Origin of the sequence: Streptomyces sp. NRRL F-2580 (assembly GCF_000720115.1) — a bacterium.
Classification (GTDB): domain Bacteria; phylum Actinomycetota; class Actinomycetes; order Streptomycetales; family Streptomycetaceae; genus Streptomyces.
In genome coordinates this window covers 1-85,739 of the sequence record NZ_JOIR01000024.1, presented here as the reverse complement: position 1 = coordinate 85,739, position 85,739 = coordinate 1, and the positions used below count along the sequence as shown (strand labels likewise).

Sequence of the window (85,739 nt, the reverse complement as noted above, 5' to 3'; positions counted from 1 at the left end):
CAAGTTCTACCAGGGCACCGTCTACTGCGAGCACAAGCCCGAAAAGCCCGCCCCGGGCAAGGAGACCCCGGGCAAGGAGACCCCGGGCAAGGAGACCCCCACCACGGAGACGCCGACCACAGAGACCCCGACCACGGAGACCGAGACCCCGACCACGGAGGCGGAGACGCCGGCCGCGGAGACCGGTGAGGCACCCGTGGAGGCCGGCGCGGCCGCGTCCGGCTGAGTCTGGTACCCCGGTGGCGTAGCTCACCGCGCCCGCATCGGTTCACGCGGTGAAACCGCCATGCAGCTGATCAGCCCCTGCCGGGCCCTCGGGCCCCAGGGGCTTTGGTCCGCTCCTGCTCGGACTTCGCGCACTGTTGTTCCGTCAGGCCGGCGCGAGACATTCCCGACGACGTCTGGAAGATCATCTGCTTGTCCTCAACCGCACTTGAGGTCGTACGGTCGGCGCATGACCTGCTCGGCGTGCAGGTCCCGAACCGAAGTGCCAGGAGAGGAACTCCACATGACGGCCCATCAGCTGTCCGACGTCGAACTCGCCGGGCAGCCCGCCGCCTACTGGACCGGTGTCGCCTACGAGGCGCTCATCGCGTACACCCGGGCTCAGCAGGCCGCGAAGGGCTACACCCAGCCGCAGTTCTGGCTCCTGCGCAATCTGTCGGACAACGACATCTCGCCCGACGGCGAGGGGATGACCCTGCCCGAGCTGCGGGAGGCGATGGCTTCCTACATCCGGCCCGAGGACGATCTGGCGGCAGAGGCCGCGGTACTCCTGGAGCGCGGCTGGCTGACCCGGGACGCCGAGGACCGGCTGTGGCTCACCGAGGAGGGGGAACGGGCCCGCGTCGACCTCGCGCGCAACGCTCCCCCGATCCGCGCCGCCCTCCACGAGGGCATCCCCGACGCGGACTACGTCACCACGGTGAAGGTGCTTCACCAACTGATCCGCAACGCGGGCGGGACGGTGGCCTGACAGACCGAGGGGCCGGGTCGCCGGGACGGCGCGACCTCCCGGATCGGCGTCCGCGTGCCCAAGCGGTCCGGCGGCCCCGCACTGGTTCTTCCACCTCGGTACGGGGGCGCAGGACGGGGCAGCGCTTCGACGGTGGAGAGCGCCGGTCACCACGAGGGGTGGCCGGCGCTTCCACGGCGCCCCGCCCGGGGTCGGGGCGCGCGATCAGCGAGGGGGCCCGTCGTCGTACCGTGAGGTTGACGTCAGGCGGCAGCGGACAACTCCCGCAGCGCGACGGCGAGTTGTTCGAGCAATCGCTCGGCCTCGGCTTCGGACATTCCGTCAGCGCGTCTGCTCACCACGAGCTCCCAGGCGCCATCGGGCTGCGGTACAGCCTCGATCAGCAGCTCGAAACCGGTGTGGGGCGGACGGATGCGCAGTGCCTCCGCCGTCACCCCGGCGCCGAGGCGCACCCGCGGAGGCTGGCGTTGCAGGATCACCCAGACCTGGAACCACGGGTGCCTCTCGCGCTTCGGCTGCAAGGACCGCACCAGCTCGTCGAAGGGCGTACGGGCGTGCTGGAAGCCCGACGCGACGGTCCGGGCGCAGGTGGCCAGGAGCTCCGTGATGTCTTGTGCCGGCACAGAAGTCAGGGGAATCGGCAGGGAGTTGATGAAGCAGCCGACTATCGATTCCAGCTCGGGATTGTGCCGTCCGGTCGACACGGTGCCCAGGCACAGGTCCTCCACGCCGAACACCTGGGACAAGGACCTGCCGGCCGCGGCCAGCAGTGCGGCCACCGGCGTGCCGCCGAACGTGTCCGCGGTGTGCGTCAGCCGGGCGACCACCTCGGGGGACACCGGCAGGACGGATTCGACGCGGCGGTCCTGTGTTCCCTCGGAGGGGCGGGGCAGGAAGGGGCGCGGCGCATCCTTGAGCGCCTCCTGCCAGTACGGCAGATCGTGCCCGAGCCAGGTGTCGAGCCGGTCGCGCTCCCACTCGCTGTACCCGGCGTACGTGACGTGGGGTGGCTCGGCCAGTGATACGTCCGGGTCCATGGCAGCGGCGAGGTCTTCCATGAAGAGGGTCTCCGACCAGCCGTCGAAGGCCAGGTGGTGCACGCGCATGCAGAACAGGTGGGTCTGCTCGTCCACGCGGCACAGCCGCAGTCGCAGGGACGGCTCCTTCTCCAGATCAGTGGCTCCGCCCCACCAATCCGCGGAGACCGCTTCGGCGAGCTCTCGCAGATCGTCCCCACCCGCCTGGTGCGGGGCGCTCGTGCGTTCCAGGGCCACGCCGGCGTCGTCCGCCGGCAGGACGCGCTGTACCGCGCCGGCGCCTTCGTAGGGATACACGGTCCGCAGTACGGGATGGCGCGCGATCACCCGGCCGAGCGCCGCCTCGAACCGCTGGGTGTCCAGAGGGCCCTTCAGGGCGTAAGCGAGCACGACCACGTTGTCGGCATCGCCGGGGGTGAACTCTTCGGCCAGCCAGAACCGTTCCTGGGCCCGCGACAGGGGCGCGTCGCCGTGGTTGGCGTCCAGCGATCCGGGGCCGACATCAGCCGACTGCTCCCGACCGCCGCTCAAAGTCAGCAGCTTGTCGAGGGTCCGCTGCCGGTACACGTCGGCCGCCGTGATGTGGGCTCCGGTGCGGACGGTGATCCGGGAGGCGAGTCGCACCGCGTCCAGGGAGGTGAGCCCGGCGTGGAAGAGGTCCTCGTGAGGTGTGGTGCCCGGGCGGCCGAGGAGCTGTCCGACCTCGGCGAGCAGCTGGTCGGCGACCGAGTCGGAAGACGCGTCCGTGACGCCGGCCGCGGAGGCAGGCGTTGGAGCGGCGTCGCCGGAGGAAGCCGGCGCCGGAGCGGCGTCCTGCTCGACCAGGACGCGAACTGCCGCGTAGTCGGCCTTGCCCGTGGCGGTCAGTGGCAGTCGCCGCAGGTGCAGGAGCCGGGTCGGCACCATGGAGCCGAGCAGCGTACGGGCCGCGAACTCGCGTAGTTCGCGCGGGTCCAGGGGCGCGTCGTCGAGCGTGGTGTAAGCACAGGCCAGCTCGGGGCGGCCGGGCGTGGTCTCTATGCGCAGCACACAACACGTGGCGACGTTGGAGTGTGCTTCCAGCGCCTTTTCGACCTCGCCGGGGGCGATGCGCACACCGCGGACCTTGAACTCGCGGTCGGCGCGGCCCCGGTAGCGGTAGTTGCCGTCCTCGTCCAGGATGGCCAGGTCGCCCGTGCGGTAGTGGCGGACACCGTCCAGCTCGAAGAAGGCGCGCGCCGTGGCCTCGGGGTCCGCCAGGTAGCGCAGGGCGAGGCCGTCGCCCGAGATGGCGATCTCCCCGATGTCGCCCGGCTTCGCGCGTTCTCCGGAGGCGGTCACCAGGGCCACGCCGGTCCGGGGCACCGGCCGGCCGATGGGGACTTCGGTGGCCGTCTCGACGACGTCCTGGGCGCGCACGACGTGGGTGGTGGCGAAAATGGTGCTTTCCGCGGGCCCGTAGCCGTTCACGACGTGCAGGTCGGGAAGGGCCGCCAGGACCCTGCGGACATGCGCCGGTGAGACGCGTTCGCCGCCGACGAGCAGCAACCGGATGCCGCGGAAGACCTCGACGTCCTCCTCGGTCAGTACGTTGAACAGGGAGCTGGTCAGCCACAGGCTGTTCACCCCGCTCCGCACGGCTTCCCGCAGCGTGGCCGAGTCCAGGGCGGGATGCCCCCGGTCGAGGAGGACGCAGCAGCCGCCGTTGAGCAGTGGGGCCCACAACTCCAGGGACAGGCCGTCCCAGGGCAGGGGCGCCGACTGCAGGAAGACGCTGTCGGCGTCCAGGGGAATGGACGGGCAGCCGACCAGGGTGCGGATGGTGCCGCGGTGCGGTGACATCACCCCTTTGGGCTGCCCCGTGGAGCCGGAGGTGAAGAAGACGCACGCCGCTTCGCCGCCGTCCTCCAGGGGCTCCAGCGAGACGGGCCCGGGCGCGCCGGCCGCGAGGTGTGCGTAGTTCTCCTCGGACACCACCAGGGACGCCCCGGAGCGCCGGATGATCGAGTCGGTGCGAGCCGCGGGCCAGGCGGTGTCGACGGCGATGTAGGCCGCCCCCGCCTCGAGGACGGCCAGGAGCGCCACGACCAGCTCCGGCGAGCGCTCCATGCGTACGGGGACACAGTCTCCGTGCCGCACTCCCGCGGCGTGGAGCCCCTCTGCCATGGTGGCGGCCCGCTGCCGTAGTTCCGCATAGGTGAAGGTACGGTCACCCTGGCGGAGGGCGATCGCTTCGGGCGTGCGCTCGGCGTGGTGAGCGATGACGCGTTCGATGCGTTCACCACGTGCATAGGGGCTGTGGATGTCCATGGGTCATCGGTCTTTCAGCTAGTGCCGTGGCCGGGAAGATATGCCAGGTCGCGGTGTCCGGTGCGGTACGTCGCAAGGCGGAGGGCCGCAGCGCGTACGGGACGTACTCGCGCGGTCCGTCAACGCGGCGGGGCGCCGTGCCGGGCGCCGCGACCCGGGTGAACACCTCTGGTCGTGGCTCTGGGGCATGCGCGGGCCTTGCTGCGACGGACCGTCACACTCGCGTGTCGTCGAAGTAGGTGCGGCGCGACGCGATGAGGACCGTGCCCGCCTCCTCGACGAGGTCGAAGAAGTCGCTGAAGGTCAGGTCGGCGCGTGAACCGTCACGGAGGATGCCGGTGAACCGTCCCTCGACCGCGACCTGTCGGTCCGAGTGGAACAACGCGTCGACGACGTGCCGGCCCTCCACGATGACACGGCGGGTGGCGTAGAACTCGCGGAATTCAGCCATTCCCTGGATCAGGGGGTAGCCCGGTCGCTTGTAGCGGATGGAGGGGTGGAACAGGTCGAACATCGCCGGGTCCTGGCGGTCGACGCAGTCGTAGTAGCGGGGGATCAGTTCCTCCGCCGTGTTGATGGAGGCCGTCATATGGGGATGTCTCCGTCCTTGGTTCCGCCGAGGAGGCCAGCCCGGTCGGTCGGGCGGCGTGGCAGAAGATGGCGCGGTACTCCAGCGCGGCACGCCAAAACGTACATGGCCCCCGCACATGCATCCGGAAGGCTAGCAGGGTTCGCCGTTCACTTCGAAGGTGTTCTTCTTCGCGTTGGGGGGTGTTTGCCCGAGGTTGGTAGTGACCGTATCTCCGCTGGTGGCAAGGGAGTTGGGTGTCGGATGACAGCGACGCCGACGGGGTTTGCGTTGGTTACGCACCCTCCCCGAGGCCGCTGTTCCCCCCGGTTCCCGGAGCCGACGCGGCGGACCCTCCTCCTCCACTTGCGGAGGTCCTGCGGGCGGTGCCGGACTGTGTGATCTGCGCGATAGTTGGCCGATGCATGTTGTGGCAGGATCCTCGGGAGCCGTAGGTCGCCCGCGAGGTGATTGATACCCAACGCCCGCTCCGGTCCCTACAGTTCACGCATCCGCGTGTGCCGAGCACGCTCTGGCTTCCGATCCGCTTCAGCATTGGGGGGAGTACTGGCGCAGTGAACTCGACGGCGCGCCGCTTGCATTGGGCCTGACCTGCGCCACCTTCCGTCCGGCCGGGTTGCCGGGGTGCGCGGTGGCCCCGTAGGTCCTCGACTTCGACGGCCGTACGGCTGGGCCGGCCGCCGGGGCGGCGGGCGTGAGCGCCACGCCGAACGTGATTCGGTGGCACGCTGTTTGCGGCGCTCGACCGTCAGGACGACCTGCCGCTGAGCGAGATGGCAGGGCTACTGCCAAGGTTGCCGACACCGCACTCTTCCGCGCGGTCCCGTCACGATGGCGAGCGTCACGGCCGCTCGCCGGGAACCGCTCCGTCCGCCACCAGAGACGCTGTGGCGCAGGAGTCGGCTTGCGGTGAGGCGTATGTGGCCGTGATTCCCGGACCAGGGAAGACAAAGCCCGCCTTTGAATACTCGACGGGCCTGTTTGGCTCGCGTCTATTGGGGCCCGAGTGTCCGATTTTGGCCAGAACTCGTCACGGCTGGAGGCCGGACCGGTGGTCTTTGTCGTATCACCCGTTGAAGACTGACGAGGTGTCACCGATCCTTCGGGTTAGGGGTGCTTCCGTCCGTTTCGGCTCCATAGGACCTGAAAATTAGGGTAGTCAGAGATAATTCGAAGGGCTACACTCGATGGATCTTGAACGGCTCCCCGGTTAATTCCGAATGGCTGGAGGGTGCCGTGCGCTTCGCGGGAGTGTAGGTTTGCGCAGTCGTCGTTCTGCCCGGCTATTCGCACGGCCGAGGGTCATGTCGACTGCGACGAGGATTGATGCGACACGGGGATTGGTTGGCGCTCGTCGCCGATAGCTGTTCTTGTGCAACGGGGGAGTAGGAATCAGTGCAGCCTGCGGAGAATCTGGCCAAACCGGCCAGTATGTCCGAATCCGGTATTCATGGGGAAGTGGGAGGAGTTGCGGGTAGAGAGGGAGGACTGGCCCGGATACGCCTGGCAATTGTCGGCGGCGGCCCGTACTGCACCTACGCAATGGAGCGCCTCGCCGCTTCCGTAACCTCTCGTGACGGCTCCGTCGAGCTCGACATCCACGTCTTCGACCGCACCGGTCATTTCGGTGCCGGCGCGGTGCACAGCGACGCGCAGGCTCCCACGAGCTTCCTCAACCGCATCGCCAGGCATGTGTCCTTCGGCGCGGACGAGAGCGTCGAAGACGCGGGCCCGCTGCTTCCCGCGGAGCTTCGCCCCAACCTGTACGACTGGTGCAGGCGAAAGTTCGAAGGTACCGGGGATCCCCGCTTCGACATCGATCCGGACAGCTGGCCCAAGCGCTATCTGCACGGCCTCGCGCTGCGTGAGCACTTTTCCGAGTACGTGGAAATTCTGCGTTCCCAGCCCTCGGTCACGGTGACCCTGCACCACAGTGAGGTCACCGACATCGAGGACCTCGCCGAAAAGGGAGAAGAAGGTACGCTCCTCGTCACGTCGGCCCCCGTGGGCGACGTGCGGAACGGCGCCGTGACGCGGACGGCCGTCGACCAGGTACTCCTCCTGACCGGTCACTCCTACAACGATCCCATGCGTTCGGAGCGCACCCGGCAGTGGGTCGAGTCCGCCGCTCGTACACCCGGTTCCGTTTTCGTGCCCAGCGCCTACCCGCTGCGTGAGCGACTCACTACGGAGAATGCAGGACCCGGCCGGGTGGTCGGTTGTGCCGGAACCATGCTCACGGGCATCGACGTCATCCTGCATCTTACGGAGGGCCGTGGCGGCCTCTTCCAGCGGGCCGCCACCGGTGAACTGCGCTATGTGCCGTCCGGGCACGAGCCGCGTTCCATCGTCGCCTTCAGTGAATCCGGTCTGTTCGCCTTCGCCCGGCCCCACGAGTCCGGTTCGTCCGGTGCGAAGAAGAAAAAACGGAAAGGAATATTCCTTACCGTGGAATCCGTTGACCGGCTGCGCGAGAACTTCGGGAGCGACCCGGTCAGGGTGGGACGATCGGTATCGCGCCAAATTGACTACGAGCGCCACCTGTTTCCGCTCATCGTGGCCGAAATGTGGTTGCTGTACTACGAGACGCTGTTCGGGGAAGACTTCGGCGGACACCTCGCGGAGGCCACGGCCGCCGCCCGGCGGGACTTCCTCGACCGGACCGCGGAGACCGCACCGACCGAGGAATCCGTCCGCATGCTGACGGCGCCGATCGAGCGCGCCGTCGCGGAGGCAGTCGACGCCCTGGAGTCGTTCCTCCTCGGTCGTTCGCCGTACGTCTCCCTCCGCGCCGAGGTGCGGCCCTGGTGCTTCGACACCCTGCTGTGGCGCTACGTGGACGTGGTTCTCGGACAGAGCGCCAGGGAGCGGCTGGAAGCAGCGCTCGACGACCCGGCCGAGGTGGCCTCGATCGTCGCCGGCCTGGAGTCGCCGAGCCGGCACGCCGTCCTTCCCTCCGGCAACCTGTTCTCCTGGGAACGCACCCTCGAACCGATCGCGCCGAGCGATCAGACGTCGCCCGAGCAGTACCGCAAGGCCATGGTCGAGTTCATGACGGTCGATCACGTCTGGGCGCGGCAGGGCACCTTCACCAACCCCGCCAAGACCGCGGCGGACGGCGTCTGGCGCGGCCTGCGCCCCGCCATCGTGCACGCCGTCAACTTCGGCGGCCTGCACGCCGACGCGCACCGCACCTTCCTCGGCAGCTGGCTGCGCCAGCACAACCGACTGGCGTACGGTCCGGTGCCGGAGGTCATGGAGCGGATCCAGGCGCTCATCGAGCACGGAATCCTGGACGTGTCCCCCGGGCCGTTGGCTCGGGTGGAAACGGACGGCGACACCCTCGTCGTCAGAGGTCCGCGCACCGGCGCCGTCCGCCCGATCGACGTCCTGGTCGACGGCCGGGTCCCCTCCTTCGACGCCTCGGCCGACATCGCGCCGCTCTACCCGAACCTGCTGCGCCGCGGGCTCGTACGCGTCTGGCGCAACCCGCACACCGGCGGTGGCGAGGCCTTCGAACCGGGCGGCCTCGACCTCACCGAGGACTTCCGGGTGATCCGCCCGGACGGCTCCGTCGACGACCGGATCTCCGTGCTCGGCCCCGCCATCGAGGGCCAGCGGTTCTTCCAGGGCGGTGCGATGAAGCCCGACGCGAACCACCACGCCATGCGAAACGTCCTCTGCTGGCTGCGCACCTTCTGGAAGCAGACCACTGCAGCCTGACGTGGCCCACGCGCCGGACCCTCGCCCGTATCCGACCTCTCAAGAGACGCCACTCGTCATGGACACCCAGAATGCCTACTCCCGGGCCGACAATGTGGCCGGAGTGCACCACCCCATCGGACAGCACGCGCAGCACCACCCCGACGCGCTCGCCGTGCACGAGGCGACCACCGGACGTCGCCTCACCTACCGCGACCTGTGGAACCTGGCCGGTTCCGTCGCCGCGCGGCTGACCGCCGCGGGCGTCGGCCCCGGCGACGCCTGCGGGATCGCCCTGGACCGCAGTGCGGACCTCGTGGTGGCCATGCTCGCCGTGGCCCGCACAGGAGCACGCTACGTACCACTCGACAACGGCGCGCCGTCGCGACGCCGCGCCGCACAGCTGACCGACACCGCGGCGCGCGCCGTCATCGGCGCACCCGGCGACATCGCCCGTGTGCAGGCGCTGGCTCCGGGGCTGCCCGTGATCGAGGTGGTCCGTGAGTGCGCGGGCGACCCCCTGGGCACCAGTCACGCGAGCGGTGCCGACGACGCGCTGTACGTGAACTTCACCTCCGGCACGAGCGGTCTGCCCAAGGCGGTCGTCGTGCCCCACCGTGCCGTGCGCCGCCTCGTCGACGACCCGACGTACTGCACCATCGGGCCGGGCACCCGCGTGGGCAACGCCGCCAACCCGAGTTTCGACGCCACCACCTTCGAGATCTGGGCGGCCCTGTCCGCCCGCGCCACCGTCGTGGTCCTGCCGCCCGTGGTCGCCGCCGGCCTCGACGGCTGGCTGGAGCTGCTGCGTACCGAGCGGGTCGACGCGCTGTTCCTGACCACGGCGCTGTTCCACATGATCGCCCATGAGCGGCCCGCCGCCCTGGGCGTCCTGGACACCCTGCTCGTGGGCGGCGAGGCCCTCACGCCCGAGGCCGCGCGCCGCGTGCTGGCGGCCGGACCGCCGAAGCGCCTGGTCAACGTGTACGGACCGACGGAGGTCACCACCTTCGCCACGTACTACGACCTCACGCCCGAGCGCCTCGACCACACGGACCGGGTGCCGATCGGCCACGCGATCCAGCACACCACGCTCCACGTGCTCGGACCCGACCTGCTCCCCGTCCCGGACGGAGAGCGCGGCGAACTGTGCATCGGCGGACCGGGCGTCGCGCTCGGTTATGAAGGCCGCCCCGACCTCACGGCCGAACGGTTCGTCACCGTTCCCGGTTCCGAGGACCTGGGCACGCTGTACCGCACCGGCGACGTGGTGAGCAGGGGCCGGGACGGCCGACTGGAGATCTTCGGGCGCCTCGACCGGCAGGTGAAGGTGCGGGGCTTCCGCGTCGAGCTGGAGGAGATCGAGCGGGCAGCCGTCGCCACGGGACTCGTCGAGACCGCGGTGGTCGAGAAGATCGCCGAGGGGGCCTCGGCCGCGCTCGTCGGCTTCGTGGTGCCGGCCGCGGCCCACGACACCCTCGAACACGCCGCTGTCGTGGAAAAGTTGCAGGCCGCCCTCACCGAGGTGCTGCCCGATTACATGCTTCCGGCCCGGTGGAGCGTTCTGGACCGGTTGCCGCTCGGCCCCACCGGCAAGGTGGACCGTGCCGCACTGCTGGCGGGCGGTGCCGAGGCGGGAACGCCGCAGCCGGCACCCGCCGGTTCCGCCAGTTCCGCCGATGACGGACTTCCCGATCCGGACTCCGTGGCCCGCGACGTCCTGCGCCTGTGGTGCGAGGTCCTCGACGTGCCCGACGCCCGCGTCGACGACAACTTCATCGCGTCCGGCGGCAACTCCATCCTCGCGATCCAGCTGTCGTCGCGCATCAGCGAGGCCGCGTCGGTCGACCTCGGCCCCGCGGACGTCCTGCTGGCGGCCGACCTGACCGAACTGATCGACGTGGTGCGGCGCTCGATGTCCGGTCGCGGGACGGGTGGGCACGAAAATGGCTGATCAGAACACCCCGGTCCTCGGCCGGCGCGGTGCGTCCCAGGCGCCCCTTTCCGCGGCGCAGCAGAGCCTGTGGTTCATCGAGCAGGCCCATCCCGGCACTGCCGCCTACAACGTGCCGCTGCTGCTCCGCTGGAGCGAGACGGTGGACGTGCCGGCCCTGCGCCGGGCTTTACTGCACCTGACCACTCGTCATGAGGCGCTGCGCACCACGTACGCGTCGCACGACGGCCGGCCCGTGCAGGTCGTGGGCCCGCCCCGTGCCGTCGACGTCACGGTGAGCGCACTCGATACCAGGCCGGGTCCGGACGAGCTCGACGCCGTCGCGCGGGTCCCCTTCGACCTGGAGAGCGGGCCCCTGCTGCGGTGCCACCTGTGGCAGGGAGCGCCCGAGGGTGACACCCTCTTGCTGACGGTCCATCACATCGCTTTCGACGGCTGGTCCCTGGCGACGTTCTTCGACGACCTGCGCGAGGCGTACGACGCGGCCCTGTCCCAGGGTGGCGTCCCCTCCGGCGAACCGGCGCTCCAGTACGCCGACTTCGCCGCGTGGGAGAGCGAGTCCTGGCAGCAGCGCGATGTGGAGGGCCGGGCGGCCCGACGCGCCGACGAGCTGGCCGAGGCGGCCGACTCTCCGCTGTTCCCCGGCCGAGGCGCGCCCAGCGACGACGTCCGCACGGGCGGTCATCTGGCGTTCTCCGTGCCGGCGGACCTGTGGGAGGAGACCGGCCTGGTCGCCACCCGGCTGCGGGCGACCCCCTTCGTCGTGCTCTTCGCCGCTTTCCAGGAGGTGCTGCGCCGCTGGTCGGGGGCGGAGGACTTCGTCGTCGGCACCGTCATGGCGAACCGCCCGAAGCCCGTCCTGGAGGGCGTGGTCGGCTGCTTCGTCAACACGGTTCCGCTCCGGTGCGGCCCCGCACCCGACATCACGTTCGAAGAGTTGTGCCTGCGGTCGCGTACGGAGTCCTTCCGGTCCCTGGCCCACCAGGACATCCCCTTCGACCGGCTCACGGCACTGACCGCCGCCAAGCGGGGATCCGGCCGGGGCCCGCTGGTGGAGGTCGCCTTCGGCCTGCAGAACATGCCGGCCCCCCGCGCATCGGGCCACCACCGCTGGGAGCAGCCGGAACTGCTGCCCACCGGCACCGCCCGGTACGACCTGCTCCTCCTGATCGAGCAGCGTGCCGACGGGGTCGTCGGCACCATCGAGTACGACCTCGCGCTCTGTTCCGAAGAGACCGCCGAGCGCTTCCGGGACGCCTATCTCGCACTCCTTGCCGCAGCCGTGCGCGCCCCGGAGACCGCGCTGGCCGCGCTCCCCCTGTCCAGCAGGGCTCCGGGCGCCGCCATCCCGGGCGTGCTGGCCGGACCCCGCAAGGACCTGAGCAGAAACGAACCGCCCGCCGACCGGACGCTGCTCGACGTGCTCGCCTCCCGGCTGGCCGACGACCCGCACGCCACCGCCGTCCGCGTGGGCGACACCCGGCTCAGCAGGGGCGAGCTCGACGACTGGTCCTGGTCGGTCGCCGCGCGCCTCGGCTCCGAAGGCGCAGGCGGCATCGGCGGCGTCGTCCCCGTGCTCGCCGCGCGCGGCCCCGCCCTGGTGGCGGGCTGGCTCGGCACCCTGCGCGCGGGCAGCGCCTACGTCCCGCTGAACCTGGACACACCCGTAGAGCGCCTGGAGCACGTACTCGGCGACCTGGACGCCCGGGTCGTCCTCGCCGACGCGGCCGGGGCCGCGGCGCTCCGGCGGGTGAACACCGACGTACGCGTGATCGATGTGGAGGGGCTCCGGCACGGCCCCCAGGGCGAGCGACGGTCTCCCGCCCTCACCGGCGACGACACCGCCGTGGTCATCTACACCTCGGGCACCACCGGCCGGCCCAAGAGCGTTCCCGTCCCCCACCGCGGACTCGCCAACACCGTGCTGTGGTGGGCCGATGACGCCGGACTGGGGCCGGACGACAGGCTGCTGTGCGTCGTGGGCACCTCGTTCGACCCGGCGACCTTCGAGACCTTCCGCGCGCTCGCCTCGGGCGCGGAGCTGGTCTACGCCGACGACGTCGAGCGCAAGGACGGCCGGGCCCTGCTCCGCCTCCTGCGCACCAGCACGGTGGTGTCCATGACGCCCGGCCTGTTGCGCGCCGTGCTGGACGCCGAAGACAGGGCGGACACCGCAGGCGCCGGGCACCCCGGGACCTCGCTGCGGCTGATCCACCTCGGCGGCGAGAAGCTCACCCGTGCCCTCGCCGCGGAGTGCGCACGGCGCTGGCAGGTGTCCCTGCGCAACGTCTACGGGCCCACCGAGGTCTCGTGCACCAGCCTGTCCGCGTCGGTCGACCCGGACGACCCGCAGGCGCCGCCGATCGGCTCACCCGTGTGGAACACCCGGGCCTACGTGCTCGGGCCCGCGGGGGAGGAGCTGCCGCCCGGCGTGCCCGGCGAGCTCTACCTCGCGGGGGACGGCGTGTCCCGGGGCTACCTCGGCCGCCCCGACCTCACCGCCGCGGCCTTCCTCGCGGACCCGTTCGCCCCGGCGGACGAGCCGGACGCCCGGATGTACCGGACCGGCGACCGCGTCGTGGTCCGCGGCGACGGTCTGATCGAGTACCTGGGCCGCGCCGACGATCAGGTCAAGATCCTCGGCAACCGGATCGAACCCGCCGAGGTCGCCGCACTCCTCGAGGAGCAGCACGAAGCAGTGCTGTCCGCCGCGGTCACCGTCGACGAGGACGACCCCGAGCGCCTCGTCGCGTACGTCGTCCTCGCCGACCCCGGCGCGGCACCGACCCATGACGAACTGGTCGGGCCGCTGCTGCGCTGGCTGCCCGCGGCGGTCCTGCCCGGCGCGGTCCATGCGGTGGACGCCCTGCCCATGACCCCGAACGACAAGATCGACTTCCGGGCGCTGCGCGCGCTGCGGGACGTACCGCTGCCCCGGGCCGAGCGACGGGCCGCCGAGCTGGACCCGGCGCAGCGGTGGGCGAGCGAGCAGTTCCTGTCCGCGCTGGGAGCCGACGGCCGGCTCGGCGCCTCCGCGGAGGCGCTCCGGGCGGGTTCGCTCGCCCCCGACGACGACTTCTTCGCGCTGGGCGGGCACTCGCTGCTGGCCGTGCGCATGCTGGCCGCCATCGAGCGCGAGGACGGCGCCGCGCCGGCGCTGGGGGCCTTCCTCGCCCAGCCGACCGTGGACGGCCTCGCCCGGCTGCGGGAGACCGCACCCGGCGGGCCGCGCGACGGTGCGGCACCGACGCCGCAAGGCGGCCGTCACCCGGCGACCCCGATCCAGCAGCGCATGGTGTTCCTGGACCGGCTCGCCAGCCAGCGCACCGCCTACCTGGCGCCCACCGTCGTGGAGTTCACCGGCCCGGTCGACCGCCGGGCCCTGGCCCAGGCCCTGACCCACGTCCTCGGGCACCACCCGGCGCTGCGCTCCAGGTTCGCCCTGGACCGCGACAGCAGGCAGGTCTTCTACACCACCGACGGCACCGCCCCCGAGGTCCGCCTGAGCGACTGGACCGGACGCGGCGACGAACGGTTCGCGGAGCACCTGAAGGAGCTGTGCTGGACGCCGTTCGACCTCGCCGAGGAGGCTCCGGCCCGAGCGGAGATCGCCGCGGTCGGCGACCGCACCGTACTGGTCCTGGTGTGCCACCACATCGTCGCCGACGGCTGGGCCCAGCAGCTCCTGATGCGGCAGCTGGGCGAGGCGTACCGGGCGGTCGTGGCCGGTGTACGGCCCGACCTGCCCCCGGCGGTCCACCCCGGCGCGCTGCCCGACGGCTGGGCCGCACTCGGCGCCGACCAACGCGCGGCCCGCATCGAGGTGTTGCTGGAGCGGCTGCGCGGAGCGCCCACCGACATCGAGCTCCCGCGCGACCGCGAACGCCCGTCCGTGCAGGACACCGCGGCGGACAGCTGCGCCGTCCGGCTGTCCGGGGCCACCAGTGCCCGGCTGCGCGAGGTCCTCGCCGGCGCAGGCGTCACCACTTCGATGGCGGCGCCCGCCCTGCTGGCCGCGGCACTCGCGCGGCCCGGCGGCCAGCGCGATTTCCTCTTCGCCTTCCCCTGGGCCGGGCGCGAGAGCGTCGCGGGAACCGAGGCGGTCGCCATGCTGATCAAGACGCTGGTGTTGCGGGTCGACCTGAGGGACGATCCGACCTGGCGCCAACTCCTCTCCTCTGTGAGGAAGGAGAGCCTGACGAGCTACCAGTACGCGGACGTCCCCTTCGAGGAGCTCGTCGCCGGCCTCGACCCCGGCCGCGGCCTCGGCCGCCCGCCCGTCACCCCGGTCCTCGTGACCGCCGCGTCGGGTCCGCCCGCCGTGCCCGACCTCGGGCCCGGGGTAGGGGCCCGGCAGGCGACGCCGCCCGGACTGCGCATCAAGTACGAGCTGGAACTGATGCTGCGGGACACCGACGATCGCATCGAGCTCGAACTGTCCTACTCGACGGCCTTGTTCGACCGCACGACCGTGGACGCTCTGCTGAGTGACGTGGCGCGTGCCGCCGACCTGCTGGCCACGCATCCGGACTTCCGAGTCCTGAACGATTTGACCCCGGCGCCCCAGGGCGCGCACGCCGACCGGCCCGAACAGGGTCCGGAGACTGGAGAAATACAGCCGTGACGGACCCGACGGAGGACATACGACGGATCTGGAGCACGGTGCTGGGCACCGAGGTCCAGGACACCGACGTCAACTTCTTCGACGCGGGCGGCCATTCGCTGCTCGTCATGGTACTCCAGGAGCACTTGGAGGAACTGGCGATGCGCGAGATCGCCCTGGAGGACCTCTTCGACCATCCCACCATCCGTGCACAGGCCGCCCTGCTCGCCGCGGGGCCCGATGCCGCTGCCGGTGCCGCGGTCGACGCGGGCCTGGGCGCGCGCGCCCGGTCCCAGCTGCTCGGCCGCAACCGTTCCGAGACCGTGGAGGACCGGGCATGAGCCGTACGACGGACATCGCGGTGGTCGGCCTGGGCTGCCGATTCCCCGACGGCCCCGACACCGGGGCGTACTGGAACAACCTGATGTCGGGGGTCGTGTCCACGCGTGCCCAGTCCGACGAGAGACTGAGGGCCACCGGCCTGTCCGACGCTGAGCTGAACGACCCGAACTTCGTCGGGGTGGCCGCAACGGTCCCCGACGTGGAAATGTTCGCCGCCGAGTTCTTCGGCTACTCCCCGGCCGAGGCCGAAAGCATCGACCCCGGCCAGCGGCTCTTCCTCGAAGTCTGTTGGGAGGCCCTGGAGTCCGCCGGGCACGCCCCCGGCGAGTCCGGTACGGGGCCGGTCGTCGGCGTCTTCGCCAGCGGCGGCCCGAGCCCCTACACCGTGGCTCTGCAGGCGGCCAAGCTCCGTGAGGGCGGCCTCGCCGCCGCGGTCGACGACCTGGACCTCACCCTCGGCGGGGCACCGGACTTCCTGGCCTCGCGCGTCGCGTACAAACTGGGCCTGCGCGGCCCCTCGGTCGGCGTCCAGACGGCGTGCTCGTCCTCCCTCACCGGAGTGCACTACGCCGTCCTCAGCCTGCTGTCCGGCGAATGCGACCTGGCCGTCGTCGGCGGTGCGGCCGTCAGCGACCCGCTGGTCGGCTACAACTACCAGCCCGGCGGGGTGATGTCCGAGGACGGGCACTGCCGCCCGTTCGACGCCCGCTCCACCGGCACCGCCGCAGGTGCGGGGGCGGGGGCCGTGGTGCTCCGCCGCCTGGCCGACGCGCTCGCCGACGGCGACACCGTGCTCGCCGTGGTGCGCGGCAGCGCGGTCGGCAACGACGGGTCCCAGCGCTCCGGCTTCACGGCGCCCAGCTCCACGGGGCTCGCCGGGGTCGTCGCCGGGGCGCTCGCGGTGGCGGACACGGCGCCGCACACGGTGCGGTACGTCGAAGCACACGGCTCCGGCACCCAGCTGGGCGACAGCCTCGAACTCCGTGGTCTCACCGAGGGGTTCCGGACCGCCGCCGAGAGCGCCGGAACCCTGCAGCCGAGCCCCGGCGGGTGCGCCCTCGGTTCGGTGAAGGCCAACATCGGGCACGCCGGCTGGGCCGCGGGAATCGCCGGATTCATCAAGGCCGTACAGGTCGCGTACACCGGCGTCGTACCGCCGCACCCGTCCTTCGAGCACCCCCGGGACCCGGGAGTCCTCGCCGACAGCCCCTTCCGGATCCCGAAGGCACCGTCGCCCATCGACGGCGACGGCGACGGCGACGGCTGGCACGTCCTGGTCAACTCGATGGGCCTCGGCGGTACCAACGCCACCGTGGTGCTCGCACCGCCCCCCGCCCCCACCCGCCCCGCGGCCGAGCCCGCCGACCGGACGCGTCTCGTCCTGTCCGCCCGCACGCGCACCGAACTGGACGCGCTGTCACGCCTGCTGGCCGACAGCCTGGACGCCGGTGCCCCCGCGGGCGACGTGGCCCACACCCTGCGGGTCGGCCGCCGCTCCTTCGCCGAGCGCCGGGTCGTGACGGCCGCCCCGGACCGGCTCGCCGCCGCCCTGCGGCTGCCGCGTCCGCCGCATGCGCGGACCGTGCGGGCCACACCGGGCAAGGTCGTCCTGGTCGCCCCGGAGCACGGGGAGGCCGTACCGGCCAAGCCGCTCCTCGACCACTTGGTGAAGGCCTTCAACGGCCGGGCCGACGTGGTCACGCAGGCCCCCGCCGATCCGGCGCCGCACACCCACGTCCTGTGGCTGTCGGCCGAGGACGCCCCGGCCGGCGCCCACCTGCTCGTGCTCGGCCCGCAGGGCGTGCCGGAGCCGGACGCCCTGGACGAGGCCGTCACCACGGCGTGGCTCCACGGCGCCGAGGTCGACTGGGCGTACCTCGCGCGGGGCGCCCGCGGACGGCGGCTCGCCCTGCCCACCTACCCCTACGAGCGGCGCCGCTACTGGGCCCTCGACCGCATCGACGTACGGGCCGTCTCCGCCCCCGCCACTGCGGCGGGCACCGGCGTACCGGCGGCCGAAGGCCGTCCGACGGGCGCCGACGTGACGGAGGAGACGCTCCTCGCCATCTGGGCCGAGCTGTTCGGCACCCCGGACATCGGCCTCGACGACGAGTTCGGCGCGCTGGGCGGGACGTCCCTGCTGTCGGTGAAGATGGGGCTGGAGGTCCACGCGCGGCTCGGCGTCCTGGTCAACCTGCACCGCGTCGGAGGCAGCCGGGCCACTGTGCGCAAGCTCGCGGCCACCGTGCGCGCCGGGCTGAAGGCCGAGGACGCGACGCCCGCCGACGGGGAGAACGCCGACGGGGAAATCGCGGACGGCGAGGGCGCACTCGTCGACGCCGATCTCGGGCTGTCGCTGGGAGAGGCGTCAACCGCCACCGCCCCGGGAACCGACGTCTTCCTCACCGGAGCCACCGGCTTCCTCGGCGCGTTCCTCCTGCACCAGCACCTCGCCGCGACGCAGCGCCGTGTGTACTGCCTGGTGCGTGCGGACAGCGAAGCCGAGGGCGAACGGCGCCTGCGGGAAGCCGCGGCCTCGTACGGGCTGCCCGTACCCGACCCCGAGCGGGTACGGGTGGTGACCGGTGACCTGCGCGACGTCGAAAAGGTCTGTGACGAATACCGCGACGGCGAACTGACGCGCCGTGTCGGGCACATCATGCACTGCGCCGCCCGGGTGGTGTTCACCGAGCCCTACAGCGAACTGCGCGACGACAACGTCGTCCCCACCCTCGGTCTGCTGCGCTGGGCGCGGCGCCACGGCGTGCGGGAGTTCAACTTCGTCTCCTCGCTGGCGGCGACGGGAGCCGCGCTCGGCGCCGACGGCCGGACCCTGGAGACGAGGGAGCAGCCGCTCGACCCCGCCGCGGGCGGCTACGGCGTCGGCAAGTGGGTCTGCGAGCGGCTCCTGGAGCGCGCGGAGACGGACGGCATGCGCGTACGCGTGTTCCGGCCCGGCCTCATCCTCGGCTCGACCGTCACCGGCGCCTGCAACCCGAAGGACATGCTCTGGCGCATGCTGGCCGCCGGCCTCGCCGCGGGGGCCCATCCGCTGGACGACCGGCCGATGCCGATGGCACCCGTCGACCTCGTGTCGCGGGCCGTCGTCGACCTCGCGTTCACGCCCGGCGCGGCGGGGCGGGCCTTCCACCTCGTGGCACCCGAAGGGGTCAGCGCGCAGCGGCTGTTCGCCCTGCTCGGCGAGAGCGGACTGCCCACCGAACCGCTGAGCCGATCCGACTGGCTCTCAGCGGTGGTCGAGCGGGCCCGTGCCTCGGACAACGAGGTGCTGAGCAGCATGGCGCTCTACGACCTCGCAGGACACGAGAGCGGCGACAGCGCCGTCGAAGCGGTGGCATGGCGCCCCTGGCTGGCCGAGAGCGGCCACAGCCCGGAGCCCAGCGGGGAGTTGCTGCGCACGGCGCTGCGGCACCTCGCCGGCAAGGACCCGGCCTATCTGGAACTACTCGGGAGCCGTGGCACACCCGGACCCGATCGAAATGAGTGAGGAAGACGTGACGGAACGACAGCAGACCGATCTGCTCGCCGTGCTGGGCGCGGGAGTCATGGGCGTGGGAATCGCCGCACTGGCCCTCGGCCACGGCATTCCGGTGGTCCTCGTCGACGTGGACGCCGCCGCGCTGGAGCGGGCCGCCCGGGAGGTGCCGCTGCGCATCCGCCAGGGGCAGCTCCTCGGCAAGCTGCCGCGCGACACGACGCACCCCCCGCTGGTGACCACCACCTCCCTCGACGAGGTGAGGGACGCCACGGTCGTGGTGGAGGCCGTGGTGGAACTGCCGGCGGTCAAGGCCAAGGTCCTCAGCGAGGTGTCCGAGCTGGTGGCTCCCGGCACGCCGGTGGTGACCAACACCTCCGGCATCCCGGTCGACGAGCTCGCCGGGCACACCGCCCGCCCGGCCGACGTCCTCGGCGCGCACTTCATGAACCCGCCGTACCTGATCCGCACCGTCGAGGTGATCCGAGGGCCGCGCACCTCCGAAGCCGCGCTCGGCCGGGCCCTGGCGCTGCTCACCGCCCTCGACCGGGAGTCGATCGTGGTGGGAGACGGCCCCGGCTTCGTGATCAACCGGATCCTCCAGCGGATGATCAACGAGTCCGCCCGGATCGTCGAGGAGGGCATCGCCTCCCACGAGGGCGTCGACTCCCTCTTCCAGGGCTGTCTCGGCCATACGACGGGCCCGCTCGCCACCGCGGACCTGATCGGGCTCGACAACGTCGTCGACAGTCTGCGGGTACTCCACGAGCGCACCGGCGACGCCGGGTACGCGCCGTGCGACCTGCTGCTCAGCAAGGTCGCCGCGGGTGACTTCGGACGCAAGACGGGGCGTGGCTTCTATGCGTACACACCCTGACCCGACCCGTCCGGACCCTGACCCGACCACCGCCGTCCCTTCGGGACCCATGACCGAGAGGCCCCTGATCACCGTGTCCACCACCTCTTCCGCCCAGCCGACCGCCGCCGAGATCGAGGCCGCGCTGCTCTCCTTCCTGGAGGGCCGCGTGAAGGTGCCGGTGGCCCCCGACACCGACCTGTTCGCCTCCGGGGCGATCACCTCCCTGTTCTCCCTCGAACTGGTCGTCCACGTGGAGACGGCGTACGGCGTGGCGGTCCAGGGGGACGAGCTGCGGATGGACAACTTCCGCAGCGTGCAGGCCATGGTGGCGCTCGTCGAGCGGCTACGGGACGGGGTCCGCTCGTGAACGAGGCGATGGAGCAGGCGGCCGTCCTCGTCACCGGTCTCGCCGAGGGCATGGCCGAGGAGTGGGACCGCCGCGCCGAACTGCCGCGCGAGGTGATCCGCGAGCTCGGCGCCAAGGGCGTGCTCTGCGCCGACGTCCCCGAACACTTCGGCGGCCTCGGCTTGAGCAGTCTCGACAACGGGCAGCTGATCGCCGCCACGGGCGAGGTGTGCAGCTCCCTGCGCAGCATCATGACGTCGCAGGGCATCGCCGCCTGGACCGTGTCCCGGTTCGGATCGGCCGAGCAGCAGGCGGACTTCCTGCCGCGCCTCACGTCCGGCGAAAGCGCGGGAGTGGCGTTCAGTGAGCCGGGGGCCGGCAGCGACCTGGCCGCGATGGCCACCGAGATCACCCGGGACGGCGACTCGATCGTCGTCGACGGGGTGAAGACCTGGGTGACGGGCGCCCACTACGCGTCCCTGCTCGTGGTCTTCGGCCGGTACGGCAACGGGGCCGCCATGGCCGTGGTCCCGGCCGACGCCCCCGGAGTGAGCATCGAGCGCGTGCCCGACCCGCTCGGCTGCCGTGCGGCCGGGCACTCCACCGTGCGCCTCAGCGGCGTGCGGCTGCCCGCGGAGTACCTGCTCGGCGGTGCGGGGATGCCGGTGACCATGCTCGCGACCTCCTCGCTGACCCACGGGCGGATCTCCGTGGCCTGGGGCTGCGTCGGCATGCTCCGGGCCTGCCTGCGCGAGGTCGTACGCCACAGCGCCCGGCGGGAGACCTTCGGCAGCCCGCTCTCGCAACACCAGCTGATCCGACGTCATATCGCCGAGCTGCACGTGGGCGAGCGCACCGCGACCCACGCCTGTGAGCGCGCCAGCGCGGACTGGGACGCCAAGCGGCCGCAGCACACGTCGGCGGCCGTACTCGCCAAGCACGTGGCCGCCGGGCACGCGGCGCGCGGCGCGGCCAGCGCCGTACAGGTGCTCGCTTCGGCGGGAGCCACCTCCTCGCACGTGGTGGCCCGCGCGTTCCGGGACGCCAAGCTGATGGAAATCATCGAAGGAAGCAACGAGATCAGCCAGCTGCTCCTGGCTGACGAGGCAATGACGGTGTGGGCATGACGAAGCGTGACGGTAACGGCGACGAGATCGGCCTGGGTGCCATCCACTGCCTGCTGCCGGACGAACGGACGAAGGTGGCCGATCTGCCCGAGACGGGTCTGCTCGGCCACGAGGAAGCCGAGTTCGCCCGGGGCTCGGGCGTGGAGACCGTCGGCGTGTTCGACGGGCGCGCCACCGCCGGCCTCGCGGCCGAGGCCGTGCGCGGGCTCGGCCTGGCGGAGACCGATCACCCGGATCTGCTGATCCTGGTCAGCCCCCGCTCCCCGGACGTGCTGCTCGGTTCGGACGTCGGCCAGGTGCAGGCGGAGGCCGGCCTGACCGGTACCTTCTCCTTCACCGTGGACGGCCTCGGCTGCACCGGCTCCAGCGCGGCGTGGGCGCTGGCCCGCGACCTGATCGCAGCTGACCCGGGCCGCGACAGCGCGGTGATCGCCCACGCCAGCCGCCCCACGGGGGCCGACCGGGTGCGCTACCCGGTCACCGTGATCGGTGACGGCGCGTACGCCATGACCATGGTGCGCGGTGGCCGTCCGGTGCTGCGCGCCCACCGGATGGAGAGCGACGGCACCTTCCACGACCTCTTCCGCGTCGACTACAAGTCCGCGCCCTGGTACGAGTGGCGCGAGGAGTGCCAGTCGGCGGACCGCTACCGGTTCGAGCTGGCCCTGCACAGCCGGCAGCGCTTGGGCCGCCTGGTCGACGAGGTGCTCGCCGACGCGGGGATCGGCAAGCAGGACGTCGCCGCGACGCTGATGCAGAACGTCACCTCGGGGGCGTTCGACTTCTACGAGACCCTGCTCGGACTCCCCATCCACCCCGTCTGCCGACGCCATCTCACGGAGTTCGGCCACCTGGGGGCGATGGACGTCGTGCTCAACCTGCAACTGCTGCTCGCCGAGGGCGGACTGCGGCACGGCGATCACGTGCTCGTCCTGAACAACAGCCCGGTCGCCGCCTGGGCCGCCACACTCTGGGAGATCTGACCATGTCGCAATCCGCAGCCGGGCCGACGCCGGCCGAAGCCGACCAGCCCCTGGTCAAGTGTCTGGTCTGGGACCTGGACAACACCCTGTGGCGCGGCACGATCCTCGAAGACGAAGAGGTCGAGCTGCCCGAGGAGATCCGGCGCACCGTGGTGGAGCTGGACGCGCGGGGCATCCTGCAGTCCGTCGCCAGCCGCAACGACCACGACCTCGCCTGGGAGCGGCTGGAGAAGCTCGGGATGGCCGAGTACTTCGTCCTCCCGCAGATCGGCTGGGGCCGCAAGTCGGACTCCGTCCGCACCATCGCGAGCCAGCTCCAGTTCGCCGAGTCGGTCGTCGCCTTCATCGACGACCAGCCCACCGAGCGTGCCGAGGTGACCCATGAGCTGCCCGCCGTGCGGACCTACGAGGCAGAGCGCGCCACGGAGCTGACGGGGCTGCCGGAGTTCAGCCCCGCCCATGTCACCCAGGACGCGGCGAACCGCCGTGCGATGTACCGGGCGGGCTTCCAGCGCGAACAGGCCGAGCAGGAACACGTCGGATCCAGCGAGGAGTTCCTCAAGTCCCTCGACCTGCGCCTGGTCATCGAGCACGCGGGCGACGAGCATCTGGCACGGGTCGAAGAGCTGACGCTGCGCACGAGCCAGATGAACGCGACCGGCGTGCACTACTCGGACGCCGACCTGCGGGCCCTGCTCGCCGACCCGGACCACGACGTCCTCGTCATGAGCCTGACCGACCGCTTCGGCAGCCACGGTGCCGTCGGCGTGATGCTGCTGGAGCGCGGCAGGGAGAGCTGGCGCCTCAAGCTCCTGGCCACGTCCTGCCGCGTGGTCTCTTTCGGCACCGGCGCGACGATCCTGCGCTGGCTCATGGCCCAGGCGCACCGCGCCGGCGTGCACCTGACCGCCGACTTCCGCGCCACCGACCGCAACCGGATCATGGAAGTGGCCTACAGGTTCGCCGGCTTCACCCAGCAGCCGTGCCCGGACTGCGGCCCGGCAGCCGGATCCGACGCGGCCGACGGCGCGGAATCCGGCATCCAGCGGCTTCACCTCGTCCCCACCGCCCAGGAGGTCTCGACCACCATGCGGGTCACGGCCCCGACGCTCGGCGCCGACCGGATCCACTCCGTGCACGAGTGCTACGGCTACCGCGTGGAATGCTCGTACGACGTCGCCGCGAGCGGCGTGGTGCGGGACTTCTTCGGCCCGGCCGTGGCCGATGACGCCCTGACCGGGGCCCACAGCCGCACCGTGCGGCTCGGTTTCTCGGTGCAGGACGGTCCGGCCGGTGAAGCCGTGAACCCGCCGCACAACCTGGACGTGATGACGGGCGACCCCATCGTGATCGACACGGTCAGCTCCCGCTGCGTGTTCGACCCGACGAGCGCCTCGGGTGAACTCGTGCTGGCCCGGGCCGACCTGGAGAGCTCCGCCGTATGGGGCCGGTGGATCCTCGAGCGCCTCTTCCTGTACCTCGTCTGCCGCTCCCCGCGCAGCTACCCGCTGCACGCGGGGGCCATCGAGGCCGATGGACGGGTCGCCGTCCTGACCGCCGCCGCGGGCGTGGGCAAGTCGACGTTCACGTACTGGGCGCTGCACCGCGGGGCGCGCCTGGTGGGCGAGGACATCCTGGCCAGGAACATGGACGAGCCCGGCGGTGTGCTGTGGGGCTACCCCCGCGCCCTGTACCTGAGCCCCGAGATGATCGCCCGCAGCACGGCGCTCCAGGACGCGACCGCCGCGCCGATCGAGAACGGTGCCAAGTGCCGCGTCACCGTCCCCGCGGCGCTGGAAGACCGGCTGCTGTCGCGGGCCCGTCCCTCCTGCCTGGTCTTCCTGGTCAGGGGCGAGGGCGGTGCACCGCGCGAGCTGGACATCGAAGAGGCCCTCGACCGCTGCCGCGAGGACTACGCCACCGCGAAGAGCGCCGAAGGCGTCGCCGCGGTGGAGGAGGACCTCAGGGAGGTCCTGGCGGGGCTGCCGCTGTGGGAGTTCGAGGTCTCCGACGACCTGGACGAGAGCTACGACAGGCTGCACGCGGCCCTCGTCGCCCTGCCGACGAAGTCCGCCGAGTGACCAGGAGAACCATGCACGAGCTGAAGCAGGCCACCTCCCTCTACGAGGTGTTCGCCGGGCAGGCCGCCCAGCGCCCCGACACCGTGGCGATCACGGACGGCCCGCTCGACATCACATACCGCGAACTCGAGACCGCGGCCCGGGAGTACCGCGCCGGCCTCGCGCTCCACGGCGTACGACCCGGGGACCTGGTGGGCATCAGCCTCGAACGAGGCTGGGAAGTCGTCGCGGCGATCCTCGGCATCCTCGGTCACGGCTGCGGCTACGTTCCGCTGGACCCCTCGTACCCGGCGGACCGGCTCGCCTTCATGGTGCGGAACAGCGGCGTGCGCGCGGTGATCTCGGCGCCGGACAACGCCGCGCTGCCCGCCGGTTTCGACCGGGTGGTGCGCTCGGACGGTGACGCGGCCGCATCCGCCGAACCCCTGCCGAGGCCCGAGGGCACCCCGGTCTACGTGATCTACACGTCGGGGTCGACGGGGCAGCCCAAGGGGGTGGCCGTCCCCGAGAGCGCGGTCCTCGAACTGTTCAGGTCCTGCTCGGACGGCCCGTTCGAGTTCGGTCCCGACGACACGTGGACGCAGTACTTCAGCTACAGCTTCGACTTCTCCGTATGGGAGATCTGGGGCAGCCTGCTGTTCGGCGGGCGGCTCGTGATCGTGCCGCCGGAGACCGCCCGTCGTCCCGCGGCGTTCCTCGAACTCCTCGCCGAGCAACGGGTCACGGTGCTCAACGCGGTCCCGAGCTTCTTCAAGTACATGCCGAAGGCGTACGAGCGCGCTCCCGTCCCGCTCTCCCTGCGCTACGTGGTCTTCGGCGGCGAGCAGCTGGACCCCATGTCGGTGCGCCGGTGGATGCAACTGCGTCCGGGAGCCGAGACGTTGGTCAACATGTACGGCATCACCGAGACGACCGTGCACACCACCTTCGGCGCGCTCACCGAGGACCGGGTGGCGTCCGACGGTTCCGGCACCTGGATCGGTGAGCCGCTGGCGCACCACCGGATGGCCGTGCTGACCCCGGAGGGGCAGCCGGCGCCCGAGGGCGAGCCGGGCGAGGTGTACATCGCGGGCCTGGGGCTCGCCGACGGATACTTCCGGCAGCCGGACCTGACGGCGGAGCGGTTCCCCCGGCTCAAGCTGGCCGGCGACGACGAGACGCGCACCTGGTACCGCACGGGTGATGTCGCCCGGCGGCTGCCCGACGGCACGTACGAGTACCTCGGCCGCAACGACCGGCAGATCAGCCTGCGCGGGTTCCGCGTCGAACTCGGCGAGGTGGAGGCGGCCCTGCGCGCCGAGTCCGACGTCCTCGACGCGGTCGTCCTGACCGAGGAGACCGCGGGCGGCGAGTCGCTCCTCGTCGCCTATGTGGCCCTCGCCCCGGACCGGACGGCGACCGAGCAGCTCACCGCGCAGCTGCGCGAGGCGTGCCGCACGCGGCTGCCCGCGCACATGCTGCCCAACCGGCTCGTGGTGGTCTCGGAGATGCCGCTCGCCCCGTCGGGGAAGCTCGACCGGGCGCGGCTCGCCACCGACAGCGCGCTGCGGGTGGTTGTGCGATGAGTCTGGAGATCGAGCGCAAGTTCACGGTGGCGGACGGTTGGCGGGTGCCCCCGGGTACGACCGGGGAGCAGCTGCGCCAGGCCTATCTGTCGCCCCAGGGCGCCCCCGTGGAGTTCCGGGTCAGGTCCAAGCGGGACGCCCGCGTCATGACGGTGAAGACCTTCGACGCCGCTTCGGGTGCCATGGTGCGCCAGGAAGTCGAGTTCGAGATCGACGACGCGGTCTTCACGCAGCTCTGGGATCTGGCCGGAGGCGACTGCCTGAGCAAGTACCGCTGGAACGTTCCCCTGGAGCACCACGTGGCGACCGTCGACGAGTACGACGGGGCCCTGGCCGGACTGCGCGTGGTCGAGGTCGAGTTCGACACTCTGGAGGAGGCCAGGAGCTTCGAGCCGCCCGACTGGTTCGGCGAGGAAGTGACCGGCAGTCCGGCCTGGAGCAACCGTGTACTCGCGGCTTCGGCACGAGCGGTGCCCGACGAACAAGGAGAGACCCGATGAACCGGCACGTTGCGTTCGAGCGACTGCACAACTTCCGTGACCTGGGCGGCTACCGCTCGGCCGACGGCAGGACCGTCGCCTGGCAGACGCTGTACCGGGCCGACTCGCTCGGCAAGCTGCAGGGGGCCGACTGGGAGCGCTTCCTGGAGCTCGGCGTGCAGACCGTCATCGACCTGCGCTATCCCTGGGAGATCGAGGCCAAGGGCCGGGTGCCCGAGGCCGAGCGCTTCCACTACGTCAACCTGAGCATCGAGCACCAGCCGTACGACCAGGCGGAGATCTCCCCCGACGTCGACCCGTGGCGCTACCTCGCCGACCGCTTCGCCGAGGTCACCGAGGACGGGGCCGAGGAGATCCGGCAGGTCCTGGAGCAGATCGCCGGGGCCCCCGGCCCGGTCGTCTTCCACTGCACCTCGGGCAAGGACCGCACCGGGCTCATCGGGGTGTTCGTCCTCACCCTGCTCGGAGTGGACCGCGAGGACGTGCTCGCGGACTTCGAGCTGACGGAGCTGGCCACGGAGCGCCTGCTCGCGGACTGGCACACCGCCAACCCCGACCGGGTCATGAAGTGGCCGGGCTACGGACGCGCCCCCGCGGAGATCATGGAGCTGGTCCTGGCCGACCTCGAATCCCGCTACGGATCCGTACACGGCTACCTCAAGGACCGGGTCCAGCTCACGGACGCCACGGTCGACCGGCTGCGGTCCCGGCTCCTCACCGGCGGGGACGCCTGAAGCATGCCCGGGACGAACCTGACGGCCCAGGAGGCCGAACACCGCTCTCACGCGGTCACCGTGGACACGTACGACATCACGCTCGACCTGCGTGAGGCCGCCGGCTCCGACACCTTCCCGTCGGTCACGGAGATCGGCTTCGACTGCGCGGACTCGGACGCGCCGGTCTTCCTCGACCTGCGGGCCCCCCGGGTGCGGGAGGTCGTGGTCAACGGCCGTGCCCTGGCCGCGGACCGGGTCTTCCGGGACTCCCGGATCGAGCTCTCGCACCTCGTCGCCGGCCGCAACGAGGTGCGGGTGGTGGCGGACTGTGCGTACACGAACACCGGCGAAGGGCTGCACCGCTTCACCGACCCGGTCGACGGCAACATCTACCTCTACTCCCAGTTCGAGGTCGCGGACGCCCGGCGGGTCTTCGCCTGCTTCGACCAGCCCGATCTGAAGGCGGAGTTCAGCTTCACCGTGACCGCGCCCGCTGACTGGACGGTGGTCTCCAACTCGGCCGCCGTCACCGTCGCGGAGGCCACCGAAGAGCACGGGGACGGACGCCAAGGCGCCGCCACGGTGTGGTCGTTCGGGCGCACACCCAGGCTCTCCACGTATGTCGTCTCCCTCGTGGCCGGCCCCTACCACGCCGTGCGGGCGGAGCACCGGCGCGGCGAGCGCACCATCCCGCTCGGCCTGTACTGCAGGAAGAGCCTGGCCGAACACCTCGACCCCGACGAGATCTTCGCGGTGACGCGGCAGGGTTTCGACTGGTTCGAGGACCGGTTCGGCCACCCCTACCCCTTCGAGAAGTACGACCAGATCTTCGTCCCGGGCTTCAACGCGGGGGCCATGGAGAACGCGGCCGCCGTCACGTTCCACGAGAAGTACGTCTTCCGTTCGCGGGCCACCGAAGCGGCCCACCGCAAGCGGGCCGCGACGATCCTCCACGAGCTCAGCCACATGTGGTTCGGCGATCTGGTCACCATGGCGTGGTGGAGCGATCTCTGGCTCAACGAGTCCTTCGCCACCTACAGTTCGTTCGCCTGCCAGGCGCTCGGGCCCGACCCGCGGTGGGCCGACTCGTGGACGACGTTCGCCAACCACCAGAAGGCCAAGGCGTACCGGCAGGACCAACTGCCCTCCACCCACCCCGTCGTGGCGGAGATCCACGACCTCGACGACGTCCTCGTCAACTTCGACGGCATCACCTACGCCAAGGGCGCCTCCGTCCTGAAGCAGCTGGTCGCGTACGTCGGCATGGACGCCTTCTTCGAGGGCGTACGCGCCTACTTCGCCGCTCACGCCTACGGCAACACGCGGCTGACGGACCTGCTGGGGGCACTGGAGGAGGCCTCCGGGCGCGACCTGGGCACCTGGTCGAAGCAGTGGCTGGAGACCGCGGGGATCAACGTGCTGCGGCCCGAGATCGAAACGGACGCGGACGGCATCATCACCGCCTTCCGCATCCGCCAGGAGGCACAGGCCCTGCCGCCCGGCGTCCCGGGCGAGGCGACGCTGCGCCCGCACCGCATCGCGGTGGGCTCCTACACGCTGGACGGCGCGGACGGGCGGCTGCGGCGCACGCACCGCACGGAACTGGACGTCGCCGCCGCCGCGTACACGGACGTACCCGACATGGTGGGGCGCCGCCGCCCCGACGTGGTGCTGCTGAACGACGACGACCTCAGCTATGCCAAGGTCCGCTTCGACGAGGTGTCCCTGCGCGCTCTGACGCGGCACCTCGGCTCCTTCGCCGACCCGCTGCCCCGCGCCCTGTGCTGGGCCGCGGCGTGGGACATGACGCGCGACGGAGAGCTGGCAGCCCGGGACTACCTGAGCCTGGTGCTCTCGGCGATCGGCTCGGAGAGCGACATCGGCGTCGTGGAGTCGCTGCACCGCCAGGTCCTGCAAGCCCTGAACCACTTCACCGACCCGGCCGAGCGCGTGCGCCTCACGGCCGACTGGGCGGCCGCCGCCCTCGAACGGCTGCGCGCCGCCGAGCCCGGCAGTGACCACCAACTCGCCTGGACGCGGGCCTTCGTCACGGCCGCCCGTACCGACGCGCACCTCGACCTGCTCGCCGCGCTCCTCGACGGAGCGACCCCGGTTCCCGGGCTCGCCGTGGACGCCGAGGTGCGCTGGGCGATCGTGGTGCGCCTGGCCGCCGCCGGACGCCTCGACGAGGACGGCATCGCGGCCGAGCAGCGCCGTGACCCCACACCCGCGGGCGAGTGCCACGCGGCGACGGCCCGTGCCGCCCGGCCCGACGCGGAGGCCAAGGCAGCCGCCTGGGCGGCCGTGGTGGACCGCGGCGACCTGCCCAACCAGCTCCAGCGGGCGGTCATCGCGGGCTTCGCCGAGACCCTCGACCCCGCGCTGCTGGCGCCGTACACCGACCGGTACTTCGAAGCGGTCCTCGGCGTGTGGGAGACCAGGAGCCACGAGATGGCCAAGCAGATCGTCCTCGGTCTCTACCCGGCGGTCGTGGACGGCCCCGCGCTCGACCAGGCCGAAGTCTGGCTGGAGCGCCAGGCCGCGGCCCCGCCCGCGCTGCGCCGACTGATCCTGGAGCAGTACGACGACGCCGGGCGCGCCCTGCGCGCACAGGCCACCGACCGCGCCCGGAGGGGATAGCGCATGCGAGAAGACCTTTACGAGTTCTACGGGTACCAGGTCGCCTGCACGGCGCCCCCGGAAGCCGAGGCCGTGGTGGGCCGGCTCTTCGGTGCCCCGCTGCGGACCGGCGACGCGACCCGGTCGCCGTGGACGCCGCAGACCGTGCACCTGTCCATCGAGCTGACCGACACGGACCGCGAAGCCGTGCCGCCGCCCTACTTCCCGGAGCACTGGGACACCTCGGACGTGGTCGTCCTCGACACCGGAAGCTCCCGGGCGGCGATCACCCCCGGGCGCTGGACGGTACGGGTGACGCTGGCCCGCTCCGACCTCGACGACCCCGTCGTGTGGGGCCGCTGGCTCGTCGAGAAGGCCTTCCTCGTCCTCACGCTCCGCTCCGACCGGCACTACGGGCTGCACGCCGGCGCGCTGTCCGTCGACGGCCGCGCCGCCCTGGTGACCGCGGACAGCGGTGTCGGCAAGTCGACGTTCACCGCATGGGGCCTCTTCAAGGGCGCGGACTTCGCCGGCGAGGACGCCATGATGCGGCACATCGACGACACGGAGGGCCGGTTCTGGGGATACCCCCGCTGTGCCTACCTCGACCCGGCTCTGATCAAGAGCAGGCCGGAGCTCGCCGACGCGCCGGCCGCACAGGTTCCCGCGCGCGACAAGAAGCGCGTCGAATGGCCCGCCGTCTACGAGAGCCGGTTGCGGTCCGCCGTACGCCCGCGGGCCCTGCTCGTCCTGACCCGGGAGCACGAGACGGTCCGGCCACTGGAGGTCGACGCGGTACTCGACCTGTGCCGCAGCGACTTCGCGGCGGGCAAGGACAGCCCCGCCGTACTGGAGCAGGTGGAGAGCGACCTGCGCGCGCGGCTCTCGGACATGACAGTCCTCCAGTTCGGTCTCTCCACCGACCTGGACAGCAATTTCGAACGCCTGGCAGCAGTGCTGCACGGCTGACACCGGACCCGCACCACCATGAACGAGAGAGTGATAGGCGACATGGGCCCCACGAACTGGAGCACCCTCACGCGTATGCCGGTCAAGGCGTACCACTACGAGCTCGACACCTGTTTCCGCGAGGGGTTGAGCGAGTGCCAGGAGGCCTTCGGCGGCCGGCGGGACGAGGTCCTGCACCGCTCCGCGCTGATGCTGGTCAAGCCCGACGGCATGGCCACCGGGAAGCTCAAGGTCATCCTGGACTTCCTCGCCGATCACGACTTCAGCGTCGTCGGCGCCGAGATGTTCCACTTCAACCGGCACACGGGCCGTGAACTCTGGCGGCACCAGCACACACTGGCCTCGCTGGACCGCCTCGCCGTCAACGACATCGTGCTGCAGGCCGGCCCCACCCTGATGCTGCTCCTGCGCAGCCACGGCAGCCACGCCGTCCCCGCGACCGTCCACCTCAGCTCGCTCAAGGGGAAGGCGGACATCTCGCAGCAGGCCGCGGACAGCCTGCGCAGCCTCCTGAAGCGGCCCAACCGGCTGTGCAGCATGATCCACTGTGCCGATGAGCCGGCCGACCTGGTCCGCGAGCTGAACCTGCTGATGGATCCCGCACCGCGTCACCGGCTGCTCGGCCGGCTGGCGGAAGGCGTCCCGTCCCCGGCGGACGAGGAGCTCCTCGACCGCGTGCTGCACTCCGGCGAGTTCGGCGGGGTCATCCTCGACCGTGCGGCCGCCGCGCGGCGCATCGACGAGCTGGTCGCGGAGCGCGCCGCCGAGCGTCCCGACCTCGCGGAGCCCGCGGGGCGGATCCGGGCGTGGCTGGAGGGTGCGGAGCGCGGTGAACTGCTGCCGTGGCGGGAGTTCGCCAGTGTCCTCGGCTCGCTCGAACTCAAGCTGGACGTCTGGGATCTCGCCATCGTGGGCGCCAGCCACATCCAGGAGGACGAGCCCGGCGCCATCAAGGTGATCGGCAACCCGGCACCGGACTCCTGGCTGACGTGATCCCGTCCGTCGTGCGGCTCTCCCCGGGAGACGCCATCGCACTGCCGTCAGGGGGTCCGGTCCCGGTAGCGGGACCGGAACCCTGTCCCTCCCTGTTCCTGGTGCACGCCGAGGACTTGGCGGGGGAGTGGGAAGGCGCCCTGGCGGCGGTGCTCAGCGAGGAGGAGCGGGCCCGGGCCGCCCGGTTCCGCCGCAGCGAGGACAGGGACACGTACGCGGTGACCCACTTCGCGCTGCGGCTCGTCCTCGGCCGTCTCCTCGGTGTGGCCCCGGCCGCCGTGCCGTTCACCCGCCGGGCCTGCCCGGGCTGCGGCGAACCGCACGGCCGGCCGGGCGTATCGGGCGATCCCCTGCACTTCTCCCTGAGCCACAGCGAGCACCTGGGACTCATCGCCGTGGCAGCCACGCCCGTGGGCGTGGACGTGGAGAAGACCGCGACCGCCGAGGCCGCGGCGCCGCTCGTCGGGTCCCTGCACCCCACCGAGCGCGCCGAACTGGGCAAGCTCCCCGGGTCCGAGCTGCCACGGGCCTTCACCCGCACCTGGTGCCGGAAGGAGGCCTACCTGAAGGGCATCGGAACCGGTCTCTCGCGGCCGCTCTCGGAGGACTACGTCGGCGCGACACCGGAGCCGGCCGCCCCGCCGGGCTGGCAGATCGCCGACGTTCCCCTCGAAGCGGACGACATGGCCGCCGCCGTCGCCGTCCATCGCCACCACATCTGATCCAGGAAGGCCCCCACAGTGCGCGTTCGAACGACCGCCCAGCCACCATGGTGGTCGCGGCTGCGACCGTACGGGGAGCCCGTGCCCGTACCCCGCGCCCGGCTCCTCGTCGTGCCGCACTCCGGCGGTGGTCCCAACCGCTACCTGCGGCTGCTCGGTGATCTCCCCGACGACGTCGAGATACTCGGGCTCACGCTCCCGGGCCGGGAGCGCCGCAGGACCGAGCCGCCCGGCGCCACCCTGGACGAGGTGCTCACCAGCCTCGAGGCGATCCGTCTGCCCGAACTGCCCACGCTGATACTCGGTCACAGCCTGGGCGCGACGCTCGGTCTCCACCTCGCGCACGCCCTCGGCGAGCACTGCGTCGGTCTGATCGCGTCAGGGCAGGAGCCGCGCGACGGCATCGGCTGGCTCTCCGAGCACTCCAGCGACGAGGACGTCCTGCGGCTGCTCGAACTCGGCGGGGACATGCCGTCCGCGATCCTGGAGGACACGGCATGGCGCACGGCCCTCCTGGACAACCTGCGCGCGGACCTCAGGCTCGGCAGGGAGAGCGCCGAGCGGAGCAGGGGCCTGCGCATCGACGCACCCATCACCGTCCTGTGCGGACGAGAGGACCGTCTGGTCAACCAGGACGTGCTGGCGGGGTGGGGCGCCCACTCGGCCGCGGAGTGCGAGGTGCACGTCGTCCCCGGCGGCCACTTCGCCCTCTTCGATCCCGTCAACCGGCGGCAGTACGTCGAGGCGGTCGAGCGCCGCTTCGCCGCGATCGCCGAACCGGCCGGCTGATGTCCAGATCCCGGGCCTTCCGACCGCGACGAGTCCGCCTTTCCGGAGGCGAATGTCCGCAAGCGGATTTCGTACGTCAAACGCGAGCCTCAGCGCCTGGTGATTGCAGCCGGAATGGGCACGCTTATAGCGCGACATCAGCAGGTTGTAGACTACACACGTTCGGTTGTGAATGAATGGGCGAAATTACCGAATGGGGCCAAATGGTGCGCCCGTCCCCGCTGAAGTCGCCCCTACGGCAGGCCTGGTGGCGAGGTGTCCCCACCTCGCAACGCGGCGGACGGACGCCGAATGATCTCGATCGAACAGTGCGCCGGTGTGGAAAATCCCACGTCGGCAGAATGGGACGAACCATCCCGAGTCAAGCGGAATTACTCGCGGTGACACGACGAAGTTCGTCTATTATCTTCTGCAATCCGAAGTCAGGTTAAATGCAATCTCTGGGGGAAATTGTGCCGGAAGTCAACGACCTAGCGCGTCCAACGGCGAAGCCCGAGGCATCCGCAGACACGCTGCACACGTGGTTCGCCCGTCAGGCCGCCGGGAGCCCCCGGGCCACCGCGCTCACCGCCGGTGGAACCTCCATGACCTACGAGGAACTGCACGACCTGGCAGGACGCATGGCCGCCCGTCTGGTCGCGGCAGGCGTGCGCCCCGGTGACCTCGTCCCGGTGCTCGTCCAGCGCCGCCTGGTCATCCCCGCGATCCTCGGCGTGCTGATGGCGGGCGCCGCCTACGTGCCGCTCGACCCCCGGTACCCCGACACCCGCCACGCGAGCCTCGCCGAACGGGTCGGGGCGGGCGTGATCGTGACCGACGACGAACTCGTCGTGCGGGCGAAGGCGTGGCACACCGGATCGTTCGTGCTCGTCGGCGACGCCGCGGATTCGGACCTTCCGGCGCTGAGCGTCGAGGTCGCCCCTGACGACCTCGCCTACGTGATGTTCACGTCGGGCTCGACCGGCACGCCCAAGGGCGTGAAGATCACGCACCGCAACGTCACGCGGCTGATGGCCGAGTCGTCGGCGATCTACGACCTCGGTGCCGAGGACGTCTGGACGATGCTGCACTCCTACGCTTTCGACTTCTCCGTGTGGGAGATGTGGGGGGCGTTGCTGTTCGGCGGTCGTCTCGTCGTCGTCGAGGACGACGAGGCCCGTGCCCCCGACGAGCTGCTCGACCTGATGGACCGCGAAGGCGTCACGGTACTGAGCCAGACGCCCTCGGCCCTGGCGGCACTGACCGGCGCCGACGAGGTGCGGCCCGCCGGCCTCGACCGCCTGCGGCTGATCGTGCTCGGAGGTGAACGCCTCGACCCGGCCACGCTGAGCGGATGGTTCGCCCGCCGGGGCGACGAGCAGCCGCGCGTGGTGAACATGTACGGGATCACCGAGACGACGGTCCACGTCACGTACTGCCCCATCACGGCGCAGGACGCCGCCGCCGGCGCGGGCAGCCCCATCGGTGTGCCGCTCCCCGACCTGGACGTGTCGCTGCGGGACGAGGACGGCGCACCGACCCCCGTGGGGGAGGTCGGCGAGATCTGGATCTCCGGGCCCGGCCTGGCACGCGGGTACTTCGGCGACGACGACGCCACCGCGCGCAGCTTCCGCATGGCGGCCTGGGGTCCCGACGACCAGCGGCGGACCTACCTCAGCGGCGATCTCGCGCGAGCGGACGCCGACGGACGGCTCTTCTACGTGGGGCGGCGCGACGAGCAGGTGAAGGTCCGCGGCTACCGCGTCGAACTGGGCGAAGTCGGTGCGGCGCTGAAGGCCCACCCGGACGTCATCGACGCCTGCGTCGCGACCGACACCGGCAACTCGGTGGGATCCCGGCTGCTGGCATGGGCGACCGTACGACCCGGCGGCCCGGGCACGGACGGCCTGCGGGCGTTCCTGACCGAGCGGCTGCCCGGCCACATGGTTCCCAACGACTTGCGCATCGTGGACTCCATGCCGCTGACGCCCAACGGCAAGGTCGACCGCAAGGCCCTGCTCGAACAGGCCCGCGAGGCCTCCCGCACCGCTTCCCCCGCCGCGCAGGACGCCCCCCAGGGCGATTCCCTGCAGGCGGTCGTGGCGGGCATCTGGGCCGAAGAACTCGGAGTCCCCGAAGTCGGCCTCGGGGACGACTTCTTCGACCTCGGCGGACATTCCCTGCTGGTCTCGAAGGTCATCCGCCGCACGCGCACGGAGATCGGTGCACAGATCGGCGCGCGCGCCCTGTTCGAAGCACCGCGGCTCGGTGACTTCGTCGAGCGCGTACGGGCCCAGGCGGCGACCTCGGTGGGTGCGGCCGCCGACCGCTGAACGACCGGTCGTCGGACGCCGTGTACGAACTCCAGCCGCCACGGGGCGGCCTGAGGAATTGGGTGGAACAACGTGCGTGCAGTACGCAGTGGCAACAAGCGCAGGACGACGGGGATCGCGGCCTGCATGGCGGTGATCGCGCTCGTGGCCGGGTGCAGCAGCTCCGGCGGCAAGGCCGACGAAGCCGGCTCCGGTGACGCCGGCGGGAGCGCCCGGGACGTGAACACACCTCGGCTGAAGATTGCGATGGTGACGCACTCCGGTGAAGGGGACACGTTCTGGGACATCGTGCAGAGCGGAGCCAAGGAGGCGGCCCGGAAGGACAATGTCGAATTCCTCTACGCCAACGACAAGGAGGCCAAGGGGCAGGCCGAGCTGGTCCAGTCGTTCGTGGACAAGAAGGTCGACGGGATCGTGGTGACGCTGGCCAAGCCGGAGGCCATGAAGGACGTCCTGGGCAAGGCCGCGGCAGCGGGGATTCCGGTGGTGACGATCAATTCCGGAGCGGAGTTCTCCACGAAGTTCGGTGCGCTCGGCCACATCGGTCAGGATGAGTCGGTGGCGGGTGAAGCAGTGGGTCAGGAATTAAGCCGGCGCGGGAAGAAGAAGGCGCTGTGCGTAATCCACGAGCAGGGCAATGTCTCGCTGGAACAACGGTGCGCCGGAGTGAAGAAGACATTCGAGGGATCGGTGGAGAACCTGAATGTCGAAGGCACCAACGCACCCGGTGCGCAGTCCTCGCTGAGTGCGAAACTGCAGGCGTCCAATGACATCGACGCGGTGATCACCCTGGGTGCACCGATCGCGGCGGTGTCGGTGAAGGCGAAGCAGGACGCGGGGAGCAAGGCGGAAGTGGACACCTTCGACCTGAACGCCGAAGTGGTCAAGAGGCTCAAGGCCGAAGAGGTCGGCTTCGCGGTCGATCAGCAGCCGTATCTGCAGGGCTATCTCGCGGTGGACGAATTGTGGCTGTACAAGACGAACGGGAATGTCCTGGGCGGTGGCAAGCCGGTCCTGACGGGGCCCGCGATCGTCACCGAGAAGGATGTGCCCGCGCTCGAGAAGTACACCGCCCGCGGCACCCGATGAACCGCCTGGACGAGAAGCTCGCCAAGGGACCCGGGCCGGGGGTGCCCCCGCCGCCCGCCGCGACCGCGCGGCCCGACGAACGCCTGCTGGGGCGGTCACCGCTGCGCAGGCTGCTGGGCCGTCCGGAACTGGGCTCGGTGGTCGGCGCCGTCGCCGTCTTCCTGGTCTTCGCGGTCGTCGCCGACAGCTTCCTGCGCGTCTCCAGCCTCTCCACCGTCCTGTACGCGGCGTCGGTGATGGGTGTCATGGCGGTGCCGGTGGCGCTGCTGATGATCGGCGGCGAGTTCGACCTGTCGGCCGGCGTCCTGGTGACGAGCTCGGCGCTGTGCTCCTCGATGTTCAGCTACCAGCTGTCCGTCAACGTGTGGGTGGGCGTCGGGGTTTCACTCCTGGTGGCCCTGGCCGTCGGGTTCTTCAACGGCGTCCTGCTGACCCGCACGAAGCTGCCGAGCTTCATCACCACGCTCGGCACGTTCCTGATGCTGACGGGACTGAACCTCGGCCTGACCAAGCTGATCAGCGGCACCGTGTCGACGAAGTCGATCGCCGACATGGACGGCTTCAGCTCCGCCCGGGCGGTGTTCGCCTCGTCGCTCACCGTCGGCGGCGTCGACTACAAGGTGACCATCCTCTGGTGGCTCGGCCTGGTCGCGGCCGCCACCTGGATCCTGCTGCGCACCCGCGCCGGCAACTGGATCTTCGCGGTGGGCGGCAACAAGGACGCGGCCCGCGCGGTCGGTGTGCCGGTCGCCAGGACCAGGATCGGCCTCTATCTCGGTGTTGCCTTCGGCGCCTGGGTCTCGGGTCAGCACCTGCTGTTCTCGTACGACGTGGTGCAGTCCGGCGAGGGCGTCGGCAACGAGCTGATCTACATCATCGCGGCGGTCATCGGCGGCTGTCTCATCACCGGCGGCTACGGCTCCGCGGTCGGTTCGGCGGTGGGCGCGCTGATCTTCGGGATGGTCAGCAAGGGCATCGTGTTCGCCGAGTGGAACCCGGACTGGTTCAAGTTCTTCCTGGGGGCGATGTTGCTCCTGGCGACCCTGCTCAACCACTGGGTTCGAAAGCGCGCGGAGGCGACGTCATGACGACCGGGAGGAAGGGTGTGACCAGCCAGGATGCCGCGCCGGCTCGCACGCCGCTCGTCGAACTGGACGACGTCAGCAAGTACTATGGAAACGTCCGGGCCTTGGAGGGTGTGTCCCTCGAAGTCCACGCGGGTGAGATCTCCTGCGTGCTGGGCGACAACGGCGCGGGCAAGTCCACCCTCATCAAGATCATCGCGGGGCTGCACCGGCATGATGCGGGCACCCTCACGATCGAGGGCGCCGTGACGAAGCTCGGCTCGCCGCGCGAGGCCCTCGATCTGGGTATCGCCACGGTCTACCAGGACCTCGCGGTGGTTCCGCTGATGCCGGTCTGGCGGAACTTCTTCCTCGGATCCGAGCCGACGAAGGGCGTGGGTCCCTTCAAGCGCATGGACGTGGAGTTCATGCGCGGGACGACCCGGGCGGAGCTGTCGCGCCTGGGCATCGACCTGCGTGACGTGGACCAGCCCATCGGCACCCTCTCGGGGGGCGAGCGCCAGTCCGTGGCCATCGCGCGTGCCGTGTACTTCGGTGCGAAGGTCCTCGTCCTGGACGAGCCGACGGCCGCCCTCGGCGTCAAGCAGTCGGGCGTGGTCCTGAAGTACGTCGCCGCGGCGCGGGACGCCGGGCTCGGAGTGATCTTGATTACCCACAACCCGCACCACGCGTACCTGGTGGGCGACCGTTTCGTACTCCTCAAGCGCGGCAGGATGTCCGGCAGTCACACCCGCCGGGACGTCACGCTGGACGAACTGACCCGCCAGATGGCCGGCGGCAGCGAGCTCGACGACCTCCGCCACGAATTGGAAAGGGCGTGAGGAGCGGTCCGGACTGCCCGAGGCGCGCCGAAAACGCGTCGGCAAGACGTCTTGACTGACTGTTTTATCCGGCATCTCCGTAGAGCCTGTCTCATTCAGGGATCGGCCGTTCCCTGCGGATTTCCGTGAGCACCATGTTCCACAGGAACCCTTGGTTCCGCATTACTTGACGGAGTGTTAAGTGATCAAAACGATTGATGCCGGTGTCAACTCTCTGATAGTTTCACGCGCCGATGTCTTCTCGCGTGCCGCACTGCACGCCACAGCCGAATGAGTCGCCGCGAGGCCACGCTGATCCCAGGAGCCCTTCAGATGCAGCAGAAGCCACCTTATGCACCCCCTATTGCGGTGATCGGTATGGCGGCCCGTTTCGCGGGCGCGGAGAATGTCGAGCAGTACTGGACGAACCTCGTCGAAGGTGTCGAGTCGTCGAACCGGCAGGCCGGCGACGGAACCGGTCCGGAAGACGGCAGCCGTAACGGCAACTTTGTGCGGGGGGTCGCGCGGGTCGACGACATCGAGTCGTTCGACGCCGACCACTTCCGCATCCAGCCGACCGAAGCCATCATCATGGATCCGCAGCAGCGCGTGCTGCTGGAGGTGGCGGCCGAGGCGCTGGAGGACGCCGGCTACGCCGGTGAACACGACGCGGTGGTCGGTGTGTTCGTCGGTTCCGGCGAGAACCACTACTTCCGTGACTACGTGGCCCCGACGGAGGCCCGCGCGGGACGTACCGGCGACGTGCGCATCACACTTGCGAACGAAAAGGACTTCCTCGCACCGCGGCTCGCCTTCAAGCTCGGCCTCAACGGTCCCGCCATCACCGTGCAGACCGGCTGTGCCACGGCGCTCAGCGCGGTGGCCCTCGCCTGCTCGGCCCTGGCCGCAGGCGACTGCGACATCGCCCTGGCGGGCGGCGTGAGCCTGCTGATGCCGGACGTCGACGGGTACACGTACACCGAGGGCGGCATCCTGTCGGCCGACGGGCGGTGCCGCGCCTTCGACGCCGAGGCCTCCGGCACGATACCCGGATCGGGAGCCGGTGTCGTCGTGCTGAGGCGCGAATCCGACGCACAGGCCGCCCGTGACCACCGCAGGGCGGTCATCCGCGGCTGGGCGGTCAACAACGACGGTGGGTCACGCGGGGGATTCACCGTCCCGAACATCAACGGTCAGGAAGCGGTCATCCGTTCCGCACTCCTGCGCGCGGACGTCAAGCCCGACGAGGTGGGCTACGTGGAGACCCACGGAACGGGCACCGCGATCGGCGACCCCGTCGAGTTCGAGGCACTGCGCCGCGTCTTCGCGACCCCCGGCCGGCCGGCCGGAACGCCCGTCGTGCTCGGCGCGGTCAAGCCCAACATCGGGCACACCGACGCGGCGGCGGGCGCCGCGGGGCTGATCAAGGCGGCACTGACCGTCGAGCGGGCCGTCGTGCCGGGAACACTCCACTTCCGCTCGCCCAACCCCGAGATCGACCTCGCCTCGACTCCCTTCACCCTCACCTCCGAGACCCGCCCCTGGGACGCCGAGGGACCGCGCATCGCCGGTGTCAGCTCGTTCGGCCTCGGCGGGTCCAATGCCCATGTCGTGCTGGAGTCCGCCCCCGCCGCGCCGGCCGCGCCCTCGCCGCGCTCGCGCCAGGTCCTCGCGCTCTCCGCGCGCAGCGACGAAGAGCTGGCCCGGATGCGGGAGCGGCTCGCCGACCGGCTCGCTGCCGCGGCCTCGACCGATGACGCCGAACTGGCCGACATCGCGTACACGCTCGGAGTGGGGCGCGCCAGATTCGCCCGCCGCTGGGCGGCCGTGGTCACCGGACCTGCCGACGCCGTCGCACAGTTGCGCGCGGCCGGCGAGGCGGACCGGCCCACCGCACGGTGGTCGCTGGCGATGCACGGGACCCCTGCCGAACTGGCCGCGATGGGTGAACGGCTCGTCTCCACCGAGCCGTTGCTGCGCTCCGCGCTCACCGAACTCACCGGACACGCCGACCTCCGAGGCCTCGCCCCGGAACGAGCCGGTGCGCTCGCCGCGCTCGGCGTCGCCCGGGTCCTGCTCCGCCTCGGCCTCACCTTCGCCAGGGTGGACGCGCCGAAGTGGGCGCGTCCGGCCGCGCAGTGGCTGGCCGCCGGTGCCGACCCCGCGTCGCTGGAGGCGGCCCTCGCCGCCTGGACGGCCGACACCGACGCCGGGTCCGTCCGCGAGGGCGTCGGCCGGATCATCGTCGGCCCGTCCTTCGACCTGGCCGACGTGACGGCCGCGGCATGGCGAGCGGGCGTCGCGGTCGACTGGGCCGCCTACTACGGCGACGAGCAGCGCGGCCGCGTCCCCCTGCCGACCTACCCGTTCACCCGCCGCCGGTTCTGGCTCGAACGTCCGGAGACGGAGGTGGCCGGCAGCGCCCCGCAGACCGCGCCGACCCGCGCCGACACCGCGAACATCACCGAATTCGTCGAGAAGGTCTGGCGCACCGTCCTCGGCGTCGAGCGCATCGAGCACGACGCGCACTTCCTGGACGATCTCGGCGGCGACTCGCTGCACGCGGTGGAGATCGGGGCCTGCCTGAACGAGGAGCTCGGACTCGACCTGCCGATCGACCTGCCTTTCATCGCGCCCACAATCGAGGCCACTTCGACCTACGTCGAGAAGGCCCTGGCTACGGAGAAGAACTCATGAGCACCATCAACACCAACGACGTCCTGATCCGCCGACTGGACGTGACCGCCCGCGTGACCGATCAGGTGGTGGAGCTCAGCGAGCGCCACCAGGGCGGCCTCCTGATCGAAAGGCTGATCGGCCGCTACGTGATCGACGCCGACGCGCGCAAGGTCTGGCGGCTCATCGACGGACGCCGCAGCATCGCCCGGATCGTCGAGGACCTCTCCGCGGAGTCCGGCCTCCCGGTCGCCGAGATCGAGCAGCCCGTGCTCACCCTCTGCGGCCGCCTCGTCGAACTCGACATCCTCCAGGTCGTCACGCCCGCCGACGTCGCGGTGCTCGAACTGGTGGCAGTCGCCGGATGAGTCGCCCCGCCATCACCGAGGTCGGCCTCCAGATACCCGGCTACTCCTTCCCCGGGACCATGGACAACCAGCTCTTCGACCGTGTCGTCGAGATGGCGCAGACCGCCGAGGCCAACGGCTTCGACAGCCTGTGGACCATGGACCACGTGCACCAGATCGCCTCGGTCGGCGAGCCGGACGAGCCGATCCTGGAGGCCTACACGACGATCGCGGCGCTGGCCGCCGTCACGTCGACCGCCAAGCTCGGAGTGCTCGTCTCGTGCAACGGATTCCGTAACCCCGCGCTGCTCGCGAAGATGGTCACCACCATCGACGTCATCAGCAAGGGGCGCGCGATGCTCGGCATCGGCGCCGGCTGGCACGAGGAGGAGTGCCGCGCCTACGGCATGGACTTCCAGACCACCGGAGAGCGCCTCAAGGGACTGGCCGAGGCGGTGCAGATCTGCCGCGCGATGTTCACCGAGCACGCCCCGCGCTTCTCCGGCACGTACCACCGGATCGACGAGCCGATCAACGTACCCGGACCGATCAACCCCGACGGCCCGCCGATCCTCATCGGCGGCGGCGGCGAGCGGGTACTGATCCCGATGGTCGCCCGCTACGGAGACGCCTGCAACTTCTTCGGTGCGCCGGCCACCGTGCGTCACAAGATCGATGTGCTGGAGAAAGCGTGCGCCACCGTGGGCCGCGACTCCGGAGAGATCACCAAGACCTGGCTCGGGCACGCGATCATCACCGAGTCCGAAGCGGAGCTCCAGGAAGGGCTGGAACGGCTCGGGACGCTGCTGGGCCGCGCGCCGAGCGCCGTCCGGGGGTTCGCTCTCTGCGGCACGCCCGCGGAAGTGCGGCGCCAGATCGCGGAGTACCGCGACGCCGGAGCCGAGGGCCTGATCGTCACCGTGCTCGACCCGGGCGATCTGGAGCACCTGAGCCTGGTCGGCACGACGCTGCGGGAGGCCATGGATGACTGACCTGCCGAGCACTTCAGCGACCGACGTCAACCTGGACGGCGACCCCACCGACGTCATCGCGGCCGTCTGGGCCGGGGCCCTCGGCCTGGACACCGTCGACCCGGACGAAGGCTTCTTCGATCTGGGCGCGACGTCGGTCATGGTCGTCGACGTGGTCCGTGTCCTGCGTCGGCGCTGGCCGGGCATCAAGATCGTCGATGTCTTCTCCCGCCCGACCGTCCGACAGCTCGCGGCCTTCCTCGGCGATGGGTAGGCCGACCGCGAGCTCCGGACGCCTACTTCAGCGCGGTGCGGATCGCCTCGGCGAGCTCCAACCACGCGGCACCGCCGAAGAGATGATCGGCACCGGCGACCTCGTGGAAGGTGCTCCGACCGGTGGTCTCATGGCGCCAGCCGTCGACCTCGGACCCGCTGAGCAGGTCGTCGCTCCCGCCGTAAAGGACGGTGAGCGGCACGTCGAGGGGCGCGTCCGGCGTGTAGACGTAGTCGGAGACCAGCCGCATGTCGGCCGAGAGGATCGGCAGGAGCACCTCGAGGAGTTCAGGCTCTTCACGAAGGTGCTCGGGCACGTAACGCGTGAGGTCCTCACCCGACTCGTCGTCGCCGTCCGCCAGGACGCGCGGCGGAAGCTGCGACGCGACGAGCAGGTGGGCGACCTCGGGGCCGTCGGCGGACCGCTGCAGCCGCTGCGCCGTCTTGTAGGCCAGCAGGGCGCCGGAGCACTGGCCGAACAGCGCGACGCGCGGGACGTCCAGTGCGACCAGCTCCGCCACCAGTTCGTCGACGACGTCGTCGAGGGAGGTCGGCAGCGGCTCCGTCTGCCGGCTCTCGCGGCCGGCCAGCCGTACGCCGTACACGTCGGCCGCGTCGCCGATCACCGGACCCCAGGGACGGAACGGAGTCGCTCCGGCACCGGCCCACGGAATGCACGCGAGTGCGATGCCATTCCTCGTTTCCGTTCCCGTGCTCCACGGAACGAGCTTCGATGATTTCTTCGATATAGCCGCATAATTTGATATGTCCATGGGCGCGGATCCTAGCATGTTCTGCAGGTGATCCGCAGCGTGATTAAGGCAACGTAGATTAATCTCGGCTGCTGCCCTGGGAAGCCACTTCCAGCATGCTGATCCCCACCATTCGAGAGGATTCTGATGTTCAATCCAAGCGTCGAGGTCATTGTCGAGCAGCCGTCGGTTCTCGCCCAGCCCGACCTGTCGTTCGAGGCCATACTCAAGCGCTTTCCGGGACTGGCCGAGGCCGAGGCCGTCTGCATGACGGGATCGACGGCCGCCGGCTGGGGCAACACGTTCAGCGACATCGACATGTACGCCTTCGCCGACGGTGACCTCGACCTTCCCGTCGACGAGACGATGGAGACCTGGCAGAGCTCCGACCCGAGCGGTGTGCGCTGGACCATCTGGATGGGCGCCTACGGCGACCAGCGCGTCGACCTGAGGGTGTGGCCGACCAGCACCCTCGCCACGGTGCTGAAGTCCTACCTCGAAAAGGAGGTCGAGTTCTGCAACACCGGCGACTTCCTCCAGGACTTCATCTACCGGCTTTCCATCGGTATTCCGCTGAAGAACGAAGCCTTCTTCAAGGAAATGCGCGAGCTGCTCCGCAGCTCGTCGTACAGCCGGTCGCTCGCCCGATTCCTTAAGGCCGATGCGGAGAACTGTCTCACCGATGTCATGGGGCAGCTCGACTCCGGTGACTACAAGACGGCCCGCGTTTCCGCCGGGCTTGCCGCGGGATTCATGACGGACGCCGCCCTCGCGCTTTCCGGAGAGCTCTGCCGACGCAAGAAGTGGCTGCTCCGTCGCCTGGAAAGCACTCCGCAGTGCGGAATTGGTGTGGACGAATACCGCACCATGGTCCTCGACGGCCTGCGCCCCGGGGAGACCGACGCCGACTGCGCCCTGCGCGTCGCCCGCTGGACCCAGTCGCACATCGTGCGGCTCGAGGACGCCTTCCTGTCCACCCCCTGATCACCGTCGCCGAACCGGCACAGCGACGCCAGCACATCACCCCTGCGTACGCCGCAGTTGAGAAGGAGACAGAGTGATCATCGCCACACGGGAGGCCGCCCCGGGCAGCCCGTTCGCCGCCGAGACCGGCGTGAGCCCAGCTGGGGTGACCCCGTGAGCCCGACCACCTCGTTGGCAAAGCTCCGTGCCGCGGTGAGCGGTCCGGAGGACCCGCACCAGAAGCTGTTGGCGATGTCGACCATCGTGAACACCATCGGCATGGGAATGTTCCTGTCCGCGGGCACGATCTTCCTCATCAGATCCGCGGGGCTGAGCCCGACGGCTGCGGGGATCGGCCTCACCGTCGGGTCGCTGGCCGGCTTCGGCGCCGGAGTGCTGATCGGCGACCTGGCCGACCGTCGCGGCTCCAAGAAGGTCCTGATCGGCTCCATGCTGATCGAGGCGGTGGCGAGCGTCAGCCTGCTGCTGGTGCACAGCATGTGGCCGCTCTTCGTGGTGGCCGCCGCGGCCGCGGTCGGCCGTGCGGGAACGGTCAGCGCGCGCGGGGCGATGATCGGTGTGCTCGCCGAGGCGGGCCAGGGCGCACGGTTGCGCACCTACCTGCGTGCCGTGACCAACGTCGGGATCGCGGTGGGCACGATCGGGGCCGCGGTCGTCCTGGCCGTCGACACGCGCGCGGCGTACGTCACGATGATCCTCATCGACACGTTCACCTTCCTGATCGCCGCCGCGATCCTGACGCGGCTGCCGAACTTCCCCCCGACCCGGACCTCCGATGCCGAGGATTCCGCCGAGGAGAAGACGCCCCGGTGGCTGGCTCTCCGCGACCGGACCTATCTGGGTCTGACCGCCGCCTCGTCGGTCGCGAGCCTGCAGTACTTCGTGCTGGTCCAGGCCCTGCCGGTGTGGATCGTCCTGCGGACGAACGCGCCGCGGTGGATGGCCGCGATCGTCCTGTTCCTCGGCGCGGTCATCGTCGCCGCCACTCAGGTTCCCGCTACGCGGTCCATCACCGACCCGCGTTCGGCGGCCCGGCTGCTCGCGCTGTCCGGCCCGATGTTCCTGGTGGCATGGATCCTGATGGCGGTATCGGCGGGACCCTCCGCGTGGATCGCGGTCGCCCTGCTCCTCGTCGGCATCGTGGTGCACTCGCTGGCCGAGGTGTGGCAGGCCGCCGGTACGTTCGAGCTGTCGTTCGCGCTGGCCAAGCCCGAGGCCCAGGGGCAGTACCAGGGCGTGATGGGACTCGGTCACGGCCTCTCCGAGGCCGTGGCGCCGATCGTCGTCATCGCGATGTGCGTCAACTGGGGCAAGCCCGGCTGGATCGTGCTCGCCGTGATCGTCTCCGTGGCGGGCTTCATATGCGCCCTCATCGAGCGCAGCTGGTCGCGCTCGAACCCGCCGGCCAAGGCCGAGGCCCTCGCCGGCGAGTGAGCCGTCCGCGCGGTGAACCGCCGGAACCGTGAGGTGGCCGTTCGTACGATCGGACGCCTGGCGCCGAGACCGCCGGCGGTTCACCTCGATGTCCGGGAAGGCCCGGCGCCACGGTCGACAAAACCGTGGCGCCGGGCCTTCCCGGCTCGGCGCGTCCTCGGACACGGTGGTCCCCAGCCGGCAGGTGAAATCGGCGTCTGCCGCACACCGGGCTGAGATCGCCGACGTGGCTCGGCCGGAGCCCGTCCGGGATCATGCGACGGGACGAGTCCGTCCTTGGGGCCGGTGAACGGGTGGGCTCATCGGGGTCGATGGGGACGGGCGTGCCGTTCGGGCCGGTGAGCGGTACGAATGCACCACGAGCATCCTCGCCGGATCGGAGGACTACTCCCTCTTCGGCGTGCCCGTCTTCGAAGGCTGGTACGACGCCGACGGCACCCCGTGCACCTGGGGCCTCTCTCGTCTGCGTGGGACGGCTGCCGGCGCCTACAGACTGTGCCCCGCTCACGCAGCGTGCCCGCCGGACCCGCCCGAACGCGGGGCGGTACGGGAGCAGGGCCCGGACCGCGCGTCGCGGTACGGGCCCTGCTGCCGTGCGGTGCCGCCCTGCGGCGGCGGTGCGTCAGCTCTGCGCGGTGTCCTCGCCCGCCTGCCCGGCGCCCTCGGCTACGCCGGCCTTCTCGCGCATCTTTCGCACCAGCTCCGCCTTCTGGTCGGCCGCACCCCGGCGGTCGAGGTTGCGGTGCGGGCCGTTGTTCTGCCGTTCGGCGCGGGACAGCCTCTTGCGCTGGCCACCGCCCTGGCCCACGGGGTTGTTGATGTTCTTGCTCACGGTCACGGGTTCTCCCGGTAGTGATGTGAAGTGATCTACGGATTCATCGGTGGGGGACGGGCGGCGACGTCGAAGGACGCCAGCAGGGGCCCATCACGCCCTCACTCGTAAATCGGCCTCTGGAAGAACATGACAAAGACGGTACCCGGTTCCGTCGGCCCCTCACGCCACCCTTTCGGGTCCAGACCGGATCGAAGGTCTCGGACCACACCAAATATTGCCCATTTATGGCGGACATAAATATCATTCGATCCGAACTGGACGTGGCCAGTCCCTCCGACGCCGACGTGGCGCAGGCTGCTGCCACCCGGCGGGCATTCGTCGAGCGGTACGCCGACACGGGAACGCTCGTGATCGGCACCCACTTCCCCCCTCCCACCGCCGGTCTGCTCCGGCGCGGCGGTGACGGCAGCGTGCGGTTCGCTGCGGACGGCCTACGCTGAACCGTGGACTTCCGGCAGCTGACGTACTTCCTCGCCATCGTGGACCACGGCGGCTTCAACCGCGCGGCCGCGGCACTCTACGTGTCGCAGCCGTCCCTGTCGCAGGCCATCCAGGGCCTGGAACGCGACCTGGGCAGCGGCCTGTTCCACCGGATCGGCAGGAGGGTGGTCCTCACCGAGGCCGGTACGGCACTGGTTCCACGGGCACGGGAAACCCTGCACGCCCTGGAGCTGGCGCGGGCCAGCGTCGGCGCCGTCCGTGAACTACGCGCCGGACGCCTGGAGATCGCCGCGATGGCCTCACCCACGGTCCACCCCCTCAGCACCATGGTCCAGCGCTTCACCGAGCGCCATCCGGGGGTGTCGCTCAGCTTGCGCGTGGCACTCACCCGTGAGGACGTGGTGGAGATGGTGCGCACCGGAGGCTGTGAACTCGGACTGCTGACCACCTCCTCGCCACTGCCGAGCCGGGACGTCGTCCCGCACCACGTCGGAGAGGACCGGCTCGTCCTGGTCACCCCGATGGACGGCCCCTTCCCGCCCGGACAGGCCGTTCAACGCGAACAGCTCGAAGGCCACCGGCTGATCGTCGGGCAGCGGGGGACCGGGATCCGCGCCTACGTCGACGACCTGAAAGCACAGGGCATCGACGTCCACATCGCGGTGGAGACCGAACACCGCATGGTGTTCCTGCCCCTGGTGCTCGGGGGTGTGGGGCTGGCGGTGGTGACGGAGTCCTGGGCCGACCTCTCCGAGCGGGCCGGAGCCCTGGTTCTCGAACTGGAACCGGTCTCCGTCCAGCACAACATCCTGGTCAGCCGCAAGGCGCAACTGACACCGGCTGCCAGCGCCTTCCTGGAGATCGCCGTCCCGCCGACTCATAGGAGCAGCCTATGAGGGACATCGGGGATACGTGTTGGACCCCGGCTGCGCCTGATTGCTGGAATGCGTGCCATGACGAACCACAGCATCGCCCTCATCCCCGGTGACGGCATCGGCGCCGAAGTCCTCCCGGCGGCACGGGAGGTCCTCGACACGGTAGGGAAGCGCCACGGCATCACCTTCACCTACCAGCAGTTCGACTGGTCCTGCGAGCGGTACCTGCGCCTCGGCTCGATGATGCCCGAGGACGGCCTGGAGCAGCTCCGCCGTCATGACGCGATTCTCCTCGGGGCCGTCGGCCACCCCGGAGTACCCGACCACGTGTCCCTGTGGGGGCTGCTCATCCCGATCCGCAGGGCCTTCCGCCAGTACGTCAACCTCCGCCCGATCCGCGTCTTCGAGGGCCTGCCCAGCCCGGTGCGCGCGGCCGCGCCCGGCGCCGTGGACTTCGTGGTCGTCCGGGAGAACACCGAGGGCGAGTACAGCGAGATCGGCGGCCGGATGAACCGCGGAGGCCCCGATGAAATGGCCGTGCAGCAGGCCGTGTTCACGCGCAGGGGAGTGACCAGGGTCCTGGACTTCGCCTTCGGCCTCGCCGAACGGCGCGGCGGCCCCCTCACCTCGGCGACGAAGTCCAACGGCATCGTGCACACCATGCCGTTCTGGGACGAGCTGGTGGCCGAGCGCGCCGCCGAGCACCCCACGGTCGACTGGAACCAGGAGCACATCGACGCACTGGCCGCGAAGTTCGTCCTCGAACCCGCCCGCTTCGACGTCGTCGTCGCCTCCAACCTCTTCGGGGACATCCTCAGCGACCTGGCGGCGGCCGTGGCCGGTGGCATCGGCATCGCCCCGTCCGCCAACCTCAATCCGGAGGGCGAGTACCCCTCCATGTTCGAACCGGTCCACGGATCCGCCCCCGACATCGCCGGGCGAGGCATCGCCAATCCGATCGGCGCGATCTGGTCCGCCGCCATGATGCTCGACCACCTCGGTTACCCCGAGGCCGCGGCCGACGTCACCGACGCCATCGCCCGCGTCCTGGCCACCACCCCGGTGCGCACGCGTGACCTCGGCGGATCTGCCTCCACCGCCGTGTTCACATCCGCCATCCTCCAGCACCTCTGACACGGCACCGAAGCCAGGCAACGCAGACCGGAATGAGGGCGAAGGGCACCTGCGCTCCGCCTTCATCGGCGGTCCGTGTCAGGGGCGCAGCCTGTGAGCAGGGCGCTCGTCGCCGTTGGAACCCATCCGTCGACACGGGCGGCGCCGTCTCGTACCGGCGCGCACCGCCTGCCCGGCCGTGCCGTACCAGGCGCGTGTCGCTACGAAGGGGAAAGGGGAGTGGGGACTGGGCGGGGGAGCGTGCTCACTCCGGCGCGGGCGTCCCCCTGCACGTTCACCAGCCGAATCGGTGCCCGGTTGCCGTCCGGAGGGGGCCACGGGGAGCACCCGAAGGACTCGGACCGTGACCGGTTATCCGGCGAGGGCGGGCAGTACCTTTTCGCGGTAGGCGGCGAAAAAGGCCTCCTGCTCGGGGCCGATCTGCCCGACATACACCTCCTCGAAGCCCGCGTCCACATAGGCGCGTACGGCGGCCACGTGCTCCTCGACGTCGTCTCCGCAGGGAACGTTCTCCGACACCTGCTCGCGAGTGACGAGTTGGCTCGCCTGCTCGAAGTGGGCCGGTGTCGGGAGGATCTGGGCCAGCTCACCGGGGAGGTGTTCCGTGGGCCACAGCCTGTGCGCGGTGTCCACGGCCCTGTCACGGTCTGTGTCCCAGCACACTTTGAGACCGCCGATCACCGGCTTTCCCGCACCGCCTGCGTCCCGGAAGCGGCCGATGGCCTCCTCGTCCGGTCCCATGGTGACGAACCCGTCGCCGATACGGCCGGCGAGTTCCGCGGCCTTGGGGCCGAAGCCGGATACGTGGACGGGCAGTTGGCCTGCCGGCGTGGTGTAGAGGCGGGCGTTGTCGACCGTGTAGTGCGTGCCGCGGTGGCTGATCTGGCGGCCCGTGAAGAGCTTGCGCATCACCTCGACGGCTTCCTCCAGCATGTCGGCGCGCTCGTCGAAGGAGGGCCAGCGGTCGCCGAGGATGTGCTCGTTGAGCGCTTCGCCGGTACCCACGCCGAGGGCGAAGCGTCCGTCCAGCAGTCGGCTCGACGTGGCGGCGGCCTGCGCCGTCACGGCCGGGTGCACGCGCATGGTGGGGCAGGTGACCAGGGTGGTCACCGGCAGGTCCACGGTCTGGGACAGGGCACCGATCACCGACCAGACCAGCGGGCTGTTGCCCTGCGCGTCGTTCCAGGGATGGAAATGGTCGGAGATGGCCAGGCGGGTGAAACCGGCGTCCGCGGCCCGGCGTGCCTGCTCCAGCAGCTGGCCCGGGGTGAATTCCTCGCAGGACAGGAAGTAGCCGAACGACGTCATGGACCTCGTACCTCCATGGTGACTTGTATGGACAGCCCCCCGGTCGGCGCGTGCCCCTGGCGCGGCGCGGCAAACATCGCAGCGGTCAGCGGTCAGCGGTCAGCGGTCAGCGGTCCGGACCTGGGGACCTTACGGGCGCAGGATCAGCTCGAAGCCGCTGCGGGGCAGGGCCGGAATGCGGGACAGGGCGATGGACCACCGGTCCTGCTGGGGGACGTCGAAGTCGAGGCGGGCCAGTTCCGTCGCCAGGACCGCGAGGGCGGTCACGGTGATGTCCTCCCCCTCCCCCGGGCACCGGTGGCCGTGGGCGGGGTCGCCGCCGCCTTGGGTGACCAGGACGGCGTAGCTGTCGTCGGTGCCGGCCCGTGTTGCGCGGACATCGGTTGTCAGGGCCGCGAGGGCCTGCTCTTGCCGCGACAGGGCCCGGTGGGCGCGGACGTGGCGAGGGCCGGGCGATACGAAGCCGTCGAGCATGGCCGTGCAGTCACGGGACAGGTCCGCGACCGCCGCGCCGCCCAGGGGGAGGCCCGCCCATTCGCAGGCGGCCGGCGCGAGGGAATCGGCGGTGGTGTCGAAGAGGACCTGGCGGTCCCACGGCCGGCTGGTCACGGTGTCCGGGAAACGCCGCCGGACGAGCGCGCCCGGTGCCGCGACCCCGTCCGCGTCCTTGAGGAGCGAGAGGAACATGGCCTTGCGGACGCGGTGTGCCCGGCCGTCGAGGGTGTGTACGGCGCCGTGCCCGAACAGGGCGCCGGCTGCCGGATCCGGCAGGGCGGCGGCCCGTACGACGTGGTCCTCGTCGTAGAAGAAGCCGACCGCTTCGGGACCGCGGTCACCGGGCCGGTCTTGGGGCCGACGAGGGCGATCCTGAGCGTGTCGGGCACTGGGTCTGCTGCCGTGACGACGGTCAGTCTGTCGCCCACCCGATCAGCCGAGGTCTCAGCGCCAGGCCGTGTACCCCGGCAGCGACTCCGCTCGGCCTGATCCACCGCCGGATCCCCATGGCGCTTGGTCGCCACCCAGCCACCGATGTACCGGAACCCCCGGAGGTCATTCGGCGTCTCGCCAAGCGGGCTCGAGACGGTCGAGGAGGGTGTGGAAGGCTGCCGTGGCCCGGTCCCAGTCGCCGTCGGCGAGTGGCGCGTGGAGCAGTCCCAGCGTGGCGTCGACCAGGAGCGTGGCCTCGGCGTCGGCTCTGTCTTCGGGCATGCCGAGGCCGGTGAAAGCGGCGGTCAGCACGTCCCTCCATTCGTTGAGCAGGTTGCGCATGACGGGGCCGTAGCGGCTGGGGTTGAGCACGCTGGCCGTCATCACCTCGAAGGTGATCGGGAGAACGGCGCGACGCTCGGCAGGCGTGAATTGGCGCCACAGTTCCTCCACGACGCGCCTCATGCCCGCGGCATCCGCGGGGGCGCCCGCGGTGTCGAGCGCCTGGCGCAGGAGGAGGACCGGCCGTCCCTCGTCCTGGGCGAGCGCCTCGGCGACCAGCCGGTCCTTGGTGCCGAAGTAGTAGAGGAGCATGCGGTCGCTCGTGCCGAGCGCCTTGGCCAGGGGGCGGAGGGAGAGGTCCGCCAGCCCGTTGTGGATCACGTATTCGCGGACCCGGCGCAGCAGCTCGGCTCGTTTCCCCAGGTCAGCCGCTCGCCCCATGGATCACACCCCCTGGCCCGAATGTCTTCAATGTCTAAAATGCGAGGTATTTACTGTAGCACCCGTTACAGGTATACTGATAGCTGTAGCGACTGCTACATGAACCCGGCCGGGACACCCGGCACGAGGAGGCGAGAGGCTCTCACGGAGCCGATGAAGGGAATGATCAGCATGGCCGTCCAGGTCGGCCACCGCACAGCGCGCGACGCCGCACGAGCCGGCACGCTCCCTGCCTGGCCTCAGGCAGACCGGGGCAGGCCCCTGCGGCCTGATTCCCCGAGCGGCGGGCAGCCTGACCGTGGCCATGACCACGGTCAGGCCCGCACGTCCTGGGCGGCACGCCAGACGGCACTGTGGTCGCGAGTGCTGGCCGCCCCGAGTGCCTCCGCCATCCGCACCTGCACGTGGGACTCGTCCTGGGCTGTGGCTCGCGAAGCAGCGTCGGTCGGCCGTACCCGGCGGGCCCTCACCACCCGGCTGTCCTCCTGGGGGCTTCACGAGTTGACGGACACCACCCAGCTCCTGGCCAGCGAACTGATCACGAACGCCCTCCGCCACGCCCACGGCCCCATCCGCGTCCATCTGCGCGTGCACGACGCCCTCCTGCGGTGCGAGGTGGAGGACGCCGACCCGAACGGCCCGGTCCCCCGCACCGCAGGCGCCGACGCCGAGAGCGGACGCGGTATCGAACTCGTCGACGCGCTGGCCCAAGCCTGGGGAAGCGACGCCACGCTCACCGGCAAGACGACGTGGTTCGAACTGCCCCTCCCCAGCTCCGGGCACGACATCACGTACGCGACGCCGACCCCATGACGCGTGCGGGTGCCTGACCGCTCCGCAGTCCGGGTCGGGCACGTCGAGGCATCCACGGTTAGGTGCTCGTCAGGGTCTCGGCCCGGCGCCGCCGATGCCCGAGACGGGACTGCCTTCGGTGCCGTGCCCTTGTCCTGCTGCGGGCGAGTACTACGGGCGCAGCGCCTTGCCGCCGGCGTGGCCGGGTTCAACGTGGCGTACCGGATTTGCCTGCTCTACGACCCGAACCGCGCGGTCCGCCCGCTCCGCCAGGTCCCGGCTCGCCTGGCGCGTCCTCGTCATGGCCGGAGGGCTCGTCTTTCAAGGCCCGTTCGACGCGATCGGGGTTGGCTGGCGGCGCCGCGGAGCCCGTTCCGGTCCGGGATGCGACCCCGGGTGGACGTCCGTGCTCGTCGAGCATCGCCCCGTTGTCAGGCAACCTGGGACGTGTTCCCTGGCCGCACTGGTCTGCTTCGTCGCGGTGATCTCCGGTGTTTCGCACGACGGACTTCCTCACTTCGAGGTGGAGGCGCCAACGGCAGCCGGTGAGCGGACCAGCGGTGCCGTGGGGCGGTCGGTCGCTTCGGTCACCATGAGCTTCGTTACGCCCACCTCGCCTTCGCCGTCCGCCGGCAGCTGCGGCGGGAAGCAGCCGGTGCCCGCTGGGGGCCGCTCCGCAAGGCGCGGTCCACGGCGGTCGGCCGCAGGGTCTTCAGGATGTGCCGGCCCGGCGTTCGACACATGCCAGCAGCCTGCCCATGGACTCGGCGTCCAGGCTGGGAGGGAGACGCCCAGCAGGTGGCGGGGATCCGAAGCGATGCGTTTCATGGGCACATCTCCCATCGGTCGTGGTGGACAGGCCGAGCGGCGGTCGGACCCGGATGCGGGTGTGTGCCACCGTGCTGCGTGCTCCGCTCAGGGCACTGACGACACCGCTCCCGGGCTCGGTCCTCTCCGCGCCCAAGTGGCGTTCCACGACGCCGCTCCTTTCCCGGGTTCGTCCGCGAGCCCGTACCGGCGTCTTCCCGTTCACAGGCTCGGCACACGGCTGGGCGCCCTGCACATGGGCACCGGTGTCCGCTTGCCGTTCGCCTGCAGTGCCACCGCGCGGCCGACCGCCGCGGTGCGTTTCGCCCATCGGGAAACGGGCAGCGGCCCCCAAAGAGGCGCCACGGATGAACGGGCGGGACACCGCCGACACTGCCCGGAGCCGTCACCGGCCGGAACGACTGCGAGGTCCGTCATGACGCAGCGCGCCACCGTCGAGGAGCTGCTGTCACAGCACGGGCGGACCCATGCCGAGGAGGCGGGCATCCGCATGGCGAACACGCCCATGCCGCTGTACCAACTGCTGACGCTGTGCCTGCTGTTCTCGGTCCGGATCAAGGCCGACATCGCTGTGGCCGCTGCCCGCGAGGTGTACGCCGCGGGGTGGCGCACGCCCCGGGCGATGGCGGCGTCCTCCTGGCAGGACCGGGTGGACGCGCTGGGCCGCGCTCACTACCGCCGCTACGACGAAGGCACGGCGACGGCACTGGGAGAGAGCGCCGAGCTCGTCCTCGACCGGTACGGCGGAGACCTGCGCAAACTGCGCAGCGCGGCCCACGAAGACCCCGACCGCATCCGCGAACTGCTCCGGGAGGTTCCGCGGATCGGACCCGTGGGCGCCGACATCTTCTGCCGCGAGTCCCAGGAAGTGTGGCCCGAGCTGCGCCCCGCCTTCGACCGCAGGGCCCTCCGCGCCGCTGCCGCCCTCGGGCTCCCACGGACCCCCGAGGGCCTGGGGCGTCTCGTGAGCAGCGAGGACCTGCCCAGGCTGGCGGCCGCCCTGGTCCGCGCCGAACTCTCCTCCCCGCGGTCCTGACGGCCGCCGTCCGGCAACCTCCCGGAATCGCGCAGCGTGTGATCCGTGCGATTCCGGGGAGGTGCCGGGAGAGCTGCGGTTCCGTCGGAAGGTGCCGCGACGACGAGAGGACGCGCCATGAGCGAGAGCGATGCCCGTGGAGACGAGGTCTATCAGCCCCAGCCCGAGGACGAGCCCTCCGAACTCCAGCCCGACATGGACGACAGCCTCGGGGAACCGGACACGGACGAACAGCTCGACCAGGGGTACTCGCCGCCCGAGCGGCCCTACGCGAGCGAACGGGACGACACCACGGCCGAGGGACAGCGCAGGGGTGAGAGCCTCGACGGCCGCCTCGCCCGGGAACAACCAGAGGCGGCGCCCCCGACGGGCGACGGCATCGGGGACCTGACGGACGGAGAGGGCGAGCCCGTCGACCCGCAGGCGGGCGGAGAGCGCGCCGGACGGCTGGCCCCCGCCACCGCCTCTCCCCACGGGAACAACGTCCTCGCGCGTGATGTCGGCATCGACGCGGGGGCGGCGTCTGCGGAAGAGGCGGCCGTGCACGTCCTCCCGGACACCGACGAGGCGGAGTCATAACGGTCACCGGGGACCAGGGGGCGGCAGCCTTGGACAGCAGACCCGGGAGGGCCTTGGTCCGGGTGCACGGCGGGCGCCGTGGACACGTCCGGGGCGTCAAGGCCGCGAGGGGAGCCCGCCCGGCGGTCGGGGCGCCGAAGCCTCGATACGACGGAACCAGGCTGGTCGATCCCTCCCACCGTCCCACGGTTCCGCCCGGGTGGACCGTATGGGCGTCCGCCTCGGTTCACGGAGGCGAACGGTCCGTCCCCCGTGCATGCGCGTGACAGGGGCCGGGGCGGGCAGACGCCGGTACGGACGATGTGGAACGGACGAGAGGTGTGACGATCCGATGACCGAGTACGAGCGGTCCCGCACGATGCCCGCGCTGCCGGAGCACGTCTTCGACCAGGCGTCCAACGTCGGGCAGATGGACCAATGGCTCCCGCGCGAACTGCACGTGCACGCCGCCGAGCTGCCTGCCGTCCGCGTGCGCGAGGACGGCGCGGAGGAGGACAAGGCAGCCGTTCTGCGCGCCAGGGCGGACCAGATGCGGCTCGAGTGGGGGAGCCGGGAGAGCGGCGGCTATACCGGGTGGCTCCAGGTGGCCGGCCATGACGGGGGTCCCACCGAGGTGACGGTCCACCTCTCGTTCCTCACCGGCGAGACCGATCCCGGGGAGCAGGCGGCGAACGATGCCCTCGACAGCAGCCTCGCCCGCCTGGAGGAGCAGGTGCGCCTCCGCGTCGACGGCGCGGCCGGCTGAGGGGGTGTGAGACGGGGGTGTGAGACGTTCCCCCTCCGGGCAGGCGCCGTACGGCTCCGGTGGATCCGCCACCGTGCCGGTACGTGACGAGTCGAGGAGTGGCCATGCCCCGCGGTTCCAGCCCCAAGCGTGAACGCCAGTACGAGCACATCAAGGAGAGCGCCGAGCAGCGCGGTGAGAGCACCAAGCGTGCCGAGGAGATCGCCGCGCGCACCGTCAACAAGGAACGGGCCCGCTCCGGGGAATCGAAGACCGCGAGCCGGTCCTCCCTCGAGGACATGTCCTCCTCCAAGCGCGGGGGCCAGCGCTCCCACAGCGGTTCGCAGGGTCCCACCAAGGACCAGCTCTACAACGAGGCGAAGCAGAGGAACATCGAGGGCCGTTCGAAGATGGACAAGGCCGAACTCAAGCGCGCCCTCGGCCACTGAATCCCGGCCGGAACCCGAGCGGCGGTTCGGGCACCCGCCCGCCGGTCAGCCGGCTGCCCGAACAGCGCGGCCACGCGGGGCGGAGCGCTGTCCGTCGCAGCGTGGCTCCACCCAACCGGTGCCTGCCCGGTTCCACCACCGGCACCCACACCGCAACGGCATGGACAACGGACGGCGGCTTGCCGAGGCCTGCCCAGGAGGGCCGGGTGACACCCATTCGGACGCGGAGAGGTGCCGGGCGGGAGTGGGGGGAAGAAGCTGGGCCCATGTCCGCCAAACTGATCGTCTACCCGCCCGACGAGCAGGGATGGCGCCGGGTGCGCTACGACGGTGTCGCCATCGGTGTCGCGCACCGCCCGGCCGACATTCGTGTTTTCCTCGCCGCCGCGGGGCTGGAGAACGCGGAGGACGTGGACCTCACGGACCCCGACTTCGTGGAGTGGCGAGGGGCCGGCCCCGAGACGTGGGAACCCTCCCGCTGAAGCATTGACCCGCCCCGAAGAGGCGGGCTTGCGTAAGGCCCGTAGGGCAGCGGGAGTATCGATTCGGGGCCATCCGGTGCCGGGATTCGGGCGGGCACGCATCAGGTCCGCAGGTCCTGCCAGCCGGTGACCAGCTCGGGAGCCGCCGGCATTCCGCCACGGCGCACGATCCAGACCGGCGAGGTGATCGCGGACGCTGGGCAGAACGAGTGACGTGAGCCCGCCGCCCTCATGGCTGCCGAATCCGCCACGCGTGCGACTGGGCTCGGCCGGAGGGGGGAGGGGCACAACGGAGGGCGTTACACACCCGGTACGCCCCTGGACTCGTCGTGGCTTTCGGAGCCGATCCATGCCCCTCCTCCCGATCCTGCACCTGGAGCTGAACGGTCCGGGTGCCGCGGCTGCTGCCAGGAGTGCACCGCGCGGCTTCCTGGAACCGTCCGACGCGGGCGACCGAGCGTGCAGGCCCGTCGCACGCGACACGGCCGTGCTGGTGATCAGCGAGCTGGTCACCAACGCCGTCCGTCACGCGGGTCCAGTACCTCGATGCCGGGCCGCGCTCCCGGTGCGTGCGAGCACCAGGACGGGGTAGACGGAAAGGTCCGGAATGCGGACCTCAATGTGAGGAGGCGCGATGAAGGCCGTGACCTGGCAGGGCCGCCGCAACGTGAAGGTGGAGACCGTTCCGGATCCGCAGATCGTCGATCCCACGGACGCTGTGATCAAGGTGACGACAACCGGGCTGTGCGGGTCCGACCTGCACCTTTACGAGGTACTGGGGCCGTTTTTGGACGCCGGGGACATCCTGGGGCACGAGCCGATGGGGGTCGTCGCCGAGGTGGGGCCCGAGGTCCGGGAACTGAAGGTCGGCGACAGGGTCGTCGTACCGTTCAACGTGTCCTGCGGGACCTGCTTCATGTGCGAGCGGGGGCTCCACTCGCAGTGCGAGACGACCCAGGTCCACGAGCACGGCACCGGCGCGAGCCTGTTCGGATACACCAAGCTCTACGGGCAGGTGCCCGGCGGGCAGGCCGAGTACCTGCGCGTCCCCTTCGCCGACACGCTCCCGATCCGTGTTCCCGAAGGGCCACCGGACGAACGGTTCGTGTACCTGTCGGACGTCCTGCCGACCGCCTGGCAGGCCGTCGTCTACGCCGACATCCCGCCCGGCGGCAGCGTCGCCGTCCTGGGCCTCGGCCCCATCGGTGACATGTGCACCCGCGTCGCCGCCCACCGAGGGGCCGGCCGGGTGATGGGCATCGACCTGGTGCCCGAACGGCTCGCCCGCGCCGCAGGCCACGGCGTGCAGGTCTACGACCTGTCCCACTACGGAGACCAGCTCGCCGACGCGGTCCGCAGCGCCACCGGCGGCCGAGGCCCGGACGCCGTGATCGACGCCGTCGGTATGGAGGCCCACGGCAGTGCCGGCACCAAGGCCGCGCAGACCGCTACCGGCCTGCTCCCGGACGCCATGGCCTCCGCCCTGACGAAGAAAGCCGGCGTGGACCGCCTGGGCGCCCTGAAGCTGGCCATACAGCTCGTACGCCGCGGCGGCACGATATCCCTCTCCGGCGTCTACGGCGGTGCCATCGATCCGCTCCCGTTGCTCACGATGTTCGACAAGCAGATCCAGCTGCGCATGGGCCAGGCCAACGTCCGCCGGTGGGTCGACGACTTGATGCCCTTGCTGACCGACGGCGATCCTCTCGGCGTCGAAGGCTTCGCCACCCATCACCTGTCACTGGCCGACGCCCCGCGGGCGTACGCGGACTTCCAGGCGAAGCGGGACAACATGGTGAAGGTCCTCTTCCGCCCCTGACGATCGAGCGCGGTCGGGATGTCGTGAATCCGATGCCACGTGAAGGCGCCCGGCTGGTGTTCGCCCGCCGGCGCAGCAGGCGGGCGAGGCCGGACCAACAACCCGGACCGTACGCACTTGGAAGGAGACGGCCATGGCCCCGGATCCCGGATCCCGGCCGACGTCGGACCCGGACAAAAAGACGGTGTGCCGGCTGCTGCTGGTACGGCACGCCAAGGCCGTGCCGAAGGACCAGCCCATCGACGACTTCGATCGTCCTTTGAGTAAGCGCGGATACGCCGACGCACCCCGGACGGGCCACTGGCTTGCGGACTCCGGTTTCGAGCCCGACCTGGTGCTGTGCTCCCCGGCCCGCAGGACGCGGCAGACCTGGCAGCTCGCAGCCCCCGCGCTGAAGGACCCACCACCCGTCGTTTACGACGAGCGGCTCTACAACGCGGCGCCCAGCATGCTGGCCACCGTCCTGGCGGAGCGGGGGCCGGGCCTCTGCTCATTGGTCCTGGTCGGCCACAACTCAGGGATCCACGAGCTGGCCGTCGGCCTGGCCGGGAGCGGCCCGTCGGACCTGCTGGAGCGGGTGAGGGCGGGTTTTCCGACCTCGGGAGTGGTGGTGATGGATGTGCTCTGCGGCTGGGAGCGGCTGGCGCCGGGCAGCGGGACCGTGGCTGCCTTCTGGTCGCCGGCCGACTGACCCCCGCCAGCCGGTTCGTCCGTCCGCCGGCAGGTCCTCGCCCGGCTCCAGCCGCCCGACGCGCGGGCGCCCAGTCGCAGGAGCGTCTCACCCGCTTGGCGGAGGCGGCTGCCTCGCGCCGGGCCGACGTACAGGGCGCAAGGCGGGTAGATCACTGACTGCCGCTTCTGGTTGGCAGCAGCCGATCGAGGGACCAGGTCGTGATCAGCCGGTCCGCGCCCAGGCCGATCCGCGCCGCACGTGCGTAACCGGAGCTCTGCCAGTGCAGCTGTTCCGGGGCGTGGGCGTCGGTGTCCACGGCGAACCGGCAGCCCGCGGTGGCGGCCTGCACGAGCAGGTCATCCGGGGGGTCCCGTCGTTCGGGCCGGCAATTGATCTCCACCGCGGTACCGGCCTCCGCGCACGCGGCGAACACGGTCTCGGCGTCGAAGCGCGACCGCGGGCGCCCCCGGCCGGTGATGATCCGCCCTGTGCAGTGCCCCAGGACGTCGACGTTCGGGTTGCGCACCGCAGCCAGCAGGCGGGCGGTCATGGGCTCGGGTTCCGAGCGGAGCTTGGAGTGCACGGATGCCACGACGATGTCGAGACGGCCGAGCAGGTCTTCGTCCTGGTCGAGCGAGCCGTCGTCGAGGATGTCGCACTCGATGCCGGTGAGCAGCCGGAAGCCTGGGCCCATCCTGGAATTCACGGCGGCCACGGCCTGTAGTTGGCACTCGAGCCGATCCGGGCTCAGGCCGTGGGCGATCGTCAGCCGCGGCGAATGATCCGTCAGTACGGCCCATTGGTGGCCCAGGGCGCTGGCCGCCTCGGCCATGTCCTCGAGCGGGCTGCCGCCGTCCGACCAGTCGGAGTGCAGGTGGCAGTCCCCGGTGCTCGCGGCCGCCAGGTCCCAGCCGGCTCGGGCGCCCGGGCCGGCTTCGGCCTGTAGGCGGGCGAGGTAGCTCGGTACCGCTCCGGTCGATGCCTGGGAAATCACCTCGGCGGTGAGCGGGCCCACCCCGCGCAGTCGTCTGGCCTGGGCGGCGTCCACTGGGCCCGGTTGCAGGTGGCGAGTGGCGTCGGCTGCCGTGTGGAAGGCCCGCACCCGGTACGGGGAGGCGCCGCGCCATTCGAGGAGGAAGGCGATCCGACGCAGCGCTTCGTTCGGATCCATGCCTCCAGTGTCGGCCCGCCGTCGGGAAGCGCACGCGAAACCCTGGCGCGGTGCCGGCTGCCCGACCGTTCCGCGGTCGGAGCTGGTGGCGGCAGTGGACGGGCCGCCACTCGGAGGAGCGGTGGCCGTCGACCTCATGCGTTCTTCCGTCTGTGACTCCTCTGGTCTCAACGACCGGTCAACCGATTGACGAGGGAGGCTGGGGTGCCCGAGCTCTGGGCGGGACGGATGCCGACAAGGCCCCGCACCACTGCACGGTGATCGACACCCGCCGCCGCGGCGAGCGCCGGGATCACTTCCCAGCCTCTCCCACATACCCGGTGCCTTGACAAACATGATGGGGAATCAGCACCAGGTGGTGCGCCTACAGGCGCTGGCGGCCGCTGCTGCTACAAGGGCACGGCGAGACAGATGGCTGGGTGTCGTCACCGCCATCGGGGCCGACGCCGCCGCCGTCGCATTCTGGCCCCGGCTGCCCTGCTGCGCCTCGTGCCCCCGACATTGAGACCGTCGAGACCGGGTCTCGCATGAATCGTTTGGGAGTCGCCTGTGCGGACATATCCATAGCATAAGACGGTCAAATGAGGGTGATATGAGTACTGGCGAGAAAGTGAAGGCGGAGATGGAACGAGTTGCGGGAAGGGCTGTGAAAAAGGCGGCCCATGCCATGGGCAAGGAGACCCTGGCCGCCAAGGGTGCCGCTCTGGAAGCCCGGGGCAATGCCCGGCGCCTCAAGGAGAAGGGCAAGGATGCGTTGAGTTGACCCGTCAGTTCCCTGGCCGTTGGCCGAGTAGCTGAAGGATCAGTGCGGGCAGTCTCGAAGGCTGGATCTGCCTGAACGGCACAGAAGCAGAAGTGCACCGCTCCTTTACACGACGAGACGGGAAAGAAATCATGGGCATACTTGCTTGGATTCTTATCGGTCTTTTCGCGGGCATCATCGCAAAAATGCTGATGCCTGGGAAGGACCCGGGCGGCATTATCATCACCATACTGATAGGAATCGCGGGCGGCCTGCTCGGCGGGTGGCTCGGTAAGGTTATTTTCGGAGTTGACTCCGTCGACGGCTTCTTCGAAATCTCGACATGGATCGCCGCCATCGTCGGCTCCCTCATCCTCCTCGGCATCTTCCGCCTCTTCAGCCGCGCTAGGCACTAACAGGAAACGGCAACCGGACGCCGGCCCCTTCGATGCGCGAAACGGCTTCCCTGCGTGAGTGGGCGAAGCCGTTTCCTTCGTTCGCTGCTCACGGAGGTCTGAGCCCGACGAGGTTGCGCCGCGATGGGGCGCTTCGACCCCGGCGGACCAGGCGCACCTGGCACCCGCGCCCGAGCGTGACGCGGCTGGTCCATAACCCATGCAGGGCGCGTTTCATCCTACGGCGCAGCGCCCGCCGAGCGGCCCACACCGTCACTCGCAAACCCCAGACCGTCAGTGGCAAGAAAATCCGTCCCACGACGGGCCGTCGCATCCAGCGAACGAGCACTCGACGCCGTCTCCACTTATGTCCATGCCGCCCCAGGGTGAAAATCATGATTGCCTGCCCGGATCGACGGGCCGACGTACTCCTCGTCGGCGACACCAATTCCGGAGTAGTGGGAGAAGCCTCTGCGAGTCCATGTTTGCCACCTACCCGGTTTTAAACGCCGAGAACGTTGCAAATTGCCTGAATCGTCGAGGATCCCCACGGTGCTTCGGACCGGACACACAGCGTGTCGACAGCCGCACCGCTGAGCGAACCCACGCATGTCGCACAGCCCCTCCCCAGTGCATCCCGGCACACGAAATGCGTATTCGTTCTCGCGAGGGGTAGGGGCTGAGGAGGCTGTACTGCCTAGCACCGAGTGGCGGGGAGGTGAGAGGAATGGGTGCAGGGAAGAAGGTCAAGAACGTCGCCAAGACGACCAAGGGCAAGGCGAAGGAAACCACGGGCAAGGCGGTGGGGAACGAGAGCCTGGAGGCCAAGGGGCGGAGCGAGCAGGCGCTGGGTGACGCGAAGCAGGCCGCCCAGAAGGCGAAAGACGCGCTGAAGCACTGACACCCCGAGGCGAGGCTGGTACGTGAGGTCACGTGGGGGTGAGGGCCGGCGGGAGATATCCCGCCGGCCCTCACATGTGTCAGCCGTTGCTGCTTCGAGGGGACGGCTTCACGCGGGCTGGCGGTGCCGGCGCCGGCGAGGCGGAGCGGGCTCCTCCTCTGCCTCCTCGTCCGGTTCCTCGTCCGGTTCCTCCTCGGCGTCCTCCTCGGGTTCCTCCTCAGGTTCCTCGTCTTCCTCTTCAAGCTCCTCGTCCCTGTACTGAGCGTCCTCGTCCGCGTCTCCTTCGTCGCCCTGCTCCTCGCCGTCCGCGTACTCCTCCTCGTTCTCCTCGTCCTCCTCGGCGCCGCCGTCCTCGTACTCTCCCTCCTCCGCCTCTTCGTCCTGTTCTTCTTCGAGCGCTTCTTCATGTGTCCGCACGACCTCGCCGTCGCGGATCTCGCCGCGCCAGCCTTCCGGTTCGTCGGTGGTGAGCATGGCGTGGCGCAGGAAGTTCTTCAGGTCCAGGCGCAGGCGGCGGCCCTGCGCGCGCCAGAGATTGCCGGTCTTTTCGAAGAGCCCGGACGGGTAGTACTCAACGACGATGACGATGCGGGTCAGCGACGGGGCGAGTTCGTGGAACGTGACGCAGCCGCGGGTGGTTCCCTTCGCGCCCTGAGAGGTCCACACGATGCGGTCGTCGGGCACCTGTTCCTGGACGGTAGCCTTCCAGCTTCGCGTGGAGGGGCCGACCTTGACCTTCCAGTCGCTGTTGGTGTCGTCGTCGCGGGAGACGTCGCGGACGCCTTTGGTGAATCCGCTGAAGTCCTCGTACTGCGTCCAGTGGTCGTAGACCGTGCGCAGTGGGAGGCCGACGTCGAGGGCCTCGACGATGTTGACGACTTTGCCGCCACTGCTCTTGCGGCCGCGGCCTTTGCCGCCACCGAACGCCTCGGTGACCTTGTCCTTGAGGTTGCCGAGTTTCTGGCCGGCGAACGCCTTCAGGGGGGAGTCGCCCTGCAGGAGCCGGCTGCCGATGCCGGCGACGTCCGAGAGGCTGCCGTCGTTGTCGGCAACGTCGTAGAGCTGGTCGGTGACGTCGGAGAGCTTGTCGGTGGCCTTGTCGGCCAGTTGGTCGGCCTGGGCGGCGAGGTATCCCGTGAGTTCCTTCAGCAGCTTGTCCATCCCGGAGGGGGACTCGGACGAGCCTGTGCGGTCTGAGGTTGCCATGGCCTACCTCCGCGTGGACGGCTTGCGCGCCGCCGTCTTCTTGGCGGCCGTCTTGCGGGCGGCCGGGGTGCGGCCCGTGGCCTTCTTGGCGGTGGACTTGGTGGCAGCGCTCTTGCGTGCCGGGCTTTGAGCGGTGCTCCTCTTGCGCGGCGGGGCGCTGGTCTTCTTCGTAGCCGCCCTTCGCGGGGCGCTCTTCTTGGCGGGCGCTGCCTTCTTCGCCGGCCGGGCGCCGGCGGTCTTCTTCGCTGCCGTCTTCCTGGCAGGGGAGGACTTCTTCGTCGCGGCCTTCTTGGCGGGTGTCGCCTCACCCGAGGGCGCTGCCTTCTTTGCGGGGCTCCTCTTTGCAGGTGCGGCCTTCTTCGCGGGTGCCGCCTTCTTCGCAGGTGCTGACTTCTTCGCCGGGGTGGGGCGCCGGACGGTCTTTCGGGCGGGGGCTGCGGGCCTGCCGCTGCGTGCGCGAGCCGAGGTACGAGTCCGGCGCGGCGGCGAGGGGGGCTCCTCCTCTTCTTCTTCCTCTTCCTCCTCCGGCTCTTCCTCTTCGGGCTCTTCCTCTTCCTCGGGTTCCTCGTCCTCTTCGGCCTCCGCCTCGGGTCCCTGCTCGCCTTCTTCTTCCTCTTCCTCCTCCTCTTCGTCTTCTTCCACTTCGTCCTCGGGCTCGGCGTACCCCTCCTCGTCCTCTTCCGCGTAGTCCCCGGCTTCCTCGTCCTCGTACGGTTCCTCGTCCTCGTCCTCGTCCTCGCCCTGCTCCTCCTCGTCCCGACCGCTGCGGGTCAGTTCGAGGGTGCGCTCGTGCAGTACGCCGGCGAGGTCGGCGAGCTTCCGGTTGGCCGCGACAGCCAGCGCTTGCTTGCCGGCGTCGAGGGCTTCTCCTCGCAGCTGCTCGGCGAGTTCTTCGAACTGTGGCATCTCCTTGAGCCGGGAGGTGCCCTCCTTGAGCAGCTGTCCGGGTTCGAGCCCGAAGCGGCGACCGGCGAGATAGGTCGCCACGGTGAACGCCAGGCGGCCCTTCTTCGCCCGGCCGAGTAGGTATCCCCCAGCCACAGCGGCTGCGAGCGTGATCTTGGTGGTGTCCTCCATGGTCATTCCCCTGCCAGGGCGCTTTCGGTCTTCTTGGTGTCGCCCGCGGAGAGTGGCGCGTTCACACTGCCCGCTGACGCGAAGGGGTCCGGCCGGATGCCGTCCTCGAAAAGGCGTCTGCCCCGATATGGGGCTTATACCTGGTTTTGGTGACATTCTAGTTTCTGTGAGCCCGTCTCCCCAAGGGAGGGGCATATGGCCGCAGCGGAACCTGCACGCCCCCGGCGGGCCGCTTCGCACGCAGCCGGCGACGGCGAAGGGCAGGACAGGGAAAGGGCCGGGCGCACTGCGCCGCGGCGCAGTGCGCGGAAGGCGGGCGCGGCGGCGGCGATGCGTGCCGCGGCGCAGCAGCTCGCTGAACTGCTGGGCCGGCTTCCGGATTCCGTCTCCTCGTTGAAGCCGACCGAGGACGGCTGGGAGGCGCAGGTGGAGGTGGTGGAGCTGGAACGCATCCCGGACACCACCAGCGTGATGGCCAGTTATCGCGTCGCGCTGGACGAGGACGGCGAGCTGATCTCCTACGAACGCACCCGCCGCTACACGCGCGGCATGATCGACCGGCCGACCTGAGCGCAGGCCACCGGCGGAAGGAGGCGCCATGACCATGGTGCCGCAGGGCGGCGGCCCCGTCGCCCGAGGGCAGGGAGGCGGCACGAGCAGCCTCTACGACGTCCTGGAGCTCATCCTCGACCGCGGGCTGGTCATCGACGTCTTCGTCCGCGTCTCCTTGGTGGGCATCGAACTCATCAAGATCGACGCGCGGATCGTGGTCGCGAGCGTCGACACCTACCTGCGCTTCGCCGAGGCCTGCAACCGCCTCGACCTCGAAGCAGGCCGCAAGGCCCCCGCCCAGCTTCCCGATGTCATGGGCAACATGCTTGAAGGCGGGTCCCACGGGAAGGCGAAGGGTGCCATCAGCGGAGCCGTCGAGGCCGTGACCGATTCCCTGCCCGGTAAATCCTCCAAGTCCAAGGAGCCGGAAGAGGAGCCGGAAGAGGAGGAAGAAGCGGTAGAGGCTCCCAGGCGGCGGCGCCCGGCTGCCCGACGCCCGGTGCGGCGGGAGAAGGAGTAACCGATGCCGCTCTACGTGTACTCGATCACCACGAAGGACCACCCCATCCACCTGGACGGCGTCAGCGGCGTGGGCGCCGAGCCCTCCCCCCTGCGCACGGTCACTGCCGGCACGCTGAGCGCGGTGGTGAGCGACATCGCTGAGGAGATCCGCCCCAAACGCCGTGACCTGAACGCCCACCAGCAGGTCCAGGAGCTGCTGATGGCCGACGGGGTGATCCTGCCGCTGCAATTCGGCTACATCGCCACCGACGACCTCGCGGTCCGCGAGGTCCTCGAGTCCAACGCGGAGAGCTACCTCGGTGCGCTCAAGCGTCTGGAGGGGTGCGCGGAACACCACGTCAGGGCCTCGCAGGCCGACGAGGCACCACTGCTGCAGCAGATCCTTCAGGACGTGCCCGAGGCGAGTGACCTCAACGACCGGATCCGCGACGGAGACCGGGATCCGGCCCTGCCGCTCGCCCTGGGCGAAATAGTCGCCCGCGAGGTGCAGGTACGGCAGGAGGCCCTGGCTGCCGGCCTGACCGAGGCGCTCGTCCCCTTCTCCCGCGAGTACCTGGCTCACCCGCCCTCGGGGAGCGACTTCCTCAACCTCTCCCTCCTCGTACCCGAAGAGCACAAGGAGGCCCTGCGTACCGCGGAAGGCAACCTGGCCCGCGAGATCGGCAGCGGCGTCGACCTGCGCTTTTCGGGACCGCTGCCCCCCTACAGCTTCGTCCGGTAACACGCCCCCCACGGAAGGGGAATGCCATGGGACTCCTGACCTACCTGCTGACGCTCCCCGCCGCCCCGGTACGCGCTGTCACCTGGGTCGCCCAGCGCGTGGTCGACAAGGCCGAAGAGGAGTACTACGACCCCGCTCCGATCTGGCGCCGGCTGGCCGAGCTGGAGCAACAGCTGCTGCGCGGAGAGATTGACCAGGAGACCTTCGACCGCCAGGAGGACGAGCTGATCGACAGGCTCGAAGAGATCGCAGCGTTCCGGCAGCAGCTTCCCTGAGCCGAAGGAGGAGGCGCCACCGTGACCGAACCCCTGCCCGGCCGACCCGGCAGCTTCGCCTCCCGCGCGCCGATGCCGTACGGGCAGTCCTCCTCCAGCCTCGCCGACATCCTCGAGCGCGTCCTGGACAAGGGCATCGTCATCGCCGGCGACATCCGCATCAACCTCCTCGACATCGAGCTGTTGACCATCAAACTCCGCATCTTGATCGCCTCCGTGGACAAGGCCAAGGAGATGGGCATCGACTGGTGGGAGCACGACCCCTCGCTGTCGTCCCGGCACACGGGCAGCCCCCTGGAACAGGAGAACCGCCGGCTGCGCGCAGAACTCGAAGCCCTCCGCGGCCGACTCGAACCCGGCGGGTACGACGAAGAAGAGGTCCCGGGCGAGGAACCGGGCGGCCGACCGGCCGGCCGACGACGGAAGAGCCCTCCGTGAACACCCCCGGCAGCCTCACCTACGTCTACGCAGTCACCCAGCGGACCGGCCTGCTGGGCGACGCCCTCGCCAGCCTGCACGGCATCGGCCAAGCGCCGCTCAGGTTCCTTCCCCTCACCGCCGACACCACCGATCCCGCCCCCAGCACCTCGCCCGAGTCGCTCGCCTTCGTGGCCAGCGACGTACCCGAACAGGACTTCAACGAGACCGCCCTCAAGAACCACTTCGAGGACCTGGACTGGCTCGAGTACGTCGCGCGCACCCATCACGACGTCGTTCAGGCCGTCGCCGCCCGGGCTCCCGTCCTGCCGCTGCGCATGGCCACCGTCTACCAGGACGACCACCGGGCCCGGCAGGCGCTCTCCGCCCAACAGGGCGCCTTCAGCCGGCGTCTCGACCAGCTGCGCGCCCACACCGAGTACGGCGTGAAGATCTACCTCACGCCCGAGGCCACACAGCCCCCTCCTGCGGCCCCCGCTCCGCCCGCCAGCCCGGGCAAGGCCTACCTACAGGCCCGCAGGGCCCAGCGCCACTCCCGCGACGCCGTCTACCAACAAGCAGAGCAGGCTGCCGAGACCATCGAGGCCATCGCCTCCCGCCATGCCAGCCAGCGTGCACGCCACGCACCCCAGCGCGGCGAACTCACCGGACCCGAGGAGAACGTCCTCAACGACGCCTACCTCATCCCCGACGACCAGGCCGGGCAGTTCCAGACCGCCATCGCCGACGCCGCCCAGCGCTTCCCCGACCTGCGCATCGAGGTCACCGGTCCCTGGGCTCCCTACTCCTTCGCCACGCCGGCAGCCGGCCCGGCCGACGCCCCCGAGCCGCCACCATGACCGTCAGCGAACACGGCGAGCCCCTGCCAGGCCGCCAGGTCGCCCTCGTCGACCTCCTCGACCGGCTCCTGAGCGGCGGAGTCGTCCTCACCGGCGACATCGTCCTGTCCATCGCCGACATTGACCTCGTCCGCATCTCACTGCGCGCCCTCATCGTCTCCGTCAGCTCCGAGACCGCCCGTGCCGGGGCGCAGGAGGGCGGACGCAATGAGTCATGAACACCCCCCGCCTCCACACTCCCGGCGCGGCCGGGTCCAAGACCTGGGCGACAGCCTCTCCCAGGCCTTCCGGCTCGTCCAGGCGCCCCCCGCCCCTCACGACAAACCCGCCCGCCCCGCCCACCGCCTGACAACCGACCCGGACGCCGTCGGGGAAGACCTCCTGAAGCTCGTCCTCACCATCATCGAGCTTCTGCGCCAGCTCATCGAACGGCAGGCCCTGCGCCGCGTCGATGCCGGGGATCTCACCGACGAACAGGAAGAAGAACTCGGCGCCACCCTCCTCGCCCTCCATGACAGCCTCGCCGACCTTTGCGAGGAACACGGCTACGCCCTGGAGGACCTCAACATCGACCTCGGCCCCCTCGGCCCCCTCCTCCCGCCCCGCGGCTGACGCCCCCTCCACCCGTCCGCGCGCCCGCGTGGCCGCGCTCAGCGGGCCGCCAACAGGTCCAGTTCGGCCTGGTACAGCAGGGCGGGGTCGCAGTCGATCCCGGCGAAGTGACCGCCGAGTTCCAGGGAGAGCACCCCGTGCAGCCGGGTTCGGAAGGAGAGGGCCAGGCGCTGCGCCGAGGAGGCCTCGGCCCGCCCTGCCGACCGCCCAGGGCCCTCCCCCAGGGGGGCCTCGCGCGTGTCCGCGCGCGCGTCGGGCCCGTCGGTACAGGCATCGGCGAGGATGTCCATGATCTCCGCCGCCAACGCTGCGACATCGGCGGCGCTGCGGTAGCCCGGCACCGGAGGACCGTACACGAGGAAATACCGCTGCGGATCATCGAGCGCCCACGTGCGCAGGGCCTGCCCGAGGCCGGCAAGATCCCCTTCTCCCTGGGCAGTCGCAGCCCTGAGTGTCCCCACCAGGCTCTGGTAGGCGTCATGAACCAATTCTGTGAGCAATTCGTCGCGGCTCGTGAAATAGCGGTAGAGCCCGGCGCCGCTCAGGCCCATGAGTCTGGCGATCCCGTTCAGGGAGAGCGCGGACGTTCCAGCAGTGGCGATCTGCTCCCAGGCCCGTTCTTTGATCTCTGAACGCACCTGCTGCCGGTATCGCTCACGGGGGCTTGTCGTCGAAGCTGCTTCACCCATGACAGCCTCCTCCTCGCGAGTTACACCCTATCGCTCGCGAGGGATTGCGGTGCTTTCCGCCCACCGCGCATCCCACACCGGATTCAGCGCAGGGCTGTGCCCTTGCCAGCCGTGCTGTGGGGAATGCGACATGCGAGAGCCGACAGGCGACCGATCACGGCAGCGTGCCCGAACCGTGGGAAGCTTGTTTGGCTGCTCCCCATGCATGCCGACGAGGAGGAGCTGCCACCCTGTACGCGGCCGAGCCTCAGCCTTTGACGATTCAGCCCCCGGGGATCGGCGACGGCAGGGACACGGGACCGCAACCCGGAGGCGCGGGAGTACGACATGCCAAACGACCCCGGTCCGCAGATCGGAGCGAGGCTGTACGACGCGGCCTACTACCAGGGGAACGCCATCACCGTGCGCCCCGACAGATGGGACCGGGGCGAGGGCGCAGTCGTGTACTCCCTCGCCTACCTCGGGTTGCGGCGCCTCGGCTCCTTGCAAGCCCCCGTCGAGGCCTCCGACCCCGGCAACCCGTTCCGCCAGGCCATCGGCAGCGTCACCCACATCACGGTGTGGGCGTACAGGCCCGACACCTGGCCGGATCGCTTGGACGAGCACGGAACGACCTGGCAGCAGTACAGCGCTGATACCGCCGACCTCGGCACCTGGGCGGCGAGAACCAAGTACGTACGCGTCTGGCAGCAGGCCAATGACGGAGTATTCGATGTGGACCTGCTTACCGAGGACAGCTTCAGGCCTCCGATCACGATCATGGAGTGATAAGCCGCCTCTCCATCCACGACGGGACGTGGGGTGGCCTCTCGGTATTCGTCCAGGAGACTCGCCAAGATCCAGGGAACGGGTGCATGATCTGCGGCTACCCGGACGCGCACCGCCCGTCCCGCGTGCCCCCGAGTTCCGGCTGGACGTGCGTTTCGAGGAAGCCGAGTGGTGATTGCCCGGCAACGCGTGCAGGTGCGGAACTGAAAGACGGCAGGTGCTGTGGATGCGTCCGGCGGACCCGCCGCGCTTCCTTCCTTCGACGACGCCGCGCTCCCTCACCCGATTGCCCGCCCCCCGGACACCGGTGCGGACGGCGCGCCGGTGGCCTACCGCCGGGCGGGGTCGCGGGCTGTCAGGGTTGGCGAGAGGCTGCGACGGCGCGGCCGCAGTGCGTCCTGCGGGGAGGCCCATGGTGTCGGTCGAGGAGGGGGTGGCGCCCTCGGGGTCCGTTGTCGGGACGGCCGCGCCCGACGAGGGGAACCGTAGGGCGGCCGTCGGTGCCCGTGTGCAGGAGGTGCTGTCGACCACCGACCACAAGGTGATCGGTTACATGTACCTCGTCACCGCGTTCGGATTCTTCCTGTTCGCTGGTGGGCTGGCGCTGCTGATGCGGGCGGAGCTGGCGCGTCCCGGGATGCAGATCGTCTCGGCCGAGCAGTACAACCAGCTGTTCACGGTGCACGGCACGATCATGATGCTGTTGTTCGCCACCCCCACCTTCACGGGCTTCGCCAACGCCGTGATGCCCCTGCAGGTCGGCGCCCCCGACGTCGCGTTCCCGCGCCTGAACGCCTTCACCTACTGGGTGTACCTGTTCGGTGGGCTCATGGTGGTCAGTGGATTCCTGACGGCGAACGGCTCGGCCGCCTTCGGCTGGTTCGCATACGCGCCCCTCAACGGAGCCGTCTTCTCCCCGGGCGTCGGCGCGGACCTCTGGATCATGGGGCTGGCGGTGTCGGGCCTGAGCACCATCCTGGGGTCGGTCAACTTCATCACCACCATCGTGTGCCTGCGCGCACCGGGCATGACCCTCTTCCGGATGCCGATCTTCACGTGGAACGTGCTGTTCACCTCCATCCTGGCGCTGCTCGCCTTCCCCGTGCTCACAGCCGCCCTTCTGGCACTGGAGGCCGACCGGAAGTTCGGCGCGCACGTCTTCGACGCCGCGAACGGCGGGGCTCTGCTGTGGCAGCACCTGTTCTGGTTCTTCGGGCACCCGGAGGTCTACATCGTCGCGCTGCCGTTCTTCGGAGTGGTGAGCGAGATCCTGCCGGTGTTCAGCAGGAAGCCCATCTTCGGGTACGTCGCTCTGGTCGGCGCGACGATGGCGATCACGGGGCTCTCGGCGACGGTATGGGCACACCACATGTTCGCCACCGGCGCGGTGCTGCTGCCGTTCTTCTCGCTGCTCTCCTTCCTGATCGCCGTTCCGACCGGAGTGAAGTTCTTCAACTGGATCGGGACCATGTGGAACGGCTCGCTGTCGTTCGAGACACCGATGCTGTGGTGCACCGGCTTCCTCGTCACCTTCCTGCTGGGCGGGCTGACCGGGGTGCTCGTCGCCTCCCCGCCGATGGACTTCCACCTCACCGACAGCTATTTCGTCGTGGCACACCTCCACTACGTGCTGTTCGGCACGATCGTCTTCGCCACCTTCGCCGGCTTCTACTTCTGGTGGCCCAAGTTCACCGGCCGGATGCTCGACGAACGCCTGGGGAAGATCCATTTCTGGACGCTGTTCGTCGGCTTCCAGCTCACCTTTCTCGTCCAGCACTGGCTGGGGGAGCAGGGAATGCCCCGGCGTTACGCCGACTACCTCGCGGCCGACGGATTCACCCTCCTGAACACGCTCTCCACGATCGGGGCGTTCCTGCTGGGGCTCTCGACCCTGCCCTTCCTCTGCAACGTCTGGCGCACGGCCCGCAACGGCGTCCGTGTCACGTCGGACGACCCGTGGGGGTGGGGACGTTCCCTGGAATGGGCGACCGGTTGTCCGCCGCCCCGGCACAACTTCCACGCGCTGCCCCGTATCCGCTCGGACTCGCCCGCGTTCGATCTGCACCATCCGGAGGTGAGGCCGCGATGAGGGCGGAAGCCTGGCTGTTCACCGGGGTCGCGGTGTTCTTCGCGTTGACCGGAGGCATCTACGCGGCGCTGTCCGACGATCCGGCGGGCACCTCCGCGCTCATGGTTTCGCTCCTGATGTCCGCCCTCGTGGCCGCCTTCATGTGGCGGCAGTTCTCCCGCGACGGGCGGCGGCCCGAGGACGACGGGACGGCGGGAGTCGCCGGAGGCGGCGACCGCCGCTTCTTCTTCCCCGCGCGCAGTTACGCCCCCGCGGTCACGGCGGTGGGAGCCGCGCTGATCGGTCTCGGAGTCGTGCAGGGGCTGTGGCTGGCCCTGATCGGCTTCGGCGTCCTCGCACCCGGGGTGTTCGGGTTCGTCTTCCGCCCGCGCCGTGCGGACACCTGAGCCCCACCCTCTCAGGTCCGGTCCGCCCGCTCCCGCAGAGGCTCGTCCGGTCCGGCGATCATGTCCTGTGCCCGCAGGCGGTCCTCCGCGCTGAGCGGGGGCCGCAAGCGGCCCGCGTAGTACCAGCGGCTGAGGGCAACGCGCAGACGGGCCGGCCACGTCCTCCGCGCCGAGGCAGGTCCGGCCGACCGCCGGGGCAGCGGGGCGTTCACCTCGTACACGGCGTTGACGTGGCGCTGCTCGGCGGGCAGCGGTACGCGCCGGGCCTCGAAGCCGCCTTCCACGCTCTCGCGAACCTCACCGCTCTCCGTCCCGTGCACCAGCTGCTCGGCGTCGCGGGCTTGAAGCGCGAGACACAGACGCCGGGTGAGCCAGAACGCGAGCGGTGGCAAGAGCACGACCGCGCAGCGCAGGGTCCAGGTGATGGCCTGTACCGAAATCTCGGTGATGAAGGCGGCGATGTCCTGAGACCCGGCCAGGAGCAGCACGGCGTAAAAGGTGAGGACGGCGCTACCCAGAGCTGTCCGGGCGGGGCGGTTCCGGGGCCGGTCGCACACATGGCGTTCGCCGTGGCGGCCGGTGATCCACCGCTCGAAGAACGGGTACCCGTACAGGCCCGCGAACAGCAGACCGGGAAGCAGGATGCCGGCCACCAGCGGATTCCACATGAGGGTGTGCCCCCACAGCCGGGTCTCCACCCCGGGCATCAGGCGCAGCGCACCCTCCAGGAAGCCGACGTACCAGTCCGGCTGCGCACCCGTTGACACCACGTCCGTCCGATAAGGGCCGTACGCCCAGACCGGGTTGATCTGGGCGAGCGCGCCGACGGCGGCGAGGACGGCGCTGGTCAGGAAGAACAGCCCGGCGGACTTCGCAACGTAGTGCGGAAAGAACGGCTCGCCCACGACGTTGCGGCCGGTGCGGCCGCGGCCCGCCCATTGGGTGTGCTTCAGGTGCACCACCAGCAGCAGGTGCAGGGAGACCAGCCCCACGAGCAGGCCGGGTACCAGGAGGATGTGGACGGGATACAGGCGCGCGACGATGTCCTGCGCCGGGTACTCGCCGCCGAAGGCGAAGAAGGACAGATACGTCCCGGCGACGGGCACGGACAGCATGATCCCCTGGGCGGTCCGCAGCCCCGTACCCGACAGCAGGTCGTCGGGCAGGGAGTAACCGGCGAAGCCCTCCACGAGTGCCAGCAGCAGCATGGTCACCCCGACAACCCAATTCGCCTCCCTCGGTCGGCGGAACGCGCCCGTGAGGAACACGCGCAGCAGATGGGCGCCGATCGCGAACACGAACACCAGCGCCGCCCAGTGGTGCATCTGACGCATCAGCAGGCCGCCGCGCACTTCGAAGCTGATGCGCAGGGTGGACGCGTACGCCTCGGAGACCTGCAGTCCGCGCAGCGGGGCGTACGGACCCGCGTAGACGGTGTCCTGCATCGACGGCTGGAAGAAGAAGGTGAGCCAGGTCCCGGTGAGGAGCAGGACGAGCAGGCTGTAAAGGGCGATCTCCCCGAGGAGGAACGACCAGTGGTCCGGAAACACCTTGCGCACGGTGGTCCGTGCCGCCTCGGCGAGCGGCAGGCGCTCATCCAATCCGCGAAACGAACGGCGCGCCGTCCGGCCCGCACGCCGCGCGGCGCGGACCCGTGTCCTCTTCAGCAGCACCGCACCCTCCGCGCATCAGGTTCCCCCTGCGCGGAGCATGGCCCTCCGGGGGCCGCTCCAGGGGGAGGCACGCGACCGGCCCGCCCGAAACCACGTGATCGGCCCCTGCGCCGGCCGCCCGCTCAGTGATCCGATGGCTTCCTCGTGAGGGCTTGTGCCGCGTGGACCAGGTCGGCGTTGCTGCCGGCAGGCGTCCCGTCGGGCCAGGACGAGCGTCGTGGGATCCCAGGCCGGGGTGCCGTCCCCCTCCGGTGCGTCGGCGGGGACGGTGTAGGCGGCGTCGACCCCGTCCACCGACGGTTCCTCGACGCGGAGGGCCGGTGCCCATCACGCTCCTTCGTCGCCGTGGCGGGTGTGGCCGCGCCCCGGGAGGATCTCCTGGATCTTGGCCTTCAGACCCTGGCGGACCATCCCGGCGCGGTCGCTGTCCCCCTTGAGGATCGAGGCGGCGGTGGCCTCGATCTGGTCCAGGTCGGCGTGCGGCGGGATCGGCGGGACGGCGGGGTCGGTGCGGAAGTCGATGACGAAGGGCCGGTCGGCGGCCAAGGCCTGCTTCCAGGCGGACTCCACACCGCCAGGTTCCTCCACCCGTACGCCGTCCAGCCCGATGGACCGCGCGAAGTCGGCGTAGGGCACGTCGGGCAGTGCCTGCGAGGGCAGGAACTGGGGGGCGCCGGACAGGGCCCGCATCTCCCAGGTGACCTGGTTGAGGTCCTGGTTGTTGAGCACGGCCACGACCAGCCGCGGATCCTGCCAGTCCCGGTAGTACTTGGCAGCCGTGATGAGCTCGGCCATGCCGTTCATCTGCATGGCGCCGTCGCCGACGATCGCCACCGCCGGGCGGTCGGGATGGGCGAACTTCGCCCCGATGGCGTACGGCACGCCGGGACCCATGGTGGCCAGGGTTCCGGAAAGCGAGCCGCGCATCTTCCCGCGCATCCGCAGGTGCCGGGCGTACCAGTTCGCCGCAGAACCGGAATCGGCCGCGAGCATCACGTCATCGGGCAGCAGCGCGTCGAGGGCGTGCACGACGTACTCGGGGTTGACCGGATCGGCGTCGATCCCGGCACGCCGTTCCATGACCTTCCACCACCGCGCCGTGTCCTTCTCGATCTTCTTGCGCCAGGATCCGTGCTTCTTGCGCTTCAGCTGCGGGAGCAAGGCCGTCAGCGTCTCCCGCGCGTCCCCGACGAGGTTCACCTCGAACGGGTAACGCAGGCCGACCATGAAGGGGTCGATGTCGATCTGCACGGCGCGGGCCTGGTCGAACTCCGGGAGGAACTGGGTGTACGGGAAACTGGAACCCACCACCAGGAGCGTGTCGCAGTCCCGCATCATCTCGTAGGACGGGCGGGTGCCCAGGAGCCCGATCGAGCCGGTGACGTACGGCAGGTCGTCCGGCAGGGCGTCCTTGCCGAGCAGGGCCTTGGCCACCCCGGCGCCCAGGACGTCCGCCAGTGCTTCGACCTCGGTCCTGGCGTGGCGTGCGCCCTGGCCGATCAGTACGGCGACCTTCTCGCCCTCGTTGAGGACGGCGGCGGCCCGGGCGAGGTCGGCGCCGGCGGGCACCGGCGCGTAGGAGGGGGTGCCGAGGCTGGAGGGGACCATCTTGAAGGCGTGCGTCGGCGGGGAGTAGTCCAGTTCCTGCACGTCGGCGGGGACGATGACCGCGGTCACGGTGCGCTTGGCGTACGCGGTGCGCACGGCCCGGTCGATGACGTTCGGCAGTTGTTCGGGGACGGTGACCATCTCGCAGAAGTCGGAGGCCACGTCCTTGTAGAGGCTGAGCAGGTCGACCTCCTGCTGGTAGGAGCCGCCCATGGCGCTGCGGTTGGTCTGCCCCACGATCGCCACTACCGGAACGTGGTCGAGCTTGGCGTCGTACAGGCCGTTGAGGAGGTGGATGGCGCCCGGTCCGGAGGTGGCGGCGCATACGCCGACCCGGCCGGAGAACTTGGCGTAGCCGACCGCCTCGAAGGCGGACATCTCCTCGTGGCGCGACTGGACGAACCGGGGCTTGTCGTCCGCGCGGCCCCATGCGGCCAACAGACCGTTGATCCCGTCACCTGGATAGGCGAAGACGTGCTCCACGTCCCACTCGCGCAGGCGCTGGAGGATGAAGTCGGCGACCTTGATCGACATGATGCTCCTTCTCGTGCTCGTGCTCGTGGGGTGGGGCAGTCGGTCCGCCGGTGGGCGTTCCGTCCGGCGTAGCAGGTGGTGGCCGGCCGCCGCCGAGAGGGCGGTCGCGCCCACGCCCGACGTGAGCGGCACGGCGTCCTGTCGCGACGGTTCGGGGCGGGCGGCCGGCTTCTCGGGGTGGTGGGAGGGGATCGGCCCGTCGAGGCCGAGGCCGAGGCCGAGGCCGAGGGTCAGGGCTTCGGCCAGGTGCAGGGCCTGTCGGCCGGTGGCCGCCTGGTCGATCTGCGTACGGCAGCTGAACCCGTCGGCGATCACCAGGGCGCTCGGAGTCGTCTTCCGCACGGCGGACAGGAACACCTGCGTGCCACCCGCCGCGGCACGCCGGCGGCTCCCGACGACGCGGGGGTGCGCGGCGAGCTGGAGGAGGCCGCGTACGCCCTCTGCGTCGTGATGGGCCAGCGCAGCGCCCACGGCGCGCTGCTGGCGGCGGAGCAGATGATCGCCGTCAACCGGCTGGAACCGCGGATGCTGCCGGTCGACGGCTGACGAACCTCGCCACGGTCAGAGGTGCAGTCGGCTGTTGCCTTCCTCGTGCCCGTCGGCGGCGGCCTCGTCGAACCACTGGTCCCCGGCCCCCAGGTAGCGGAAGCTGTGCGTGGTGCGGGCCGGCAGAGCCACGGTTACGGCCCGCATGCCGTCGCTCCGGGGTACGAGGACGTGCGCGCCCGGACGCCAGTCGTTGAACGTGCCCACGACGCTCACCGGCCCCGGCGGAACGTCCTCGGGGAGGACGAAGGTGACATCGGTCGTGTTCTTCCGCTGCTTGCGCTCCAACACGGCCTGTTCCTTTCCGTAGGGCGGGCGGCGCCCGCCGATCGGGGTCAGCCTGACGACCACTGCCCGGCCCGGCTGACGACCCGCCGTACGGGCGCCTTCCGCGTCACCCGTCCGGAGCGGGCCCGGCCGGGTGACGCCCACCCGGGGGGCCTCGGCCGGCCGGCGGTTTCGGTCCGGGCCGTTCGGGCAGAAGCCGACTGCCGTTCGGGCGGTGCGACCGCGACCACGGAACCGATCAAAGCGTCCGAGCGGGATCCATGGGGTGAAGGCGGTGGTCATGGACGCAGACGCGAGTGCCGCTCCGGCATCGGACAGCGGCCAGGGGTACGACGCGACTCCCTACCTGCCCTCGCGCGGCGGGCTGGCGGCCCTGCGCCGGGCCGCGGCCGACTGTCACGGGTGCCCGTTGTTCCGGGACGCCACGCAGACGGTCTTCGGCAAGGGCCCGGCCCGTTCGCGGCTGATGCTGGTCGGGGAGCAGCCCGGAGACCAGGAGGACGTGAAGGGAGAGCCCTTCGTCGGCCCTGCGGGGCAGTTGCTGCGCCGGGCGCTCGACGAGGCCGGGCTGGGTGACGAGAACGCCTACGTCACCAACGTGGTCAAGCACTTCAAGTTCACACCGGCCCCGCGCGGCAAGCGCCGGATCCACAAGGCTCCGAGCCTGCGGGAGATGACCGCGTGCAGGCCCTGGCTGGTGGAGGAACTGAGACTGGTCGCCCCTGACGTGCTGGTGGTGTTGGGAGGAACGGCAGGCAAGGCGCTGCTCGGCTCCTCCTTCCGGGTGGGCGAACGGCGTGGTGTCCTGCTGCCGATGCCGGACCCCTTCGGTGAGGAACCCGGAGCCGTCCCCGGCCAGCTGCTGGCCACGGTTCACCCCTCCGCGGTCCTGCGGGCCGACGACAGGGAAGCGGCCTTCGCGGGTCTGGTGGCGGACCTGTCCGTGGCGGCCACCGTGCTGGAGTAGGGGCCCGGGAGAGCGGCCTCCCGTGCTCGCCATCAGCCCGGGGCCCCGGTACGGGAACGTGCCGGACCAGTACCCGGACTGCTTCCACCGCGCCGAGCTCTCCAAGGAAGGCGGCACGGTCTCCCACCCGGTGTGCACGTCCTCGCGAACGGACGGCCGGGCCGGGCAGGCGCCCGCTCAAGGGGATGCTCACCGACCGGGACATCGTGGTGAGGGTCCTCGGCGCGGCAAGGACCCCGAGCAGGTGAAGGCCGGCGAGCTGGCACAGGGAGAAGCGGTCACGATCGGCGCCGACGACGAGGCCGAGGAGATCCTGACGACCATGAGCGAACACCAGGTCCGCCGGCTTTCGGTCATCGACGGCCACACCCTCGTCGGGATCGTCGCCCAGGCCGACGTCGCCCGCTCGCTCCCCGATCCGCGGGTGGGCGATCTCCTCGAAGCCCTCTCCGCCTGACCGCGACCAACGGGTGAAGCGGAAGCCGCGCCTTCGCTCGCCGGGCCTCGTCACACGAACCTGCGCGGCATGCTCCAGGTGGCGGGATGGGATGGACCGCGGAGGGTAGGGGCCCTGTACCGGGGTGCGGTCCGGCCTTCCGGCCGCGACGGGGCCGCATCCCGGCAGCCCTCGGTCTTCGCCCCCCGTTCGGGGATGCCGCCACCCGGGCTGGGCCGGCTGCTGCGGACACGCCGCCCCCTTGGGCCCCAGCGAGTGGTTGCCGCGGCCGAGCTCGGGCAGGTGCGTGGGCGTGGGGGAGGGATGAAGCGACCGCCGCGGGCCACGGCCGCGGAACACCAGCCGAAAGGACTTCTCAGATGTCGCGGGTGAAGGAAACGATCGAGGTTGATGTGCCGGTGACGATGGCCTACAACCAGTGGACGCAGTTCGAGTCGTTCCCGGAGTTCATGGACGGTGTGCAGCGGATCGAGCAGCGCACGGACACGCTCACGCACTGGGTGACGAAGATCGCCGGGGTGGAGCGTGAGTTCGATGCGGAGATCACCGAGCAGGTCCCCGATCAGAAGGTCGCCTGGGTCACCGTCGGCGGTGAGACCGAGCAGTCGGGGCTGGTCACGTTCCGGCGGATCGACCCCGCCCACACCGAGGTCACGCTGATGATGGACTTCGACCCGGACGGCATGGCGGAGAACATCGGTGACAAGCTCGGGTTCGTAGACCGGCAGGTCAAGGGCGACCTGCGGCGCTTCAAGCACTTCATCGAAGACCGCGGCACGGCCACCGGCCAATGGCGTGGGCAGGTCTGACCGCTGCTGCCCGACACCACCCCGGGCTGGGCGGTGGACGAAGCAGCAGTAAGAACAGTGGACGGCCGCCGTGCGCAACGCCGCACGGCGGCCGCCGGTATGCCGGGCGTCCGGCCTCGACAGCGTCCGGCCCTCAATCGGCCAGGGTCCCCTGCCGAGCATGCGGCGGGCGTTCCCCCTGCGAGGCCTGGCGAGCGACCGGCCGCCGACAGCACGTGGGCGGCGCGGCGGGAACCGTGCGCGGAGTCCTCCGTCCCGGGCCGTACAGGAGATTCCGCGACACCGGCCGGGCCGCTCGGCGATGTTCCCGCGACGCAGGGGTAGGTTCCCCGGCATGCGCACTCATGACCTCGTCATCGTAGGGGCGGGCTCCGGGAACGCCATCGTCGACGACCGTTTCTCCCATCTGGACGTCGCCATCGTCGACGAGGGGCCCTTCGGCGGAACCTGTCTGAACCGGGGATGCGTCCCGAGCAAGATGCTGGTGCATGTCGCGGACATCGCCGACGGCGTCCGTGATGCCGACTCCCTCGGAGTGGACGCGACGCTGCGGGGCGTCCGTTGGGCCGACGTACGAGCGAGGGTCTTCGGACGTCTGGACCGGGAGGCGGCCGAGGGCGAAGAGGGCAGGCGCGAAACCCCGTACGTCCATGTCTACAAGGGGCACGCCCGTTTCACCGAGGACCGGACACTCCTCGTCGGGGCAGGCGACGACACCGTCAGGATCCGGGGGGAGCAGGTCGTCGTCGCTGCCGGCAGCCGCCCCACCGTGCCCGAACGGGTGGCCGAATCCGGGCTCCCGTACGAGACGTCCGACACGGTCATGCGCCTGGACCGTCCGCCGCGGCACCTGGCGGTGCTGGGTGGCGGCTACGTCGCGGCCGAGCTCGCGCACGTCTTCCACGCCGCGGGCAGCCGCGTCACGGTCATCGAGCAGGAGGACACGCTGCTCGCCGCTCAGGACGAGACCGTCTCCGCCGCGTACACCGAGATCGCCGCAGGCCGCTACGACGTGCGCACGGGCACGGCGCTGACCCGCGTCGAGGGCGCGCCGGGGCAGCTGGGCCTGGTATTGGACGACGGCACGACCGTGGAGGCGGACACCCTGCTCGTCGCCGTGGGACGCACCCCCAACAGTGACCGGATCCGGGCCGACCGGGCCGGGATCGCCCGGCACGGCGACGGGCGAATCGTCGTGGACGCCTTCCAGCGGACCACCGCCACCGGGGTCTTCGCCCTCGGTGACGTGTGCACGCCCTTCCCCCTCAAACACGTGGCGAACCGGGAGGCGCGGGTGGTGGCACACAACCTGCTGCACGCCGACGACCTGGTACGGACCTCCCACGAGGCCGTTCCCGCGGCCGTGTTCACCCGCCCCCAGATCGCGCAGGTGGGCAGGACCGAGCGGGAGTGCCGGGAGGAGGGACTCGACTACGCGGTCTCCGTGCGCCGTTTCTCGGACTCGGCGTACGGGTGGGCCCTGGAGGACGGCACCGGTTTCTGCAAGGTGCTGGCGGACCGCGGCACCGGACTGCTGCTGGGCGCCCACATCCTGGGCCCCCAGGCAGCCACCCTGATCCAGCCGCTGGTGGTGGCCATGAGCCTGGGGATCGGCGCCGCCACCCTGGCGCGCACTCCGTACTGGATCCATCCCGCCGCCACCGAGACGGTTTCGAACGCCCTTCTCGGCCTGGACCTCCGCTCCTCCACCCCCTGAGCGGATCAGGGGTCACGAGTCGTGTCGTCGGTCATCCGGTTCCAAACCGGCTGTCACGCCTGTCCTCTACGCCGTGCCCGGCCGGCCCGATCCGGGCGCGGGACCAGCGCGGGCGGGCGGAACGAGCCGATGGATTGTCCGGGTACGGGCGGGTAGGCGCAGTACACATGGCAGAGGCTGCGGGCCGGGGCGGCCCGCGCGGCCGAAGCAGCGCGAAGTGAGGTGAGGAGCATGACCGTCCCGGCGGGTTTCATGCCGCAGACCGCAGTGGTCACCGGCTCCGATTCCGGTATCGGCCGGGCCGTGGCCGTACGGTTCGCCCAGGCCGGCATCGACGTCGGCATCACCTGGCACACCGACGAGCGGGGGGCGCGGGACACCGCCGAGGAGGTCCGCGGTTACGGACGGCGGGCGGTGGTGTCCAGACTCGACCTCGCCGCGCTGCCGGACGCCTCGGAGGTCATCGACGTGCTGGCGGACGAGCTCGCGGGGATCGACATCCTGGTCAACAACGCGGGCACCGGCACGGCGACCCCGTTCCTCGACCTTGACCTCGCCACAGTGCGGCACGTACTGGACGTCGACCTCGTCGGCCCCCTCCTGTGCGGCCAGCGCGCGGCACGCAGGATGATCCGTCAGGGCCGGGGCGGTCGGATCGTCAACATCACGTCCGTTCACGAGCACCAGCCGAGGGTGGGCGCGGGCCCGTACTGCGCGGCCAAGGCCGGTCTCGGGCTGCTGACCCAGGTGATGGCTCTGGAGCTGGCTGAATACGGCATCACCGTGAACGCCGTCGCGCCGGGCGAGATCGCCACCCCCATGACCGGCCAGGAGGACGAGGACGTCCGGGTGGTGCGCAGGCCCGGCGTGCCGCTCGGCCGGCCGGGAGACGCCCGCGAGGTGGCCGAGGTCGTTGCCTTCCTTGCCGGGCCGGGAGCCTCGTACGTGACCGGAGCCTCCTGGGCGGTGGACGGTGGCATGCTCCGCATGGGCGCCATGGCCGGTTCGCACCTGGACCACGATCACTGGCGCACAGCCTGAAGGAATCCCCGTCCGCGCGCGGCCCGCTGAGCCGCCTGTTCCAGCTCCCGGCCCTCGTCGCGCTCTGCCGGGCTCCCATGCTCGGCCCGCACATCAGGTGGGGTGCGAGGGCGGTCAGAGGTGGCTTCGACTGCCGTGCGGCTGGGCCCACCGGCGGTGCAGGGCGGTGCGCGCCTGCGAGGGGAGGAGACGGGTCACCGCATGCTGTGAGCGGGTACGCAGGGATCCCGCGACCTTGCGTGTTCTACGGTCCATGAGCGCGCGGTAGCCCTGGCGCGCCACCAGCGCTGGATCGTCCTTCTTCGCCCGCCCGAGACGGGTGTCCAGCAGACCGGCACGTACGAAGAACCGGGTGTCGGTGGCACCGGGCAACAACGCGGTGACGGACACCCCGGAGCCCTCCACCTCGGTGTGCAGGGCTTCCGCGAAGGACTCCAGGAAGGCCTTGGAGGCGTTGTAGACCGCGTGGTACGGCCCCGGAATCTCGGCGGCCACCGACGCGACGACGAGTAGCCGCCCCTCTCCCCGCCGGGCCATGTCGCTCAGCAGCCGGTGGGCCAAATGCACGGTCGAGAAGACATTGACGTCGATGAGCCGGGTCAGGTCCGCGAGGTCGGTTTCCAGAAAGGCGCCACCACGGCCGATTCCCGCGTTCAGAACCGCGGCGCTCACGGGCCGGCCGAGGGCGCGGAGCTCCGCCAGCAAGGTCTCCACACCGCCGGGGGTCGCCAGATCGACGCGGGTCGCGTGAACCCGGGTGCCGTACAGCCGGAGCCTGGCCACCGCTTCGTCGAGGAGTTCGTCCTCGGCGGTGACCGCCAGTTCGTATCCGTGCCGGGCGAACTCCCGGGCCAACTCCAGACCGATGCCGCTGGAGGCGCCGGTGATCACAGCAAGGGGATGTGAGGTGTCCATGACATTCTGCGCCTCTCGTACGGTGCCTGGGGCGACGCCAGCCGCGGAAGCAGCCGCTCCACGGGGCGACTGCCCGGCAGCGGGCGCTTCAAGCCCAGGCGGGGCTCCGCCCAGCGACGTCGAATTGCGCGCCGCCGCTCGATTCAGCGGTCTCAGACGGCCCTCCGACGATGCCGTGGGTCGCCGGCGGGCCGAACCAGGCCGCCCGCCCTCCCCGAGCCGGCTGAGCGCGGACGCGGAGTCGTGCACGCCGCGCGGCCGCCATCCGGCAGCTGTGCCGGAAGGAGTGGGGAGACCTGCTGCGGGTAGGCGCCGAATGCCCCGGGCCCACCGGAGTCACCGCGTTCCGCGAGGACGCCGGGGCCGGGCAGGACCCGGGCCTTCGAACGGAGGAGGGCAGATTCATGTCCGAACATTTCTCAGAACCCGACCGGCAGCGAGGTGGCGGACCCGGTCCGGAGGGCGGGGTGCCACCCGGCGAGACACCGCCCGGTGAATCCAGCACCGGCTCCGGAGCGGGCCCGTACCGGCCCCTCACACGTGGCTGGGCCAAAGGGCCCCTCGTGGTGATCTGCCTGCTGGCCTTGGTCTTCGCCCTGTTCTTCCTTGCCTACGCCATCATCCTGAACCTTTGACGTCCGCCTCGGCCCGGCCCGAGCGACGCCCTGCGGCCGCCCCCGACAGGGCGGACGCACTCGTCAGAGCAAGGGGCGGATTCCGGGTTCTGCTGTCCGTCCATGGCCTCCCCGGCTGCCCGGCCCGTACCACCGCCCGCGGCACGCCCGGGCGGCGTGGGTGGCGCTGCCCTGCTCGTCACTGACCAGCTGACCGGGGCAAACGCCGGGAGCGGGCCCGACCCCACGAAATGGAGTGCAGCTCGCAAAGGGAGTCCTGGCAGAGCCAGTGCTTCGCCGCGGGCTCCTGCTGCTCGCCGCCGTCACGACGGTCGCAGTGGTGTGGCGAGCCAGGAGGCCCCGCTGAGGGACCACCCGTCCCTTGGGCCACGACTCCCATGGGGGCCCGTAACCTGCGGCCGAGTCCCAGTACCGCGTCACCGTCACCGATGGCGGACGGGGTCCCGCCACGCGGCGGTACGGGTTCCGGGGGCGGGTGGTGGGCAGTGCCGGTGGCGCGGGCCGCCTCCGCGGCTTCGTCCAGGGGCCGGCGCAGCAGCAGGGTGGGCGCGGCCCTGCGGCCCGGGCCGCCGCCGGACCGGACGAGGTCGTCGATGACGGCCGTCGGGTGGGCCCATGGGCGGCCATTCGGACGGGCAAGGCTCTCCGATCGGGTGGGGGTGCGTACGTCGGGCGCTCATGCTCTGCCGTGTGGGGGATGACTGTCTGCCGGGGCGGGATGGCCCGGCCCCAGCAACCAGTGAAAGGCGGATGAGGAATGGGACACGGCGGGAACATGATCGAGGAGCTGATGGCGGATCACCGGGAGGTCGAGGAGATCTTCGGCCGGATCCAGTCCAAGCCCGGCCAGGGGCAGGAACTGCGTGACCTGGTCGACGAGGTCACCATCGAGCTGGTGCGGCATTCGGTCGCCGAGGAGCAGTACCTGTACCCGGCGGTCCGCGAGTACGTCGAGGGCGGTGACCGGCTGGCGGACAAGGAGATCGAGGACCACGGCCGGGTCGAGAAGATCCTCAAGCAGCTGGAGAAGATGGATACCGGCGATGCGCAGATGAGCCCGGTGCTGCAGCAGCTCATGGAGGAGGTGGCGGAGCACATTCAGGACGAGGAGAACAATCTCTTCCCGATGCTGCGGCGCACCTGTTCCGCCGAGAAGCTGGATGAGCTGGGGGACAAGGTGCGGCGGGCCAAGACCATGGCCCCGACCCGCCCGCACCCCTCCGCGCCGTCCACTCCACCGGCGAACAAGCTCCTCGCCCCGGGTGCCGGTCTGGTCGACAGGGCCCGCGACTTCGTCACCGGCCGCGGAAAGTCCTGACCGGCCCGGCAGCCGGGACCGGTGGGGCATGGGGCGACCGCGCACGCACGCGGACGCCCCAGGCGCCCCCTGGTGGGGGCGTGACGCGGGTTACCCCGGGGTCGGTGACGGCCCCCTACACTGGTCGTTCACCAGCGGGGCAACGCGGCTCCGTACAGAACAGCTCACCGCCGGCCAGCCGGTCCCGGGTGGGCTCGCCGCTGAGGACCGATCGCCCGTGCCCGCCGACCTGACCGCGCTCAT

At 70.6% G+C, this 85,739-nt stretch carries 76 protein-coding genes and 2 pseudogenes; 63 read left to right on the top strand and 15 right to left on the bottom strand.

What is annotated here, in order from left to right; all coding sequences use genetic code 11:
• Nucleotides 1-226: hypothetical protein (locus tag IF88_RS46715; protein WP_030716832.1), on the top strand; the 226-nt coding region annotated here is incomplete at its 5' end.
• Between the two features lie 282 nt (nucleotides 227-508).
• Nucleotides 509-976: a MarR family winged helix-turn-helix transcriptional regulator gene (locus IF88_RS0125235; RefSeq protein ID WP_030716829.1), complete on the top strand. Its 468-nt coding sequence runs from the start codon at nucleotides 509-511 to the stop codon at nucleotides 974-976.
• Between the two features lie 242 nt (nucleotides 977-1,218).
• On the opposite strand, the gene IF88_RS0125230 is transcribed toward IF88_RS0125235, so the two are convergent.
• Nucleotides 1,219-4,302 (bottom strand): non-ribosomal peptide synthetase, encoded by a 3,084-nt coding sequence (locus tag IF88_RS0125230; RefSeq protein ID WP_030716826.1) that lies wholly within the window; start codon nucleotides 4,300-4,302, stop codon nucleotides 1,219-1,221.
• 214 nt (nucleotides 4,303-4,516) lie between these two features.
• Nucleotides 4,517-4,891, bottom strand: a complete 375-nt coding sequence (locus IF88_RS0125225; protein WP_030716823.1) for a nuclear transport factor 2 family protein — start codon at nucleotides 4,889-4,891, stop codon at nucleotides 4,517-4,519.
• 1,431 nt (nucleotides 4,892-6,322) lie between these two features.
• On the opposite strand from IF88_RS0125225, the gene IF88_RS0125220 reads away from it, so the two are divergent.
• The 26 genes and pseudogenes from IF88_RS0125220 to IF88_RS0125095 all read left to right on the top strand — a co-directional run bounded on the left by IF88_RS0125220 (nucleotide 6,323) and on the right by IF88_RS0125095 (nucleotide 42,811).
• Nucleotides 6,323-8,614 carry an FAD/NAD(P)-binding protein gene (locus IF88_RS0125220; protein ID WP_078893127.1) on the top strand — a complete coding sequence of 764 codons (2,292 nt, stop codon included), beginning with the start codon at nucleotides 6,323-6,325 and terminating at the stop codon, nucleotides 8,612-8,614.
• 58 nt (nucleotides 8,615-8,672) lie between these two features.
• The gene (locus tag IF88_RS0125215; RefSeq protein WP_078893126.1) at nucleotides 8,673-10,547 is read left to right on the top strand and encodes a non-ribosomal peptide synthetase; all 1,875 of its coding nucleotides are present in this window, start codon (nucleotides 8,673-8,675) and stop codon (nucleotides 10,545-10,547) included.
• Complete coding sequence (locus IF88_RS0125210; RefSeq protein ID WP_030716814.1) at nucleotides 10,540-15,171, top strand: non-ribosomal peptide synthetase; 4,632 nt, start codon at nucleotides 10,540-10,542, stop codon at nucleotides 15,169-15,171. The genes IF88_RS0125215 and IF88_RS0125210 overlap by 8 nt, the downstream gene beginning before the upstream one ends.
• Nucleotides 15,168-15,491, top strand: a complete 324-nt coding sequence (locus tag IF88_RS0125205) for an acyl carrier protein (protein WP_030716811.1) — start codon at nucleotides 15,168-15,170, stop codon at nucleotides 15,489-15,491. Before IF88_RS0125210 ends, IF88_RS0125205 begins: the two co-directional genes overlap by 4 nt.
• A complete protein-coding gene (locus IF88_RS42310) occupies nucleotides 15,488-19,000 on the top strand; it encodes a thioester reductase domain-containing protein (RefSeq protein ID WP_051837520.1) in 3,513 nt (1,170 codons plus the stop codon). Before IF88_RS0125205 ends, IF88_RS42310 begins: the two co-directional genes overlap by 4 nt.
• Nucleotides 18,993-19,865, top strand: coding sequence for a 3-hydroxyacyl-CoA dehydrogenase family protein (locus tag IF88_RS0125195; protein ID WP_051837526.1), 873 nt, complete (start codon nucleotides 18,993-18,995; stop codon nucleotides 19,863-19,865). Before IF88_RS42310 ends, IF88_RS0125195 begins: the two co-directional genes overlap by 8 nt.
• 49 nt (nucleotides 19,866-19,914) lie before the next feature.
• Nucleotides 19,915-20,214, top strand: a complete 300-nt coding sequence (locus IF88_RS0125190) for an acyl carrier protein (RefSeq protein WP_051837518.1) — start codon at nucleotides 19,915-19,917, stop codon at nucleotides 20,212-20,214.
• Nucleotides 20,211-21,320: an acyl-CoA dehydrogenase family protein gene (locus IF88_RS0125185; protein WP_420711002.1), complete on the top strand. Its 1,110-nt coding sequence runs from the start codon at nucleotides 20,211-20,213 to the stop codon at nucleotides 21,318-21,320. Before IF88_RS0125190 ends, IF88_RS0125185 begins: the two co-directional genes overlap by 4 nt.
• Nucleotides 21,317-22,303, top strand: coding sequence for a 3-oxoacyl-[acyl-carrier-protein] synthase III C-terminal domain-containing protein (locus IF88_RS0125180; protein WP_030716795.1), 987 nt, complete (start codon nucleotides 21,317-21,319; stop codon nucleotides 22,301-22,303). Before IF88_RS0125185 ends, IF88_RS0125180 begins: the two co-directional genes overlap by 4 nt.
• Before the next feature lie 2 nt (nucleotides 22,304-22,305).
• Nucleotides 22,306-23,415, top strand: a pseudogene (locus IF88_RS49645) (HAD-IIIC family phosphatase); the annotation flags it as partial.
• A gap of 980 nt (nucleotides 23,416-24,395) precedes the next feature.
• Nucleotides 24,396-25,949 (top strand): amino acid adenylation domain-containing protein, encoded by a 1,554-nt coding sequence (locus IF88_RS0125170; protein WP_030716790.1) that lies wholly within the window; start codon nucleotides 24,396-24,398, stop codon nucleotides 25,947-25,949.
• Nucleotides 25,946-26,449, top strand: a complete 504-nt coding sequence (locus tag IF88_RS0125165) for a CYTH domain-containing protein (RefSeq protein ID WP_030716787.1) — start codon at nucleotides 25,946-25,948, stop codon at nucleotides 26,447-26,449. The genes IF88_RS0125170 and IF88_RS0125165 overlap by 4 nt, the downstream gene beginning before the upstream one ends.
• On the top strand, nucleotides 26,446-27,183 hold the full coding sequence (locus tag IF88_RS0125160) for a tyrosine-protein phosphatase (RefSeq protein WP_030716785.1): 738 nt from the start codon (nucleotides 26,446-26,448) through the stop codon (nucleotides 27,181-27,183). Before IF88_RS0125165 ends, IF88_RS0125160 begins: the two co-directional genes overlap by 4 nt.
• A 3-nt stretch (nucleotides 27,184-27,186) precedes the next feature.
• Entirely contained in the window at nucleotides 27,187-29,805 is a 2,619-nt protein-coding gene (pepN, locus tag IF88_RS0125155; protein ID WP_030716782.1) for an aminopeptidase N, read from the top strand.
• Between the two features lie 3 nt (nucleotides 29,806-29,808).
• Nucleotides 29,809-30,753, top strand: a complete 945-nt coding sequence (locus tag IF88_RS0125150; protein WP_030716779.1) for a hypothetical protein — start codon at nucleotides 29,809-29,811, stop codon at nucleotides 30,751-30,753.
• A gap of 18 nt (nucleotides 30,754-30,771) precedes the next feature.
• The gene (locus IF88_RS0125145) at nucleotides 30,772-31,746 is read left to right on the top strand and encodes a nucleoside-diphosphate kinase (RefSeq protein ID WP_078893124.1); all 975 of its coding nucleotides are present in this window, start codon (nucleotides 30,772-30,774) and stop codon (nucleotides 31,744-31,746) included.
• A gap of 101 nt (nucleotides 31,747-31,847) precedes the next feature.
• Complete coding sequence (locus IF88_RS0125140) at nucleotides 31,848-32,468, top strand: 4'-phosphopantetheinyl transferase family protein (RefSeq protein ID WP_158754565.1); 621 nt, start codon at nucleotides 31,848-31,850, stop codon at nucleotides 32,466-32,468.
• An 81-nt stretch (nucleotides 32,469-32,549) separates the two neighbouring features.
• On the top strand, nucleotides 32,550-33,257 hold the full coding sequence (locus tag IF88_RS0125135) for a thioesterase II family protein (protein ID WP_030716768.1): 708 nt from the start codon (nucleotides 32,550-32,552) through the stop codon (nucleotides 33,255-33,257).
• A gap of 431 nt (nucleotides 33,258-33,688) precedes the next feature.
• A complete protein-coding gene (locus IF88_RS0125130; protein ID WP_078893122.1) occupies nucleotides 33,689-35,569 on the top strand; it encodes a non-ribosomal peptide synthetase in 1,881 nt (626 codons plus the stop codon).
• A 126-nt stretch (nucleotides 35,570-35,695) separates the two neighbouring features.
• Nucleotides 35,696-36,658 (top strand): sugar ABC transporter substrate-binding protein, encoded by a 963-nt coding sequence (locus IF88_RS0125125; RefSeq protein WP_030716762.1) that lies wholly within the window; start codon nucleotides 35,696-35,698, stop codon nucleotides 36,656-36,658.
• On the top strand, nucleotides 36,655-37,746 hold the full coding sequence (locus tag IF88_RS0125120; RefSeq protein WP_078893121.1) for an ABC transporter permease: 1,092 nt from the start codon (nucleotides 36,655-36,657) through the stop codon (nucleotides 37,744-37,746). Before IF88_RS0125125 ends, IF88_RS0125120 begins: the two co-directional genes overlap by 4 nt.
• Nucleotides 37,743-38,564, top strand: a complete 822-nt coding sequence (locus IF88_RS0125115; RefSeq protein ID WP_051837512.1) for an ATP-binding cassette domain-containing protein — start codon at nucleotides 37,743-37,745, stop codon at nucleotides 38,562-38,564. The genes IF88_RS0125120 and IF88_RS0125115 overlap by 4 nt, the downstream gene beginning before the upstream one ends.
• Nucleotides 38,565-38,876: 312 nt before the next feature.
• On the top strand, nucleotides 38,877-41,240 hold the full coding sequence (locus IF88_RS0125110; protein ID WP_158754563.1) for a polyketide synthase: 2,364 nt from the start codon (nucleotides 38,877-38,879) through the stop codon (nucleotides 41,238-41,240).
• Complete coding sequence (locus IF88_RS0125105; RefSeq protein WP_030716750.1) at nucleotides 41,237-41,587, top strand: PqqD family protein; 351 nt, start codon at nucleotides 41,237-41,239, stop codon at nucleotides 41,585-41,587. The genes IF88_RS0125110 and IF88_RS0125105 overlap by 4 nt, the downstream gene beginning before the upstream one ends.
• Complete coding sequence (locus tag IF88_RS0125100; RefSeq protein WP_051837508.1) at nucleotides 41,584-42,558, top strand: TIGR03560 family F420-dependent LLM class oxidoreductase; 975 nt, start codon at nucleotides 41,584-41,586, stop codon at nucleotides 42,556-42,558. Before IF88_RS0125105 ends, IF88_RS0125100 begins: the two co-directional genes overlap by 4 nt.
• Nucleotides 42,551-42,811: a phosphopantetheine-binding protein gene (locus tag IF88_RS0125095; protein WP_030716744.1), complete on the top strand. Its 261-nt coding sequence runs from the start codon at nucleotides 42,551-42,553 to the stop codon at nucleotides 42,809-42,811. The genes IF88_RS0125100 and IF88_RS0125095 overlap by 8 nt, the downstream gene beginning before the upstream one ends.
• A gap of 22 nt (nucleotides 42,812-42,833) precedes the next feature.
• Here IF88_RS0125095 and IF88_RS0125090 read toward each other — a convergent pair whose 3' ends face one another.
• Nucleotides 42,834-43,583 (bottom strand): thioesterase II family protein, encoded by a 750-nt coding sequence (locus IF88_RS0125090; protein ID WP_158754562.1) that lies wholly within the window; start codon nucleotides 43,581-43,583, stop codon nucleotides 42,834-42,836.
• Between the two features lie 126 nt (nucleotides 43,584-43,709).
• Here IF88_RS0125090 and IF88_RS0125085 point away from each other — a divergent pair, with 126 nt between their 5' ends.
• On the top strand, nucleotides 43,710-44,546 hold the full coding sequence (locus IF88_RS0125085) for a hypothetical protein (protein WP_030716739.1): 837 nt from the start codon (nucleotides 43,710-43,712) through the stop codon (nucleotides 44,544-44,546).
• 153 nt (nucleotides 44,547-44,699) lie between these two features.
• On the top strand, nucleotides 44,700-45,980 hold the full coding sequence (locus IF88_RS0125075) for an MFS transporter (RefSeq protein WP_158754560.1): 1,281 nt from the start codon (nucleotides 44,700-44,702) through the stop codon (nucleotides 45,978-45,980).
• 622 nt (nucleotides 45,981-46,602) lie between these two features.
• Here IF88_RS0125075 and IF88_RS0125070 read toward each other — a convergent pair.
• Nucleotides 46,603-46,818, bottom strand: a complete 216-nt coding sequence (locus IF88_RS0125070) for a DUF6243 family protein (RefSeq protein WP_030716735.1) — start codon at nucleotides 46,816-46,818, stop codon at nucleotides 46,603-46,605.
• A gap of 221 nt (nucleotides 46,819-47,039) precedes the next feature.
• On the opposite strand from IF88_RS0125070, the gene IF88_RS0125065 reads away from it, so the two are divergent.
• From IF88_RS0125065 to IF88_RS0125055, 3 genes are read left to right on the top strand one after another with little or no spacing between them, the layout of a single operon-like run.
• On the top strand, nucleotides 47,040-47,255 hold the full coding sequence (locus IF88_RS0125065; protein WP_030716732.1) for a hypothetical protein: 216 nt from the start codon (nucleotides 47,040-47,042) through the stop codon (nucleotides 47,253-47,255).
• 3 nt (nucleotides 47,256-47,258) lie between these two features.
• Nucleotides 47,259-48,152: a LysR family transcriptional regulator gene (locus IF88_RS0125060; protein ID WP_030716725.1), complete on the top strand. Its 894-nt coding sequence runs from the start codon at nucleotides 47,259-47,261 to the stop codon at nucleotides 48,150-48,152.
• 57 nt (nucleotides 48,153-48,209) lie between these two features.
• Nucleotides 48,210-49,265 carry a tartrate dehydrogenase gene (locus IF88_RS0125055; RefSeq protein ID WP_030716722.1) on the top strand — a complete coding sequence of 352 codons (1,056 nt, stop codon included), beginning with the start codon at nucleotides 48,210-48,212 and terminating at the stop codon, nucleotides 49,263-49,265.
• Between the two features lie 351 nt (nucleotides 49,266-49,616).
• On the opposite strand, the gene IF88_RS0125050 is transcribed toward IF88_RS0125055, so the two are convergent.
• From IF88_RS0125050 to IF88_RS0125035, 3 genes are all read right to left on the bottom strand, one after another.
• A complete protein-coding gene (locus tag IF88_RS0125050) occupies nucleotides 49,617-50,573 on the bottom strand; it encodes a TIGR03557 family F420-dependent LLM class oxidoreductase (RefSeq protein WP_030716719.1) in 957 nt (318 codons plus the stop codon).
• 129 nt (nucleotides 50,574-50,702) lie between these two features.
• Nucleotides 50,703-51,260 carry a hypothetical protein gene (locus IF88_RS45680; protein WP_030716716.1) on the bottom strand — a complete coding sequence of 186 codons (558 nt, stop codon included), beginning with the start codon at nucleotides 51,258-51,260 and terminating at the stop codon, nucleotides 50,703-50,705.
• 363 nt (nucleotides 51,261-51,623) lie between these two features.
• The gene (locus IF88_RS0125035; protein ID WP_030716709.1) at nucleotides 51,624-52,223 is read right to left on the bottom strand and encodes a TetR/AcrR family transcriptional regulator; all 600 of its coding nucleotides are present in this window, start codon (nucleotides 52,221-52,223) and stop codon (nucleotides 51,624-51,626) included.
• A 423-nt stretch (nucleotides 52,224-52,646) separates the two neighbouring features.
• On the opposite strand from IF88_RS0125035, the gene IF88_RS48195 reads away from it, so the two are divergent.
• From IF88_RS48195 to IF88_RS0124990, 8 genes are all read left to right on the top strand, one after another.
• Complete coding sequence (locus tag IF88_RS48195) at nucleotides 52,647-53,036, top strand: ATP-binding protein (RefSeq protein ID WP_234323688.1); 390 nt, start codon at nucleotides 52,647-52,649, stop codon at nucleotides 53,034-53,036.
• 1,222 nt (nucleotides 53,037-54,258) lie between these two features.
• Nucleotides 54,259-54,879, top strand: coding sequence for a hypothetical protein (locus IF88_RS0125020; RefSeq protein WP_030716703.1), 621 nt, complete (start codon nucleotides 54,259-54,261; stop codon nucleotides 54,877-54,879).
• 117 nt (nucleotides 54,880-54,996) lie between these two features.
• Nucleotides 54,997-55,458, top strand: coding sequence for a DUF5709 domain-containing protein (locus tag IF88_RS0125015; protein ID WP_030716700.1), 462 nt, complete (start codon nucleotides 54,997-54,999; stop codon nucleotides 55,456-55,458).
• Nucleotides 55,459-55,789: 331 nt separating this feature from the next.
• Nucleotides 55,790-56,203: an SRPBCC family protein gene (locus tag IF88_RS0125010; protein ID WP_030716698.1), complete on the top strand. Its 414-nt coding sequence runs from the start codon at nucleotides 55,790-55,792 to the stop codon at nucleotides 56,201-56,203.
• Between the two features lie 104 nt (nucleotides 56,204-56,307).
• Entirely contained in the window at nucleotides 56,308-56,631 is a 324-nt protein-coding gene (locus IF88_RS0125005) for a hypothetical protein (RefSeq protein WP_030716695.1), read from the top strand.
• Nucleotides 56,632-56,897: 266 nt separating this feature from the next.
• Entirely contained in the window at nucleotides 56,898-57,113 is a 216-nt protein-coding gene (locus IF88_RS0125000) for a hypothetical protein (RefSeq protein WP_030716692.1), read from the top strand.
• Nucleotides 57,114-57,747: 634 nt separating this feature from the next.
• Complete coding sequence (locus tag IF88_RS0124995) at nucleotides 57,748-58,932, top strand: zinc-dependent alcohol dehydrogenase (protein WP_030716689.1); 1,185 nt, start codon at nucleotides 57,748-57,750, stop codon at nucleotides 58,930-58,932.
• 133 nt (nucleotides 58,933-59,065) lie between these two features.
• Nucleotides 59,066-59,623, top strand: coding sequence for a SixA phosphatase family protein (locus tag IF88_RS0124990; protein ID WP_051837506.1), 558 nt, complete (start codon nucleotides 59,066-59,068; stop codon nucleotides 59,621-59,623).
• Between the two features lie 151 nt (nucleotides 59,624-59,774).
• Here IF88_RS0124990 and IF88_RS0124985 read toward each other — a convergent pair whose 3' ends face one another.
• Nucleotides 59,775-60,776: a PHP domain-containing protein gene (locus tag IF88_RS0124985; RefSeq protein ID WP_030716676.1), complete on the bottom strand. Its 1,002-nt coding sequence runs from the start codon at nucleotides 60,774-60,776 to the stop codon at nucleotides 59,775-59,777.
• A 592-nt stretch (nucleotides 60,777-61,368) separates the two neighbouring features.
• Here IF88_RS0124985 and IF88_RS47365 point away from each other — a divergent pair.
• The 3 genes from IF88_RS47365 to IF88_RS0124970 all read left to right on the top strand — a co-directional run bounded on the left by IF88_RS47365 (nucleotide 61,369) and on the right by IF88_RS0124970 (nucleotide 62,814).
• On the top strand, nucleotides 61,369-61,539 hold the full coding sequence (locus tag IF88_RS47365) for a hypothetical protein (protein WP_199808130.1): 171 nt from the start codon (nucleotides 61,369-61,371) through the stop codon (nucleotides 61,537-61,539).
• A 131-nt stretch (nucleotides 61,540-61,670) separates the two neighbouring features.
• Nucleotides 61,671-61,934: a GlsB/YeaQ/YmgE family stress response membrane protein gene (locus tag IF88_RS0124975; RefSeq protein ID WP_030716673.1), complete on the top strand. Its 264-nt coding sequence runs from the start codon at nucleotides 61,671-61,673 to the stop codon at nucleotides 61,932-61,934.
• 706 nt (nucleotides 61,935-62,640) lie between these two features.
• Complete coding sequence (locus IF88_RS0124970; RefSeq protein ID WP_030716670.1) at nucleotides 62,641-62,814, top strand: CsbD family protein; 174 nt, start codon at nucleotides 62,641-62,643, stop codon at nucleotides 62,812-62,814.
• A 108-nt stretch (nucleotides 62,815-62,922) separates the two neighbouring features.
• On the opposite strand, the gene IF88_RS0124965 is transcribed toward IF88_RS0124970, so the two are convergent.
• Complete coding sequence (locus tag IF88_RS0124965; RefSeq protein ID WP_030716666.1) at nucleotides 62,923-64,020, bottom strand: SRPBCC family protein; 1,098 nt, start codon at nucleotides 64,018-64,020, stop codon at nucleotides 62,923-62,925.
• Between the two features lie 3 nt (nucleotides 64,021-64,023).
• Nucleotides 64,024-65,097 (bottom strand): hypothetical protein, encoded by a 1,074-nt coding sequence (locus tag IF88_RS46710; protein WP_030716664.1) that lies wholly within the window; start codon nucleotides 65,095-65,097, stop codon nucleotides 64,024-64,026.
• Nucleotides 65,098-65,292: 195 nt separating this feature from the next.
• On the opposite strand from IF88_RS46710, the gene IF88_RS0124955 reads away from it, so the two are divergent.
• The 8 genes from IF88_RS0124955 (at nucleotide 65,293) to IF88_RS0124920 (ending at nucleotide 69,056) form a co-directional block, all read left to right on the top strand.
• A complete protein-coding gene (locus IF88_RS0124955; protein ID WP_030716661.1) occupies nucleotides 65,293-65,667 on the top strand; it encodes a gas vesicle protein in 375 nt (124 codons plus the stop codon).
• A 28-nt stretch (nucleotides 65,668-65,695) separates the two neighbouring features.
• A complete protein-coding gene (locus tag IF88_RS0124950; protein WP_030716658.1) occupies nucleotides 65,696-66,169 on the top strand; it encodes a gas vesicle structural protein GvpA in 474 nt (157 codons plus the stop codon).
• Between the two features lie 3 nt (nucleotides 66,170-66,172).
• Complete coding sequence (locus IF88_RS0124945) at nucleotides 66,173-66,892, top strand: GvpL/GvpF family gas vesicle protein (protein WP_030716655.1); 720 nt, start codon at nucleotides 66,173-66,175, stop codon at nucleotides 66,890-66,892.
• A gap of 26 nt (nucleotides 66,893-66,918) precedes the next feature.
• Complete coding sequence (locus IF88_RS0124940) at nucleotides 66,919-67,167, top strand: gas vesicle protein GvpG (protein WP_030716652.1); 249 nt, start codon at nucleotides 66,919-66,921, stop codon at nucleotides 67,165-67,167.
• Nucleotides 67,168-67,239: 72 nt separating this feature from the next.
• A complete protein-coding gene (gene gvpJ, locus IF88_RS0124935) occupies nucleotides 67,240-67,605 on the top strand; it encodes a gas vesicle protein (protein WP_030716649.1) in 366 nt (121 codons plus the stop codon).
• On the top strand, nucleotides 67,602-68,444 hold the full coding sequence (locus IF88_RS0124930; protein ID WP_037806915.1) for a GvpL/GvpF family gas vesicle protein: 843 nt from the start codon (nucleotides 67,602-67,604) through the stop codon (nucleotides 68,442-68,444). The genes gvpJ and IF88_RS0124930 overlap by 4 nt, the downstream gene beginning before the upstream one ends.
• Nucleotides 68,441-68,662: a gas vesicle protein gene (locus IF88_RS40780; protein WP_037806912.1), complete on the top strand. Its 222-nt coding sequence runs from the start codon at nucleotides 68,441-68,443 to the stop codon at nucleotides 68,660-68,662. The genes IF88_RS0124930 and IF88_RS40780 overlap by 4 nt, the downstream gene beginning before the upstream one ends.
• Complete coding sequence (locus tag IF88_RS0124920; protein ID WP_030716645.1) at nucleotides 68,652-69,056, top strand: gas vesicle protein K; 405 nt, start codon at nucleotides 68,652-68,654, stop codon at nucleotides 69,054-69,056. The genes IF88_RS40780 and IF88_RS0124920 overlap by 11 nt, the downstream gene beginning before the upstream one ends.
• A gap of 38 nt (nucleotides 69,057-69,094) precedes the next feature.
• Here IF88_RS0124920 and IF88_RS0124915 read toward each other — a convergent pair whose 3' ends face one another.
• Nucleotides 69,095-69,745, bottom strand: coding sequence for a TetR/AcrR family transcriptional regulator (locus tag IF88_RS0124915; protein WP_030716643.1), 651 nt, complete (start codon nucleotides 69,743-69,745; stop codon nucleotides 69,095-69,097).
• A gap of 327 nt (nucleotides 69,746-70,072) precedes the next feature.
• Here IF88_RS0124915 and IF88_RS0124910 point away from each other — a divergent pair, with 327 nt between their 5' ends.
• The 3 genes from IF88_RS0124910 (at nucleotide 70,073) to IF88_RS0124900 (ending at nucleotide 72,988) form a co-directional block, all read left to right on the top strand.
• Nucleotides 70,073-70,513, top strand: a complete 441-nt coding sequence (locus IF88_RS0124910; RefSeq protein WP_030716640.1) for a hypothetical protein — start codon at nucleotides 70,073-70,075, stop codon at nucleotides 70,511-70,513.
• 412 nt (nucleotides 70,514-70,925) lie between these two features.
• Nucleotides 70,926-72,602, top strand: a complete 1,677-nt coding sequence (gene ctaD, locus IF88_RS0124905) for a cytochrome c oxidase subunit I (RefSeq protein ID WP_078893116.1) — start codon at nucleotides 70,926-70,928, stop codon at nucleotides 72,600-72,602.
• Nucleotides 72,599-72,988, top strand: coding sequence for a cytochrome c oxidase subunit 4 (locus IF88_RS0124900; protein ID WP_030716635.1), 390 nt, complete (start codon nucleotides 72,599-72,601; stop codon nucleotides 72,986-72,988). The genes ctaD and IF88_RS0124900 overlap by 4 nt, the downstream gene beginning before the upstream one ends.
• Before the next feature lie 11 nt (nucleotides 72,989-72,999).
• Here IF88_RS0124900 and IF88_RS0124895 read toward each other — a convergent pair whose 3' ends face one another.
• On the bottom strand, nucleotides 73,000-74,661 hold the full coding sequence (locus IF88_RS0124895) for a cytochrome b (RefSeq protein WP_030716633.1): 1,662 nt from the start codon (nucleotides 74,659-74,661) through the stop codon (nucleotides 73,000-73,002).
• Between the two features lie 327 nt (nucleotides 74,662-74,988).
• On the bottom strand, nucleotides 74,989-76,803 hold the full coding sequence (locus tag IF88_RS0124890) for a thiamine pyrophosphate-requiring protein (RefSeq protein WP_030716631.1): 1,815 nt from the start codon (nucleotides 76,801-76,803) through the stop codon (nucleotides 74,989-74,991).
• Nucleotides 76,804-76,878: 75 nt separating this feature from the next.
• Between IF88_RS0124890 and IF88_RS49410 the strand changes: the two genes are divergently transcribed.
• Complete coding sequence (locus IF88_RS49410) at nucleotides 76,879-77,349, top strand: DUF5133 domain-containing protein (RefSeq protein WP_107050629.1); 471 nt, start codon at nucleotides 76,879-76,881, stop codon at nucleotides 77,347-77,349.
• Nucleotides 77,350-77,364: 15 nt separating this feature from the next.
• Here the strand turns inward: IF88_RS49410 and IF88_RS0124880 are convergent, their stop codons facing one another.
• Nucleotides 77,365-77,640, bottom strand: a complete 276-nt coding sequence (locus IF88_RS0124880) for an isoamylase early set domain-containing protein (protein WP_030716622.1) — start codon at nucleotides 77,638-77,640, stop codon at nucleotides 77,365-77,367.
• Nucleotides 77,641-77,917: 277 nt separating this feature from the next.
• Here IF88_RS0124880 and IF88_RS0124875 point away from each other — a divergent pair, with 277 nt between their 5' ends.
• The 5 genes and pseudogenes from IF88_RS0124875 (at nucleotide 77,918) to IF88_RS0124855 (ending at nucleotide 82,628) form a co-directional block, all read left to right on the top strand.
• Nucleotides 77,918-78,604: a UdgX family uracil-DNA binding protein gene (locus IF88_RS0124875; protein WP_030716620.1), complete on the top strand. Its 687-nt coding sequence runs from the start codon at nucleotides 77,918-77,920 to the stop codon at nucleotides 78,602-78,604.
• A gap of 176 nt (nucleotides 78,605-78,780) precedes the next feature.
• Nucleotides 78,781-79,061 (top strand): annotated as a pseudogene (locus IF88_RS40775) (CBS domain-containing protein); the annotation flags it as partial.
• Between the two features lie 359 nt (nucleotides 79,062-79,420).
• Complete coding sequence (locus tag IF88_RS0124865) at nucleotides 79,421-79,870, top strand: SRPBCC family protein (RefSeq protein ID WP_030716617.1); 450 nt, start codon at nucleotides 79,421-79,423, stop codon at nucleotides 79,868-79,870.
• Nucleotides 79,871-80,204: 334 nt separating this feature from the next.
• The gene (locus IF88_RS0124860) at nucleotides 80,205-81,587 is read left to right on the top strand and encodes a mycothione reductase (RefSeq protein ID WP_030716614.1); all 1,383 of its coding nucleotides are present in this window, start codon (nucleotides 80,205-80,207) and stop codon (nucleotides 81,585-81,587) included.
• Nucleotides 81,588-81,818: 231 nt separating this feature from the next.
• Entirely contained in the window at nucleotides 81,819-82,628 is an 810-nt protein-coding gene (locus IF88_RS0124855; RefSeq protein WP_078893113.1) for an SDR family oxidoreductase, read from the top strand.
• 114 nt (nucleotides 82,629-82,742) lie between these two features.
• Here the strand turns inward: IF88_RS0124855 and IF88_RS0124845 are convergent, their stop codons facing one another.
• Nucleotides 82,743-83,543 (bottom strand): SDR family NAD(P)-dependent oxidoreductase, encoded by an 801-nt coding sequence (locus IF88_RS0124845; protein ID WP_030716607.1) that lies wholly within the window; start codon nucleotides 83,541-83,543, stop codon nucleotides 82,743-82,745.
• Between the two features lie 404 nt (nucleotides 83,544-83,947).
• Here IF88_RS0124845 and IF88_RS0124840 point away from each other — a divergent pair, with 404 nt between their 5' ends.
• Together IF88_RS0124840 and IF88_RS0124835 are read left to right on the top strand one after the other, a co-directional pair.
• Nucleotides 83,948-84,178, top strand: coding sequence for a DUF6480 family protein (locus IF88_RS0124840; RefSeq protein ID WP_030716601.1), 231 nt, complete (start codon nucleotides 83,948-83,950; stop codon nucleotides 84,176-84,178).
• Between the two features lie 757 nt (nucleotides 84,179-84,935).
• Nucleotides 84,936-85,496, top strand: a complete 561-nt coding sequence (locus tag IF88_RS0124835; protein ID WP_030716594.1) for a hemerythrin domain-containing protein — start codon at nucleotides 84,936-84,938, stop codon at nucleotides 85,494-85,496.
• Nucleotides 85,497-85,739 lie beyond the last annotated feature (243 nt).

Excerpts from the sequence above, each read along its gene's own strand:
- IF88_RS0125235 (WP_030716829.1), top strand. The coding sequence starts at position 509 with ATGACGGCCCATCAGCTGTCCGACGTCGAACTCGCCGGGCAGCCCGCC.
- IF88_RS0125230 (WP_030716826.1), bottom strand. The coding sequence starts at position 4,302 with ATGGACATCCACAGCCCCTATGCACGTGGTGAACGCATCGAACGCGTC.
- IF88_RS0125225 (WP_030716823.1), bottom strand. The coding sequence starts at position 4,891 with ATGACGGCCTCCATCAACACGGCGGAGGAACTGATCCCCCGCTACTAC.
- IF88_RS0125220 (WP_078893127.1), top strand. The coding sequence starts at position 6,323 with ATGTCCGAATCCGGTATTCATGGGGAAGTGGGAGGAGTTGCGGGTAGA.
- IF88_RS0125215 (WP_078893126.1), top strand. The coding sequence starts at position 8,673 with ATGGACACCCAGAATGCCTACTCCCGGGCCGACAATGTGGCCGGAGTG.
- IF88_RS0125210 (WP_030716814.1), top strand. The coding sequence starts at position 10,540 with ATGGCTGATCAGAACACCCCGGTCCTCGGCCGGCGCGGTGCGTCCCAG.
- IF88_RS42310 (WP_051837520.1), top strand. The coding sequence starts at position 15,488 with ATGAGCCGTACGACGGACATCGCGGTGGTCGGCCTGGGCTGCCGATTC.
- IF88_RS0125195 (WP_051837526.1), top strand. The coding sequence starts at position 18,993 with ATGAGTGAGGAAGACGTGACGGAACGACAGCAGACCGATCTGCTCGCC.
- IF88_RS0125190 (WP_051837518.1), top strand. The coding sequence starts at position 19,915 with ATGACCGAGAGGCCCCTGATCACCGTGTCCACCACCTCTTCCGCCCAG.
- IF88_RS0125180 (WP_030716795.1), top strand. The coding sequence starts at position 21,317 with ATGACGAAGCGTGACGGTAACGGCGACGAGATCGGCCTGGGTGCCATC.
- IF88_RS0125170 (WP_030716790.1), top strand. The coding sequence starts at position 24,396 with ATGCACGAGCTGAAGCAGGCCACCTCCCTCTACGAGGTGTTCGCCGGG.
- IF88_RS0125165 (WP_030716787.1), top strand. The coding sequence starts at position 25,946 with ATGAGTCTGGAGATCGAGCGCAAGTTCACGGTGGCGGACGGTTGGCGG.
- IF88_RS0125160 (WP_030716785.1), top strand. The coding sequence starts at position 26,446 with ATGAACCGGCACGTTGCGTTCGAGCGACTGCACAACTTCCGTGACCTG.
- pepN (WP_030716782.1), top strand. The coding sequence starts at position 27,187 with ATGCCCGGGACGAACCTGACGGCCCAGGAGGCCGAACACCGCTCTCAC.
- IF88_RS0125150 (WP_030716779.1), top strand. The coding sequence starts at position 29,809 with ATGCGAGAAGACCTTTACGAGTTCTACGGGTACCAGGTCGCCTGCACG.
- IF88_RS0125145 (WP_078893124.1), top strand. The coding sequence starts at position 30,772 with ATGAACGAGAGAGTGATAGGCGACATGGGCCCCACGAACTGGAGCACC.
- IF88_RS0125130 (WP_078893122.1), top strand. The coding sequence starts at position 33,689 with ATGCAATCTCTGGGGGAAATTGTGCCGGAAGTCAACGACCTAGCGCGT.
- IF88_RS0125125 (WP_030716762.1), top strand. The coding sequence starts at position 35,696 with ATGGCGGTGATCGCGCTCGTGGCCGGGTGCAGCAGCTCCGGCGGCAAG.
- IF88_RS0125120 (WP_078893121.1), top strand. The coding sequence starts at position 36,655 with ATGAACCGCCTGGACGAGAAGCTCGCCAAGGGACCCGGGCCGGGGGTG.
- IF88_RS0125115 (WP_051837512.1), top strand. The coding sequence starts at position 37,743 with ATGACGACCGGGAGGAAGGGTGTGACCAGCCAGGATGCCGCGCCGGCT.
- IF88_RS0125110 (WP_158754563.1), top strand. The coding sequence starts at position 38,877 with ATGCAGCAGAAGCCACCTTATGCACCCCCTATTGCGGTGATCGGTATG.
- IF88_RS0125105 (WP_030716750.1), top strand. The coding sequence starts at position 41,237 with ATGAGCACCATCAACACCAACGACGTCCTGATCCGCCGACTGGACGTG.
- IF88_RS0125100 (WP_051837508.1), top strand. The coding sequence starts at position 41,584 with ATGAGTCGCCCCGCCATCACCGAGGTCGGCCTCCAGATACCCGGCTAC.
- IF88_RS0125095 (WP_030716744.1), top strand. The coding sequence starts at position 42,551 with ATGACTGACCTGCCGAGCACTTCAGCGACCGACGTCAACCTGGACGGC.
- IF88_RS0125090 (WP_158754562.1), bottom strand. The coding sequence starts at position 43,583 with ATGGACATATCAAATTATGCGGCTATATCGAAGAAATCATCGAAGCTC.
- IF88_RS0125085 (WP_030716739.1), top strand. The coding sequence starts at position 43,710 with ATGTTCAATCCAAGCGTCGAGGTCATTGTCGAGCAGCCGTCGGTTCTC.
- IF88_RS0125065 (WP_030716732.1), top strand. The coding sequence starts at position 47,040 with ATGGCGGACATAAATATCATTCGATCCGAACTGGACGTGGCCAGTCCC.
- IF88_RS0125055 (WP_030716722.1), top strand. The coding sequence starts at position 48,210 with ATGACGAACCACAGCATCGCCCTCATCCCCGGTGACGGCATCGGCGCC.
- IF88_RS0125050 (WP_030716719.1), bottom strand. The coding sequence starts at position 50,573 with ATGACGTCGTTCGGCTACTTCCTGTCCTGCGAGGAATTCACCCCGGGC.
- IF88_RS45680 (WP_030716716.1), bottom strand. The coding sequence starts at position 51,260 with ATGTTCCTCTCGCTCCTCAAGGACGCGGACGGGGTCGCGGCACCGGGC.
- IF88_RS0125035 (WP_030716709.1), bottom strand. The coding sequence starts at position 52,223 with ATGGGGCGAGCGGCTGACCTGGGGAAACGAGCCGAGCTGCTGCGCCGG.
- IF88_RS0125020 (WP_030716703.1), top strand. The coding sequence starts at position 54,259 with ATGACGCAGCGCGCCACCGTCGAGGAGCTGCTGTCACAGCACGGGCGG.
- IF88_RS0125015 (WP_030716700.1), top strand. The coding sequence starts at position 54,997 with ATGAGCGAGAGCGATGCCCGTGGAGACGAGGTCTATCAGCCCCAGCCC.
- IF88_RS0125010 (WP_030716698.1), top strand. The coding sequence starts at position 55,790 with ATGACCGAGTACGAGCGGTCCCGCACGATGCCCGCGCTGCCGGAGCAC.
- IF88_RS0125005 (WP_030716695.1), top strand. The coding sequence starts at position 56,308 with ATGCCCCGCGGTTCCAGCCCCAAGCGTGAACGCCAGTACGAGCACATC.
- IF88_RS0125000 (WP_030716692.1), top strand. The coding sequence starts at position 56,898 with ATGTCCGCCAAACTGATCGTCTACCCGCCCGACGAGCAGGGATGGCGC.
- IF88_RS0124995 (WP_030716689.1), top strand. The coding sequence starts at position 57,748 with ATGAAGGCCGTGACCTGGCAGGGCCGCCGCAACGTGAAGGTGGAGACC.
- IF88_RS0124990 (WP_051837506.1), top strand. The coding sequence starts at position 59,066 with ATGGCCCCGGATCCCGGATCCCGGCCGACGTCGGACCCGGACAAAAAG.
- IF88_RS0124985 (WP_030716676.1), bottom strand. The coding sequence starts at position 60,776 with ATGGATCCGAACGAAGCGCTGCGTCGGATCGCCTTCCTCCTCGAATGG.
- IF88_RS47365 (WP_199808130.1), top strand. The coding sequence starts at position 61,369 with ATGAGTACTGGCGAGAAAGTGAAGGCGGAGATGGAACGAGTTGCGGGA.
- IF88_RS0124975 (WP_030716673.1), top strand. The coding sequence starts at position 61,671 with ATGGGCATACTTGCTTGGATTCTTATCGGTCTTTTCGCGGGCATCATC.
- IF88_RS0124970 (WP_030716670.1), top strand. The coding sequence starts at position 62,641 with ATGGGTGCAGGGAAGAAGGTCAAGAACGTCGCCAAGACGACCAAGGGC.
- IF88_RS0124965 (WP_030716666.1), bottom strand. The coding sequence starts at position 64,020 with ATGGCAACCTCAGACCGCACAGGCTCGTCCGAGTCCCCCTCCGGGATG.
- IF88_RS46710 (WP_030716664.1), bottom strand. The coding sequence starts at position 65,097 with ATGGAGGACACCACCAAGATCACGCTCGCAGCCGCTGTGGCTGGGGGA.
- IF88_RS0124955 (WP_030716661.1), top strand. The coding sequence starts at position 65,293 with ATGGCCGCAGCGGAACCTGCACGCCCCCGGCGGGCCGCTTCGCACGCA.
- IF88_RS0124950 (WP_030716658.1), top strand. The coding sequence starts at position 65,696 with ATGACCATGGTGCCGCAGGGCGGCGGCCCCGTCGCCCGAGGGCAGGGA.
- IF88_RS0124945 (WP_030716655.1), top strand. The coding sequence starts at position 66,173 with ATGCCGCTCTACGTGTACTCGATCACCACGAAGGACCACCCCATCCAC.
- IF88_RS0124940 (WP_030716652.1), top strand. The coding sequence starts at position 66,919 with ATGGGACTCCTGACCTACCTGCTGACGCTCCCCGCCGCCCCGGTACGC.
- gvpJ (WP_030716649.1), top strand. The coding sequence starts at position 67,240 with ATGCCGTACGGGCAGTCCTCCTCCAGCCTCGCCGACATCCTCGAGCGC.
- IF88_RS40780 (WP_037806912.1), top strand. The coding sequence starts at position 68,441 with ATGACCGTCAGCGAACACGGCGAGCCCCTGCCAGGCCGCCAGGTCGCC.
- IF88_RS0124920 (WP_030716645.1), top strand. The coding sequence starts at position 68,652 with ATGAGTCATGAACACCCCCCGCCTCCACACTCCCGGCGCGGCCGGGTC.
- IF88_RS0124915 (WP_030716643.1), bottom strand. The coding sequence starts at position 69,745 with ATGGGTGAAGCAGCTTCGACGACAAGCCCCCGTGAGCGATACCGGCAG.
- IF88_RS0124910 (WP_030716640.1), top strand. The coding sequence starts at position 70,073 with ATGCCAAACGACCCCGGTCCGCAGATCGGAGCGAGGCTGTACGACGCG.
- ctaD (WP_078893116.1), top strand. The coding sequence starts at position 70,926 with ATGGTGTCGGTCGAGGAGGGGGTGGCGCCCTCGGGGTCCGTTGTCGGG.
- IF88_RS0124900 (WP_030716635.1), top strand. The coding sequence starts at position 72,599 with ATGAGGGCGGAAGCCTGGCTGTTCACCGGGGTCGCGGTGTTCTTCGCG.
- IF88_RS0124890 (WP_030716631.1), bottom strand. The coding sequence starts at position 76,803 with ATGTCGATCAAGGTCGCCGACTTCATCCTCCAGCGCCTGCGCGAGTGG.
- IF88_RS0124875 (WP_030716620.1), top strand. The coding sequence starts at position 77,918 with ATGGACGCAGACGCGAGTGCCGCTCCGGCATCGGACAGCGGCCAGGGG.
- IF88_RS0124865 (WP_030716617.1), top strand. The coding sequence starts at position 79,421 with ATGTCGCGGGTGAAGGAAACGATCGAGGTTGATGTGCCGGTGACGATG.
- IF88_RS0124860 (WP_030716614.1), top strand. The coding sequence starts at position 80,205 with ATGCGCACTCATGACCTCGTCATCGTAGGGGCGGGCTCCGGGAACGCC.
- IF88_RS0124855 (WP_078893113.1), top strand. The coding sequence starts at position 81,819 with ATGACCGTCCCGGCGGGTTTCATGCCGCAGACCGCAGTGGTCACCGGC.
- IF88_RS0124845 (WP_030716607.1), bottom strand. The coding sequence starts at position 83,543 with ATGGACACCTCACATCCCCTTGCTGTGATCACCGGCGCCTCCAGCGGC.
- IF88_RS0124840 (WP_030716601.1), top strand. The coding sequence starts at position 83,948 with ATGTCCGAACATTTCTCAGAACCCGACCGGCAGCGAGGTGGCGGACCC.
- IF88_RS0124835 (WP_030716594.1), top strand. The coding sequence starts at position 84,936 with ATGGGACACGGCGGGAACATGATCGAGGAGCTGATGGCGGATCACCGG.